General features: G+C 70.6%; 101 protein-coding genes, 1 tRNA gene, 1 other RNA gene and 3 pseudogenes (1 of these 106 running past the window's edge). 36 read left to right on the top strand and 70 right to left on the bottom strand.

What is annotated here, in order from left to right; genetic code table 11:
- The 5 genes from FFS25_RS01710 to FFS25_RS01690 all read right to left on the bottom strand — a co-directional run.
- Positions 1-616 carry the 5' end (the start) of a DEAD/DEAH box helicase gene (locus FFS25_RS01710; RefSeq protein ID WP_051990492.1) on the bottom strand. The gene continues 1142 nt to the left of window position 1, outside the view, so the window shows 616 of its 1758 coding nt (coding positions 1-616); its start codon is at positions 614-616; its stop codon lies off the left edge, out of view.
- A gap of 223 nt (positions 617-839) precedes the next feature.
- Positions 840-1157, bottom strand: coding sequence for a DUF3039 domain-containing protein (locus FFS25_RS01705; protein WP_006215201.1), 318 nt, complete (start codon positions 1155-1157; stop codon positions 840-842).
- Between the two features lie 87 nt (positions 1158-1244).
- The gene (locus FFS25_RS01700) at positions 1245-2987 is read right to left on the bottom strand and encodes a hypothetical protein (protein WP_137801706.1); all 1743 of its coding nucleotides are present in this window, start codon (positions 2985-2987) and stop codon (positions 1245-1247) included.
- Complete coding sequence (locus tag FFS25_RS01695; RefSeq protein ID WP_137801705.1) at positions 2969-3763, bottom strand: ABC transporter ATP-binding protein; 795 nt, start codon at positions 3761-3763, stop codon at positions 2969-2971. The genes FFS25_RS01700 and FFS25_RS01695 overlap by 19 nt, the downstream gene beginning before the upstream one ends.
- 115 nt (positions 3764-3878) lie before the next feature.
- Positions 3879-4853, bottom strand: coding sequence for a tetratricopeptide repeat protein (locus tag FFS25_RS01690; protein ID WP_137801704.1), 975 nt, complete (start codon positions 4851-4853; stop codon positions 3879-3881).
- A 197-nt stretch (positions 4854-5050) separates the two neighbouring features.
- Between FFS25_RS01690 and nucS the strand changes: the two genes are divergently transcribed.
- Positions 5051-5746 carry an endonuclease NucS gene (gene nucS / locus FFS25_RS01685; RefSeq protein WP_137801703.1) on the top strand — a complete coding sequence of 232 codons (696 nt, stop codon included), beginning with the start codon at positions 5051-5053 and terminating at the stop codon, positions 5744-5746.
- A 64-nt stretch (positions 5747-5810) separates the two neighbouring features.
- Here nucS and murA read toward each other — a convergent pair whose 3' ends face one another.
- From murA to FFS25_RS01615, 14 genes are all read right to left on the bottom strand, one after another.
- Complete coding sequence (murA, locus tag FFS25_RS01680) at positions 5811-7085, bottom strand: UDP-N-acetylglucosamine 1-carboxyvinyltransferase (protein ID WP_061712061.1); 1275 nt, start codon at positions 7083-7085, stop codon at positions 5811-5813.
- A gap of 127 nt (positions 7086-7212) precedes the next feature.
- Positions 7213-7491 (bottom strand): F0F1 ATP synthase subunit epsilon, encoded by a 279-nt coding sequence (locus FFS25_RS01675; RefSeq protein ID WP_006215207.1) that lies wholly within the window; start codon positions 7489-7491, stop codon positions 7213-7215.
- A 1-nt stretch (position 7492) separates the two neighbouring features.
- Entirely contained in the window at positions 7493-8956 is a 1464-nt protein-coding gene (gene atpD, locus FFS25_RS01670; protein ID WP_006215208.1) for a F0F1 ATP synthase subunit beta, read from the bottom strand.
- 63 nt (positions 8957-9019) lie between these two features.
- Complete coding sequence (locus tag FFS25_RS01665) at positions 9020-9937, bottom strand: F0F1 ATP synthase subunit gamma (protein WP_137801702.1); 918 nt, start codon at positions 9935-9937, stop codon at positions 9020-9022.
- 65 nt (positions 9938-10002) lie between these two features.
- Complete coding sequence (atpA, locus tag FFS25_RS01660; protein ID WP_137801701.1) at positions 10003-11649, bottom strand: F0F1 ATP synthase subunit alpha; 1647 nt, start codon at positions 11647-11649, stop codon at positions 10003-10005.
- Between the two features lie 110 nt (positions 11650-11759).
- Complete coding sequence (locus FFS25_RS01655) at positions 11760-12575, bottom strand: F0F1 ATP synthase subunit delta (protein WP_137801700.1); 816 nt, start codon at positions 12573-12575, stop codon at positions 11760-11762.
- On the bottom strand, positions 12572-13120 hold the full coding sequence (locus tag FFS25_RS01650) for a F0F1 ATP synthase subunit B (protein ID WP_006215212.1): 549 nt from the start codon (positions 13118-13120) through the stop codon (positions 12572-12574). The genes FFS25_RS01655 and FFS25_RS01650 overlap by 4 nt, the downstream gene beginning before the upstream one ends.
- Positions 13121-13174: 54 nt before the next feature.
- Positions 13175-13381 carry an ATP synthase F0 subunit C gene (locus FFS25_RS01645; RefSeq protein WP_006215213.1) on the bottom strand — a complete coding sequence of 69 codons (207 nt, stop codon included), beginning with the start codon at positions 13379-13381 and terminating at the stop codon, positions 13175-13177.
- Positions 13382-13500: 119 nt separating this feature from the next.
- On the bottom strand, positions 13501-14235 hold the full coding sequence (gene atpB, locus FFS25_RS01640; protein WP_137801774.1) for a F0F1 ATP synthase subunit A: 735 nt from the start codon (positions 14233-14235) through the stop codon (positions 13501-13503).
- Positions 14236-14288: 53 nt separating this feature from the next.
- Positions 14289-14702, bottom strand: coding sequence for a hypothetical protein (locus FFS25_RS13500; RefSeq protein WP_212742698.1), 414 nt, complete (start codon positions 14700-14702; stop codon positions 14289-14291).
- Between the two features lie 2 nt (positions 14703-14704).
- Entirely contained in the window at positions 14705-15169 is a 465-nt protein-coding gene (locus tag FFS25_RS01630; protein ID WP_137801699.1) for a hypothetical protein, read from the bottom strand.
- Positions 15166-16296 carry an MraY family glycosyltransferase gene (locus FFS25_RS01625; RefSeq protein WP_137801698.1) on the bottom strand — a complete coding sequence of 377 codons (1131 nt, stop codon included), beginning with the start codon at positions 16294-16296 and terminating at the stop codon, positions 15166-15168. The genes FFS25_RS01630 and FFS25_RS01625 overlap by 4 nt, the downstream gene beginning before the upstream one ends.
- Entirely contained in the window at positions 16293-18314 is a 2022-nt protein-coding gene (locus FFS25_RS01620; protein ID WP_024290786.1) for a polysaccharide biosynthesis protein, read from the bottom strand. The genes FFS25_RS01625 and FFS25_RS01620 overlap by 4 nt, the downstream gene beginning before the upstream one ends.
- A gap of 173 nt (positions 18315-18487) precedes the next feature.
- Positions 18488-20314 carry a glycosyltransferase gene (locus FFS25_RS01615; RefSeq protein ID WP_249933720.1) on the bottom strand — a complete coding sequence of 609 codons (1827 nt, stop codon included), beginning with the start codon at positions 20312-20314 and terminating at the stop codon, positions 18488-18490.
- A gap of 253 nt (positions 20315-20567) precedes the next feature.
- On the opposite strand from FFS25_RS01615, the gene FFS25_RS01610 reads away from it, so the two are divergent.
- Positions 20568-21539 (top strand): NAD-dependent epimerase/dehydratase family protein, encoded by a 972-nt coding sequence (locus FFS25_RS01610; RefSeq protein WP_137801696.1) that lies wholly within the window; start codon positions 20568-20570, stop codon positions 21537-21539.
- A gap of 120 nt (positions 21540-21659) precedes the next feature.
- On the opposite strand, the gene FFS25_RS01605 is transcribed toward FFS25_RS01610, so the two are convergent.
- The 9 genes from FFS25_RS01605 to argS form a co-directional block, all read right to left on the bottom strand.
- Positions 21660-23030 carry an L-threonylcarbamoyladenylate synthase gene (locus FFS25_RS01605; RefSeq protein WP_249933719.1) on the bottom strand — a complete coding sequence of 457 codons (1371 nt, stop codon included), beginning with the start codon at positions 23028-23030 and terminating at the stop codon, positions 21660-21662.
- Positions 23031-23089: 59 nt separating this feature from the next.
- A complete protein-coding gene (gene prmC, locus FFS25_RS01600) occupies positions 23090-23944 on the bottom strand; it encodes a peptide chain release factor N(5)-glutamine methyltransferase (RefSeq protein ID WP_137801694.1) in 855 nt (284 codons plus the stop codon).
- Positions 23944-25065 (bottom strand): peptide chain release factor 1, encoded by a 1122-nt coding sequence (gene prfA, locus FFS25_RS01595; protein ID WP_171004058.1) that lies wholly within the window; start codon positions 25063-25065, stop codon positions 23944-23946. The genes prmC and prfA overlap by 1 nt, the downstream gene beginning before the upstream one ends.
- A gap of 143 nt (positions 25066-25208) precedes the next feature.
- On the bottom strand, positions 25209-27320 hold the full coding sequence (rho, locus tag FFS25_RS01590) for a transcription termination factor Rho (protein ID WP_137801693.1): 2112 nt from the start codon (positions 27318-27320) through the stop codon (positions 25209-25211).
- A 309-nt stretch (positions 27321-27629) separates the two neighbouring features.
- A complete protein-coding gene (thrB, locus tag FFS25_RS01585) occupies positions 27630-28607 on the bottom strand; it encodes a homoserine kinase (RefSeq protein WP_137801692.1) in 978 nt (325 codons plus the stop codon).
- A gap of 5 nt (positions 28608-28612) precedes the next feature.
- Entirely contained in the window at positions 28613-29722 is a 1110-nt protein-coding gene (thrC, locus tag FFS25_RS01580) for a threonine synthase (RefSeq protein ID WP_006215225.1), read from the bottom strand.
- 139 nt (positions 29723-29861) lie between these two features.
- Positions 29862-31187: a homoserine dehydrogenase gene (locus FFS25_RS01575; protein WP_137801691.1), complete on the bottom strand. Its 1326-nt coding sequence runs from the start codon at positions 31185-31187 to the stop codon at positions 29862-29864.
- A 57-nt stretch (positions 31188-31244) separates the two neighbouring features.
- On the bottom strand, positions 31245-32822 hold the full coding sequence (gene lysA, locus FFS25_RS01570) for a diaminopimelate decarboxylase (protein WP_249933718.1): 1578 nt from the start codon (positions 32820-32822) through the stop codon (positions 31245-31247).
- Between the two features lie 2 nt (positions 32823-32824).
- Complete coding sequence (gene argS, locus FFS25_RS01565; RefSeq protein ID WP_171004057.1) at positions 32825-34495, bottom strand: arginine--tRNA ligase; 1671 nt, start codon at positions 34493-34495, stop codon at positions 32825-32827.
- Positions 34496-34636: 141 nt separating this feature from the next.
- On the opposite strand from argS, the gene FFS25_RS01560 reads away from it, so the two are divergent.
- The 3 genes from FFS25_RS01560 (at position 34637) to FFS25_RS01550 (ending at position 35904) form a co-directional block, all read left to right on the top strand.
- Positions 34637-34709, top strand: a tRNA-Arg gene (locus FFS25_RS01560).
- A 501-nt stretch (positions 34710-35210) separates the two neighbouring features.
- Entirely contained in the window at positions 35211-35546 is a 336-nt protein-coding gene (locus tag FFS25_RS01555) for a hypothetical protein (RefSeq protein WP_137801690.1), read from the top strand.
- A 235-nt stretch (positions 35547-35781) separates the two neighbouring features.
- Positions 35782-35904, top strand: a complete 123-nt coding sequence (locus FFS25_RS01550) for an LPXTG cell wall anchor domain-containing protein (RefSeq protein WP_157796655.1) — start codon at positions 35782-35784, stop codon at positions 35902-35904.
- Positions 35905-36014: 110 nt separating this feature from the next.
- Here the strand turns inward: FFS25_RS01550 and FFS25_RS01545 are convergent, their stop codons facing one another.
- Positions 36015-36404 (bottom strand): hypothetical protein, encoded by a 390-nt coding sequence (locus tag FFS25_RS01545; RefSeq protein WP_137801689.1) that lies wholly within the window; start codon positions 36402-36404, stop codon positions 36015-36017.
- A gap of 94 nt (positions 36405-36498) precedes the next feature.
- Here FFS25_RS01545 and FFS25_RS01540 point away from each other — a divergent pair, with 94 nt between their 5' ends.
- Together FFS25_RS01540 and hrpA are read left to right on the top strand one after the other, a co-directional pair.
- Positions 36499-37347 carry a fructosamine kinase family protein gene (locus FFS25_RS01540; RefSeq protein WP_137801688.1) on the top strand — a complete coding sequence of 283 codons (849 nt, stop codon included), beginning with the start codon at positions 36499-36501 and terminating at the stop codon, positions 37345-37347.
- A gap of 83 nt (positions 37348-37430) precedes the next feature.
- Positions 37431-41579: an ATP-dependent RNA helicase HrpA gene (gene hrpA, locus FFS25_RS01535; protein WP_137801687.1), complete on the top strand. Its 4149-nt coding sequence runs from the start codon at positions 37431-37433 to the stop codon at positions 41577-41579.
- 156 nt (positions 41580-41735) lie between these two features.
- On the opposite strand, the gene FFS25_RS01530 is transcribed toward hrpA, so the two are convergent.
- Both FFS25_RS01530 and FFS25_RS01525 read right to left on the bottom strand, forming a co-directional pair.
- The gene (locus tag FFS25_RS01530; protein ID WP_137801686.1) at positions 41736-42164 is read right to left on the bottom strand and encodes an HIT family protein; all 429 of its coding nucleotides are present in this window, start codon (positions 42162-42164) and stop codon (positions 41736-41738) included.
- A gap of 53 nt (positions 42165-42217) precedes the next feature.
- A complete protein-coding gene (locus tag FFS25_RS01525) occupies positions 42218-42892 on the bottom strand; it encodes an MBL fold metallo-hydrolase (protein WP_137801685.1) in 675 nt (224 codons plus the stop codon).
- A 235-nt stretch (positions 42893-43127) separates the two neighbouring features.
- On the opposite strand from FFS25_RS01525, the gene FFS25_RS01520 reads away from it, so the two are divergent.
- Together FFS25_RS01520 and FFS25_RS01515 are read left to right on the top strand one after the other, a co-directional pair.
- Complete coding sequence (locus tag FFS25_RS01520; protein ID WP_283957200.1) at positions 43128-43580, top strand: Fur family transcriptional regulator; 453 nt, start codon at positions 43128-43130, stop codon at positions 43578-43580.
- Entirely contained in the window at positions 43577-44560 is a 984-nt protein-coding gene (locus tag FFS25_RS01515; RefSeq protein ID WP_137801683.1) for a diacylglycerol kinase family protein, read from the top strand. Before FFS25_RS01520 ends, FFS25_RS01515 begins: the two co-directional genes overlap by 4 nt.
- A gap of 62 nt (positions 44561-44622) precedes the next feature.
- On the opposite strand, the gene FFS25_RS01510 is transcribed toward FFS25_RS01515, so the two are convergent.
- The 4 genes from FFS25_RS01510 to guaB1 all read right to left on the bottom strand — a co-directional run bounded on the left by FFS25_RS01510 (position 44623) and on the right by guaB1 (position 49058).
- Complete coding sequence (locus FFS25_RS01510; RefSeq protein WP_137801770.1) at positions 44623-45534, bottom strand: metal ABC transporter permease; 912 nt, start codon at positions 45532-45534, stop codon at positions 44623-44625.
- Positions 45535-45542: 8 nt separating this feature from the next.
- Positions 45543-46442 carry a metal ABC transporter ATP-binding protein gene (locus FFS25_RS01505; RefSeq protein ID WP_212742697.1) on the bottom strand — a complete coding sequence of 300 codons (900 nt, stop codon included), beginning with the start codon at positions 46440-46442 and terminating at the stop codon, positions 45543-45545.
- Positions 46439-47413: a metal ABC transporter solute-binding protein, Zn/Mn family gene (locus FFS25_RS01500; protein WP_171004056.1), complete on the bottom strand. Its 975-nt coding sequence runs from the start codon at positions 47411-47413 to the stop codon at positions 46439-46441. Before FFS25_RS01500 ends, FFS25_RS01505 begins: the two co-directional genes overlap by 4 nt.
- Before the next feature lie 163 nt (positions 47414-47576).
- Positions 47577-49058 carry a GMP reductase gene (gene guaB1, locus FFS25_RS01495; protein WP_137801680.1) on the bottom strand — a complete coding sequence of 494 codons (1482 nt, stop codon included), beginning with the start codon at positions 49056-49058 and terminating at the stop codon, positions 47577-47579.
- A 258-nt stretch (positions 49059-49316) separates the two neighbouring features.
- On the opposite strand from guaB1, the gene FFS25_RS01490 reads away from it, so the two are divergent.
- The 3 genes from FFS25_RS01490 to FFS25_RS14085 all read left to right on the top strand — a co-directional run bounded on the left by FFS25_RS01490 (position 49317) and on the right by FFS25_RS14085 (position 54188).
- Positions 49317-53093, top strand: a complete 3777-nt coding sequence (locus FFS25_RS01490; protein ID WP_249933716.1) for a multifunctional oxoglutarate decarboxylase/oxoglutarate dehydrogenase thiamine pyrophosphate-binding subunit/dihydrolipoyllysine-residue succinyltransferase subunit — start codon at positions 49317-49319, stop codon at positions 53091-53093.
- 283 nt (positions 53094-53376) lie between these two features.
- Positions 53377-53976, top strand: coding sequence for a GDSL-type esterase/lipase family protein (locus FFS25_RS01485; protein WP_024290807.1), 600 nt, complete (start codon positions 53377-53379; stop codon positions 53974-53976).
- 137 nt (positions 53977-54113) lie between these two features.
- A complete protein-coding gene (locus FFS25_RS14085; protein WP_014300525.1) occupies positions 54114-54188 on the top strand; it encodes a 50S ribosomal protein bL37 in 75 nt (24 codons plus the stop codon).
- A 126-nt stretch (positions 54189-54314) separates the two neighbouring features.
- Here FFS25_RS14085 and rsrA read toward each other — a convergent pair whose 3' ends face one another.
- Positions 54315-54641: a mycothiol system anti-sigma-R factor gene (rsrA, locus tag FFS25_RS01480; protein ID WP_006215243.1), complete on the bottom strand. Its 327-nt coding sequence runs from the start codon at positions 54639-54641 to the stop codon at positions 54315-54317.
- Between the two features lie 2 nt (positions 54642-54643).
- Positions 54644-55456 (bottom strand): sigma-70 family RNA polymerase sigma factor, encoded by an 813-nt coding sequence (locus FFS25_RS01475; RefSeq protein WP_006215244.1) that lies wholly within the window; start codon positions 55454-55456, stop codon positions 54644-54646.
- Between the two features lie 361 nt (positions 55457-55817).
- On the opposite strand from FFS25_RS01475, the gene FFS25_RS01470 reads away from it, so the two are divergent.
- Genes FFS25_RS01470 through hisN form a run of 4 tightly spaced genes read left to right on the top strand, consistent with a single transcriptional unit; the run spans position 55818 to position 59905 of the window.
- Complete coding sequence (locus tag FFS25_RS01470) at positions 55818-56456, top strand: DoxX family membrane protein (RefSeq protein WP_006215246.1); 639 nt, start codon at positions 55818-55820, stop codon at positions 56454-56456.
- A gap of 46 nt (positions 56457-56502) precedes the next feature.
- The gene (gene aroA / locus FFS25_RS01465; protein WP_137801678.1) at positions 56503-57996 is read left to right on the top strand and encodes a 3-phosphoshikimate 1-carboxyvinyltransferase; all 1494 of its coding nucleotides are present in this window, start codon (positions 56503-56505) and stop codon (positions 57994-57996) included.
- Positions 57983-59092, top strand: a complete 1110-nt coding sequence (rsgA, locus tag FFS25_RS01460) for a ribosome small subunit-dependent GTPase A (RefSeq protein WP_137801677.1) — start codon at positions 57983-57985, stop codon at positions 59090-59092. Before aroA ends, rsgA begins: the two co-directional genes overlap by 14 nt.
- A gap of 21 nt (positions 59093-59113) precedes the next feature.
- Positions 59114-59905, top strand: a complete 792-nt coding sequence (gene hisN / locus FFS25_RS01455) for a histidinol-phosphatase (RefSeq protein WP_006215249.1) — start codon at positions 59114-59116, stop codon at positions 59903-59905.
- A 123-nt stretch (positions 59906-60028) separates the two neighbouring features.
- Here hisN and FFS25_RS01450 read toward each other — a convergent pair whose 3' ends face one another.
- The 5 genes from FFS25_RS01450 to prfB form a co-directional block, all read right to left on the bottom strand.
- The gene (locus FFS25_RS01450) at positions 60029-60778 is read right to left on the bottom strand and encodes a DUF4190 domain-containing protein (RefSeq protein WP_053447133.1); all 750 of its coding nucleotides are present in this window, start codon (positions 60776-60778) and stop codon (positions 60029-60031) included.
- Between the two features lie 177 nt (positions 60779-60955).
- Complete coding sequence (locus FFS25_RS01445) at positions 60956-62809, bottom strand: BCCT family transporter (protein ID WP_137801676.1); 1854 nt, start codon at positions 62807-62809, stop codon at positions 60956-60958.
- Between the two features lie 354 nt (positions 62810-63163).
- Positions 63164-63538, bottom strand: a transfer-messenger RNA (tmRNA) gene (gene ssrA / locus FFS25_RS01440).
- A gap of 136 nt (positions 63539-63674) precedes the next feature.
- Positions 63675-64169 carry an SsrA-binding protein SmpB gene (smpB, locus tag FFS25_RS01435; protein WP_053447131.1) on the bottom strand — a complete coding sequence of 165 codons (495 nt, stop codon included), beginning with the start codon at positions 64167-64169 and terminating at the stop codon, positions 63675-63677.
- A 9-nt stretch (positions 64170-64178) separates the two neighbouring features.
- Complete coding sequence (prfB, locus tag FFS25_RS01430; RefSeq protein WP_137801675.1) at positions 64179-65300, bottom strand: peptide chain release factor 2; 1122 nt, start codon at positions 65298-65300, stop codon at positions 64179-64181.
- A 185-nt stretch (positions 65301-65485) separates the two neighbouring features.
- On the opposite strand from prfB, the gene FFS25_RS13910 reads away from it, so the two are divergent.
- Together FFS25_RS13910 and FFS25_RS01425 are read left to right on the top strand one after the other, a co-directional pair.
- On the top strand, positions 65486-65614 hold the full coding sequence (locus FFS25_RS13910; protein WP_259903436.1) for a hypothetical protein: 129 nt from the start codon (positions 65486-65488) through the stop codon (positions 65612-65614).
- Positions 65615-65681: 67 nt separating this feature from the next.
- Entirely contained in the window at positions 65682-65936 is a 255-nt protein-coding gene (locus tag FFS25_RS01425) for a hypothetical protein (protein ID WP_137801674.1), read from the top strand.
- On the opposite strand, the gene FFS25_RS01420 is transcribed toward FFS25_RS01425, so the two are convergent.
- Entirely contained in the window at positions 65894-66868 is a 975-nt protein-coding gene (locus FFS25_RS01420; RefSeq protein ID WP_249933729.1) for a LysR family transcriptional regulator, read from the bottom strand. The two genes, FFS25_RS01425 and FFS25_RS01420, sit on opposite strands and share 43 nt — an antisense overlap.
- A 171-nt stretch (positions 66869-67039) precedes the next feature.
- On the opposite strand from FFS25_RS01420, the gene gabT reads away from it, so the two are divergent.
- Positions 67040-68371, top strand: a complete 1332-nt coding sequence (gabT, locus tag FFS25_RS01415; RefSeq protein ID WP_137801672.1) for a 4-aminobutyrate--2-oxoglutarate transaminase — start codon at positions 67040-67042, stop codon at positions 68369-68371.
- Between the two features lie 80 nt (positions 68372-68451).
- Positions 68452-69261, top strand: coding sequence for a nitrilase-related carbon-nitrogen hydrolase (locus tag FFS25_RS01410; RefSeq protein ID WP_137801671.1), 810 nt, complete (start codon positions 68452-68454; stop codon positions 69259-69261).
- 46 nt (positions 69262-69307) lie between these two features.
- On the opposite strand, the gene FFS25_RS01405 is transcribed toward FFS25_RS01410, so the two are convergent.
- A complete protein-coding gene (locus FFS25_RS01405) occupies positions 69308-70879 on the bottom strand; it encodes a PucR family transcriptional regulator (RefSeq protein WP_171004055.1) in 1572 nt (523 codons plus the stop codon).
- Between the two features lie 232 nt (positions 70880-71111).
- Between FFS25_RS01405 and FFS25_RS01400 the strand changes: the two genes are divergently transcribed.
- The 5 genes from FFS25_RS01400 (at position 71112) to FFS25_RS01380 (ending at position 76393) form a co-directional block, all read left to right on the top strand.
- Entirely contained in the window at positions 71112-72671 is a 1560-nt protein-coding gene (locus FFS25_RS01400; RefSeq protein WP_137801669.1) for an amino acid permease, read from the top strand.
- Positions 72668-74356 carry a flavin monoamine oxidase family protein gene (locus FFS25_RS01395; protein WP_249933715.1) on the top strand — a complete coding sequence of 563 codons (1689 nt, stop codon included), beginning with the start codon at positions 72668-72670 and terminating at the stop codon, positions 74354-74356. The genes FFS25_RS01400 and FFS25_RS01395 overlap by 4 nt, the downstream gene beginning before the upstream one ends.
- A gap of 33 nt (positions 74357-74389) precedes the next feature.
- On the top strand, positions 74390-75406 hold the full coding sequence (gene speB, locus FFS25_RS01390) for an agmatinase (protein WP_137801668.1): 1017 nt from the start codon (positions 74390-74392) through the stop codon (positions 75404-75406).
- 117 nt (positions 75407-75523) lie between these two features.
- Positions 75524-75820 (top strand): antibiotic biosynthesis monooxygenase family protein, encoded by a 297-nt coding sequence (locus tag FFS25_RS01385; RefSeq protein WP_137801667.1) that lies wholly within the window; start codon positions 75524-75526, stop codon positions 75818-75820.
- A gap of 144 nt (positions 75821-75964) precedes the next feature.
- Positions 75965-76393: an LbetaH domain-containing protein gene (locus FFS25_RS01380; protein ID WP_137801666.1), complete on the top strand. Its 429-nt coding sequence runs from the start codon at positions 75965-75967 to the stop codon at positions 76391-76393.
- A 16-nt stretch (positions 76394-76409) separates the two neighbouring features.
- Here FFS25_RS01380 and FFS25_RS01375 read toward each other — a convergent pair whose 3' ends face one another.
- From FFS25_RS01375 to FFS25_RS01355, 5 genes are all read right to left on the bottom strand, one after another.
- The gene (locus tag FFS25_RS01375) at positions 76410-77591 is read right to left on the bottom strand and encodes an acyl-CoA dehydrogenase family protein (RefSeq protein WP_137801665.1); all 1182 of its coding nucleotides are present in this window, start codon (positions 77589-77591) and stop codon (positions 76410-76412) included.
- Between the two features lie 58 nt (positions 77592-77649).
- Positions 77650-78621 (bottom strand): CoA transferase, encoded by a 972-nt coding sequence (locus FFS25_RS01370; RefSeq protein WP_137801664.1) that lies wholly within the window; start codon positions 78619-78621, stop codon positions 77650-77652.
- The gene (locus FFS25_RS01365) at positions 78618-80816 is read right to left on the bottom strand and encodes a 3-hydroxyacyl-CoA dehydrogenase NAD-binding domain-containing protein (protein WP_137801663.1); all 2199 of its coding nucleotides are present in this window, start codon (positions 80814-80816) and stop codon (positions 78618-78620) included. Before FFS25_RS01365 ends, FFS25_RS01370 begins: the two co-directional genes overlap by 4 nt.
- 71 nt (positions 80817-80887) lie before the next feature.
- Positions 80888-82108, bottom strand: coding sequence for an acetyl-CoA C-acetyltransferase (locus FFS25_RS01360; protein ID WP_137801662.1), 1221 nt, complete (start codon positions 82106-82108; stop codon positions 80888-80890).
- Positions 82109-82153: 45 nt separating this feature from the next.
- Positions 82154-83830 carry a long-chain-fatty-acid--CoA ligase gene (locus FFS25_RS01355; protein ID WP_137801661.1) on the bottom strand — a complete coding sequence of 559 codons (1677 nt, stop codon included), beginning with the start codon at positions 83828-83830 and terminating at the stop codon, positions 82154-82156.
- 131 nt (positions 83831-83961) lie between these two features.
- Here FFS25_RS01355 and FFS25_RS01350 point away from each other — a divergent pair, with 131 nt between their 5' ends.
- Entirely contained in the window at positions 83962-84684 is a 723-nt protein-coding gene (locus FFS25_RS01350; protein ID WP_171004054.1) for a TetR/AcrR family transcriptional regulator, read from the top strand.
- Between the two features lie 32 nt (positions 84685-84716).
- Here the strand turns inward: FFS25_RS01350 and FFS25_RS01345 are convergent, their stop codons facing one another.
- Entirely contained in the window at positions 84717-86393 is a 1677-nt protein-coding gene (locus FFS25_RS01345) for a long-chain-fatty-acid--CoA ligase (protein ID WP_137801659.1), read from the bottom strand.
- A gap of 169 nt (positions 86394-86562) precedes the next feature.
- On the opposite strand from FFS25_RS01345, the gene FFS25_RS01340 reads away from it, so the two are divergent.
- Entirely contained in the window at positions 86563-87336 is a 774-nt protein-coding gene (locus FFS25_RS01340) for an enoyl-CoA hydratase (protein WP_137801658.1), read from the top strand.
- Positions 87337-87450: 114 nt separating this feature from the next.
- On the opposite strand, the gene FFS25_RS01335 is transcribed toward FFS25_RS01340, so the two are convergent.
- From FFS25_RS01335 to FFS25_RS01300, 8 genes are all read right to left on the bottom strand, one after another.
- Positions 87451-88437: an Abi family protein gene (locus FFS25_RS01335; protein ID WP_137801657.1), complete on the bottom strand. Its 987-nt coding sequence runs from the start codon at positions 88435-88437 to the stop codon at positions 87451-87453.
- Positions 88438-88596: 159 nt separating this feature from the next.
- Positions 88597-89052 carry a pilus assembly protein TadG-related protein gene (locus FFS25_RS01330; protein WP_061712750.1) on the bottom strand — a complete coding sequence of 152 codons (456 nt, stop codon included), beginning with the start codon at positions 89050-89052 and terminating at the stop codon, positions 88597-88599.
- Between the two features lie 11 nt (positions 89053-89063).
- Positions 89064-89510 carry a hypothetical protein gene (locus FFS25_RS01325; protein WP_061712749.1) on the bottom strand — a complete coding sequence of 149 codons (447 nt, stop codon included), beginning with the start codon at positions 89508-89510 and terminating at the stop codon, positions 89064-89066.
- The gene (locus FFS25_RS01320) at positions 89491-89892 is read right to left on the bottom strand and encodes a TadE/TadG family type IV pilus assembly protein (RefSeq protein WP_271404626.1); all 402 of its coding nucleotides are present in this window, start codon (positions 89890-89892) and stop codon (positions 89491-89493) included. The genes FFS25_RS01325 and FFS25_RS01320 overlap by 20 nt, the downstream gene beginning before the upstream one ends.
- Positions 89885-90130 (bottom strand): hypothetical protein, encoded by a 246-nt coding sequence (locus FFS25_RS01315; protein ID WP_137801656.1) that lies wholly within the window; start codon positions 90128-90130, stop codon positions 89885-89887. Before FFS25_RS01315 ends, FFS25_RS01320 begins: the two co-directional genes overlap by 8 nt.
- A gap of 41 nt (positions 90131-90171) precedes the next feature.
- Positions 90172-91113 (bottom strand): type II secretion system F family protein, encoded by a 942-nt coding sequence (locus FFS25_RS01310; protein WP_137801655.1) that lies wholly within the window; start codon positions 91111-91113, stop codon positions 90172-90174.
- Positions 91110-91973: a type II secretion system F family protein gene (locus tag FFS25_RS01305; protein ID WP_006215282.1), complete on the bottom strand. Its 864-nt coding sequence runs from the start codon at positions 91971-91973 to the stop codon at positions 91110-91112. The genes FFS25_RS01310 and FFS25_RS01305 overlap by 4 nt, the downstream gene beginning before the upstream one ends.
- Complete coding sequence (locus FFS25_RS01300; protein ID WP_249933714.1) at positions 91970-93307, bottom strand: TadA family conjugal transfer-associated ATPase; 1338 nt, start codon at positions 93305-93307, stop codon at positions 91970-91972. Before FFS25_RS01300 ends, FFS25_RS01305 begins: the two co-directional genes overlap by 4 nt.
- A gap of 558 nt (positions 93308-93865) precedes the next feature.
- Here FFS25_RS01300 and nhaA point away from each other — a divergent pair.
- Positions 93866-95731 carry a Na+/H+ antiporter NhaA gene (gene nhaA, locus FFS25_RS01295; protein ID WP_283957199.1) on the top strand — a complete coding sequence of 622 codons (1866 nt, stop codon included), beginning with the start codon at positions 93866-93868 and terminating at the stop codon, positions 95729-95731.
- 62 nt (positions 95732-95793) lie between these two features.
- Here nhaA and FFS25_RS13655 read toward each other — a convergent pair.
- A pseudogene (locus FFS25_RS13655) lies at positions 95794-96044 on the bottom strand (transposase); the annotation flags it as partial.
- Positions 96045-96270: 226 nt separating this feature from the next.
- The gene (locus tag FFS25_RS01285) at positions 96271-97122 is read right to left on the bottom strand and encodes a LuxR C-terminal-related transcriptional regulator (RefSeq protein ID WP_137801653.1); all 852 of its coding nucleotides are present in this window, start codon (positions 97120-97122) and stop codon (positions 96271-96273) included.
- 92 nt (positions 97123-97214) lie between these two features.
- Here FFS25_RS01285 and hxlB point away from each other — a divergent pair, with 92 nt between their 5' ends.
- Positions 97215-97787, top strand: a complete 573-nt coding sequence (gene hxlB / locus FFS25_RS01280; RefSeq protein ID WP_137801652.1) for a 6-phospho-3-hexuloisomerase — start codon at positions 97215-97217, stop codon at positions 97785-97787.
- Between the two features lie 53 nt (positions 97788-97840).
- Positions 97841-98464 (top strand): 3-hexulose-6-phosphate synthase, encoded by a 624-nt coding sequence (gene hxlA / locus FFS25_RS01275; protein ID WP_024290845.1) that lies wholly within the window; start codon positions 97841-97843, stop codon positions 98462-98464.
- A 620-nt stretch (positions 98465-99084) separates the two neighbouring features.
- On the opposite strand, the gene FFS25_RS13980 is transcribed toward hxlA, so the two are convergent.
- Positions 99085-100278 (bottom strand): alcohol dehydrogenase catalytic domain-containing protein, encoded by a 1194-nt coding sequence (locus tag FFS25_RS13980; RefSeq protein ID WP_137801651.1) that lies wholly within the window; start codon positions 100276-100278, stop codon positions 99085-99087.
- A 159-nt stretch (positions 100279-100437) separates the two neighbouring features.
- On the opposite strand from FFS25_RS13980, the pseudogene FFS25_RS14080 reads away from it, so the two are divergent.
- The 3 genes and pseudogenes from FFS25_RS14080 to FFS25_RS01260 all read left to right on the top strand — a co-directional run.
- Positions 100438-100974 (top strand): annotated as a pseudogene (locus FFS25_RS14080) (MFS transporter); the annotation flags it as partial.
- A 97-nt stretch (positions 100975-101071) separates the two neighbouring features.
- Positions 101072-101350, top strand: coding sequence for an MFS transporter (locus tag FFS25_RS13495; protein ID WP_212742702.1), 279 nt, complete (start codon positions 101072-101074; stop codon positions 101348-101350).
- Positions 101347-102375: pseudogene (locus tag FFS25_RS01260) on the top strand (alpha-hydroxy acid oxidase). The gene FFS25_RS13495 and the pseudogene FFS25_RS01260 overlap by 4 nt, the downstream one beginning before the upstream one ends.
- Positions 102376-102453: 78 nt before the next feature.
- On the opposite strand, the gene FFS25_RS01255 reads toward FFS25_RS01260, so the two are convergent.
- From FFS25_RS01255 to FFS25_RS01235, 5 genes are all read right to left on the bottom strand, one after another.
- Positions 102454-103368 (bottom strand): ABC transporter ATP-binding protein, encoded by a 915-nt coding sequence (locus FFS25_RS01255; protein ID WP_137801650.1) that lies wholly within the window; start codon positions 103366-103368, stop codon positions 102454-102456.
- 56 nt (positions 103369-103424) lie between these two features.
- Entirely contained in the window at positions 103425-104294 is an 870-nt protein-coding gene (locus FFS25_RS01250) for an ABC transporter permease (RefSeq protein ID WP_137801649.1), read from the bottom strand.
- Between the two features lie 132 nt (positions 104295-104426).
- Positions 104427-106442, bottom strand: a complete 2016-nt coding sequence (locus tag FFS25_RS01245; protein ID WP_137801648.1) for a glycosyltransferase — start codon at positions 106440-106442, stop codon at positions 104427-104429.
- Positions 106439-107626 carry a UDP-galactopyranose mutase gene (gene glf, locus FFS25_RS01240; protein ID WP_137801647.1) on the bottom strand — a complete coding sequence of 396 codons (1188 nt, stop codon included), beginning with the start codon at positions 107624-107626 and terminating at the stop codon, positions 106439-106441. The genes FFS25_RS01245 and glf overlap by 4 nt, the downstream gene beginning before the upstream one ends.
- 217 nt (positions 107627-107843) lie before the next feature.
- The gene (locus tag FFS25_RS01235) at positions 107844-108278 is read right to left on the bottom strand and encodes a hypothetical protein (RefSeq protein WP_137801646.1); all 435 of its coding nucleotides are present in this window, start codon (positions 108276-108278) and stop codon (positions 107844-107846) included.
- A gap of 372 nt (positions 108279-108650) precedes the next feature.
- Here FFS25_RS01235 and FFS25_RS01230 point away from each other — a divergent pair, with 372 nt between their 5' ends.
- On the top strand, positions 108651-108899 hold the full coding sequence (locus tag FFS25_RS01230) for a WhiB family transcriptional regulator (protein ID WP_006215304.1): 249 nt from the start codon (positions 108651-108653) through the stop codon (positions 108897-108899).
- Between the two features lie 16 nt (positions 108900-108915).
- On the opposite strand, the gene FFS25_RS01225 is transcribed toward FFS25_RS01230, so the two are convergent.
- The 3 genes from FFS25_RS01225 to FFS25_RS01215 form a co-directional block, all read right to left on the bottom strand.
- Entirely contained in the window at positions 108916-110523 is a 1608-nt protein-coding gene (locus FFS25_RS01225; RefSeq protein WP_171004053.1) for a sensor histidine kinase, read from the bottom strand.
- Between the two features lie 64 nt (positions 110524-110587).
- Positions 110588-112171 (bottom strand): CpaE/TadZ family protein, encoded by a 1584-nt coding sequence (locus FFS25_RS01220; protein ID WP_137801644.1) that lies wholly within the window; start codon positions 112169-112171, stop codon positions 110588-110590.
- Positions 112168-112851 carry a flagella basal body P-ring formation protein FlgA gene (locus FFS25_RS01215; RefSeq protein WP_171004052.1) on the bottom strand — a complete coding sequence of 228 codons (684 nt, stop codon included), beginning with the start codon at positions 112849-112851 and terminating at the stop codon, positions 112168-112170. The genes FFS25_RS01220 and FFS25_RS01215 overlap by 4 nt, the downstream gene beginning before the upstream one ends.
- Before the next feature lie 331 nt (positions 112852-113182).
- Between FFS25_RS01215 and FFS25_RS01210 the strand changes: the two genes are divergently transcribed.
- Positions 113183-113401 carry a helix-turn-helix domain-containing protein gene (locus FFS25_RS01210; protein ID WP_137801642.1) on the top strand — a complete coding sequence of 73 codons (219 nt, stop codon included), beginning with the start codon at positions 113183-113185 and terminating at the stop codon, positions 113399-113401.
- A gap of 4 nt (positions 113402-113405) precedes the next feature.
- On the opposite strand, the gene FFS25_RS01205 is transcribed toward FFS25_RS01210, so the two are convergent.
- Positions 113406-113975, bottom strand: coding sequence for a hypothetical protein (locus FFS25_RS01205; protein ID WP_137801641.1), 570 nt, complete (start codon positions 113973-113975; stop codon positions 113406-113408).
- Between the two features lie 271 nt (positions 113976-114246).
- On the opposite strand from FFS25_RS01205, the gene FFS25_RS01200 reads away from it, so the two are divergent.
- Positions 114247-114858 carry a LysM peptidoglycan-binding domain-containing protein gene (locus FFS25_RS01200; protein WP_137801640.1) on the top strand — a complete coding sequence of 204 codons (612 nt, stop codon included), beginning with the start codon at positions 114247-114249 and terminating at the stop codon, positions 114856-114858.
- The last annotated feature ends 56 nt before the right edge of the window (positions 114859-114914 follow it).

Here is a 114914-nt window from a genome sequence, read left to right as displayed (position 1 = left end):
GGTCCTTGAGGGCGTCGCCGTAGCCGTAGGTGTAGTCGGCCTTCGAGCGGCGGATGCCGTCCTTGTCCTCCTGGTACGTGACGAACGGGATCGGCGAGGTGTCCGAGCGGAAGGGCGTGCCGGTCAGAGCCAGACGGCGCGCGGCGGGCTCGAAGGCCTCCTTGAGGCCGTCGCCCCAGGAGCGGGAGTCGCCGGCGTGGTGGATCTCGTCCATGATCACCAGCGTGCGGCCCTGCTCGGTGCGCGCCCGGTGCAGCAGCGGCTTCATGCCGACCTGCGCGTAGGTCAGCGCGACTCCAATGAACCCGCGGGCATGGCTGCCGTCGGCGTTCTTGAAATTGGGGTCGATCGCCAGGTTCACGCGCGCGGCGGCATCCGCCCACTGCCGCTTGAGGTGCTCTGTGGGGCACACCACGGTGATCCGGTTGATGGTCCCTCGGTCCACGAGCTCCCGGGCCAGGCGCAGCGCGAACGTCGTCTTGCCGGCGCCGGGCGTGGCCACGGCCATGAAGTCGCGCGGCTCGGCGGCGAAGTACTTCTCCAGGGCCTCTGCCTGCCAGGCGCGCAGCTTCCCCGCTGTGCCCCAGGCGGCGCGCTCGGGGTATGCGGGAGGCATCTCGGCGGCCGGGCCGCCGAACAGTGAGGGCTGGGAGTCATCGGACACGGGCTGGGCAGGTCCTTTCGCGGATCGCGTGGCGGGCGTCGTGCGGACGCGCCGCAGAGGGGCGCCCCGCAATCGCTGCGGGGCCGGGGGTGGCGCGGGTCGAGCTGAGGGCGCACGAGGGCGCACGAGCAAGGCCCCGTCGATCCCGACGGGGCCGAGCGCACGCGGTCTCAGATCACTTGCCGCCGTCCTGCGGAGCGCGCAGGCCGTCGTAGATCTCCTTGCAGGTGGGGCAGACCGGGAACTTCTCCGGATCGCGGCCCGGGACCCAGACCTTGCCGCACAGTGCGATCACGGGATCGCCGGTGACGGCCGACTCCGTGATCTTCTCCTTGCGGACGTAGTGGGCGAAGCGCTCGTGATCGCCAGGCTCCTCGAAGGTGCGGGTCTCCTCCCGCTCGAGGGTCGAGGTGCCGCCGACGGGCTCGTTCGAGGTTCCCCCGCCGAAGGGCCAGGGACCCGCCACGGGGAGGGTGTCGTCGTGGAAGCTCATGGCGGCCAGTGTACTCCGCGCGCCCGACGCCCCTCCCCAGCTCAGGGCCTTGCGTGCCTGTGCGTCCGGCCACCCTCACGGCGCGGCTCAGGAGCGGTAGGACGAGACCTGCTGGTACAGCTCCGGCGCCCGGGCCTCGAGCCACCTGCCGCCGAGGACGACGCCGCCCCAGGCCAGGCCCAGCCCGCCGATGACACCGACGGCGAGGCCGAGCCAGCCCCACAGATCCTGTCCGGTGATCATCTGGACCACCAGCGGGATGCCGGCCAGCATCGTCACGGCTCCGATCAGGACCATGACGGCCATCTGCACCAGCACGTTGAGGAAGGTGAAGCCCGGCGGCGTCTTCAGGGGCGAATCGCCCGGCAGCGGCACGGGATAGGTGTAGCGCGCCGAGAGCACGGAGCTGATGCCGCCCCCGCCGAGCAGCCCGAGCAGGCTCATGCCGATCACACCGGGAAGCAGGTGCCAGGTCTGGGTCATCGCGGCGCCGAACAGCAGGGCCGCGATGCTCAGCACCCCTCCCACGACACACAGCGAGATCAGCCTGCCCAGGCGGTCGTCGCGGCCTCGGATCCCGCTGAGCACGTGCAGGCTGAACGCCGAGTGGTCGTAGGCCACATCGGCCGAGATCGTGAAGCCCATCATGGCGGCCACGAGCGGTCCCGCGAACAGCAGAGGACCGCCCTCCCCCGAGCCCGAGTTGAACCACAGCAGGCCCAGCATCACGGGGATCAGCACGATCGAGGCTGCGTAGCGCGGGTCCTTGAGCCAGTAGATGATGCTGCGCGCCGCCACGGCGGCCCACGGGGTCGCGGGCACTCGGCCCAGCAGCCCGGCGCCGCGCACGCGAGAGGCCGTGCCCCGCACCGGTGCCGTCGAATGCTCCAGCGAGCGCTCGAGCAGACGAGCCCAGAGCAGCCACACGGCGATGCCCGTCGCAGCGACCACGGCGAGCCGACCCGCAGCGCGCAGCAGGAAGCCGTCGGCCAGATCGGCGGGGATCGCCCACAGTGCTCCCCAGGGGGTCCACGACACCCCCGCAGCGATCCGCTCGAGGTCGAGCCCGCCACCTGCCAGCAGACCGGTCAGACCGCCGATCACCGGCCCCATCAGGACCAGCAGGGCCAGTCCCAGCACGGAGGCGGCATCGCCGAGCAGCCGGCTGCGATGCAGGCCCTCCAGCCCGGCAGCCAGGCACCGGTTGCCCAGGACCATGAGCCCCCAGGCGACGGGGATCAGCACGAGGGAGCTGATCAGTGCGATCGGGGTGGCGCGCCAGGCCAGGCTCAGCGCCAGGAGCCCCAGCAGCGTGAACGGCCCCGCCAGCCCCACGGCCGCGCTGAGCAGCTGGCCCAGGGCCAGTCCGGAGCGCGGGACGGGATACAGGGCGAAGCGACCGGCGTGCACCGTGGCATCGGCCCGCCCGGTGACCAGGGAGGCGACCCACCAGCCGATCGTGGCGGCCGCGCCGACCAGCACGACCGGCACCGCGACCGCTCGGGGCTCGGCGCCGCCTCCGCCGACCCAGGCCATGCCGCCCCAGAAGACCACGAGGCCGAGCAGGTAGAGCCCGCCCAGGATCGTGCCCACCAGGGTCCAGGTGCTGCGGCGCATGGCCGCCGCGGTCAGTCGCGCCTTGAGGCCGACGACCAGCCGCGCCGTGGCTGCGGACGACGGGCCCTTCACGCTCGCGCTCCCGCCAGGGGCGGGAAGGGAAGAGGCCGCCTGCCGAGCGGTCAGATCCTGCGGTGCGGCTTCCCCGGTCCCGGCATCTTGCATGGGGGTCTCGGAGCCGGGTCCCTGCGGGGTCATCGGGGCTTCAGCCACGTCAGCTCCTCCCCTGCGCCCTGGACGCCGCCGACGGTGTCCACGAAGACCTCCTCGAGGGAGCGCTCGCCGCGGACCTCGTCGACGGTCCCGGCGGCCTTCATCACGCCGCCGTCCATGATCGCCACGTGGTCGCACATCCGCTGGACCAGGTCCATCACGTGGCTGGAGACGATCACCGTGCCGCCGGCCTGGGCGAAGCCGTGCAGCAGCTCGCGGATCCGCGCCGCCGAGACGGGGTCGACGGCCTCGAACGGCTCGTCGAGCACCAGCAGATCAGGTGCGTGGATCATGGCCGCCGCCAGGGCGATCTTCTTGGTCATGCCCGCCGAGTAGTCCTGCACAGCGGTGCCCGCGGCCTCCACGAGATCCATGGCCCGCAGCAGATCCTCGGTGCGCTGGGCGACCGTCTCCCGATCCATGCCGCGCAGCAGGCCCGAGTAGGTCACGAGCTGGCGACCGGCCAGGCGGTCGAACTGCCGCACCCCGTCCGGAAGCACCCCCATCCTGGCCTTCGCGGCTCGAGGATCCGCCCAGACGTCGATCCCGGAGACGAAGGCCTGTCCCTCCGTGGGGCGCAGCAGCCCCGTGAGCATGGACAGCGCAGTGGTCTTGCCGGCGCCGTTGCGGCCCACCAGGCCGTAGAAGGCCCCCCGCGGAACGTCCAGGCTCAGCCGGTCGACGGCCACGGACGGGCTCTTCGAGGACCCGAAGACCTTCGTGAGCCCGCGCAGGCTCACCGCGGATTCGGAGGGCGGGATGGGGATCTGCGTCATGGATCCACGATAGGCACGACAGCGCCCCGGTCGCCTCCCCCGCTGGGAGGAGGATCGCCGGGGCGCGCACCGGCCCCTCCCCCCAGGAGAGGAGGGGCCGGCGGAGAGGCTCTGCTCAGAACAGGGCGCGCATCAGCTGCCCCCGTGCCGCTATGACGCGGGGGTCCTCCGAGCCCACCACATCGAAGAGCTCGACGAGCCGCTGTCGGACGGTCTCCCGCTCCTCCCCGGCCGTGCGCCGCACCAGCTGCAGCAGTCGAGTGAAGGCGTCCTCCACGTGACCGCCCGAGACATCCAGATCCGCCACGTCCAGCTGGGCGGGGACGTCCTGCGGGTCCTGTGCCGCGGCCTGGCGCACCGCGGCGGCATCCATGGCGGTGACGCGGCGCAGCAGCTCGACCTGGGCCAGGGCGAGCTTGGCCTCGTGATCGCCCGGGTTCTCCTTCAGGGCCTGCTCGTAGCTGGCCTTGGCGCCGTCGAGGTCGCCGGCCTCCATGCGGTCCATGGCCTCCTGGTGCAGCGGCGGGAGCGGCTTCTCCTCCTCCTGCCCCCCGGTCGGCTCGGCGGTGCCGGAGACGCCGTTCTGCTCGGCCAGCTGCAGCAGCTCGTCGAACAGCGAGCTCAGCTGGTCCATGGGGATCGCCGACTGTCCGATCGGCACGGGGCGCCCGCCGATCATGGCAACGGTGGTGGGCACCGACTGGGCCTGCAGCGCCTCGGCGATCTGCGGCAGCTTCTCGATGTCCACCGCGCCCAGCACCAGGCGACCGGCGCGACGGTCGATCTGCGCGGCGACCTCGTCAACGAACGTGCGGGAGCCCTCGGAGTACGCGGCCCACAGCACGAGCACGACCGGCACCGTGGCCGAGAGCTCGGCGACGTCCTGGAACTGCTCGACGGTCTCGATGTCCCGGCGGTAGCCGCCGCCCTGCACCTGGCCCTGCTCGCCGCCTGCCGACGGGGCGGCTGCCTGGCCCAGGTCGACGGCTCCGCGCACCGAGGCCGGCAGCTGCTGGGCCTGGTCGTCCTGCGACGCGGACTCGGCCGCGCCGGCGCCTGCGGGGATACGGGGATCGCTCGGAATGCTCATGCCTGCGAGTCTAGCGACGGCATCGCCGCCTCTGCCCGTCGTTGCTGCGGCGCTCGCTGTCAGCGCACGGGCGCGTCGTCCGCGCAGACGGAGGCCCGGCGCGAGAGCCTCCGCAGCAGCGCGGGACAGGGCTGGCGACCCTCGCTGAGGGATGCCCGTGTCCGCTCGAGCAGGGCCGCTGTGGGAGACTGTCGGCCGTGCGCTGTGTGATCGCTGACTGCTCCGTCGACTACGAGGGCCGCCTCAAGGCCCACCTGCCCCTGGCCCGTCGCCTCCTCCTGGTGAAGGCCGACGGCTCCGTGCTCGTGCACTCCGATGGCGGCAGCTACAAGCCCCTGAACTGGATGTCCCCGCCGGCTCGGCTGGTCGAGACCGCCCCGGATGAGGACCAGGCCGCCGCCGGCGTCACCGAGGTGTGGACCGTCAGCGCCGCCAAGTCCGACGATGTCCTGCGCGTGCTGATCCACGCCCGCCATGAGGAGCTCTCCCACGACCTGGGTGTCGACCCTGGGCTGATCAAGGACGGCGTGGAAGCCGACCTGCAGCGCCTTCTTGCCGAGCAGCTGGACCTGGTCTCCAGGGGCACCACGCTGGTGCGCCGAGAGTTCCCCACGGCCATCGGGCCGGTGGACATCCTGGCCCGAGATGCCTCCGGCGCCACGATCGCGATCGAGCTCAAGCGCCGCGGCGACATCGACGGCGTGGAGCAGCTGACCCGCTACCTCGAGCTGCTCAACCGCGACCCCCGCCTGGCCCCGGTGCGCGGCATCTTCGCCGCGCAGCAGATCAAGCCGCAGGCGCGCACCCTGGCCGCCGATCGCGGCATCGACTGCCTCACCCTCGACTACGACGCCATGCGCGGCGTGGACGACGTCGACTCGCGGCTCTTCTGACGGATCGGGGGCAGGCGGCACCCGTCGGTGCTGCCGACCCCCGATCCGTCCGCGATCTCCCGGCTCAGAAACCGCCCTGCAGTCGGCGATCCACGGCGGCGCCCGCTGCCGTCAGGTTCTCCACGAAGTGCTCGTAGCCGCGGTCGATGTGCTCGACTCCGCCCACGATCGTCTCGCCGTCGGCGCGCATGCCGGCGATGACCAGTGCGGCGCCGGCGCGGATGTCCATGGCCTCGACGGGCGCACCGGAGAGCTCGTCCACACCGTTGAGCCAGGCGTGGTGACCGTCCAGCCGCACGATCGCGCCCAGCCGCTCGAGCTCGGCGGTGAAGCCCCAGCGCGCCTCGAAGACGTTCTCGGTGATCATGCCGGGCCCGTCGGCCACCGCGTTGAGGGCGACGGCGAACGGCTGCAGGTCCGTGGGGAAGCCCGGGTACGGGAAGGTCGAGAAGTTCACCGGGCTGGGTCGCTGCGGCCCGCGGACGCGGAAGCCGTCGTCGAGCACCTCGATCTCGCAGCCGGCGTCGCGAAGCTTGTCGAGCACGACCTCCATGTGCTCGGCCTCGGCGCCCTGCACGACGACCTCTCCCCCGGTGATCGCCGCGGCGAAGGCCCAGGTGCCGGCCACGATCCGATCCGGAACGGTGCGGTGGATGACCGGCTGCAGCCGCTCCACGCCTGTGATCGTGAGCGTGCCGGTGCCGATCCCCTCGATCTGAGCGCCCATGTCCACCAGCATGCGGCAGATGTCCACGATCTCCGGCTCGCGGGCCACGTTGTCCAGCACCGTGACGCCGTCTGCCAGGGTCGCTGCGGTCATGAGGTTCTCGGTGGCCCCCACCGAGGGGTACGGCAGGCGGTAGTGGGCGCCGTGCAGCCGCCCGTCGACCGAGGTCTTGAGGTAGCCGCCCTCGGTGCGCAGGTGCGCGCCCATGGCCTCCAGCCCGGCGCGGTGCATGTCCAGGCCGCGGGTGCCGATGGCGTCGCCTCCGGGCACGGCCACCTCGGCCGCGCCGCTGCGCACCGTCAGCGGGCCCAGCACCGAGATCGAGGCGCGCATGGCGCGGACCAGGTCGTAGTCGGCCTGGTGGTGCAGGACCTCGGGTACGTCGATGGCCACGGTGTGCGCGGCGCGGTCGTAGTCGACCTGGCAGCCCAGGCGCCGCAGCAGCTCCGCCATGATCGAGACGTCCTGGATCTCCGGGACGTTGGTGATCGTGGAGCGGCCCTCGGCCAGCAGCGTGGCCGCCATCAGCTTGAGGACGCTGTTCTTGGCGCCGTGCACCGGCAGCGTCCCGTTCACGGACGTGCGGCCGCGGACGACGATCTTGTCTTCCATGTTCTGGCTCTTCCTGGTCTGCTGGCCCGCAGCCCTCGGGGCGGCGGCGATGCGCCGACACGACGACGGCATGAAGCCGCCCGCCCCCGCAGGCGCTGCTGCGCGCGGGGACGGGCGGTCCGGTGGATCACTTCTGCGCGGCTGCGCCTTCGCGGAAGTGATCGGCGACGATGGTCACGCGGTTGTTGTCGACGGTGACGATTCCGCCGTCGACGCGGCCCTCCACGCGCGAGCCGCTGGTCGGGTCGATGATCACACGACCCTCCTGCAGCACACCCGCGACCGGGACGTGTCCCGCGAGGATGCCGATCTCGCCCTCCATGGTGTTGACGATGACCTGACGGGCCTCGCCGTTCCACACGGACTGGTCGACCTCGACGACTTCGACGATCAGCGGATCAGCCATGTCACTTCTCTCCGGTGGAGCGCTTGATCTCGTCCCACTGCTCCATGACATCGTCCAGGCCGCCGACGTTGTAGAACGCCTGCTCCGGAACGTGGTCGAGCTCGCCGTCGCAGATCTTCTTGAAGGACTCGATGGTCTCCTTGAGCGGGACCGTGGAGCCCTCCACGCCGGTGAACTGCTTGGCGGTGTAGGTGTTCTGCGACAGGAACTGCTCGATGCGACGGGCGCGCGAGACGACGACCTTCTGCTCCTCGGACAGCTCGTCCACACCGAGGATCGCGATGATGTCCTGCAGCTCCTTGTTCTCCTGCAGGATCGACTTCACGCGGGTCGCGACGTCGTAGTGCTCCTGGCCCACGTACTGCGGGTCGAGGATGCGCGAGGTCGAGGCCAGCGGGTCGATCGCCGGGTAGAGACCGCGGGATGCGATCTCACGAGACAGGTTCGTGGTCGCGTCCAGGTGGGCGAACGTGGTCGCCGGAGCCGGGTCCGTGTAGTCATCGGCGGGGACGTAGATCGCCTGCATGGAGGTGATCGAGTGTCCGCGCGTGGAGGTGATGCGCTCCTGCAGGACGCCCATCTCATCGGCCAGCGTGGGCTGGTAGCCCACGGCCGAGGGGATGCGGCCCAGCAGGGTCGAGACCTCCATGCCCGCCTGCGTGAAGCGGAAGATGTTGTCGATGAACAGCAGCACGTCCTGGTTCTGCACGTCGCGGAAGTACTCGGCCATGGTCAGGCCGGTCAGCGCGATGCGCAGACGCGTTCCGGGCGGCTCATCCATCTGGCCGAACACCAGGGCGGTGTCCTTGAGCACCCCGGCCTCGTCCATCTCGACCCAGAGGTCGTTGCCCTCACGGGTGCGCTCGCCCACGCCGGCGAACACCGAGGTGCCGCCGAAGTTGCGGGCCACACGGGTGATCATCTCCTGGATGAGCACGGTCTTGCCCACGCCGGCGCCGCCGAACAGGCCGATCTTGCCGCCCTGGATGTAGGGGGTCAGCAGGTCGATCGACTTGATGCCGGTCTCCAGCATCTCGGTCGCGCCCTCGAGCTCGGAGAAGGGGGGCGGGTCGCGGTGGATCGACCAGCGGTCCTTGATCTCGAGCTGGTCCGAGGCGACGTCCAGCGAGTCGCCGACCACGTTGAAGATGTGGCCCTTGACCACATCGCCGACCGGGACGGAGATGGGGGCGCCGGTGTCGTGCACCTCGGTGCCGCGGACCAGGCCGTCGGTGAGCTGCAGCGAGATCGCGCGGACCATGTTGCCGCCCAGATGCTGAGCGGTCTCGAGGTTGATCGTCTTGGTCTCGCCCTCGAACACCAGCTCGGTGGTCAGCGCGTTGTAGATCGCCGGCATCTGGTTCTCGGGGAACTCGATGTCGACGACCGAGCCCTTGACGCGGGCGACGCGACCGACGGCGCCAGCGACAGGCGTGGTGTCCTGCTCGTTGATGGTGGAAGTCATGTCTCTCACTTCACTGTTCGTGGGTGGCGTGGGGAAATGCGGCGGCGCCGGGGCGCCGATGGATCACAGGGCCTCGGTGGCCGAGACGATCTCCGTGAGCTCCGTGGTGACCTCGGCCTGGCGGGCGTTGTTCATCTGGCGCGTGTACTTGTTGATCAGCTCGCCGGCGTTGTCCCCGGCCGACTTCATGGCGCGCTGGCGCGAAGCCAGCTCAGAAGCGGCCGAATGGCACATGCTCGAGTAGATGCGCGCCCGGATGTAGCGCGGCAGCGCGATGTCCAGGAAGTCCTCCGGAGAGGGCTCGAAATCGAAGCCGGTGTCCGCCGTGGAGACCTCGCCGTAGCTCTCGGCGACGTCGTCATGGATCTCGTTGGCGTCCACGACCTCCAGCGGCAGCAGGCGGAGGACCGACGGCTCCTGCTTCACCAGCGACTCGAAGCGCGTGTACACCAGGTGGATCTCGTCGATGCCGCCCTCGTCGTACTCCGTCGTGTAGAGATCGACCAGCAGCTCGGCCAGCTCCTCGGCCCGCTCCGCCTTGGGGCTGTCGGTGTCCCCCTCGAAGGCCTGCTCGTAGGCGCGGTCCCGGAAGTCGAAGTTCTGCTTGGCCTTGCGCCCGATCAGGTAGACCTTCGCCTCGGTGCCCTGCTCGGCGAAGCGAGCCAGCAGCTTGTCGGTCTTCTTCAGGACGTTGGCCGAGTAGGAACCGGCGAGGCCGCGGTCCGAGCTGAACACGACTACGGCCGAGCGGCGCGAGGTCTCCGTGCGCTGGTTGAGCATCGGGTGGCTCGAGGTCCCGGACTGGGACAGCACCTGCGACAGAGCACGGGTCAGCGCATTGGCGTACGGCGAGGCCGCGGCCAGGCGCTGACGCGACTTGCTGATGCGCGAAGTCGCGATCATCTCCATCGCCTTGAAGATCTTCTTCATGGACTGCGTGGAGGAGATCTTCTGGCGGTAGACCCGGATCTGGGCTCCCATGAAGCTTCCTTTCTGTGCCGTTGCGGTGCGCCGCGCTCACGCGCGGCGCACCGCAGCGGAGGGCGTCAGTTGGCGCGGGTGCTGCCGCTGGCGGAGATCTGCTCCTGGCCGACCTCGTCGTCGGACAGCGGCTGGCTCTCCTCGTGGCCCTGGGCGTGGTTGTCCCGGTTCGTGCCGCGGAAGTCGCGCTTGACCTCGGCCACGGCGCTCTCCAGCGCCTCTACGGCGTCGCTCTCGAGCTTGCCGCTCGAGACGATCGAGTCGGTGACGTTGGTGGTGCGGCGGACCTGATCGATCAGAGCGCGCTCGAAGTCCAGGACGTCGGCGACCTCGATGTCGTCCAGGTGGCCGTTGGCACCGGCCCAGATCGAGACGACCTGGTCCTCGACGCGGTACGGCGAGTACTGCTTCTGGCGCAGCAGCTCCATCAGGCGGGCGCCGCGGGTCAGCTGCTGGCGCGAAGCCGCATCCAGGTCCGAGGCGAACATGGCGAAGGCCTGCATGGAGCGGTAGGCCGCCAGGTCCAGCTTCAGCGTTCCGGAGACCTTCTTCATGGCCTTGATCTGCGCGGCGCCGCCGACGCGCGACACCGAGATGCCGACGTCGACCGCGGGACGCTGATCCGCGTTGAACAGGTCCGACTGCAGGAAGATCTGGCCGTCGGTGATGGAGATGACGTTGGTGGGGATGAACGCCGAGACGTCGTTCGCCTTGGTCTCCACGATCGGCAGGCCGGTCATGGAGCCTGCGCCCAGCTCGTCCGAGAGCTTGGCGCAGCGCTCGAGCAGGCGGGAGTGCAGGTAGAAGACGTCACCGGGGTAGGCCTCGCGTCCCGGCGGGCGGCGCAGCAGCAGCGACGTGGCGCGGTAGGCCTCGGCCTGCTTGGAGAGGTCATCGAAGATGATCAGGACGTGCTTGCCGCCGTACATCCAGTGCTGGCCGATGGCCGAGCCGGCGTACGGAGCGAGGTACTTGAGACCGGCCGAGTCGGAGGCCGAGGCCGTCACGATGGTCGTGTACTCGAGCGCGTTGTTGTCCTCGAGGGTCTTGCGGATGCCCGCGACCGTGGAGGCCTTCTGGCCGATGGCGACGTAGATGCAGCGGACCTGCTTGTCCGGATCGCCGGTCTCCCAGTTCTCGCGCTGGTTCAGGATCGTGTCGATGCCGATCACGGTCTTGCCCGTCTGGCGGTCGCCGATGATCAGCTGGCGCTGGCCGCGCCCGATCGGGACCATGGCGTCGATGGCCTTCAGGCCGGTCTGCATGGGCTCGTGGACCGACTTGCGCATGGTCACGCCCGGGGCCTGCAGCTCGAGGGCGCGACGGCCCTCGGCCTCGATGGGGCCCAGATCGTCGAGCGGGTTGCCCAGGGTGTCGACCACGCGGCCGAGGAAGGCGTCGCCGACCGGCACGGAGAGGATCTCCCCGGTGCGCTCGACGGTCTGGCCCTCGTCGATCTCGCGGAAGTCGCCCAGGACGACCACACCGAGATCGCGCACGTCCAGGTCCTGGGCCAGGCCCAGCTCGCCGTTCTCGAAGCGCAGCAGCTCGTTGGCCATGACCGAGGGCAGGCCCTCGACTCGGGCGATGCCGTCGGCGGCGCTGGTGACGCGGCCGGTCTCGGTGCGTTCGGTGGTGCCGGGCTCGTAGGACGCCGCGAACTCCTGGAGCGCGCTGCGGACCTCATCGGCATTGATGGTCACTTCGGCCATCTCGTGTCCCTGCTTCCTCGTTCGTGATCATCGTGTCGATGACCAGCTGTTTCGTCTGTGCGGTCGGATCTTCCCGACCGGCGGGCGCGGTGCGGCGTCCGGTGGCGGCCTCAGGCGCGGATGCGCTCCTGCAGCTCGTTCAGCCGTGCTGCCACGGAGCCTTCGATCACCTCGTCGCCGACGGTGATCCGCAGACCTCCGACCAGCGTGCGGTCCTCGTCGAGCACGATCTTCAGCTCGCGGCCGTAGAGCCGCGAGAGGGCGCCGCGCAGGCGCTCGACCTGTGCGTCGTCGAGAGCTCCGGCGTAGCGGACGCGGGCGATGCCGCCCTCTCGGACCTCGGCGAGCAGCTCGGCCCAGTCGGCCAGCACCCGGTGCGGGCGGTGGGCCCGCGGGGTCAGGATGGCCTGCTCGGCGAGCAGGCGACCCTCCTCGCGCAGCGACGGGGCCACGCGATCCAGCAGACGCAGCTTGGCCTCGCGCGGAGCTCGTGCGTCCGTCAGCGCCTGCTGCAGCTCGGGGTCCTCCTCGAGGACCGCCTGCATGCCCAGGGCGTCGTCGACGACCGCGTCCAGGCCCTCGGGGCCCATGCGCCGCTCTGCCGCGAACCCCGCCAGGACGACGGCCGAGGACTCGAGGCCCTCGGTGAACGCCTCCTCGGTGGCCCACGTGCGGCTGCTCAGCAGTTCGAGGATCCCGGTGGCCGCATCCCCCAGCGCCGTGGAGAAGATGCGCCGCGCCAGGGCGCCGCGCTCCTCGCCGGAGCGAGAGGGGTCGGTCAGCGAGCGCCGCAGCAGATCATTGCCCTGCACGGCCTCGAGCGCGTCGAACACCTCGCGCGAGACGGTCGAGTGCGCCTGCTCCGCCCACGGGCGCAGCAGCGACGCGACATCCACGCGTCCGAGCTCAGACCGTGCGGCGCTCACTGCTGAGCACCCTGATCGGCCGGCGCGCTCTCGAGCTCGGAGATGAACCGATCGATGACGCGACGCGAGCGATCATCGTCGGAGAGGGACTCCCCGACGACCTTGGACGCCAGCTGCGTGGCCAGCGAGCCGACCTCGGTGCGCAGCGACAGCGCGGCGGAGGAGCGCTCGGCGGCGATGGCCTTGTGCGCGTTCTCGGTGATCCGAGCGGACTCGCTGTTCGCGCGGTCCTTGAAGTCAGCCAGGATCTTCTCGCCTTCGAGGCGAGCCTCCTCGCGGATCTTCTGGGCCTCGAGACGGGCGCTCTCCAGCTGCTGGTTGTACTCGTCGCGAGCGCGGTCGGCCTCGGCCTGGGCCTGCTCGGCCTTGGCGAGCCCGCCCTCGATCGCCTCGCTGCGCTCGGCGTAGGTGCGCTCGAACATCGGGACGATCCACTTGATCGCGACGAACAGCAGGATGAAGAACCCCACGGCGGTGACCAGCATCTCCCAGCCATTGGGGATCAGCGGATTGGCCGCCTCGGCAGCCATGATGTCAGTGGTCATGGACGTCGTTCCTGTTCTCTTCGGCTCCTGTCAGATCTCCACTACCGCGGAGGATCACAGGAAGAACATGACGAAGCCCAGGATGGCCAGGGCCTCGACCACGGCGAAGCCCATGAACAGCATGGGCTGCAGGACGCGCTGGGCCTCCGGCTGGCGGGAGACGGCCTGCATGTAGGCGGCGAAGATCAGACCCACGCCGATGCCGCCGCCGATGGCAGCGAGACCGTAGCCGATGGCGGAGAGCGAACCAGTGATATCCATTCTTGGAGATTCCTTTCAGACTGCCCGCGCAGTGCGAGCGGTGTGCCACGAATGGCGATTGACAGGTCGGAGCGGTACTCCGCGTGTGGCTCGGTCGCTGCCGAACCAAGACTGTGGGGTCAGTGCCCTTCCTTCAGTGCGCCGTCGACGTAGACCGCGAACAGCAGCACGAAGATGTAGGCCTGGAGCACCTGGATCAGCACCTCCAGGAAGAAGATGAAGATGCCGAGCACGAGGGCGCCCAGTCCGCCGAGGAACCCGAAGCCGCCCACGTTCACGAAGAGGTGGGACATGAGGCCGGCCGAGACCAGGATGGCCATGTGGCCGGCGAACATGGTGGCGAACACACGCAGAGCGTGGGTCACGGGGCGGATGATCAGGTTCGAGAGGAACTCGATCGGGATCAGGATGACGTAGAGGATCTTGGGGACGCCCTCCGGCATGGTCATCTTGGCCATGAACTTCCCGAAGCCGTGGCGCTTGATCCCCACGCCCACCCAGGCGACGTAGGCGATGATCGCCAGCACGTAGGCCGAGCCGGCGTGCGACATGGTCGGCAGCTGGAGGACGGGGATGGACCCGAAGAAATTATTCACCAGGATGAAGAAGAAGAAGGTGAACAGCCACGGCAGCCAGGGGCGCAGCTCCTTCTCGCCGATCAGATCGCGGCCCAGCGAGTTGCGGACGAAGCCGTAGGCGACCTCACCGAGGTACTGGCCCTTGGACGGCACGAGCGACTGGCGCCGGATGGCCCAGAGGAAGAAGAAGGAGATCAGTGCCACCGACAGCAGGATCAGAAGCATCTGCTTGCCGAAGGCGAAGGACCCGATCTCGAACAGCGGCGGGAGGTCCATGTCCTCCACGCCGGGGACCTCTAGGCCTGTTCCCTCGAGGGGCGGCGCGATAATCACTGGCGGTCCTTTCTGCTGCCGCCGTCCCAGCTCCGGTGAGTCTCGGAGTGATACGGGGCGTCTCGGCGTTTCCGGGCGGCACCATGATCCTGCGGGTCCTCGCTGATCCGCAGCCCGGCCTGCAGGCGGAGGTAGGAGAGAGCGAGGCCTGCCGCGAGCCCGAGGCCCGCACCGGCATAGACCATCCACTGTGTTCCCACCAGGTAATCCAGCAGGAATCCTATCAGACCCCAGAAGGCCGTCCCAATCACGAGATAGGTCATGATCCCCAGTGCGGCGCGGTTCCCACCGGCCTGCACGAGTTCCCCCGCGGTGCTCAGCGGGCTCTTCTCAGCGGCTGATCCAGCCTCCGGGGAGTCCTTGCCCGCGGATGCTCTCGGCGTGTCGTCTGGGTGCTGTGCGGGGTCCATCGTCAGGTCCTCTCGGAATCGCCGTCCGGCACGGCGACGTCGTAGATCGGCATGCGGGCTCGGCGCAGGCCGGTGGCCATCCCGCCCAGCCACGCCCCCACGGCCACAGCGGCCGCTGCCATCAGCCAGTGGGGCCTCAGCCAGCCCGGGGCCTCGACCGAGGCCATCAGCATGGCCCCGACGAGCACTAGCACGAGGTAGGCGAAGAGCATGACCAGCGGAGGGGCGTAGGCCGACAGCCCGCTGGCCCACCACAGCGCCAGGCCGGACAGCGCAAACGGGACGGCGACGACCGCCGAGGCCGTCGCCGCCGAGGCGGCAGCACCTCCCCCGGAGATGATCGCGGCCGCGACCACGAGCGCCAGGCAGGCCGCGGCACCGGCGATCAGGCCGTGGCGCAGCATCACTGCCCAGGGGCTTCCCCCGACGGTGCTCAGGCGCCGGCGAGGGTCTCGACGGACGTTCATGCGCGCGCCTCCTGGGCCTCGGCGGTGCGTCGTGCGCCGAGCAGGTGGGGCAGGCTCAGGTACAGCGCGAGCACGGCCAGCACGGCCAGGCCCGGCACGACGGCCGGCAGCCCGCTCAGCCACAGGCCGGTGAGCCCCACCAGGGAGACGACCACGGTGAAGACCGCGACCGTCAGGGACGAAGCCGCATGCGAGAACCCGATGTCCGTGAGCCGCTGGTAGACGTGCTCGCGGTGCGGGCGCCACCATGGATCGCCGCGGCGGATGCGCCGCAGCAGGGTCCAGCCCGTGTCCGCCAGGTACACGGACAGCGCGGGCAGCAGGTACTCGACGTACACCCCGGACAGGAAGGCCGCGATCGCGATCATGATCAGCGATCCGCCCAGCAGGTAGGAGCCGACGTCGCCCAGGAAGACGGAGTCGCGTGAGAAGTTCCAGGGGAGGAAGCCCAGGAAGGCGAAGGCGACCACGAGCCCGGCCACGATCATCCACACCAGGTCGTTGGAGGCCCCCGCCCAGGCGTAGACCAGGCCGACCACGAAGCCGTGCATCCCGGAGATGCCGTTGAGGCCGTCCATGAAGTTCGCGACATTGATGTAGGCGACTACGGCGATCGCGCACACCGGCCACCACCAGATCCCGGTGCCCAGGATGAGGGTCAGCGCCCCGGCGCACACCAGGCCGATCAGCAGCTGCCCGGCCAGGCGCCAGCGCACCGACAGCCCGCGGATGTCCTCGCACCACCCGAGCCCGGCGGCCAGGGCCGTGCCGAGCAGCACGACCAGGGCGATCGAGCGGTCGACCTCGACGGCCCCGAGAAGCAGGGCCAGCAGCTGCACGACCACCACGGCGACCGCCACCGCCAGGCCCATGCCGCGGATCACGGTGCGTGTGTGAGAGGAACGCTCATTGGGGATGTCCACCACGCCCAGTCGGCGCAGCACGGGCTTGACCACCAGCGGCATGGCCAGGCTCAGCACCAGAGCCGCGGAGCCGAAGATCAGGCCCAGGTGCAGCAGGGACTGCAGCTCCTCGGCGGTCGGCCAGGCGCCGGGATCGGTGGCGAGCACCGAGATGTCCTTGTTCTCGGCACTGAGCTGCAGAGCGGGGATCGCGGCGGTGCTCATGAGGCGCTGTCCTGATCCTGGTCGTACGGCAGCTCGTCGTCGCCGCGGCGCGCACCACCGGCAGCGGTCCCGTGCTCGGGCTCTTCCGCGTGAGCGGAGAGGGAGGCCCGGCGTGCGGCGCGGAACTCCGTGGGCGCAGGCTGGGAGTGCGTTCGCACCACGGGGATCATGCCGGTCGTGGGCATGTTGCCGCGCAGCTTCCAGGTGTGCCGGTCCAGGCCCTCCGGGGACAGCGCCGTCGCCTTGGCATGCGAGATCTTGGGATGGAAGGGGCGCTCGTCCGACTCGCCGAGGCCGATCAGCTCCTCGTGCAGCTTCTCCCCCGGGCGCAGCCCGGTGATCACGATCTCGATCGACTCGCGCCCCGACAGGGTCCGCAGCCGCTCGGCGATGTCGATGATGCGGATCGGCTCGCCCATGTCCAGGATGAGCACCTCGCCGCCGCGGGCGATCGCCCCGGCCTGGACCACCAGCTGGCAGGCCTCCGGGATGGTCATGAAGTAGCGGGTCGCCTGTGCGTCGGTGACCGTGATGGGCCCTCCCTGGCGGATCTGCTCCGTGAACAGCGGGAGCATGGATCCGCGCGAGCCGAACACGTTGCCGAAGCGCACCGAGGCATACCGCTTGCCGGTCTCCTGGGCCATCCAGGCGGTGAGCTTCTCGGCCACGCGCTTGGAGTGCCCCAGTGCGGTCGTGGGGTTGGCGGCCTTGTCGGTCGAGACGTTGACGAACACGCCCACGTCCGCCTTCCGTGCGGCCTCCAGCACGTTGAGGGTGCCGAGCACGTTGGTCTTCCATGCCTCGTCGGGATAGGTCTCCAGCAGCGAGACGTGCTTCAGCGCCGCCGCGTGGAAGACGACCTCCGGTCGGCGCTCGAGGAACAGCTGCTCGAGCGCCTCGGCATCGCGGATATCGGCCAGGACGGTGTCCCGGCCGTCGAGCAGGCCGCGGCCCGTGATGGAGATCTGCGTGGACTGCAGGTTGGTCTCGTCGCGGTCGAGCATCATCAGCTCGCCGGGCTCGAAGGCCAGCAGCTGGCGGCACAGCTCCGAGCCGATGGAGCCGCCGGCACCCGTGACCAGCACCCGCCGACCCGTGATGTAGCCGGAGATCTCCTTGGAGTCGATGTCCACGGGGCTGCGCCCGATCAGGTCCTCGAGGTTGACGTCGCGGATGTCCACGCTGGTGCCGGGGCCGGTGAGCATGGACGACAGCGGCGGCACGGTCATCACGCGCGTGCCGGTGCCGGCGACCGTGTCCGCCACCCGCTGCAGCTTCTTGGAGTCGACCCCCGACAGGGCTACGAGCAGGATCTGCGAGCGCGTCTGCTCGAGCACCTGGGTGGCGTCGTCGAGCGTGCCGAGCACCGGGACCGAGGAGATGCGCAGGTGCTTCTTGGCGGGGTCGTCGTCGATGATCCCGACGGGCACGTACTCCGAGTCCGGGTCCTGCATCATGCGCTGGATGATGAACGTGCCGGACTGCCCGGCGCCGTAGACGACCACGTGCTGGGCCGCCTCGCCGGGCTTGGACGCGGACTCCTGGTACATGCGCTTGAGGTAGCGGAAGGCGGCCATCAGCAGGCACGCGAACGGGAAGGCGATCAGCGCGACTGAGCGCGGCACCCCGATCGACGGGCCGGTGATCAGCAGCAGGATCTGCAGGATCGCCGCCACGATCACGGTGACGACCACGAGCAGCTTGGCCTCGTCGAAGCTGCCGAAGGAGTAGCGGCCCCGATAGAGGGCGAAGGAATAGCCGACGGCCAGCTGCGAGACGACAGCGACGACGCACACGGCGAACATCCCGATCGGGCTGATGAAGTCCAGGTTGAGCTCGTAGCGCAGCGCGAGGGCGACGGTCATGGCCACGATCCAGGACAGCGAGTCCAGGATCATCTGGATCCACAGCCACGCGGTGGGCTTCTCATCGGCCGCGGCTCGGCTCAGCGCGAGCGAGGCGGAGCCGGTCAGACCGGTGGAGGATGCGGCTCCGTCGCCGTCCTGCGGTGGCTGCATCGGGGTCGGTCCCTCCTGGAGACGTACGAGAGCGCTGTGCCGGCCGCCCGAGCAGAGCCCTCGCGGGGGCTGCGACGGTGCGCCCGAAGGTGCGCGGGCCCGGCAGTCGGTCCGTCCAGCTTAGAGGCAGGCGGACCCGCGATCCGGTAGGCCGCCCCTGTGCGGGAGGCGGATCACACGCGGCGCGAGCTCACCAACGCGCGGAAGCTGCGCTCGCGCAGCCGCCGCGGGATGAACCGGTAGCCGCCGCGCACCACCACGTTGCGCGCCAGCTCGAGCCGGCCCACGTGACCCAGGCCGAAGAGACGGGACTGCAGCTGCATCTCGGCGGCGAAGACCCGGAGGCCACCGCGGCGGGTGTAGGCGCCGTCGGAGACGCGGTAGCCCACGAGCGGCTGCGCGACGTTGCGGACCCGGGCCCCGGCGCGCATCATCCGCACCCACAGCCAGTAGTCCTCGGCCAGAGGCAGCTCCTGGTAGCCGCCGACGGCCTCGACCGCGCCGCGGCGGAAGACGGCTGCGGGATGGGATATGGGATTGCGCAGCCTGGAGATCCGCGCGATGCGCGCCGGATCCGTGGGCGCCTGGCGCAGGGCCAGGACCTCCTCCCGATCCCCGATCTCGTTCATGGACGCCCCCACCAGGTCGGCGCCGTCGCGGATCAGGGGCAGCTGCTCCTCGAAGCGCTGCGGGTAGGAGATGTCGTCGGCGTCCGCGCGGGCGATGATCTCGTGCGTGCACAGCCGCAGCCCGTGGCGCAGCACGGCCGTCAGCCCTCGGTTCTCGGGCAGGTCGGCGCGCACCACGTCGATCGGCGGCTCGGCCGAGCGCAGCTGCTCGGTGATCTCCTCGAGCGCTGCGGCCATCTCGGGGGCCACGGGGCCGTCGCGCACGATCACGACCTGGCTCGGGCGCACGGTCTGCTCGAGGGTGGAGGAGGCCACCGCACGGCGGAAGCGCTCCGGGTTGTCCCCGGCGTAGACCGGCAGGAGCACGGAGAACTCGGGCAGGGCCTGCTCGGAGGCGGGCTCCTCCGAATGCGACTGCGCTCCCTCGAGCCGCCACACGCCGTCCAGGACCTCGGCATTGCTGCGGGGGGCGCTCAGGGAGTCCCGAACGCCTGCGGCCAACCGCCGCAGGACCTGTCCGCGCTCCTGCGATCCGCGCAGGGTCCGCAGCCACAGCCGCGCGGTCGCCCCGCCGTAGAGCACCTTCTCCCACGGGGCCAGCGAGGTCGAGCGGGTGAAGACCCACAGCTTGTTGCGGACGTCGTAGTAGAAGCGCGGGCCCGGATCCGAGTCCGTGGTCACCGGCCGGGCCGTGTGATGCACGACCTGGGAGGCCGGCACCTGGAGGGCATCGCTCCATCGAGCCAGCCGTGTGGAGAACTCGAAGTCGTCGTTCCAGATGAAGAAGTCGGCGATGGGCGCAGCGGTCGCGCGCACGGCATCGCCGTCGAGCAGCAGCGCGACGAACGAGCCCGAGCGGATCGTGCGGGCGCCCACGGCCTCGGCCCGCCGACGGCGCCCGGCACCGGCTCCGATGCGCTCGATCATCGAGTTCATGGGGTGCTCGGTGCCGTCGGTCCACAGCACGCGGCTGGCCACGAAGGCGGGACGGCGGCCGCCGCGGGGGTCGTAGGCCCGCCAGGCGCCCACGGCCGCGGACAGCGCCTGCGGAAGGGGCTCGGTGTCGTCGTCCATGACCCAGATCAGGTCCGCGCCGTGGTGATGGGCCGCTCGATCGATCCCCACGGCGAAGCCTCCGGCTCCCCCGACGTTGCGCGGCAGGCGGATCAGGTCCACGTCGATCTCGCTGCGGCGGGCGAAGTCCTCCACGACGCTCACGGAGTCGTCGTCCGAGGCGTTGTCCACGACCACGATGGTCTCCGGTGAGCGTTCGCCGGAGGCCAGGCCCTGCAGCGTGGTCTTGAGCAGGCGAGCTCGATTGAAGCTCACGACGACGGCGACCACTACGGGCTCGCTCGCAGAGACGGGCACAGCTTCAGCTCCAGACGGGAATCGAGGGTACGGGTCCGAGGACCGGTGCGCGGGGCTCGGGGGCTGCGCGGCCTGTCTCGGGTTCCGGAACATTAGCACCGGTGCCTTCGCCCGTTCTGTGATCCTCCAGGAGCCTGCCTGAGGCTCCCCTGGACGGTTCGTGCATCCGCTTGCCGGATCCGCGGCCTCTGTACGATGAGCAGCGATGGGCCGCGGCGCCGCGGCCCGCGGGTCTGCAGACAGGAGAGTTCTCATGACGGCGAGGAACTGGCGGGTCGTGGGTGCGACCGGCTTCGCAGGATCGGCGATCACCGCCCGGCTGCGTGCCGAAGGCCACACCGTCCAGGCCGTCTCCGCTCCGCGGCTCTCCAGCAGCGCGCGCACCGTCCACCACCTGATGGGTCGCGCCCGGGACCTGGAATCCGTCATCGACTACCTGGCCGACTCGTTCGCCGGTGCAGATGTGGTCGTCAACGCCGCGGGACTCGCCCGCCCCGATGGCACCGATCAGGACGCCCTGGTGGGCGCCAACGCCCTCCTGCCGCTGCTGATCCTCGCCGCGGCCGAGCGCACGAGCGTCACCCGCGTGATCCACCTGTCCACCGCGGCGGTCCAGGGCAGCACGCCGTGCCTCGACGAGACCACGCAGACGGATCCCTTCTCCCCCTACTCGTTCTCCAAGGGCCTGGCCGAGCGCGCCCTGCTGCGCGTGCTGGACCGCGAGGCCGATACCCGCGAGGGCCTGCCCGAGCTCGTGCTGCTGCGCGCGACCTCCGTCCAGGGCCGGGGACGCTCGACCACCCAGCGCCTGGCCAGGTTCGCCGCGACCCCGCTGAGCTCCGTGGCCGGCGACGGCACCGCGCACACCCCGGTGACCTCCTCGGAGGCCCTGGCGGAGCTCGTGGCCAGTCTCGGCACCTTCAAGGGCGAGCTGCCCCGGATCGTGCTGCAGCCGTGGGAGGGGGCCACGACCGCCTCGATCCTGCGCGATGCCGGCCGTCGGGAGCCTCTGCACCTGCCCACCGTCCTGTGCCGGGCGGCAGTGCGCCTGGGCTATCTGATCTCCTCGGCCGCCGGGTCCCGCTGGCATGGCCCCCTGCGCCGGATAGAGGTCACGTGGTTCGGCCAGCAGCAGGTGCCCGGCTGGGTCCAGGAGCACGACATGCTCCCCGCCCCCGCCATCACGCCCGTGCTGCGCGCCGTGCACACGGCCCAGGGCCGCTGAGCCCCGGCACGCATCCGGCACTTGCGCCGCTGGGCGCTCGCCGCTGAGCGCGGAAGGGCCCGTCGGGCTGAGGATCGGCTCCTCTGCCCGACGGGCCCTTCGCGCTGCAGTCCCTGTGCCTCAGCGCTGCTGGTCCACCCCGGCCTGCGGCAGGGAGGCCTCCGCCTGGTCCTCCGGCACGGCGCGGGCCACGAGCGCGCTGGCCTGCGCGACCCCGAGCGGGCGAGTGCTCTCCGGATCCCTGCGCTGCGGACGGGTGCGGTTCTGGTCGGGTGCACCGTGCCTCCCGCCTCCCCCGCCGGCAGCCACGACGGCGGCTGCGGCCGAGACCCCTGTGGCGGCGCTGGCCCCTGCGAAGTCCTCGGGCCCAGGTGCCGCGGAATCCTGCTCGGCGCGAGCCTGCTCCACGATCCCGATCTCCGGGTCGGCGACGGTGCTGCCGCCCGAGCCCTCGGGTCTGCCCTGCGGCCCGGACGGCTCGTCGGCTCCGGCGGGGACCTGATCGGGACCGGTCTGCTCGCCGGAGGCATCCTGGCTGCGCTGACCGGGGCCCCGCACCGACGACTCGTCGGCGGCTTCCCCGTCCGCGGAGGAGACGGCGTCGGGCTGCGCCGACTCCTCCGCGGCATCGCTCGGGGCGCTGCTGCCGTCGCGGGCGATCACCGAGGGGACGACCTCGCGCAGGCGGGTCAGGGAGATGCGGCCGTCGCGCACGACGACCGGAACGCCGCCGGTGCAGTCGACGATCGTGGAGGCCACGGGCTGTGCGTCGGCCGTGCCCTCCCCAGCGGGGTCCATGCCCTCGGTGCGCGGGCCGTCCTCCAGGTAGACGCGCACCGAGTCGCCGAGCATCTCCCGGGCCTGCTCGGCGGTCACGGCGGCTGTCATGCCGGTGCGGTTGGCCGAGGACACGGCCAGCGGCCCGGTCTCCTGCAGAAGCTGCTGGGCCACGGGATCGTCGGGCACGCGCAGCGCGACCGTGCCGCGGGTCTCGCCCAGATCCCACTGCAGGGACGCCTGCGCGTGGCAGATGAGCGTCAGTCCGCCGGGCCAGAAGGCTCCGGCCAGGGCGCGGGCCTCCTCCGAGACGGAGTCCGCGAGCCCGTCGAGCACGCCGCTGTGGGCGATGAGCACGGGCGGGGGCATGGTGCGATCGCGGCCCTTGGCCTCGAGCAGGCGCTGCACGGCCTCGGCCGAGAACGCGTTGGCCGCGATGCCGTAGACGGTGTCGGTGGGCATCACGACGACCTGGTGGCGGGCCAGCTCGCGGCGGGCGGCATCGACAGCGGCGCCGCGCGAGCGCTCGTCCTTGATGCGGAAGAACTCCGCGGGCACAGGCGCCTCCGCCTGCTCCTCGGCCTCCTGCTCGGGCTCGACGTTCTCGGGGGCCTCCTCCAGGGACTGCTCGGCGTCCTCGGCCGGGATGGCGTCCCGGGGCTGCGCTGCGAGGTCGTCGGGGTTCTGGGGGCGATCGCTGGAAGTGTCGTTCACGCCGTTCATTGTTGCACTCCGCCGCCCCTCTCCACCCCCGACGGTCCCTGCGGTCCCGATCACGCGAGGACCCCGCTGGTGGCCCTGGGCCGACCCGTCAGGTCCTGATGCAACTGCACCTGCTCGAATCCCGAGCTGCGCATCTGCTCCTGCATGTCCTCGGCCTGCGACTCGGCGTGCTCGAGCACGCACCAGCCGGCGGGGCGCAGGAGCTGGGCCGCCGCGGCGATGATCCGACGCGGCATCTCCATCCCGTCGTCTCCACCGCCCCACAGCGCTGCCGCGGGATCGTGCTCGAGCACCTCCGGCTGGGTGATGGGCTCGCGGGCCGGAACATAGGGGGGATTGCTCACCACGGCCGCGCAGCGCCCCCGCAGATCCTCGGGAGCATGCGTGGCGTCGCCCTCGCGCAGGTCCACCCTGGTGCCCTCGAGATTGCGCCGTGCCCAGTGCAGGGCCTGCGGGTCGAGCTCGATCGCGTGCACCCGGGCGTGGGGCACCTCGTCGGCGACGGCGGCGGCGATCGCCCCCGAGCCGGTGCACAGGTCGACGACTACCGGGCGCGCCTCCCCGTCCGCCTGGTCCTCGCGCAGGCGCTCGACGAGCAGCTCGACGAGCAGCTCGGTCTCCGGGCGCGGGATGAAGACCCCCGGCCCCACCTGGATCGCCAGGCGGCGAAAGGGGGCCGTGCCCACGATGTGCTGCAGCGGCTCGCGGGCCGCGCGCCTCTCGACCAGCTCGTCGAGGCCCTCGGGCGCGTCCGCGCCGATGATGGCGCGCGCGGCGACCTCTCCGCGCTGCAGTCCCAGCAGGTGCCCGGCCAGCTGCACGGCATCGGCCTCCGCAGCGGGCACCCCTGCCCGCTCGAGCCGCGCCGTGGCCCGGCGCAGCGCCTGGGCGAGGGTCTCGGCCATCAGCCGAGGTCCTGGGCACCGGCGCCCTGGCCGATCTGCTGGAGCCGGTGCTGCTCGTCCAGCTCGATCGCGGATTCGATCACGGGCCCGAGCGCTCCGTCCAAGACGGCGTCGAGGTTGTAGGCCTTGTAGCCGGTGCGGTGGTCGGCGATGCGGTTCTCGGGGAAGTTGTACGTGCGCACCCGCTCGGAGCGGTCCATCGTGCGCACCTGGCTGCGCCGGGCCTGGGAGGCCTCGGCGTCGAGCTGCTCCTGCTGGTGGGCCAGGATGCGCGCGCGCAGCACGCGCATGGCCGCGTCCTTGTTCTGCAGCTGGGACTTCTCGTTCTGCATGGCCACGACGATCCCCGTGGGCAGATGGGTGATCCGCACCGCCGAGTCGGTCGTGTTCACGGACTGCCCGCCGGGGCCCGAGGAGCGGTAGACGTCGATCTTCAGGTCGTTCTGGGTGATCTCGACCTCCTCCGGGGCATCGACCTCGGGGAAGGCCAGCACGCCGGCGGCGGAGGTGTGGATCCTTCCCTGCGACTCGGTGGCCGGGACCCGCTGGACGCGGTGCACGCCGCCCTCGTACTTGAGCTTGGCCCACACGCCCTCGGCCGGGTCCTGGGAGCGTCCCTTGACCGCGATCTGGACGTCCTTGTGCCCGCCCAGGTCCGCGGGGGTGTCGCTGAGGACCTCGGTCTTCCAGCCCTGGGACTCCGCGAAGCGCAGGTACATGCGCAGCAGATCGCCGGCGAACAGCGCGGCCTCCGCACCGCCCTCCCCCGCCTTGATCTCCAGGATGGCGTCACGGGCGTCGTCCGGGTCCCGCGGGATCAGCAGCCGGCGCAGCCGCTCGCGGGCCGGGTCGATCCGGGCCTGCAGCTGCTCGGCCTCCGCGGCGAACTCGGGGGCCTCAGGTGCCAGCTCGCGGGCCGCCTCCAGGTCCTCGCGCAGGGCCTGCAGCTCCCGATGGGCGCCCACCACCCGGTCCAGCTCCGCATAGCGGCGATTGAGCCGACGGGCCAGCAGCTGGTCGGCATGCACGGACGGATCCGCAAGGCGCTTTTGCAGCTGCTCGTGCTCCTGGAGGATCGCCTCCAGTGGCCCGGTACCGTCACGGGCTTCGATCTCGGTCACGGGTTCGCGCTCTCCTGAGGGGCTGCGGGCCGGGCGACGGCGGTCGCCGGGCGGGGATGGCATGCGACCGGTCGACGGACGCAGGACGACTCAACCCCGAGGACCGCTCGTCGAGCGGACCCCGGGGCTGGTCGCGGGGGACCTCAGCGGTCGTCGTCCGCCTTGACGTTCAGCGTGGTCTTCTGGACCTGCATGAGGAACTCGGCGTTCGACTGGGTGTCGCGCAGCTTGGAGGTCAGCAGCTCGAGGGCCTGCTGCTGATCCAGGCTCGAGAGCACTCGACGCAGCTTCCACATGATCTTCAGCTCATCGGCGCCCATGAGGTTCTCCTCGCGACGGGTGCCCGAGGAGTTGACGTCCACGGCGGGGAAGATGCGCTTGTCCGCCAGCTGACGGGACAGGCGCAGCTCCATGTTTCCGGTGCCCTTGAACTCCTCGAAGATGACCTCGTCCATCTTGGACCCGGTCTCTACCAGCGCGGTGGCGAGGATGGTCAGTGAGCCGCCGTTCTCGATGTTGCGCGCGGCGCCGAAGAAGCGCTTGGGCGGGTACAGCGCCGCCGAGTCCACGCCGCCGGAGAGGATGCGCCCGGAGGCCGGAGCCGACAGGTTGTACGCACGGCCCAGGCGGGTCATGGAATCCAGCAGCACCACGACGTCCATGCCCAGCTCCACGAGGCGCTTGGCCCGCTCGATGGCCAGCTCGGCCACGGTGGTGTGGTCGTCCGCGGGACGGTCGAAGGTCGAGGCGATGACCTCGCCCTTCACCGTGCGCTGCATGTCTGTGACCTCCTCGGGGCGCTCGTCCACGAGCACCATCATGAGGTGGACCTCGGGGTTGTTCGTGGTGATCGCGTTGGCGATCGACTGCAGCATCAGCGTCTTGCCCGCCTTGGGCGGGGAGACGATCAGGCCGCGCTGGCCCTTGCCGATCGGCGAGACCAGATCGACCACTCGCGGGCCGACCTTCTTGGGCTCGGTCTCCAGGCGCAGGCGCTCCTGCGGGTAGAGCGGCACGAGCTTGGAGAACTCGGTGCGATCGCCCTGCTCCTCCGGCTTCTTGCCGTTGACGCTGGTCAGCTGCACCAGGGCGTTGAACTTCTGGCGCTGGCCGCGCTGGTTCTCCTCGCCCTCGCGCGGGGCGCGGATGGCGCCGACGACGGCGTCGCCCTTGCGCAGGTTGTTCTTCTTGACCTGGGCCAGCGAGACGTAGACGTCGTTCGGGCCGGGCAGGTAGCCGGAGGTCCGCACGAAGGCGTAGTTGTCCAGCACGTCCAGGATGCCGGCCACGGGCAGCAGGACGTCGTCCTCGGTCAGCTCCGTGTCATCGACCTCGGGGCCGTTGCCACCGCGGTTGCGACGGTTGTTCCGGCGATCGTTGCGGTCGTTGCGATCATTGCGGCCGCGGTTGCGACGGCTGCGGCGCGAGCCGCCGTCATCGTCGCCGCTCTGGTCGCTGCCGCCCTGGCGCTTGGACTGCTGCTTGCCGCCCTGGCCGTTCTGGCCCTTGCCGCCGTCGTTCTGGCTGTTCTGGCCCTTGCCGCCCTGCTGGCCGCCGTCGTTCTGGCCGCCCTGGCCCTTGCCGCGGCCCCTGCCGCGGCCGCCGCCGCCGTCGCTCTGGCCGTTGTGACGGCGCCCGCCCTCGTCCGAGGACTCGGAGTCGTCGTGGCCACCGCCCTGACCGCCGTTGCTCTGGCCGGCGCTGTTCTGAGCGCCCTGATCGTCCGAGCCGGACTGACGTCCCCGGCCGCGTCGCTGGGAGCGCGAGGGGCGCCCGCCCTCGGAGCGCTGCTGGGAGTCATCGCCCGACGGGGCGTCCTGCCCGGACTCCGAGCCGGACTGGCTCTCGCGGTCCTGGCCCTGTTGCTCACCCTGCGAGCCTTCGGAGCCCGAGGAGCGGCGGCCGCGGCCGGTGCGCGCGGAGACCTTCGGCAGATCGCCCGCCTCGGGCTCCACCTTCGGCTCCCCCGCCTGGGCCGAGGAGGCGTCATCGCCCTGGGCCTTGGCGGCGGCGCGCTGCGCGGTCTTCTCGATCTTCTCGGCCACCTCGACATCGCGCTCGGCGACGGCGCCGCCGCGCTGATGCGCCTGGATGGCGTCGACCAGCAGCGACTTGCGCATGCGGCGAGCCCCGGTGATGCCCAGCTGCGCGGCGAGGGCCTGCAGCTGAGCCAGCTTGAGGCCCGAGAGGCCGGTGCCCTGGTTCTGCTCGGAGTTCTGATCCGTACCTGAGGTCAGGTCGGTGGATTCGGTCACGAAGGTTTCCTTCTCCCTCGGTGGAAGGCCTCGGCACTCAGACGCCGGACCTCTTGTGCATGGTGGCGGGCCGCAAGCTGCGGGCCTGATCGCGCTGCAGATGGCGACGATCTCGCCGACGGAGCCCCCATCCGATGAGATGCCCGCCCGACGGCATGCACGCAGGCCGTGCCGAGGGCGATATCGCGATGGAGACTGGACGAGCCGTCCTGCCGGAGCAGGCGGGGCTTGCGTCGGGCCGGGCGAAGACTACGAGCACCCCCGGCGGACCTCGATCTGCTGGAGCGGGCTCGAACGCCCGTGCGCATCCTAGATGCTGTGGGGATGCTCGCTCACCTTAGCACCCTGCTGAGGCACGGACAGGCGCAGAACACGCCAGGTGACGTGCTCGCTGCCCGGGCCCTGGTGCGCGGCGAGCTCGCCGATGGCCTTCTCCGCGGCATCAGCGGAAGGCACGGAATCGGAGAGCACCAGAACGGTGGGTCCGGCTCCCGAGATCAGCGCGGCGTGCCCCTGCTCCCGCAGCGCGGCCACCAGGGCCGCGCTGGGCTCCATGGCCGGTGCGCGGAACGGCTGGTGCAGGCTGTCGGCGGTGGCGGGCATCAGGTGCTCGGGGCGATGCGACATGGCGTCGATCAGCAGGGCGCAGCGCCCGGCGTTGCGGGCCGCCTCGCGGTGGTCGACCGTCTGGGGCAGCAGCGAGCGCGCCAGCGCCGTGGAGACCTCGTAGTTGGGGATCGCCACGATCGGCACGATCTCCGGCAGCACGTCCACGGGGGCCGTCCGCCAGGCGCCGGGCTCGCCCCACGAGATCGTCAGGCCGCCGTAGAGGGCCGGAGCCACGTTGTCCGGATGGCCCTCCATGCCGGCGCAGACCTGGAAGACGGCGTCCTCGTCGAGGCGCTGCTGCTCGGCGAGCAGGGCGTTGCCGGCCACCACTCCCGCCACCGCGCAGGCGGCCGAGGAGCCCATGCCGCGGCCGTGGGGGACGCGGTTGCGCGACACGATCCGCATGCCGGGCTGCTCCTGAAGGCCTGCCGCGCGCCAGGCGGCGCGGACGGCGCGCACCAGGAGGTGATCCTCCGTACGGGGCACGGACTCGGAGCCCTCCCCCTGCAGCTCGAACTCCAGGCCCGATTCCAGGACGGTCAGCTCGATCTCGTCGCGGTGCTCCAGGGCCAGGCCCAGGGTGTCGAAGCCGGGTCCCACGTTGCCGGTCGAGGCCGGGACGCTCACGGCCACGGAGCGCCCCGGGACCAGGACCTCGCGCCAGTCGCGACGCGCCACGGGGCTCACTCGAGGCCCAGAGCGGAGGCGACGGACACGACGTCGAAGTCCACGCGCACCGGCTCGGCGGCATGCGGGTCCTCGGCCTCGGCGCCCTTCACGGCCCACTGCGGGTCCTTGAGACCGTGGCCCGTCACCGTGATGACGATCCGCGCACCGGCAGGGACCTGGCCCTGCTCGTGCTTCTTGATCAGGCCCGCCACGCCGGCGGCGGAGCCGGGCTCCACGAACACGCCGTCGCGCGAGGACAGGAAGCGCTGAGCGGCGATGATCTCGGTATCCGAGACGGCCTCGATCAGTCCTCCGGAGTCGTCGCGCGCGGCGATCGCGGTGTCCCACGAGGCGGGGTTGCCGATGCGGATCGCGGTGGCCACGGTGTCCGGGTCATCGATCGGATGCCCGGCCACCAGCGGCGCCGAGCCCTCGGCCTGGAAGCCCCACATGGTGGGGGTCTTCGTGGCCACGGCCGGCAGGACGTCGCCCTGGTCGTTGGTGAACTCGGCGGCGTACTCCTGGTAGCCCTTCCAGTACGCGGTGATGTTGCCCGCGTTGCCGACCGGCAGGATGTGCAGGTCCGGAGCATCGCCCAGGGCGTCGACGACCTCGAAGGCGCCGGTCTTCTGCCCCTGGATCCGGTACGGGTTCACGGAATTGACCAGGAAGACCGGGTAGGACTCAGAGAGCTTGCGCGCGACCTCGAGGCAGTTGTCGAAGTTGCCGTTGATCTGGATGATGTCGGCGCCGTGGGCAACGGCCTGGGCCATCTTGCCCATGGAGATCTTGCCCTCGGGCACCAGCACGGCGCAGCGCATGCCGGCCTGCTTGGCGTAGGCCGCGGCGGAGGCGGAGGTGTTGCCGGTCGAGGCGCACACGACCGCCTTGGCGCCTTCCTCCTTGGCCTTGGTGATGGCCATGGTCATGCCGCGGTCCTTGAAGGAGCCGGTGGGGTTCATGCCCTCGAACTTGACCCAGACCTCGCAGCCGGTCAGCTCGGACAGCGCGCGGGCGCGGATCAGCGGGGTGCCGCCCTCGCCCATCGAGACGACGGGGGTGGAATCGGTGACCGGAAGGCGGTCGCGGTACTCGTTGATGACGCCCTGCCACTGATGTGCCATTGCTGCTCCTCGCTTCGCTGCGGCTGCCTCGCCCGGTGGGCGGTGCCGCGGGGTTGTCACTGCGTTGTCGTGCCGGGGCCGCTGGGGCCCGTCGGACTCGCGGGTCCGCCGGCCCGTGCGGCTGCGGACGAATCCGTGCTCAGTCGTCGGCCTCGACCCGGATGAGCCCGGAGAGGTCGTAGACCACGTCCAGGCCGCGCACGGCCTCGACGGTGCGCACGAGGTCCGCGTTGCGGGCCCGGTGCGTCACGATGCGGATCTCGGCCAGGTCCTCCCCGGGGCGGCGGGGATCGTCGCGGACGTCGTCCTGGCGCATGGTCGAGACCGAGACGCCGTGCTCGGCGAACACCCCGGCCACCGCCGCGAGCACCCCGGTCTGATCGGGGCACAGCAGGGTCAGGGAGAAGCTGGTCTGGACGTCGTCGACGCCGGTGGCCGGCAGGCCCGCGTGCACGACCGGGCCGATGCCCGGTCCTCCGGCCACGACGCGGCGCAGGGCCGAGACCAGATCCCCGAGCACGGCAGAGGCGGTGGGCCCGCCGCCGGCACCGGGGCCGTAGAACATGAGCTCCTCGGCGCCGTCGGCCTCCACGAACACCGCGTTGTAACCGCCGTGGACGCTGGCCAGGGGGTGGGTGCGCGGGATCATGGTCGGCACCACGCGCAGGTTCACGCCCGAGGAGACCCGCTCGGCCACGCCGAGCAGCTTGATCACGAAGCCCGCGGAGCGCGCGGCCTCGACGTCCTCTGCGGTGATCCCGCGGATGCCCCGGCAGTAGACGTCGTCGATCGTGTACCACGAGTGGAAGGCCAGCCCGCCCAGGATCGCGACCTTGGCGGCGGCGTCATGGCCCTCCACATCAGCTGTGGGATCGGCCTCCGCGAAGCCCAGGCGCTGGGCCTCGGCCAGGGCGTCGTCGAACGAGGCCCCGGTGGTGTCCATCTGGTCGAGGATGTAGTTGGTCGTGCCGTTCATGATGCCGAGCACGCGGCGGATGCGGTCCCCGGACAGCGACTCGAGCACCGGGCGCACGATCGGGATGGCCCCGGCCACGGCGGCCTCGTAGTTCAGGGTGGTCCCGGAGGCCTCGGCCGCCTCGTGCAGCTCCTGTCCGTGCCGGGCCAGCAGCGCCTTGTTGCCGCTGACCACGGGCTTGCCCGCATTCAGCGCGCGCAGGATCCGGGTGCGGGCGGGTTCGATGCCGCCGGTCAGCTCGACGACCGCGTCGGCGGCGTCGATCAGCGACTCGGCGTCGGTGGTCAGCAGCTGCTGCGGCAGCTCGACGGTGCGCTGGGCGGTGGTGTCGCGCACGGCGATGCCGATCAGCTCGGGTCGGGCGCCGATGCGACGGGCCAGCTCCTCGGGCTGCTCGAGCAGGACGCGGGCCACCTCGGCGCCGACATTGCCGGCGCCGAGCAGGGCGATCCGGACGACGTCAGGACGGGTGTCGGGTGCGTGGGTCACGTGGAGGCTCCAGACGGGTGGGGTCGGGGCGTTCGGGTGGTCGGGTGCTGCGGGACTTCAGCGCTCGCCGAGGCGCAGCGGGCGGGAGGCCTCGGGGTCCTGGGAGACGTCGCGGGCGAAGAGGTCCTCCTCCGTCTCGCCGCGCACGATCAGCCGGGCCTCGGGGATGCCGTCGACAGTGCGCACCGCGACCACGCCCGGACGCGGCAGCCAGTTGTAGTTGCTGGACAGCGCCCAGCAGTACGCGCCGGTGGCGGGAACGGCCACCAGGTCGCCGGCGCGCACGCCCTCGGGCAGGTAGGCGCTGTGCACCAGGATGTCGCCGGACTCGCAGTGCTTGCCGACCACGCGGGACAGCGCTGGTGCCTGCCCGCGATGCTCCTCGGCACGGTCGGCCACGACCACCGAGTAGTCCGCGCCGTAGAGCACGGGGCGAGCGTTGTCCGACATGCCGCCGTCGACCGAGAGGTACCGGCGGCGCAGTCCGTCCCGGACCGTGACGGACTTGCAGGTCCCCACGGTGTAGAGGCTGATCCCGGCGGGACCGGTGATCGAGCGGCCCGGCTCGACGGAAAGGTGCGGGATCTGCAGGCCCAGCCGCCGGCAGGACTCCTGGACGGCCCGGGCGATGTCCCGGGCGACGGCCGCGGCCGGGCGGGGAGCATCTGCGGCGGTGTAGCCGATGCCGTAGCCGCCGCCGAGATCCAGCTGCGGCAGCGTGACGCCGAAGCGGCGCTCGACCTCTCCCATGAGCCCGAGCACGCGATCGGCGGCCTGGGCGAAGCCGTCGGCGGCGAAGATCTGCGAGCCGATGTGGCAGTGCAGGCCCATCAGCTCGATGTCCGGGTGCGCCACGCAGCCGCTGATGGCGTGCAGCGCCGGGGACTCTCCGTCCTCTGCGGCCATGGAGAGCCCGAACTTCTGGTCCTCGTGCGCGGTCGCGATGAACTCGTGGGTCTCGGCGTGGATGCCCGGGGTCACCCGGATCATCACCGGCGCCTTCACCCCGAGCGTGCGAGCCAGTCGCCCGACGAGCTCGATCTCCTGCAGGGAGTCCACGACGATGCGGCCCACGCCGGCGTCCAGCGCCATGGTGATCTCCGCGGCGGACTTGTTGTTGCCGTGCAGCGCCATGCGCTCGGGCGGCATGCCGCCGCGCAGCCCTGCGGCCATCTCGCCGCCGGAGGCCGTGTCGAGGTTGAGGCCCTCCTCCTGCACCCAGCGTGCGATCTCCGGGGTCAGGAAGGCCTTGCCGGCGTAGTAGACGGAGACCTCCGCGCCGATCGCGGCGAAGGCGTCCTGGAAGGCCGTGCGGAACTGTGCGGCTCGCTGGCGGAAGGCGTCCTCGGAGACCACATAGAGCGCGGTGCCGTAGTGCTCGGCCAGTGCGGTGGTGGGGATGCCCGAGACGGTGAGCGTGCCCTCGTCATCGCGGCCGAACTGCTCCGGCCAGATCGCGGGATCCAGGCTGGTCCAGTCCTGCGGGACCTCGAGCCACTCGGGCGCCAGCGGGCTGGGGCCAGTGTGGATCTGCTCCCCGCGGGCGGGCTCCAGCAGCGGGACCGGCTGCAGCCGGAACCCGGTGGTCACGACGTCCTCGGCCGGCTCCTGCGCCGGATCGCTGTCCAGGGGCATGCTCACATCCTCTCCGGTGCGCTCACGCCCAGCAGCTCGAGGCCGTTGGCCAGGACCTGGCGCGTGGCGTCGTTGAGCCACAGGCGGGTGCGGTGGGTGTCGGTGATCTGCTCGTCGCCCTGCGGGGTCACGCGGCAGGCGCCGTACCAGCGGTGGTAGGACCCGGCCAGCGCCTCCAGGTGGCGGGCCACGCGGTGCGGCTCGCGCAGCTGCGCGGCCTCGGCGACGATCCGCGGGTACTGCCCCAGCCCTGCCAGCAGCTCGGTCTCGGTCTCGTGGGAGAGCAGGGAGGCGTCGAAGGCGGCCGAGCCGTCCTCAGCGGTGCGGCGGACCCCGATTTCGGCGGCATTGCGCCCCACCGCGCAGGTGCGGGCGTGGGCGTACTGGACGTAGAAGACCGGGTTCTCGTTGGAGCGCTTGGTCAGCAGGTCCAGGTCGATGTCGATGTTGGAGTCGATCGAGTACCGGGTCAGCGAGTAGCGCGCGGCATCCACGCCGACGGCCTCGACCAGGTCTTCCATGGTCACCACGGTTCCGGCGCGCTTGGACATCCGCACCGCCGCCCCGTTGCGCACCAGGTTGACCATCTGCCCGATCATGACCTCGACCCGATCCGGGGAGTCGCCCAGCGAGGCGGCCACTGCCTTCAGGCGCGCCACGTAGCCGTGGTGATCCGCGCCCAGAAGGTAGAGGCACAGGTCCGCTCCGCGGTCGCGCTTGTCCTTGTAGTAGGCGATGTCGCCGGCGATGTAGGCGGCCTTGCCGTCCGATTTCACGACCACGCGGTCCTTGTCGTCGCCGTGATCGGTGGAGCGCAGCCACCACGCGCCGTCGGCGAAGTAGAGGGCTCCCTGCTCCTTCAGCTGGTCGAGCAGGGCCTCCACGGAGCCGTCGCGGAACAGCGAGTCCTCGTGGAACCAGACGTCGAAGTCCACGCCGAACTCGTGCAGCGACTGCTTGATGTCGCCGAACATGAACTCGACGCCGGCAGCGCGGAAGGCCTCCTGCGGGTCCTCGGACTCGAGCGCTCCGGGCTCTGCCTCCAGCACGCGCTGGGCGATGTCCGAGATGTACTCGCCGCCGTAGCCGTCCTCCGGGGCGGGCTGGCCCTGGGCCCGGGCCAGCAGGGAGCGTGCGAAGCGGTCGATCTGGGCGCCGTGGTCGTTGAAGTAGTACTCGCGGGTGACGTCTGCGCCCTGAGCCTGGAACACGCGAGCCAGGGAGTCGCCGACGGCGGCCCAGCGGGTGCCTCCCAGGTGGATGGGGCCGGTGGGATTGGCCGAGACGAACTCGAGGTTGATGCTGCGGCCCTGCATGGCGGTGCCGCGGCCGAACTCCCGGCCCGCCTCCACGATGGAGCGGGCGAGCTCGCCTGCTGCGGCGGCGTCCAGGACGATGTTGAGGAACCCGGGCCCGGCGATGTCGACGGAGGCCACGCCCTCGATCTGCTCGAAGCGGGCCTTCAGCACTGCGGCGACCTCGCGCGGGGGCATCCCGACCTTCTTGGTCAGCTGCATGGCCACGTTCGTGGCCCAGTCCCCGTGCTCTCGGCTCTTGGGACGCTCAACCTTCAGCTCGGGCAGCTGCGCATCCTCTGCGAGAGCGAGCTCCCCCGAGGCGACGGCCTGCTCGAGGCTGGCGGACAGGGCTGCGGAGAGTTCTTCGGGAGTCACCGGGACAGTGTACCTGCGGGCCTCCGCCGACCGGATCGTCCGACGGGGCCGCGACGGGCTGCCCGTCGATGCGACCCGGGGCGGCCGTGGTGATAGAGTCGTCGGGTCGATCACGGCATCCGTGCCGGAGCACCGACCCCCGCCCGAGTAGCTCAGGGGATAGAGCGCCTGCCTCCGGAGCAGGAAGTCGTAGGTTCGAATCCTATCTCGGGCACTTCCGGCCTGAGTCGCGACCCCGCCCACAGACGAGGTCGCGGCTCAGGCTTTTTCCATAGCTGTCGCCCTCGCCGTCAGAGCCATGGGCCACTCCGGCTGAGGGCATCTCTGCCACCACCACGGTCGCCGCAGGTCAGGGACGCCGAGCAGTCTCGCGAACCTCGACCGCGCCACAGATGAGCTGCCAAGAAGTCACAGTTGAAAACATGTGACGGAATATAGGTGTGGGCCCTCACATGGACCTACTCCGAGGCCATTCGCTACTCGTCGGTGACGCGTGGGCACGCCCTCACCCGAGTCCTCACGTCGGCACCCCCAGGCCGACAAGGCCTTTGGAGCACCATGCACAGCAGCGGAACCCCCTCCCCCACCAGCCTCTCGAGCGGGACACCAGCCTCTCGAGCGGGAGCGGACCCGCACCGCGTCGCGCGGCACGGCGCACGACAGCCCGTCGGTCTCCGCCGCACCCCGGCTGTTCATCGCCGACGAGCCGGCCATCGTGGCGGCCCACTACGGGACGCAGCTGACCTGGACCTCCTCGCCGGCAGTGCTGACGCCCACCCGGGCCGTGCACGCCGACGGCACCGTGACCTACACCTACGACTTCCCGTATGTCCCCGCCGAGTCGCGCATGATGCTGAGCTTCCAGGGCCACGGGTACGTCGACGGCACCCAGCAGTTCGCCTCCGCACCGCTCTACGGAACGCGCGTGAACCCGAAGATCGACTACCGCCCGGGTCTGGGCACCGAGGAGGACCCCTACCTCTACGAGCTGCGCGACCTGATCCCGGGTGAGACGGTCTCCATGCGCGTCCCGAACCCACTGAGGAACTGACCGCCGAACCGACGCCGGAGCCCGCACCGGCCCCGACTCAGGCACCCACGCAGCAGCCGTCGGAGGAGCCCGTCGTCCCGCAGCCGAGGGCCACGTCGAGCCCGAGCGCCACGGTCCCGGGCGACGGCTCAGACGGCGCGGGCCCAGACGCCGGCCCCGCGCCAGAGCCGACCCCGGCCGCACCGGAGCAGGCCGCTCCTGCGCAGGAGGCCGAGCAGTCCCCCGCTGAGCGGTGGTGCGCGAGCAGCTGCCGCACGCCGGTGTCTCGAACGGATCGCTGGTGATCGCCGGCGGCGTCATGCTGCTGACCGGAGCTGGACTGGTGGGAGCGACCGCGCTGCGGCGCTGCCGGTCCTGAGAGCTGAACCGCCGAGGCGGCTGTGAGCGCTGAAGGGGCGCAGCACGGGGAGGATGATTCCCCGGTGCTGCGCCCCTTCAGCGCCTTCTTGATCCCTCAGTCGATCCGGATCAGCTCCAGCGATCGCGCTCCCGCTGGCGAGCCGAGCGATGGCCGCTGTTGAACTCGGTCGGATCGAAGTCGATCATGGCGTCGTCGCCCCACTGCTCATCGAGCTCGCGGTCCTCCTCGGTGCGCGGCTCGCGGTGGGAGCGAGTGATCTGGAAGGCCGCGATGCTCAGGATGCCCCCGAGCACAAGGGAGACAGGTCCGGCGATGATCGTGAGCAGCGCACCGTCGGTGAGCGGGACCGGAGCATCCTCCGAGGTGGCCCGGGCCCAGTAGATGATGCCCATGGGCACGGCATAGGTGGAGACCAGCAGCAGGACGATGCCCACGAGGGCCAGCAGGCCGGCGATCCGGCGTCGTCGGGCCCGCTGCTGCCGGGACAGGCTGGTCATCTCTGCGGCCTCCTCGGCCAGGGGCTCGGCGGTCGGTTGGGCGAATGTTTCGCCCGGGCGTGCGGGTCCACCCTAATGGCGTCAGACTCGTGGCATGACACCTGATCGCAAGCCTGCTGAGCACCAGATCCACCGCAAGTCCTCCGACGGCTCTTCCCCCGGCGTCTTCGCCCTGGAGGCAGCCGGACTGCTGTGGCTCGATGAGGGTCCGGTGCGCTGCGCTCCCGTCCACGACGTCGGCGCGGACTTCCTGGAGCTGGGCCGCATCGGCTCCGCGCAGCCCACCCCTGAGGCGGCGCGGAGCTTCGGCCGGGCCCTGGCGCAGACGCATGACCTGGGCGCGGAGGCCTTCGGCGCGGCACCGCCGGTGCCTGCGGCCAGCTCGCAGTGGAAGCGTCCCGCCCCGGAAGAGGGCTGGCGCAGCGGCTGGTTCGGCCCGCTCGAGCAGCCGATCGAGGTCTCGCTCGAGCCGACGGATTCCTGGGGCGCCTTCTACGGCGGTCAGCGGCTGCGCCCCATGCTCGAGCGGCTGCGCACCCGCGGCGTCACGGACTCGGAGCTCGAGGACATCGAGCGGGCGACCGAGGCCATCGAAGCGGGCAGGTTCGACGACGGCGACCGTCCCGCGCGCATCCACGGCGACCTGTGGGCGGGCAATCTGATGTGGGACGACCAGGGCGCGGTGCTGATCGACCCCGCCGCCCATGGCGACCACCGGGAGCAGGACCTGGCCTTCCTCTCGATCTTCGGCGCCCCGCACCTGGAGGAGATCCTGGCCGGCTATCAGGAGGCGCATCCGCTGCGCGACGGGTGGCACGAGCGCACGGGGCTGCATCAGCTCTTCGTGCTGATCGCCCACGCGGTGCTCTTCGACCCTCCGCGCGGCGGGTCCTACCTGGGGGCCACCGACCGCGCCGCTCGCAGCGCGCTCGAGCTGCTCTGAGGCGCCGCGCTGCCCCACGAGGGCGCCGCCAGGGGGACGGCGGCCGCGGGGCCGTCGTCCCCGCACCGTAGAATGGCCCGGATATGACCACCACCGCGCACGAGGGCACCGGCCCCCGGATCGTCTATCCCGAGCAGCTGCCCGTCTCGGGCCGGCGCCAGGACATCCAGGACGCGATCCGCGACCATCAGGTCGTCGTGATCGCCGGCGAGACCGGCTCCGGCAAGACCACCCAGATCCCCAAGATGTGCCTGGAGCTCGGCCTGGGCGAGTCCGGCATGATCGGGCACACCCAGCCCCGGCGCGTCGCCGCCCGCTCGGTGGCCGAGCGCATCGCCGAGGAGATGGGCGAGAAGATCGGCCAGACGGTCGGCTACCAGGTCCGCTTCACCTCGGAGGTGGGCAAGGACTCGCGGATCAAGCTGATGACCGACGGCATCCTGCTTGCCGAGATCCAGCACGACCGCCTGCTCTCGCGCTACTCCGCGATCATCGTGGACGAGGCCCACGAGCGCTCCCTGAACATCGACTTCCTGCTCGGCTACCTCAAGACGCTCCTGCCCCAGCGCCCGGATCTGAAGCTGATCATCACCTCGGCCACGATCGATCCCGAGCGCTTCGCCCAGCACTTCCACGAGCCGCTGCCGACCGATGGCCCGCAGGACGCGCAGCCCGAGCCCGCGCCGATCATCGAGGTCTCCGGGCGCACCTACCCCGTCGAGATCCGCTACCGGCCGCTGAGCGGCGAGCACGAGATCGACGAGGCCACCGACGACGGTCTCGAGGACGAGGACCGCGACCCCCTGGACGCCGTGTGCGAGGCCGTCGAGGAGCTCTCGTACGAGGACCGCGGCGACATCCTGATCTTCTTCTCCGGCGAGCGCGAGATCCGCGATGCCCAGGACGCGCTCGAGTCCCTGGTGGCGGATCGTCCGCGGCTGCGCGGCACCGAGGTCCTTCCGCTGTTCGGCCGGCTGTCCATGGCCGAGCAGCACCGCGTGTTCTCCCGCGGCTCCTCGCGGCGCATCGTGCTGGCCACCAACGTGGCCGAGACCTCGCTGACCGTGCCCGGCATCAAGTACGTGATCGACACCGGCACGGCGCGCATCTCCCGGTACTCCACCCGCACCAAGGTCCAGCGCCTGCCGATCGAGCGGATCTCGCAGGCCTCGGCGAATCAGCGCGCAGGCCGCTGCGGCCGCGTCTCCGACGGCATCTGCATCCGGCTGTACTCACAGGAGGACTTCGAGTCCCGTCCCGAGTTCACGGATCCGGAGATCCTGCGCACCAACCTGGCCTCTGTCATCCTGCAGATGACCTCTGCCGGGGTGGTCCACTCCCCCGAGGACATCGGCCGGTTCCCGTTCGTGGAGCCGCCCGAGTCCCGCGCCGTGAAGGACGGCGTGATGCTGCTGCGCGAGCTCGGCGCCCTGCGTCCCGCCGAGTCCTCCCGCGGCCGTCGGGCACAGCAGGACGGCGAGCGCTCCGGGCGCGGCTCGCGCGGACGCCGCGGGCGCGGTCGCGGCGACAGGGACGACGAGCGCTCTCCGCTGACCCGCACCGGTCGCACTCTGGCCGCGCTGCCCGTGGATCCCCGGCTGGGCCGCATGATCGTGGAGGGCCAGCGCCGCGGCTGCGCCCGCGAGGTCATGATCCTGGCCGCCGCGCTGACCATCCAGGACCCCCGCGAGCGCCCGCTGGAGAAGCGGGCTCAGGCCGATGAGCTGCATGCCCGCTTCAAGGACACGAGCTCCGACTTCCTGGGCTTCCTGCTGCTGTGGCAGCACCTCCAGGAGCAGCAGGAGCAGCTGTCCAGCTCGCAGTTCCGCAAGACCGTGCAGCGCGAGTTCTTGAACTTCCTGCGCATCCGCGAGTGGCAGGACCTCTATGCGCAGCTGCGCCAGATGGGCCGCTCGGTGGGCATCGACGTCGGCCGCGACCGGGAGATCGATCCCGCCGCCAAGTCCGATGACGTCCACAAGTCCCTGCTGGCCGGGCTGCTCAGCCACATCGGGCTGCGCGACGAGCGCACCCGCGACTACCAGGGAGCCCGCGGAACGCGCTTCGCGATCTTCCCCGGCTCGGCGCTGTTCAAGAAGAAGCCGGACTTCGTGGTCTCTGCCGAGCTCGTGGAGACCTCCCGCCTGTGGGCGCGCGTGAACGCCGCGGTCGAACCGCAGTGGATCGAGGAGGTCGCCGGCGATCTGGTCAAGCGCACCTACGCCGAGCCACACTGGTCCCGCAGTCAGGGCGCGGTGATGGCCAAGGAGCGGGCAACCCTCTACGGCGTCCCGCTGGCGGCGGATCGGCCCGTGGGCTACTGGAGGATCGACCCGGTCGCCTCCCGCGAGATCTTCCTGCAGAAGGCCCTCGTGGAGGGCGACTGGCAGACCCGCCACCGCTTCGTGCAGCGAAACCGCAGGAAGCTCGCCGAGGTCGAGCAGCTCGAGTCACGGCTGCGCCGCAAGGACCTGCGGGTCGACGACCAGGCGCTCTACGAGTTCTTCGATGCCCGGGTCCCCGCCGAGGTCGTCTCCCAGACCCACTTCGACACGTGGTGGAAGAGGGCCTCGCGCCAGGACGAGCACCTGCTCGACTTCGACCCCGAGCAGCTGATCGACGACCAGGCCGAGACCTGGGACGACTCCGCCTTCCCGCGCCACTGGAGCGCCCGCACCGACGGCGGTGAGCTGAGCCTGGATCTGGACTACACGTTCGCCCCCGGCTCCGGCACCGGACCCTCCGAGCGGAAGGGGTCCGGGCGCGGGCGCCAGGCCGACGGCGTCACAGTGCGCGTGCCGATCCTCTTCCTGCACCAGCTGCGCCCGGGGCCCTTCCGCTGGCTGATCCCGGGTCTGCGCACGGAGCTGGTGACCGCCCTGATCCGCTCGCTGCCCAAGCAGGTGCGCAAGAGCGTGGTCCCGGCCCCGGATGTGGCCCGTCAGGCCGTCGAGCTGCTCGACGCTCAAGCCGATCCGGAGCAGGACGACCTGGAGCAGTCTCTGGAGCGCGCTCTGCGCCAGCTCAAGGGCGTCGTCATCCCACAGGGGTCGTGGGACTGGTCCGCTGTGCCCGAGCACCTGCGCATGCACTTCCAGGTCCGCGACTCCCGCAACCGGATCCTCGGCGAGGGCGAGGACCTCGAGCACCTGCAGGTCGCGCTGCGGGATCAGGTCCGCGCCGCGCTGGCCGAATCGCTGGGCACCTCGGCCTCGGCGCTGCCGGTGCCCGGCCCCGGTGCCGTCCCCGGCCCGGGAGGCGGCTCCGGCTCCCAGGGGAAGAGCGGGCGGAAGAAGAAGGGCCCTGCCTCCGGCGGCGGCAAGGAAACGGCCGGACCTGCGCTGGAGCGCGACGGGCTCACCGAGTGGCCCGAGCGGGACCTGCCGCGCAAGGTCGACACCGTGGTCTCCGGTCAGCGCATCACCGGCTGGCCGGCGCTCGTGGCCTCCCCCGGCGCCGAGGCCTCCGAGCCCACCGCCGACGTCCGCATCTTCTCCTCCGAGCAGGACCAGCGGGCGGCCCAGCGCTCGGGCACCATCTCGCTGCTGCAGCGCCGCCTGCCGAACACCCAGCGGTTCATCTCGGACCATCTGGACAACCGGGAGAAGATCGTCTTCACCCAGAATCCCCACGGGTCTGTCGACGCCCTCATCCAGGACTGCACCCGCGCCGCCGTGGACAAGCTCGTGCCGGCCGAGCCGCCGTGGACCCGCCAGGAGTTCGACCGGCTCTTCGACGACGTCCGCGCCGAGCAGATCGAGACCGTCTTCCAGGTCACCGCGCTGGTGGCCGAGGTCCTCACGCTGGCCAACTCCGTGCGCAAGCGGATCAAGCGACCGTCGTCCATGGCAGCCGTCAGCGCGTTCGCCGACATCCGAGAGCAGCTCGACCGCCTCGTCAAGCCGGGCTTCGTGACCCGTATCGGGTGGGCGCACCTGCAGCACCTGCCGCGCTACCTCAAGGCCATGGAGCTGCGCATCGACAAGCTCGTGGGCACCGCCAACATCCAGCGCGACGGCGTGAACATGAGCGAGATCCAGTCCCTCGAGGACGAATTCGACAGGGCCGTGGCCGCCGTGCCGAAGGGCCTGCCGGTGCCCGAGTCGCTGGCGGTGATCGAGTGGGAGCTCGAGGAGCTGCGCGTCTCGCTGTTCGCCCAGGAGCTCGGCACCGCCCACACCGTCTCGGCCAAGCGCGTGCGCAAGGCGCTGCGAGACGCCGCTGCTCGCTGATCCGGGCAGGCACCGGGAGACGACGCTCCGGGCCCGACCCGCGCCGTGACCCGCTGCCTCTGCCGCTGGATGTCAGCAGGCCCCGACGATCCGGGAATCGTCGGGGCCTGCTGACAAGGCGCCGTGGCGGCCGGGGACCTGCGGGCCCCATCCGGTTCAGTCCTGCGGCACCTGGGCCTCGTGGCCGGCCGAGCGCAGTCCCTCGCGGATGCGCTGAGCGGCGTCGTCCATCACGGCCGGATCCGGATCGTGATCCGCATTGGCGAAGTCGAAGTCCGCGGTCGAGGACACGGGCCACACGTGGATGTGGACATGCGGCACCTCGAAGCCCTGGATCATCTGGCCCACGCGCTGGGGCTCGAAGATCGCTCGCTGGGCTCGGCCGATGACCTGGCTGACGCGCATGAGGTGTCCTGCCAGTGCCGGGTCGAGATCCAGCCAGTGGTCGATCTCCTGGCGGGGCACCACCAGGGTGTGCCCGGTGGACAGGGGATCCGCCGAGAGGAAGGCGACGCACTCGTCGTCCGTCCAGACGAATCGGCCGGGGATCTCGCCGTCGATGATGCGGGTGAAGATGGTCGTCACTGCGTCCTCCTGGGTGTGCGGGTGTCTCCGGGTGTGCTGTGCGAGCGGTGCGCTCAGGCCTCGACGGTCGTGCCGGGGTCCAGGTGCTCGTAGTCGGTGCCGTACTTGGCGGCGAAGGCCGTGACCTGCTTCTCCACGATGCCGAAGCCGTTGTCCGAGAGCAGGGCGTCGTGGATGGGGTAGGCCTTCTCGGCCCGGACCGCGATGAGGAAGTCGATGACCTCCGCCATCTTGGACCACGGCGCGTGCAGCGGGACCAGCACGGTGGACGGGGTGATCCCGTCCGGGACGACCAGCGAGTCCCCGGGATGGTAGACGCGCTCCTCGATGAGGTAGCCGACATTGTCGACCGTGCGGATCAGCGGGTGGATCAGCGCGTGCTGCCCGCCGAAGGTGCGCACCCGCACGCCCGACAGATCGAGCTCGGTCTCGGCATCGACGTCGTGGATGCGGTCCCTGCCCTGCGAATCCGCGGCCTCCTGGCCGAGCTGCTCGCGCAGGTCCGCGGCCACGGAACCCGGGGCCCAGACCTGCAGGTCGCGCTGGGCGCGCAGCTGCTCCGGAACGCGCTGCGGATCCAGGTGATCGGGATGGGTATGCGTGATCAGCAGGTGATCGGCTCCGGCCATGGCCTGCTCGACCTCGGAGAAGTTGCCGGGATCCAGGACCAGGACGGTGCCGTCGATCTCCAGGCGCACGCACGAGTGCGTGTACTTGATCAGCTTCACCTTGGGCTCCTCTCGAGTGCGGTCGCCGGCGCTGCTGCCGCGCTCGGGCGGCGCCCGCCGGTGCTCGTGGCCCAGCCTACTGATCCCCGACGACGACGCACCGGCTCGACCGCCGATGCCACCTCGGCCCGCGCGGGATGGCCGCCAGCCGGGCCGGCCGAAGCCGCGGGTAGCATGGCAGGGCCTCCGCCCGCCGGACTCTGCCGGGGCGGAGCGATCCCGGAAGGAGTCCCGAGTGCCCTCGCCGTCAGCCCCGCAGCCGCAGGCCGCTGTGCGCGTCACGCGGCAGCGTCGTGCCGTGCAGGCCGCCATGGCCGTGCAGGCCGATTTCGTCTCCACGCAGGACCTCCACGCGATCCTGCGCGAGCGCGGCGAGTCCGTCTCCCTGGCCACGACCTACCGGATCCTGCAGTCCATGTCGGAGACCGGAGAGGTCGATGTCCTGCGAAGCGAGGACGGGGAGTCGATCTACCGCCAGTGCGCCGCCGAGCACCACCACCATCACCTGGTCTGCCGCAGCTGCGGGGCAACCGTGGAGCTAGAGGCCCCCGAGATCGAGCGCTGGACCTCCCAGACCGCCCAGCGTCACGGCTTCACGCAGATTGATCACACGATCGAGATCGTCGGGCTGTGCGCCGAATGCTCCGCACGCGGCCCCGAGGACCGCGAGACTCCCGAGCCGGCATGAGCACCGAGTCCTCCGCCCCGCTGATCCTGCTGGTCGCCGATCCCCGCCGCAGCGGCCCCGTCCAGCGCGCCGAGGCCATGCTGCGCACCGGCGGCTATGCCACCGAGGCCGTGTGGAGCGGCCCCTCCCAGGACGGGCAGATCGAGGATCCCGCCGGCGGCTCCGGTGTGGCCTGGGGCCAGCCGCTGCTCCGGCGCCTGGTGCGCTGCCAGGCAGACGGCAGCGCTCCCGCCGCCGTGCTCGCCGTGGGCGGCGACGGCATGTCGCACACCGTGCTCAACGTCCTGCAGGAGCGCCGGGAGCGCGGCGGCCCGTCGATCCCGTTCGGGCTGATCCCCACCGGGACCGGAAACGACCTCGCCCGGCACATGCGCCTCCCCCACGGCGATCCGGAGATGGCCGCAGGACGGGTGCTGCGCCGCCTCGACGAGGGCCCCGCGGACATGGACCTGGGGCTCATCGAGCTCGCCGACGGCACCCGCCGCTGGTTCGCCACCGCCGCGTGCTGCGGGATCGACGCCGTGGTCAACGAGCTGGCCAACTCCTGGAGCTGGCCGCGCGGCTCGGCCAAGTACATCGCCGCCGTGCCCGTCGAGGTCCTGCGATACCACCAGTCCCACATGGGTCTGGTCATCAGCCGGCCCGACGGCGCTGCGCACCTGAGCTCGAGGCGCACGCTGATGCTCTCGGTCGCGAACACGTCGTCGATTGGAGGCGGGCTGTCGATCGTGCCCCACGCCGACCCGCGGGACGGCCTGCTCGATGTCTTCCAGGTCCGAGCCATGCCGCGCGCCCGCACCCTCATGCTCTTCCCGCGGCTGGTCCTGGGCACCCATCTGCGCCTCGACGAGGTGGCGATCGAGCCCGCGGTGCAGGTCGAGGTCGATGCGCCGAACCTCATCCACGCCGACGGCGAGCACGTGGGCCGGGGCCCCGCCGTCATCTCAGCGGCTGCGGCCGCCCTGCCCGTCCTGTTCTGAAGGCTCCGGGGCGCGCTTGCACCCGGGGGCGGCCCGGCCGCCGTCCGAGCCGGCTGCCGGGCTCAGGCGGTCGTGCCGACCGAGGCCGGCCTGAGCTCGGCCGGCCCCTCCCCCGCCCCGGCGCGTGCGGAGCGCCGCGAGCGCAGGCGGGCCACGACCCGGGCGAGGCCCCACAGGGTGAAGGAGATCGTGGTGACGTACGGGCTGATCGGCAGCGAGCCGCCCAGAGCCAGCAGGATCCCGCCCACGATCGAGACCTCGGCGAAGACGACCGAGAGGATCACGATCCGCACCGGTGAGGCAGTGAGGCTGATGGCACCGGCCGCCGGGGTCACCAGCAGGGCGAGCACCAGCAGGGCGCCGATGATCTGCACCGACATGGCCACGGCCACGCCCAGCAGGAGCATGAACACGACCGACAGCGCCCGCGTGGGCACGCCGCGGGCCCGAGCCACGGACGGATCCAGGCTCGCGAAGGACAGCGGCCTCCAGATCACGGCGAGCCCCACGAGCACCACGACCGACAGCGCGGCCATCGCCGCCACCTGGACCTCGGATACCGAGACGATCTGGCCCGTGAGCAGCGCGAACTGATTGGCGCTGCGCCCCTGGTAGAGCGCCAGGGCCAGGATCCCCACACCGAGCCCGAACGGCATGAGCACGCCCACGACCGAGTTCGACGCCCTCGCCCGCGAGCCCAGCAGCCCGATCAGCACCGCGGCGGCCACCGAGCCCGCCAGGGAGCCGGCGACGATGCTGGCGCCGGTCAGCAGGGCGATCGCCCCGCCGGCGAAGGACAGCTCGGCCACTCCGTGCACCGAGAACGCCATGTCCCGCATGACCACGAAGGTCCCGATGATCCCGCCGACGAGTCCGATCAGCGCACCCGCCCACAGCGTGTTCTGCAGCAGGACGAGCAGCTCGCCGTAGCGCTCGAAGACGAAGACCTGCTCGAGCAGTCCCTGCAGGCTCAGCGAGTCGTTCATGAGGAGGCTCCTCCTCGGGGCCGGTCCGCGCGCGTGCGCGGCTGCGCGCGATGGGGTTCTGGGGTGTCGTGGGAGTGCACATGGTGGGCGTCCTCGCGCTCGGCGCCGACCACCACGATCCGCCCGGCGACCTCGGCGACCTCGATGGGAGCTCCGTAGAGCTCGGAGAGCACCTCCGTGCGCAGCACCTCCCGGGGCGTGCCGATGCGGAACGACCCGTTGGCCAGGTACAGAACCCGGTCGACGTCGTCGATGATCGGGTTGACGTCGTGGGTCACGAACACGACGGCCGCTCCGGTGCGGTCCTTCTGCTCGAGGACCAGATCGGCGACCTCGCGCTGATGCGTGAGATCCAGCGAGAGCAGCGCCTCGTCGAGCAGCAGCAGACCGGGATCGGTGATCAGCGCCTGGGCGATGCGCAGGCGCTGCTGCTCACCGCCGGACAGGGTCCCCACGGGATCGTCGGCGTAGTCGAGGGCGCCGACCCGATCCAGCGCCTCGTCGACGCGTCGTCGCACGGCGCCGCGCCCGAGCAGCCGCGGACCCCAGCGGTGCCCGTCGATCCCCAGGGCCACCAGGTCGCGGGCCCGCATGGGGACATCGGCGGCGAAGGCGCGCTGCTGCGGGACGTAGCCGATCTCGGTCGAGCCGCGACGCGGCGCGTGGCCGTCGATCTCCACGCCTCCGCCGGACAGCGGCAGCATCCCGAGCAGGACGCGCAGCAGGGAGGTCTTGCCGGTGCCGTTGCCGCCCAGCACCGCGATGTACTCGCCGCGCCCGATCTCCAGGTCCAGCCCGGACCACAGCCGACGCCGGCCGAAGTCCAGCTCGGCTCCCCGGAAGGCGGCGATGGGGCCGCGGCTGCTCGCAGCGCTCGGTGCGCCGTGCTCGCTCACGCCGCCTGCTCGATCGAGTCCACGTTGGCGTCCATCCACTCGAGGAAGGACTGGCCCTCGGGCATGGTCTCGGTGAAGGAGGCGATCGGGACCCCGGCGGACTCGGCGGACTCGCTGAGCCGCTCGGTCTGCCCGCTGGCGGTGTGCTCGTTGACGGCCAGCAGATCGATTTGCCCGCCGCTGATCGCGTCCTCGACCTCGGTGTAGGTCAGCGGAGGGATGTCCGCGCCGTCCTCGACGGCAGCGGTGAAGTCCTCGGGGGTGGCGTCGTGCAGGCCCGCGCGCTCGAGCATGTGATCGGCCACCGGCTCGGTGGCCAGGAAGTCGCCCTCGGCGTCGATGCCGTCGAGGCGCTGGCCCAGGGCCTCCAGCTCGCCGCCGAAGTCCTCGGCGCGCTGCGCGTAGTCGTCCGCCCCGTCCGGATCCAGCTCGCCGAGACGGCCGCCGATCTCCTGGGCCACCGCATCGACGGTCCCGAGGTCGTACCAGACGTGCTCGTTGAAGCCGCCGTGGTGGTGGTGCTCCTCGCCCTCAGCATGCTCGTGGTCCTCCTCGGTCGCGGCCTCGGCGCCCTCCAGGCCGGAGAGCTCGACGGCGTCGATGACGGGGACGTCGGAATCGCCGATCAGGTCCTCCATGAAGGCGTCGTAACCGCCGCCGTTCATGAGGACCAGATCCGCGTCCTCGACGCTCAGGCGATCGGCGGGCGCGGCCTCGAAGGAGTGCGGGTCCTGGGAGGGCGAGTCGATGATCGGGACCACGCGCACGCCGTCGCCGGCCACCTGCTCGGCGATGTCCGCGTAGACCGACGTCGAGGTCACGATGGTGATCTCGTCGTCCCCGTCATGCGGTCCCTGGCCGCAGCCCGACAGCGCCAGTGCGGAGGCGCTGAGCAGGGCCCCGGCCGTCGCGGTGCGGGACAGGGCCCGTCTGCGAGCGCTACGGCTGTGAGCGGGGATGTTGCTGTGCACGGAGTCGAGTCCATTCCAGCGGCGGAGGTGCCGCGATCGATCAGCAAGGCGCAGAGGCACCTTCTTGATAATCATTATCATTTGCTCGACGCACTATAACAGCACGCCCTCACGGTCACCCCGGGGCACGGTCAGGCGCCGATCCCCCGGCGCCCGGCCCGGCTCAGCTCCAGCTCTCTGTGCGCGCGCGACCCTCCTCGTAGCCCGAGCGGCTCTGGATCCCCAGCACCGCCCGCTCGGCGAACTGCGCCAGGTCGGCGGCGCCGGCGTAGGTCATGGAGCTGCGCACCCCGGCGGTGAGGTGATCGATCAGGTCCTCCACCCCCGGGCGACGCGGGTCCAGGTACATCCTGGAGCTCGAGATGCCCTCCTCGAACATGGCCCGGCGCGAGCGCTCGAAGGCCCCCAGCCCCTCGGTCCGAGCCAGCACGGCGCGCGTGGAGGCCATGCCGAAGCTCTCCTTGTAGAGGCGGCCGTCGGCGGCTCGCCGCAGCTCCCCGGGGCTCTCGTGGGTTCCGGCGAACCAGGAGCCCACCATGACCTGGCTGGCGCCCGCGGCCAGCGCCAGGGCGGCATCCCGGGGATGCTTCACGCCGCCGTCCGCCCACACGGACCCGCCCAGCTCGGCGGCGGCCTCGGCGCACTCGAGCACGGCCGACAGCTGCGGACGCCCCACGGCGGTCATCATGCGGGTCGTGCACATGGCCCCCGGGCCCACACCGACCTTCACGATGTCCGCCCCGGCCCCCAGCAGGTCGCGCACGCCGTCCGCCGTGACCACGTTGCCCGCCACGATCGGGCGGGAGGCGGCCACCGCCCGCACGGTCTCCAGCGCCTGCAGCATCTTCCGCTGGTGCCCGTGAGCGGTGTCGACCACCAGCACGTCGACGCCGGCCTCGACGAGCGCTCGGGCCCGACCCTCCACATCGCCGTTGATGCCGATGGCCGCGGCGACCCTCAGCCGTCCGTCGGCATCCGTGCTCGGCGCGTAGATCGTGGCGCGCACAGCCGCCTGGGAGGTGATGACGCCGAGCGCGATGCCCTCGGCGGAGACCACCGGGGCCACCTCGGTGCCGGACTGCCCCAGGCGCTGGCTGACGGCTGCCATGGTCGGCACCAGCGACGACGGGGCCGCACCGATGCCCTCGACGGCCAGGTCCTGCTCCGGGATCGCCGGCAGGTCCGTGCGCATGACCGAGCGCAGCGAGGCGCCGCTGTCCGCCTCCTGGCAGTCCGGCTCCTGGACGAGCCCGAGCAGTCGACCGTCGTCGTCGACGACCAGCACGCTGCCGTGGGCGTACTCGCCCAGTCGCGTCCGGGCGTCGTGGACGGTGTCCTCAGCGCGGAAGGTGCGCGCCGAGAGGAAGCGCAGGGGACGCGCCTTGACCCAGTCGGTCTCCCGGGCCACGACCTCCAGCGGGAGGTCCTGCGGCAGCACTGCCAGGCCGCCGCGCCGAGCCATGGACTCGACCATCCGCTTGCCGGTCACCGCGGTCATGTTCGCGGCCACCAGCGGGATCGTGGAGCCGGTCGGATCGGGCGCCGCCAGGTCCACGTCGAAGCGCGAGGAGGTCGCGGAGGACGACGGGACCAGGAAGGCGTCGTCGTAGGTCAGATCCGTGACAGGGGTGTTGAGGAATCGCACGCACCGAAGTCTAGGACCGCCGTTCAGCCGCGCAGGCCACGGGCGCGGCCCCTGCTGGCCCTGGCCGACTCGCCCTACTAGACTCTGGATGCATATGACCGCACCCGGGAGCAGCGCCTCCAGCCGCGTCCCGGGCTGAGTCGGAACGGGCGGATTCGACGACGAGCCGTCCTTCAGGGTCCGGACCCGGCAGGGCGGTCCTCAGGCGCGGCCGACGGCGGCCGCGGCGATACTGACGACAGAATGAGGCGTAGGCACGTGCCAAGCACACCACGAGATCTGATCCCGGAAGAGTTCGCGGGCAACGAGTGGCTGGTCGAGGACCTCTACGAGCGCTACCGGAAGGATCGCGACTCGGTCGATCGTGACTGGTGGCCGGTGTTCGAGGCCATGGACCGCGCCGCATCCTCCGGCAGCGACAGCGCGGCAGCTTCCCCGAAGCCCCCGGCAGAGGCCACGACGAACGAGTCCGCAGCAGAGGCGGAGGCACCGGCGAAGAAGCCGGCGCCGTCCTCCGCCGCGCAGCAGAAGGGCCCGAGCGCCGCCGCCTCGAAGCCCGCCCCCCAGAAGACCACGAACAAGAGCACCCAGGAGAGCACCCCAGTGGAGTCCACCTCGGCAGGATCCGCAGAGCAGCCGCAGGACGAGCCGCAGGACAAGGTGGTGAAGCTGCGCGGGCCGGCCAAGGCCGTGGCCGCCAACATGGAGGCCTCCCTGTCGGTCCCCACCGCCACGACCGTGCGCGCGGTGCCGGCCAAGCTGCTGATCGACAACCGCATCGTCATCAACTCCCACCTGGCCCGCAACCGCGGCGGCAAGGTCTCCTTCACGCACCTGATCGGCTACGCGGTCATCAAGGCGCTGAAGAAGATGCCGTCCATGAACGTCACCTATGAGGAGCAGGACGGCAAGCCGGTGGCCATCCACCCGGCGCACGTCAACTTCGGCCTGGCGATCGACCTGCCCAACAAGGACGGCTCGCGCAACCTGGTGGTGCCCAACATCAAGGGCGCCGAGGACCTCACCTTCCGGGAGTTCTGGGATGCCTACGAGGACATGGTCGGCCGTGCCCGCAAGGGCGAGCTGACCATGGACGACTACGCCGGCACCACGGTCTCGCTGACCAACCCCGGCGGCATCGGCACCGTGCACTCCGTGCCCCGCCTGTCCAAGGGCCAGGCCACGATCGTGGGCGTCGGCGCGCTGGACTACCCCGCCGAGTTCCGCGGCTCCTCCCCCCGCACCTTGGCGCGCAATGCGATCTCCAAGGTCATCACCCTGACCTCGACCTACGACCACCGCGTCATCCAGGGCGCCGGCTCCGGCGAGTTCCTGAAGCTGATCGAGTCCTACCTGCTCGGCGACGAGTTCTGGGACGAGGTCTTCCACGGGCTGAGGATCCCCTACGAGCCCGTGCGCTGGGTCACCGACAACCAGGTGAACCCGGAGACCGAGGTCAACAAGGTCGCCCGGATCCAGCAGCTGATCCACGCCTACCGCGTCCGGGGCCACCTGATGGCCGCCATCAACCCGCTGGGCTACGAACAGCGCGCCCACCCGGATCTGGACATCCGCACCTACGGCCTGTCGCTGTGGGACCTGGACCGCGAGTGGCCCACCGGCGGCTTCGGCGGGGCGCGCATGCTGACCCTGCGCACCATCCTGGGCCTGCTGCGCGATGCCTACTGCCGCACGATCGGCGTCGAGTACATGCACCTGGACGCCCCCCAGGAGCGCGAGTTCTTCCAGGAGCGCCTGGAGAAGGGCTACACCAAGCCCTCGCGCGAGGAGCAGTTCCGCATCCTCAGCCGCCTCAACGCGGCCGAGGCCTTCGAGACCTTCCTGCAGACCAAGTACGTCGGCCAGAAGCGCTTCTCGCTGGAGGGCGGCGAGTCGCTGATCCCGCTGCTCGACGCCGTGATCTCCGACGCCGCCGATCAGAACCTCGCCGGCGTGGCCATCGCCATGGCCCACCGCGGGCGCCTCAACGTGCTGACGAACATCGCCGGCAAGTCCTACGCCCAGGTCTTCCGCGAGTTCGACGGCGGCCAGGATCCCCGCGCCGAGGGCTCCGGCGACGTCAAGTACCACCTGGGCACCGAGGGCACCTTCACCTCGGATGCCGGCAACCAGACCCAGGTCTACCTGGGTGCCAACCCGTCGCACCTCGAGGCCGCCGATCCGGTGATCGAGGGCGTCGCCCGCGCCAAGACCGATGTCCTGGGCGCAGGCCCCGAGGGCGACGGCACCTTCCCGGTGCTGCCCATCCAGGTCCACGGCGATGCCGCCATGGCCGGTCAGGGCGTGGTCTACGAGGTCATGCAGATGGCCGAGCTGCCCGCCTACGCCACGGGCGGCACGGTGCACGTCGTGGTGAACAACCAGATCGGGTTCACCACCGGTCCGGAGGCCGGTCGCACCTCGACCTACGCCACGGACGTCGCCCGCGCCGTGCAGGTGCCGACCTTCCACGTCAACGCCGATGACCCCGAGGCCGTCACCCACGTGGGCCAGATGGCCTTCGAGTACCGCGAGCGCTTCCACAAGGACGTCGTGATCGACCTGATCTGCTACCGCCGCCGCGGTCACAACGAGGGCGATGACCCCTCGATGACCCAGCCGGTGATGTACGACCTGATCGATCAGAAGCGCTCCACGCGCCGGGTCTACACCGAGAACCTCGTGGGCCGCGGCGACATCAGCCAGGACGAGGCCGATCGCGCGCTCAAGGACTACCAGGAGCGCCTGGAGCGGGTGTTCACCGAGACCCACGAGGCCCAGACCTCCGAGGCCCCGCTGGTCACCGGCGATGCCGCCGCGATCTCGAACATCGAGCGCCCCTCAGCCCAGCAGGCCGATTCCGGGATCTCCATCCCCCGCTCGACCGCCATCTCCGTGGACACCGCCCGTCGTATCGGCCAGGCCCACCTCGAGTCGCCGGAGGACTTCACGGTCCACCGCAAGCTCACCAAGCTGCTCGAGCGCCGCGCCAAGATGACCGTCGACGGCGGCATCGACTGGGGCATGGGCGAGATCATGGCCTTCGGCTCCCTGCTGATGGAGGGCATCCCGGTGCGGATGTCGGGCCAGGACGTCCAGCGCGGCACGTTCACCCAGCGCCACGCGGTGCTCTTCGACAACGAGACCGGCAAGCCCTGGATCCCGATCAACGGCCTGGTCGATGATCAGGAGTCGCTGGCGATCTACAACTCGCTGCTCTCCGAGTACGGCGTCCTCGGCTTCGAGTACGGCTACTCGGTCGAGCGTCCGGACGCCCTGACCGTGTGGGAGGCGCAGTTCGGCGACTTCATCAACGGCGCCCAGACGATCGTGGACGAGTTCGTCTCCTCGGCCGAGCAGAAGTGGGGCCAGCGCTCGTCGCTGGTCATGCTGCTGCCGCACGGCTACGAGGGTCAGGGCCCGGACCACTCCTCGGCCCGCATCGAGCGCTTCCTCGCGCTGTGCGCCGAGCGCAACATGATCGTGGCGCAGCCGTCGACCCCGGCGAATCACTTCCACATGCTGCGTCGTCAGGCCTACGCCCGTCCGCGCAAGCCGCTGATTGTGGCCGCCCCCAAGCAGCTGCTGCGGCTGAAGGCCGCCAGCTCGCAGGTCGAGGACTTCACCTCGGGCACGTTCCGCCCGGTGATCGAGGACCAGGCCGGCCTGGATGCCGAGAAGGTCACCCGCGTGGTGCTCGTCTCCGGCCGCCTGTACTACGACCTCGCCGCGCACCGCGAGAAGAGCGACGATCGCAGCACCGCCATCGTGCGCGTCGAGCAGCTCTACCCGCTGCCGAGCGAGGAGATCCGCGCGGAGCTGGCCAAGTACCCGAACGCCGAGGTCGTGTGGGCGCAGGACGAGCCGGCCAACCAGGGCCCGTGGCCCTTCATGGCCGTCAACCTGGTCCCGGAGCTCGACCGCCGCGTCTCGCTGGTCTCGCGCCCGGCCTCGGCCTCCCCGGCAGCCGGCTCGGCCAAGCGCCACTCCCTCGAGCTCGAGACCCTCATCGAGGAGCTCTTCGAGGGCCGCTGAGCCGATCGCCGCGCCCCAGGGCGCACCTGACGACGGCGCCCGGTCCGCCTCCCGCTGCGGCGGCAGGAGGGCCGGGCGCCGTCGTCACGACCAGGCGTCACCCGTCGTCCCATGTCCCGCGCGGTGCCCGTGCGCGGCCCCGCAGGATGTACCGTTGCCACAAGCGGCGGCACAGGCTGCATGAGACGGGTGCCTGAGTCACCGGCGGCCCGATCGAGGCCCTCCCCCGAGGCCCGGACCGCACCGCCCACCATCCGTGCTGAACATGAAGAAGAGGAACCCCGTGGAGCAACGCAGGATCAGAATGGTCGCGGTCGGCGACGAGCTGCTGGCCGGCGCCGGAGACCCCCGGGCGCTTGGCTGGTACGGCCGTGTGCTGGCTCGCACGCCCCATGACGTGGTCCCGATCTCCTCCTACGTCCTCGCCGCCCCCGGCGAGGGCAGCGAGGCGCTCAACGACCGCTGGTTCGGCGAGGCCTCCCTCCGCTTCGCCGCCGGTGCGGACAACCGCCTGGTGATCGCTCCGTCCACGCGCGACGTCGACCTGGCCATCACCACGGCGCGTTCGCGCCTGCACATGGCCAACATGGTCGACACCGCGGCGCAGTCCAACGTGAAGGTGCTCGTGGTGGGCCCACCGCCCACCCTGGACCCGGATCGCAACCGGCGCATCGCCGATCTCTCGGCCGCCTTCGCGGACGTCGTCACTCGGCGCAACCACATCTACGTCGACACCTTCAATCCGCTGCAGCACCACGAGCAGTGGCGCAAGGACCTCTCGGCGAACGACGGCAGCCCCGGCCAGGCCGGCTACGGCCTCATCGCCTGGCTCGTGCTGCACCGCGGCTGGTACTCCTGGCTGGATCTGCCCGAGCCGCAGTGATCCGCGCGATCGGCGCCGCCTCGTTCCCTCCGCATGCGCGGATGTGGAACAATGGGCGGATGTCCGCGGAAGGCTGCGGGCGGTCCCACGCCGTCCGCCCCCGTCGGATCCCCGACCACTCGACCGAGGAGGCACGCATGAGCAAGCGTGGACGCAAGCGCAAGGACCGCCGCAAGAACAAGGCGAACCACGGCAAGCGCCCCAACTCCTGAGCCCGTTCCCGGGCCGGACTGGGACAGCAGTGAGCGAAGGCCCCGACCAGGGCGGCTCGAGATCCTCGAGCTCCTCCGGTCGGGGCCTTCGTCATGCGCGCGGGGACAGCTCTCCCGCGACTGTGCTCACTGGGTGCTCTGGCGGACGGACTCCGACTCCGCCTGGGCTCCGGCCTCGGTGCGGCCGCAGGCCTCGTTGATGCGGGACATGATCGAGGCCCGCAGGGTCTCCGGGGCGGTCTCCGCGCAGGATCGCCGCACCGCGGTGCGGATCTCCCGCTCGAGGTCGTGCTCGTGCGTGCAGTCCGGGCAGTCGTCCAGGTGCTCCGCGATGGCGCGGACGTCGTCCACGGTCAGGGCTCCGTCAAGGTACTCGTGGATCCGCTCGAGCTGGGCCTGCGAGCAGCCGCAGGGAGCGCCGTCGTCGTGAGCATCGCGCTGGGAATCGGTCATGGTCAGTCCTTCTGCTTCTCGTCGGTGGTGCGCTGGGCGGCCCGGGCCCTGGCGGCGGACTTGGTGTCGGCGGCCGCGCTCTGCGTGGCGGAGGACTTGCGGCGACCGCCCTTGGTGGTGTCGATCCCGCGGTCGGCCGCGTAATCGCTGAGCATCTCGCGCAGGAGCCGACGGCCACGATGCAGCCGCGACATCACGGTGCCGATCGGCGTGCCCATGATCTCGGCGATCTCCTTGTAGGCGAAGCCCTCCACATCGGAGAGGTAGACCGCCATGCGGAAGTCCTCCGGCAGCTCCTGAAGGGCGCGCTTGACGTCCGAGTCGGGCAGGTGGTCGAGGGCCTCGACCTCCGCCGAGCGCAGGCCGGAGGAGGTGTGCTGCTCCGCGCGGTGCAGCTGCCAGTCCTCGACCGTCTCGGTGTCCGCCTGCTTGGGCTCGCGCTGGCGCTTGCGGTACAGGTTGATGTAGGTGTTCGTCAGGATCCGGTACAGCCAGGCCTTGAGGTTCGTGCCGGGGCGGTACTGGTGGAAGGACGAGAACGCCTTGGTGTAGGCCTCCTGGACGAGATCCTCGGCATCGGCGGCATTGCGCGCCATGCGCAGCGCCGCCGCGTAGAGCTGGTCGACGTAGACCATGGCCTCGCGCTCGAAGCGCTCGGCACGCTGCTCCGGGGTCTCGGTCTCGAGGTCCACGGGCTGCTCCTCAGGGGCAGCCGGGCCGGACTCGGCCATCAGGTCGTCATCGGGCGCGGTCTCGACGGGGCCGTCCTGCGCGCTCGGCTTGGTCCGGTCCGCGGTGTCATCTGCTTCGCTCATCGCGGACAAGTCTAGGCGGGCCGGAGCAGTCGCGGCCGTGCGGGTCGCTGTCAGCACCATGTCCCTCCTCTCCTGTCCTGTCGGGTCCGGCAGGGTCTGTCTGCCTCCCGGTGCGTCGACAACGCGCAACGGTCGGCGGGGCCTGTCTATTCCGCCGGGTCGCGGCCGCGACCTCCCGGACCTCCGCGCGGCGCAGGTGAAGCGCTGTGCAGGCAGCCCCTTCCGGCCGCCGGATCGTGACGCCGTCCCGACACCTCGGGCCAGCGCCGGTGCGGTGACCGACAGCCTGGTTAGGATGGCCGGTAACAAGGGCCACCGGTCCGCGCACGCCGGACCGCCAGTACATACAGGAGGACCCCTTATGAGCATCATCCGCATCATCGCCCGTCCGCTGCTGGCCACCGGCTTCGTGGTCAACGGCGTCGACGCCTTCCGCAACTCGTCGCGCTCGGCCGAGCACCTGGCCCCGGTCCTGACCGGCGTCGAGCGCGCCGTCCCGCAGGCCAAGTCGGCCGTGTCCAACAGCGCCGTCGTGGCGCAGGGACTGGCCGCCGCGCAGGTCACCGCCGGTGTCGCCTACGGCCTGGGCAAGTTCCCCCGCACCGCAGCCTCCGTGCTGGTCGTGACCACCAGCCTCAACGCGTACCTGGACTTCCAGGCGGCCGAGCACGGCTCCAAGGAGCAGAAGGCCGCTCGCCGCAACTCCGGTCTGAAGAACGTGTCGCTGATCGGCGCCACCATGCTGGCCACCGTGGACACCAACGGCCGTCCGTCGCTGGCCTGGCGCGCCAAGCACTTCGTGGATGCGGCCACAAAGTCCTCCAGCAGCTTCGCCGCCGATGCCTCCAAGCGCCTCGAGCAGGCCCAGAAGTCCGCTGAGAAGTCCACCCGCGGCTCCCGCAAGGCGGCCAAGAAGGCTGCCGAGCAGGCGCAGAAGCGCTCGGCCGAGCGCATCAAGCAGGCGCAGAAGGCCGCCAAGAAGGCACAGAAGAAGCGCTGAGCGCCCTTCGCCGAACCACCTCGTCGAACCCCGAACGGAGCACTGCGTGACCCGCGATCTCCCGGAGGAGCCCGAGCACCAGGAGCCGGTCGCAGCCACGTCGCTGTGGCCGGCTCCTTTCCTCGGCTCCCGTCCCGTCCAGGCCTCCCTCACCGTCCCCGGGTCCAAGTCGCTGACCAACCGCTGGCTGCTGCTGGCCGCCGTGGCCGATGCCCCGTCGCGCCTGAGGGCTCCGCTGCGCTCCCGGGACACCGAGCTCATGGCCCAGGCCCTGCGCGAGCTCGGCGCCCGGGTGGAGGACGTCCCGGGCCACGGAGATTTCGGCGACGACTGGCTCATCACCCCCATCCCGTTCGAGCACCTGCGGACGCAGGCGGCCGCTGAGGATGCCGCCGGAACGGCGACCGAGCGGCGGATCGAGTGCGGGCTGGCCGGCACCGTCATGCGCTTCGTGCCGGCCCTGGCGGCCCTGGTGCCCGGTCGCACCGAGTTCCACGGGGACGCCGCCGCCGAGCGCCGACCCATGGGGCCGGTCATCGAGGCCCTGCGCGGGCTCGGCGTGGAGGTCCAGGAGCTCGGCGAGCCCGGGCGCCTGCCCTTCGCCGTCATCGGCCGTGGTGCCCTGCCCGGCGGGCAGCTGAGCATCGACGCCTCCGAGTCGTCCCAGTTCGTCTCGGCGCTGCTGCTGGTGGCCGCCCGCTTCGAGCACGGCCTGCAGCTGCGCCACGTGGGCGCTGACGGCGCAGGCGTGCCGTCCCTGCCCCACGTGGAGATGACGCTGCAGACCCTGCGGGAGGCCGGTGTGCGCGTCGAGGGCTCCGAGCCCGCCGCCTGGTCGGTGTCCCCCGGGACCGTGCAGGCCGTCGATCTGAGCATCGAGCAGGACCTGTCCAATGCCGGGCCGTTCCTGGCGGCGGCCGTCGTCTCGGGCGGCACCGTCTCGATCCCCCGCTGGCCGTTGCGCACCACTCAGGGCGGAGCCCACTGGCAGCAGATCCTCCCCACCTTCGGGGCGCAGGTGAGCCTGGAGCCGGAGGCCGACGGCCAGCACGGGACCTTCACCGTCAGCGCGTCCAAGCCGCCGCACGGCGTGGACCTCGATCTCAGCCAGGCCGGGGAGCTCGCACCGACCGTCGCGGCGATCTGCGCGGTGGCGGACTCGCCATCGGTGCTTCGCGGGATCGCCCACCTCCGCGGGCATGAGACCGACCGTCTGGCCGCCCTGGTCACGGAGATCCGTCGGATCGGCGGCCGCGCCGAGGAGACCGCCGACGGCCTGCGGATCGAGCCGGGGCAGCTGCACCCGGCCGTCATGCGCTCCTACGAGGACCACCGCATGGCCACGGCCGCCGCCGTGATCGGACTGGTCCTGGACGGGGTGCAGGTCGAGGACATCGCCACGACCGCCAAGACCCTGCCGCAGTTCCCGCAGCTGTGGAATCAGATGGTCACCGGCTCCGTGCTGGACACCGGTGCCGTGCCCGTCCAGCCCGGGTCCTCCCCCGTTCCCCAGCGCTCAGACAGCCATGGCGCGCGCTGATCGCAGGGCATCGTCCTGGGACGAGCTGGACGAGTCGGACGTCCGCGTCCGGGCCAACAAGAAGGGCTCCCGGCCGCGCACCAAGGAGCGGCCCGCCTACGAGGACGCCGTGATCGGGCGGATCGTCGCGGTGGACCGCGGTCGGTTCACCGCTGTCGTCGACGAGTCCTCGGACGACGAGCGCCTGGTCACCGCGGTGCGCGCCAAGCAGCTGCGCCGCACCCCCATCGTGGCCGGTGACAGGGTCGGCCTCGTCGGGGACGTCTCCGGACGCCCGGACACCCTGGCCCGGCTGGTGCGCCTCGAGCCGCGCACCACGCTGCTGCGCCGCAGCGCCGATGACACCGATCCCGTCGAGCGTGTGGTCGTGGCCAATGCCGACCGTCTGGTGATCGTGGTGGCGGCCGCGGATCCGGAGCCGCGCACGGGCTTCATCGACCGCTCGCTGGTCGCCGCCTACGACGCCGGCATCGAGCCGCTGCTGATCATCACCAAGACGGATCTGCAGGACCCGTCGTGGCTCATCGAGCACTACCGGGCGCTCGAGCTGTCCGTGCTGACCTCCGGAGCCGCCGGCGACGGCGCCTCAGCGGCCGAGGAGGACTCGCTGCCGCTGGATCAGCAGCTGGTCGACGCGCTGCGCGAGAGGCTGCTGGGCAGCGTCTCCGTGATGCTCGGCCACTCCGGCGTCGGCAAGTCCACGCTCGTCAACGCCCTGACCGGCGCACAGCGGGCCACGGGCGGCGTCAACGCCGTGACCGGTCGCGGGCGGCACACCTCGTCCTCGGCGCTGGCGCTGCGGGTCCCCGACTCCCCTGCCGGCACCTGGATCATCGACACCCCCGGTGTGCGCTCCTTCGGCCTGGCGCACGTGGAGCCCGATCGGATCGTCGAGGCCTTCGACGAGCTGGGCCCGGCCATCGCCGAGTGCCCCAAGGGCTGCACGCACCTGGCCGAGGCGCCCGGCTGCGCCCTCGACGCATGGGTCGCGCAGGGACACGCAGGTCAGGCGGGCCCCGAGCGCTTGGAGTCGCTGCGGCGCCTGCTGAGCTCCGGACACGAGCAGGAGGCCGAGTCCAAGACCCTGGGGGCCTGAGCCTCCGCTAGCCTGGAGAGCATGCGCCCTCACGGTTCCTACACGGATGACCTCCGCCTCGCCCACGTGCTCGCCGACACGGTCGACTCGCTCACCATGGCGCGGTTCCGCTCCCAGGAGCTGCAGGTCGAGACCAAGCCCGATCTCACCCCGGTGACCGACGCCGATCGCGACGCCGAGCAGCTCATCCGGGCGCAGCTGGCCCGGGTCCGGAATCGGGACTCCGTGCTCGGCGAGGAGTTCGGCACCACCGGCTCCGGGTCCCGGCAGTGGGTCGTGGACCCGATCGACGGCACGAAGAACTTCGTGCGCGGCGTGCCCGTGTGGGCCACGCTGATCGCCCTGATCGACGACGGCGTCCCCGTGGTGGGGCTGGTCTCCGCCCCCGCTCTGCAGCGGCGCTGGTGGGCCGGTGCAGGGACCGGAGCCTGGGCGGGACGGTCCCTGGCCAAGGCCGAGCGGCTCGGCGTCTCGTCGGTAGATCGGCTCGAGGACGCCTCGCTGTCCTACTCCTCGCTCAGCGGGTGGAAGGACCGTGGGCACCGCGACGACTTCCTGGAGCTCACGGACCGCGTCTGGCGCACCCGCGCCTACGGCGACTTCTGGTCCTACTGCCTGGTGGCCGAGGGCACCGTGGACCTGGCCGCCGAGCCGGAGCTGAACCTGTACGACATGGCCGCACTGGTCCCGATCGTCGAGGAGGCCGGCGGACGCTTCACCGGACTCGACGGGGCCCCCGGCCCGTTCAGCGGCAACGCCGTGGCCAGCAACGGACTGCTGCACGACCAGGTCCTGGAGCTGATCGGCGACTGATCCCCTATCGCCCGCGGGCTGGCTCAGACGGATGAGGGGGCCGAGGCATGATGCCTCGGCCCCCTCGTCTGCGTGCGCGAGCAGGTCCTTGCCGCTGGGCTGGAGCACCGCGGCGCGGATCGCTCAGCTGGCGGTCGCAGGCTCCTCGTCGAGCTGCTGGTCGACGGTGTCGCTGACACACTGCTCGAAGTCCGCCTGGTCCTGCGTGGTCATCTCGGTTCCCATGTAGGTGTCCCAGCAGCTGCGGACGTCCGGGTCGTTGAAGACCTGGATCATGGCCGCGCCGAAGATCAGCGAGAGCACCAGGATCAGGCCGTTCAGGATCAGGCCCAAGCCGTTGAGGATCACGCCCGCGATCCCGAACCCCTTGCCCGCCCGCGCCTTGGAGGCCCGCACGAGGGAGACGATGCCCAGGATCAGGCCGATCACGGCGGCGATGATGAACAGGCCCAGGAGCCAGAACAGCAGGACGCTGACGATGCCGAGCACCAGGGACGCGATGCCCATCCCCTTGCCGTCCTTGACCTTGCGGCCGGGCTGGTAGCCGCCCTGGGCGTAGGGGTCCTGGTTCGGGTAGCCGCTGTAGGACTGCTGCGCCGGGGCGCTCGCGCCCGCGCCGTAGCCGGCGGTCTGCACCGGCTGACCGGCGCTGCGGGAGCCCTGGGCGTCGTCATAGTGCCCGTACTGCGGCACCCCCTGCTGCGACTGTCCCGATTCCTGCGGGGCGCGCACGCCGTAGCGGGGCGCCTCCTCCTGGCCGGGATCGTGCGCGGGGCCCTTGGGCCCGCCGTCGCGGGCCGCGCCGTCTGCCCGTGCGCCGCCGTCCGACCACGGGGACGACTGGTCTGCGTTGTGCGGGGGCTGGTAGCTCAAGTCCGTCTCCTGAGGAAGGTCCGATGTTCGTGGGGTCGTCCCCGATTCTCCCACAGTCGCGGCAGGGCAGCGGCGGTGTGCACAGGCGACGGGAGCCGTCGAGCGCGGTGCTCGACGACCCCCGTGGGATCCTCTTCGCCGATCACGGCCCCGCAGGGCGCTGATCGGCACGGACGATCACTTCTTCTCGTTGCCCTTCAGCCGGCGGAACCTGCCCGTGACAGGCCCCGTGGTGCGGGAGAGGCGGTAGTCGATCCGGTGATCGACTCGGGAATCCACCTGCTCGCCGAACCTCGAGTCGAAGTCCTCCTGGAGCATCTCGGAGACGCGCCGGTAGCGCTGCTCCAGCTCCCGGTCCTGCATCTGCTCCAGGTCCGTGCGCATGGCCTTGACCGTGGCGATGGCCATGAGGATCAGGATCACGGAGAACGGCAGCGCCGTGATCAGTCCCGCGGCCTGGATGACGGTGAGCCCGCCGGCCAGCAGCAGAGCTGCCGCGATCAGGCCCTCGAGCACGGCGAACGTCACACGCGACCACGTGGGCGGGTTCGGGTGGCCGCCGGAGGCGAGCATGTCCACCACGAGCGAGCCCGAGTCCGAGGACGTGATGAAGAAGATCGCGATGACCACGATCGCCACGACGGAGAGGATTCCGCCGATCGGCATGCCCGCCAGCAGGTCGAACAGCGCGGACTCGGCGATCACGCCCTCCTCCGGGTCGACCAGGCCGCCCTCACCGAACAGCTGGCGGAACAGGCCCGCGCCGCCCATCACGGAGAACCAGAAGAACCCGACCGTGGTGGGCACCAGCAGCACGCCGGCGACGAACTGGCGCACGGTGCGCCCGCGGGAGATGCGGGCGATGAACACGCCCACGAAGGGCGCCCAGGAGACCCACCAGCCCCAGTAGAAGATGGTCCAGGCAGCGCCCCAGGCCGCGCCTTCCTCGCCCTGGTAGGCGCCGACGTCGAAGCTCATGTTCAGCACGTTGGCCAGGTACACGCCCAGGGACTGGATGAAGTTCTGGAACATGAACAGCGTGGGACCCAGCAGCAGCACCGAGATCAGCAGCAGGCCGGCCAGCGACAGGTTGATGTTCGACAGCCACTTGATGCCTCGACCGAGGCCCGTGACCACAGAGGCCGTAGCCAGGAACGTGATCACGACGATCAGGATGATCAGCAGCGTCATATCCGCCGACTCGACGACGCCCATGGCAGCCAGCCCCGCGCCGATCTGCTGGACGCCCAGGCCCAGCGAGGTCGCCACACCGGCGATGGTGCCGAAGACGGCCAGGATGTCGATGACGTCGCCCATCCAGCCCTGGACGCGCTTCTCGCCGAGCAGCGGCTCCAGCGCCCAGCGGATGGACACCGGACGGCCCCGACGGTGGATCGCGTAGGCCAGGGCCAGGCCGATCACGGCGTAGATGGCCCAGGGGTGCAGGCCCCAGTGGACGAAGGTCTGGGCCATGCCCAGCTGGGCAAGCTCCACCTCGTCGCCGGTCCAGCCCGGCTTGGGGGAAGAGGTCGCGTAGGTCAGAGGCTCGGCCACGCCGTAGAAGACCAGACCGACGCCCATGCCGGCGGAGAAGAGCATGGCGAACCAGCTCAGCCAGGAGAACTCCGGCTCCTCGCCGTCGCGCCCCAGCTTGATGCGGCCGAAGCGCGAGAAGCACATGTACAGGGCGAACACGATGAAGGCCGCGATGACCGTCATGTAGTACCAGCCCAGGTTGGTCACCAGCCAGCTCTGAGCACCGATCAGCACATCCGAGGTGAAGTCCGGGAAGATCAGTGCCGAGGCCGTGACCACGACGATCGCGATCAGCGACGGCCAGAACACCGCCGGGGCGATGCTGCCGCCGCGCAGGCGGACGCCCTGGGCCTTGAGCTTCTCGGTGATCTGGGCATCGGTGTCGTCATCGGCGATCTGGTGCTGGGGACGCAGATCGGAGTCCAGGGGATCCTCGGGCGGCGTGCTGTGCTCGTCCGCTGCCGGCGGTCTGGTCTCGTGGGGTGTCTCAGCCATGCGTTCCTTCCGTGCCGCCTCGATCCTGCGGCTCCGACACGGAACCGCCCGGGCAGCGATTAACAGACAGCTTTCAGATCTTGTGCGCCTCCAGGTAAACACCTGAGAGCCGACTTGTCAGCTTCATGCGCTGTGAATCGCGCCGCAGGGGTCGCTCCACTGCCGCTTCCCCTCCGAATCGACGCCTCCCTGCTCGATCTCGGCGTTTGCGCGCAGGGAAGCGTCGAGTCGGCGTTCTGCGAGCGGTCGCGGGGCGAACTGACGCGGAGTCGCCAAGGACATGGGGGGGGGCACAACGACAAGCGCCCCGGACCGCATGGTCCGGGGCGCTTGGTCGATGCCCTGGGGCATCACCTGTGGAGATGGGGGGAATTGAACCCCCGTCCGGTGCAGCTTCTTCCGGGCTTCTCCGGGCGCAGTGTGCTGTGGATTTTCTCAGCCCTGGTCCTTGTAGCACACGTCTCGACCAACAGGCTCAGTCGCGTAAGTGTTCACCAGCCGTCCGCGACGTACGGCTGAAGCAGTGGCCTTCTAGCTGATGCCAGACACCGGGGCGAAGGCGACCCCGGGCTGACAGACTGCTGTCGCTAGCTCAATCAGGCAGCGAGAGCGAAGTCAGTGCGCTTGGATTCGGCACTTATTGGTTTGCACAGGACGTTTACGAGATGACTGTGCTTTCTCGGCCCGCTTCACCAGAATCGACTCACACCGTCGAAACCGATCATCCCCATATGCTGTTGTCAACCAGCTCCGGCGACATCCCCGAATGGGGCTTTCGCCGGACACGTCAGCTTACTCCCCGGAGCTCTGGACGACAACACCCCGCCGGCCGCAGCCGACGGGGTGAGCGGTGCTGGAGAGCGCTTCAGCGCATGTTGCGGTAGCGCATGGCGCGCTGGGCCTCGCGGTTGTCCTGGGCCTCGCGCAGTGCCTGACGCTTGTCGAACTCGCGCTTGCCGCGGGCCACGCCGATCTCCACCTTCACGCGCTTGCCGTCGCGGAAGTACATGCTCAGCGGCACGATCGTGAAGCCGGACTCGCGGGTCTTCTGCGCGATCTTGTCCAGCTCCGAGGCGTGCAGCAGCAGCTTGCGACGGCGCTTGGCGGAGTGGTTGGTCCAGGAGCCCTGCAGGTACTCCGGGATGTTCACGTTCTCCAGCCACAGCTCGCCGCGGCGGTCGAAGGCGCAGTAGCCGTCCACCAGCGTGGCGCGGCCCATGCGCAGCGACTTCACCTCGGTGCCCATCAGGGCGATCCCGGCCTCGTAGGTGTCGAGGACCTCGTAGTCGTGCCGGGCCTTCTTGTTGTTGGCGACGACGTCACGGCCGTCGTCGTTCTGCTTCTTCTTCTTGGTCGCCATGCGGCGTGATCACCCCTCGGACGGATCGGGCGTCGCGCCGGCGCGCCAGCGGATGCCCGCGTCCACGAAATCGTCGATCTGGCCGTCGAACACGGAGGAGGGGTTGCCCTCCTCATGGTTCGTGCGCAGGTCCTTGACCATCTGGTACGGGTTCAGGACGTAGGAGCGCATCTGATCGCCCCACGACGCCTTGACGTCGCCGGCCATCTCCTTCTTCTTGGCGTCCGCCTCCTGCTTGCGCTGCAGGAGGATGCGCGACTGCAGCACGCGAAGGGCGGCGGCGCGGTTCTGGATCTGCGACTTCTCGTTCTGCATGGACACGACGATCCCCGTGGGGATGTGGGTCATGCGCACCGCCGAGTCCGTGGTGTTCACGGACTGACCGCCCGGGCCCGAGGAGCGGAAGACGTCGATCTTCAGCTCGTTCTCCGGGATCTCGATCGTGTCATCCGACTCGATCAGCGGAATGACCTCCACCGCCGCGAACGACGTCTGGCGGCGGCCCTGGTTGTCGAACGGCGAGATGCGCACCAGGCGGTGGGTGCCGGCCTCGACCGACAGGGTGCCGAAGGCGTACGGAGTCTTGACCTCGAAGGTCGCCGACTTCAGCCCCGCCTCCTCCGCGTAGGAGGTGTCCAGGACCTTGGTCGGGTAGCCGTGGCGCTCGGCCCAGCGCAGGTACATGCGCATGAGGATCTCGGCGAAGTCCGCGGCATCGACGCCGCCGGCGCCAGCGCGGATGGTCACGACGGCGTCGCGCTCGTCGTACTCGCCCGACAGCAGCGTGGTGATCTCGAGCTGCGCCAGATCCTTGCGCACGGAGACGAGCTCCTCGTCGGCCAGGGCGAGGGTGTCGGCGTCGTCCTCCTCCTCGGCCAGCTGGACCATGACCTCGATGTCCTCGATCCGCTCGCCGAGAGCGTCCAGGCGCTTGAGCTGCGACTGCTTGTGCGAGAGCTGCGAGGTCAGCTTCTGGGCGTTCTCGACGTCGTCCCAGAGGTCGGGGGCCGCCGCCTGCTCGTTGAGCTGCGCCACCTCTGCGCGCAGAGCGTCGATGTCGACGACCTCGGTGATGGACGAGTAGGTGGAGCGCAGAGAGCTGATCTCGGCGGGAAAGTCTGTGGTGGCCATAGGGACACAGCCTAGTTCATGCGCACAGGCCGCTCCCCTGCCCCGACCCCTGCGATCACGACGGTCGCAGGAAGTCGTCGCAGCAGCGGCTGACGCGCGGCTGACGCGGACACGCCCGAGCCGTCACAATGGGAACGATCACCCCAGCGGACCCGGCCGTCGGTCCGTCGACCCGAGGAGCATCCGTGCCGTCCCTGTCGCTGAACCCGTTCAAGACCCTCGAGAACCTGCTGGACCGCGATGGCAGGCACCTGGGCCGCAAGGGCGAGGTGGTCGACGACATGATCGAGCTGCGCCGGAAGATCGACGCCTAACGAGTCCGGCCAGGACACCTGGGACATCTGGTCGCAGGTCACCCGCGAGAAGATCCAGTGGGCGCGCGTGGACATCGTCCCGACCTACATCGTGGACCGCATCGACGAGGTGCTCGAGGTCATCGATCCGCGCCGCGGCGAGGACTGGCGGGACCGCGACATCGCCCTGTCCACCCTGGACCGGCTGGTCACGGATCAGATCCGGATCAACACGTGCCCCGACGCCGGCCTGCGCCAGCTCAAGCAGCTGAAGTACTGGCGCGACGGGCAGTGGAAGCGCTACCCGCTCCGAGCGGAGTCCTCGCGGCTGCCGGAGCGCTGAGCACCGTCCGTCCCGGGCCCGGCGGGCTGCCTGGCGCCGGGCTGCCTGGCGCCGGGCTGCGGGTAGCGTCCGCGCACGAACCGGCGGAGGTCGCGGGCGAGCTCGGCCAGAGCGCCGGCGGCATGGTGGTCGGGGTCCCAGGCCGCGTGCAGTCGGAGGGTGAGGGGGCTGCCGTCGTCGGCGAGGATCGCCAGCGGCACGAGCTCGAAGCGCGGATCGTCGCTGAGCACCGTCAGACCACGGCCCGAGGCGGCCAGCGCCTGGGCGATCACGGGCGAGCCGACCTCGACCGCCGGCTCCACGCCCAGCCCGGCGGCCTCGAAGGCGGCGTCCAGGCTGCGACGGGCGTGGAACGACCGCTCGAGCAGCAGCAGGTCGGTGTCGGCGAGCTCGCGCACCGTGATCGCCCCCGTCCCGGCCAGCGGGTGCCCGGGGGCCGCATAGGCCCACAGCCCCAGCTGCGCGACCTCGGTGGACTCGAGGCCGGCGGTGGGGGCGATCGGAGCCACCGCCAGGTCCGCGCCGCGGCGCAGCGCCGGATAGAGGGAGTCCACGGGCGCCTCCAGGACCGAGGCCAGCGGGGCCTCGGGCGACCACTCGGCAAGCCAGGGGGCCACGACGTCATCGCGCGTGGTGCCGGCCGATGCGATCCGCACGCGCTGCAGGGATCCGGCGGCGGCGTCGGCGGCCGTTGCCTCGAAGGCGGCCGCGCCGCGCAGCAGCTCCCGCGCCTCGGGCAGCAGCTGCTGGCCGGCCGCGCTCAGGCGCATCCGAGCACCCTCCCGGTCGAACAGGCGCACGCGCAGCTGCCGCTCGAGCTGGAGCAGCTGGCGGCTGACAGCCGGCTGACCCAGGCCGAGCCGGGCTGCCCCGGCCGTGACGGTGCCCTCCTCGGCCACGGCGACCAGGCTGCGCAGCGCGCGCAGGTCCATTCCCACCCCTATTCCTGATCGGCATGGCGATCATCGAGAACCGATATTGGACAGCATAGGCAGGCGCAGACGACAGTGGTGGCCATCACCGTCGTCGCGGTGCCCGCACCGGCTCGCAGCCGGCGCAGCCCGCGGCGAGCATCGCATCGATACGAGCACCAGGGAGCCGTCATGTCCGTCCCGCAGAAGCGCGAGCTGCGCACCGCCATCCCCGGCCCCCGCAGCCAGGAGCTGCACCAGCGCACCAAGCAGGCCGTCTCCTCCGGCGTGGGCGTGGGGCTGCCGGTCTACGTGGAGAAGGCCGGCGGCGGGATCGTCGTCGACGTCGACGGCAACCAGCTGATCGACATGGGCTCGGGCATCGCCGTGACCTCGGTGGGCGCCTCCGCCCAGCGCGTGATCGACCGCGCCCAGGCCCAGCTCGAGGACTTCACGCACACCTGCTTCATGGTCACCCCGTACGAGGAGTACACGCAGGTCGCCGAGAAGCTCAACGAGCTGACCCCCGGCGATCACGAGAAGCGCACCGCGCTGTTCAACTCGGGCGCTGAGGCCGTCGAGAACGCGATCAAGATCGCCCGCCACCACACCGGGCGCACCGCCGTGATCGCGTTCGACCACGCCTACCACGGCCGCACGAACCTCACGATGGCGCTGACGGCCAAGAACATGCCGTACAAGCACGGCTTCGGCCCGTTCGCCTCGGACGTCTACCGCATGCCGATGGCCTACCCGTACCGCTGGACCGGCGATGCCGCCTCGATCGCCGACGACGCCTTCGAGGCCTTCACCTCGGCCGTCTCCGCGCAGGTCGGCGCCCAGAACGTGGCCGCCGTGATCATCGAGCCGATCCAGGGCGAGGGCGGCTTCATCGTCCCGCCGTCGGGCTGGCTGGCGAAGATCGCCCAGTGGTGCCGCGACAACGGCATCGTCTTCATCGCCGACGAGGTCCAGACCGGCTTCTGCCGCACCGGCGACTGGTTCGCCTGCGATCACGAGGGCGTGGTCCCGGATCTGATCACGACCGCCAAGGGCATCGCCGGCGGACTGCCGCTGTCCGCGGTGACCGGCCGCGCCGAGATCATGGACGCGGTGCACGCCTCCGGGCTGGGCGGCACCTACGGCGGCAACCCCGTGGCCTGCGCCGCCGCCCTGGGCTCGATCGAGACCATGGAGCAGGAGGACCTCCCGGGCCGCGCCCGCGAGATCGAGGCGATCTTCCGCGAGCGCCTGGGGCAGCTGGCCGAGAAGCACGAAGCCATCGGCGAGATCCGCGGCCGCGGCGCCATGATGGCCGTGGAGATCGTGAAGCCCGGCACCACCACCCCGGATGCCGATCTGACCAAGGCCGTCAACGCCGCCTGCCACGCCGCAGGCGTCATCACGCTGACGGCGGGCACCTACGGCAACGTGCTGCGCTTCCTCCCGCCCCTGGTGATCAGCGATGATCTGCTGGGCGAGGCCCTGGACGTCCTCGAGGAGGCCTTCGCGGCCCAGGCCTGAGCCGCGGGCCTGTCGAGCACGGGACTGCCCGGGCGCGACCGGCCCCGCGTCGGCGGCCCCGCACGGATGAGGAGGAGCCCATGAGGCTGGCAGTTCTGCAGGAGCTCGCGGTCGTCAACGATCTCGAGGCCAATCTGGCCACGGTGGTGGACGGCATGCGAGCGGCCGCCGACCGCGGGGCCGACGTGCTCGTGACCCCGGAGCTGTTCCTGACCGGCTACGCCCCGCTCGCAGTGCGCGCCGCAGCCGATCCGCAGGCGATCGCCGGCGTCCTGGAGCGCGTGGCGCAGGCCTGCCGGGAGATCGGGATCGCCGCGGTCGTCAGCTTCCCCGCCCAGGAGCCGGGCTCGGGCCCGGACGGCCCATGGCAGATCCGCGCCGCGCTCTTCGACGCCGACGGCAGCCGGCTGCTCGACTACGGCAAGGTCCATCTCTTCGGCGGGGACGAGGCGGCCGCCTTCTCCCCTTCCGAGCAGGCTCCAGCCGTCGTCGACCTGCTGGGCGTGCCCGTCTCGATCGTGATCTGCTTCGATGTGGAGTTCCCCGAGATCGTGCGGGCCGCCGCGGCGGCGGGGGCGGAGGTGGTCCTGGCTCCGACGGCGATGTCCGAGGGCTTCCCGGAGGTCTCGGAGGTGCTGCTGCGGGCGCGCGCTCTCGAGAACCACGCGATCGTGGCCTACTCCAATCACGCCGGCGTGGAGGACGGGACCCGCTACGACGGACGCAGCGTGATCGTGGGACCGCACGGCAGAGACCTTGCCCGAGCGGGCCAGGAGCCGGAGCTGATCATCGCGGACCTGGACTTCGAGGAGGTGCGCCGGGCCCGCGCCGAGATCCCCTACCTGGACCAGCGCCGCCCCGATCTCTACTCCCGCTGGGAGCGCGGCTGAGCAGCGACGCACAGCAGGCGGCGCACGACGGGGACCGACCGAGCCTTCAGCGGCTCGCTCGGTCCCCGTCGTCGTCCGTCCGGGCCTCCTGAGCCTCCGCGGCGAAGCGCAGCGCGACCCACAGGTCGGCGCGCACGCCCATGTCGCCCAGATCCGTCCCGAGCTCCCGCTGCAGAGTCTCGATCTGGCGACGCACCGTGTTGCGATGCAGGTCCAGCTCGCGGGCCGCCGCCTCCCAGGAGCCGCCGCAGGCCAGCCATGCGGTGAGCACGCGGCGCTGCTCGGCCGCCTCCGCGGTGGGCTCGAGCAGGGGCCCGAGCACTCCACGGGCCAGTGCGGCGCCCGCCTGCGGGCCCAGCAGCGAGGCCACGCTCGGCGGCTGCTCCCCCTGACGCAGGCTGCGGTCGCTGCTGCGCAGCTGATCACGCACCGCTGTCACCTCCACGGCCGCCGTCCGCAGGGCGTCGGCCGAGACCGGATCGCCGATGGCCAGGAGCCATCCGCGGCGCCGGGCCTCGGAGACCGCCTGGGCGCTCGGATCGCGGCGCGTGATCGCCGTGAATCCCCAGTCCTCCGGGATCACCAGATCCGTGTCGAGCAGATGGCCCCAGAAGCGAGCACCGGCCGATGTCCCGCCCGGATCCCTGGGCACGCCCATGACGACCCGCAGCCGCCTGCGCTCCGAGGACCCCGCGCTGCGGCTGATCAGCGCCTCCGTGGCCGGTGAGGCCGCGCTGCCCCGCAGCAGCAACCGAGCCGCCAGCTCCCCGACGGCCTCCCTCCTGCCGTCGCGGCGATGCTGCAGGACCTCCAGCACAGTCACCGCCGCGCGGACGGTGCCGGCGGCCGAGGGCTCCAGCGGGCGGCGGGAGCCAGCCACCAGGACCGCCACGGCGTCGTCGCCGCGGGGGCGCAGCGGGTGCGCCTCCACGACCGGCGCCTCGAGCTCCGGGAACCTGGCGATCTCCAGGCGCGACCCCGACCCGCTGAGCACCCGCTCGACCAGCTGCTCGAGCTGCTCCGCGGAGGCCGGACTGGCGCCGGCGCGGACCTGCCCGTCAGCGCCCAGCAGCACGGCCCACTCCACGCTGCCGCGCGTGAGCACCATCATCACATCCTGGACGGGGCTCGATCCCATCGCGGCACCGAGCAGGCGCCGGGTGCCGTCGTGCAGATCGCGCAGCACCCGGGCGCGGGCGGTCTCCATGAGCTGGGCGAAGGCCAGCCCGATCGCGGCGAACGAGACCTCAGGAGGGATCTCGAACAGCCCCAGTCCGTGGCGCCGGCAGGCCTCGGTCACCGCCTCCGGGGTGCGTTCGTGATGCGGGGCCAGCCCCACGCCCAGTGCGCGGACCTCGGCCTGCACCAGGGAGGCCACGTAGCGCTCGGCCTCGGCGGCCTCGGCGTGCCCGTCGGCGCTGCGGAACGGCATCCCGGAGGTGAGCACGACCTCCCCGGGCACCAGGAACGGCACCGGATCATCGAGCTCGCTCGGACCGACCCACCGCACCGCGCTGTCCCCGCGGCCCGGGTGCAGCACGCGCACCGAACCGGGAAGCGCCTGCAGCAGCCGGTCCAGGGTCACGGTCACGAGCGGTGTCTCGAGCGATGGGTCCATGCTCTCCTCCTGGTTCGGGTGCGGCAGGGCCACTGCTCGCAGCAGGGACGTGCCCCTGATCTGCGCCGATGCCGCCGCCGCGCCGGGGCATGCCCCGGGGGGCCGCATCCGCTGCTGCAGCCGATATGGTGCGTTTCCCACCTCGTTGATGAATCTCAGGGCATATCATCCCACGATGAGATGCGGATCACGTCCCTAGAGTGGCATCTGATCCGCCGGAGAAGGGAACCCCATGGCCGATGCACCCGTCGAGCGACTGTCGCTCGGAGCCCAGCTTTCCAGGCGCAAGCCCCTGCCCATGTTCCGCCGCGAGAGCGGCGCTGATGAGGAGGGCAACGAGCTCAGCCGCAGCTTCGGCGTGGTCCAGCTGACCATGATCAGCATCGGCGCGACCCTTGGAACCGGCATCCTCGTGATCCTCGGCGAGTCCGTGCCCATGGCCGGTCCCGCCGTGTGGATCTCGTTCGTGATCGCGGGCTTCGCAGCCCTGCTCTCGGCCCTGTCCTATGCCGAGCTCGCCGGGCGTGTCCCCGTCTCCGGGTCGAGCTACTCCTACTCCTTCGCCACCATGGGCGAGGGCATGGCCTGGGTCTGCGGCTGGTGCCTGGTGCTCGAGTACGGCGTCTCCGTGGCCGCCGTGGCCGTGGGCGCGAGCCAGTACGTCAACGAGACCCTGTCGGTCTTCGGCCTGAGCCTTCCGGAGTTCCTCACGGCCGCGCCGTCGGAGGGCGGGCTGATCAACCTGCCGGCCGTCCTGGTCGTCATCTTCGCCACGATCCTGCTGGTGCGCGGAGCCCGCGAGTCCTCGCTGACCAACGTCGTGATGGTGCTCATCAAGATCGCGATCCTGGTCTTCTTCATCATCGTGGCCTTCACGGCCTTCGACTCCGGGAACTTCGAGCCCCTGCTGCCCATGGGCGTCAGCGGTGTGACCGGCGCGGCTGCCGTCGTGTTCTTCTCCTACATCGGCTTCGACGCCGCCTCGACTGCAGGCGAGGAGGCCAAGAACCCCAAGCGGGACCTCCCCCGATCCATCGTGATCTCCATGGTCGTCATCACGGCCCTCTACGTCCTGGTCGCGGTCACCGCGATCGGCGCCCGCCCCTGGGACTGGTTCGAGGGCTCCGAGGCCCCGCTCGTGCACATCCTCGACTCGATCACCGGATCCCGTGTTCCCGGTCTGATCTTCGCCGTGTCCTCTGTGGTCGCGATCGTCTCGGTCGTGCTCACGGTGCTCTACGGCCAGACCCGCATCCTGATGTCCATGTCCCGCGACGGCATGGTCCCGGCGATCTTCCAGAAGGTCTCCCCGCGCACCGCCACCCCGGTGGCCAACACGGTGATCGTCGGAGCCATCATCACGGTCACCGCCGGTCTGATCCCGCTGGGCGAGCTCGCCAACGCCACGAGCATCGGCACGCTGTTCGCCTTCATGCTGGTCAACATCGCCGTGATCCTGCTGCGCCGCCGCGAGCCCATGAGCCGCGACAGCTTCCGCCTGCCGCTGTTCCCCGTCACCCCGATCCTCGGCGCGCTGATCTGCGCGGCGCTGATGACCCAGCTCGGCGGCGTGACCTGGCTGGTGTTCCTGCTCTGGATGATCGTGGGCCTGATCATCTACCTGGCCTACAGCCGTCGTCACTCCCTGATCGGGAAGCTCTCCGCCGAGGAGTACGGCGTCCTCATGGCCGAGCCGTACCCCGCCACCGGCCCCATCGACTACGCGGCCGCTGACGGCCCCTCCCCCATCGGCGCGCCGAGGCGCCGCGACCAGGAAGGCGAATCACGATGACCACTGCCACCGAGCACCCCATGGACGGCGGCCAGAACCGCCCGCTGACCATGCTGAACCCCGACTTCCCGTTCAGCTACGACCACTACCTGCAGCACCCCGCGGGCCTGGGCCAGGTGCCCGAGTCCGTGCACGGCACCGAGGTCGCCGTGATCGGCGCGGGGCTCTCCGGGCTCATCACGGCCTACGAGCTGATGAAGCTCGGCCTGCGCCCGGTGGTCTACGAGGCCGGCCAGATCGGCGGTCGCCTGAAGACCGCGAGCTTCGACGCCGCTCCCGAGGTCGTCGCCGATCTGGGCGGCATGCGCTTCCCGGTCTCCGGACGCGCCCTCTACCACTACATCGACCTGGTGGGACTGGAGACCGAGGCCTTCCCGAACCCGCTCTCGGACGTCACCCCCTCCACGGTGATCGAGCTGGGCGGTCAGTCGCACTACGCCCGCACACCCGATGAGCTGCCCGAGTTCTTCAACGAGGTGGCCCGCGCCTGGCAGTCGGCGATCGACGACGACGCCGAGGCCGAGCAGATGAAGGACGCCATCCGCGACCGCGACACCGCCCGGATCAAGGAGATCTGGAACCGGCTGCTGCCGCGCATGGACGAGCAGACCTTCTACGGCTTCATCGCCGAGTCCCAGGCCTTCCGCGAGGCCGGCTTCGCCCACCGCGAGGCCTTCGGCCAGGTCGGCTTCGGCACCGGCGGCTGGGACACCGACTTCCCGAACTCGATCCTCGAGATCCTGCGCGTGGTCTACACCGATGCCGACGACGGCCACCGCCGCATCCTGGGCGGGGCCCAGCAGCTGCCGGAGCGGCTGTGGCGCCATGTCCCCGATCAGCTCGAGCACTGGCCCGCCGGCACCAGCCTGCAGTCGCTGCACGGCGGCGCCCCCGCCGGCGCCGTGAGCGCGATCCGTCGCGACGAGACCACCGGCGAGCTCGAGATCACCGAGCGCTGGGGCCGCACCCGCCGCTACGCCGCCGTCGTGACCGCCTGCCAGTCCTGGCTGCTCTCGACCCGGATCGACACCCAGGAGTCGCTGTTCCCCGCGCCCCTGTGGACGGCCCTGGAGCGCTCGCACTACATGCAGTCCTCCAAGACCTTCGTGATGGTGGACCGGCCCTTCTGGAAGGACGTCGATCCGGAGACCGGCCGCGACACCCTGTCCATGACGCTGACGGACCGCCTCAACCGCGCGACCTACCTGCTCGATGACGGCGACGACAAGCCCGCCGTGATCCTGCTGTCCTACACCTGGAACGACGACGCCATGAAGTGGCTGTCGCTGGATGCGGACCAGCGCGTGGAGCTGATGCTGCACTCGCTGAAGCAGATCTACCCGGACGTCGACATCGCCAGCCACATCGTGGGCCAGCCGATCACCGTCTCGTGGGAGTCCGACCCGAACTTCATGGGCGCCTTCAAGGCCAACCTGCCGGGACACTACCGCTACCAGCAGCGCCTGTTCACCCACTTCCAGCAGGACGACCTGCCCGAGCACCAGCGCGGCATCTTCCTGGCCGGCGACGACATCTCCTGGACCGCTGGCTGGGCCGAGGGCGCCGTGCAGACCGCGCTGAACGCGGCCTGGGGCGTCGTGCGCCATCTGGGCGGCTCCAGCGCCGCCGAGAACCCGGGCCCGGGCGAGCTGCTCGACGAGTACGGCCCCATCTCCCTGGACTGAACCGCCCCGCACCCACCACCGGAAGGACCCGTCATGGATCACCCCCGCGTCAACGAGAACGGGCACGTCGGCCCCGTCAACGCCGCCCTCACCCCGCGCTACGCAGGACTGGGCACCTTCGCCCGCCTGCCCCGGATCGAGGACGTCGACCACGCCGACGTGGCCGTGGTCGGCATGCCCTTCGACACCGGCGTCTCCTACCGGCCCGGCGCTCGCTTCGGAGCCACGCACGTGCGCGAGTCCTCGCGCCTGCTGCGCCCGTTCAACCCCGCCCAGTCGGTCTCGCCCTTCGCCGCCAAGCAGGTGGCCGATGCCGGCGACGTGGCCGTCAACGCCTTCGACATCGAGGACGGACTGCGCGCCGCCCAGGAGGCCGCGGCCTCCTTCCTGGCCCAGGACACCTCGATCATCACGATCGGCGGCGACCACACCCTGGCCCTGCCGCTGCTGCGCGCCCACGCCGCCAAGCACGGGCCCATCGCCCTGCTGCACTTCGATGCCCACCTGGACACCTGGGACACGTACTTCGGCGCCGAGTACACGCACGGCACGCCGTTCCGCCGGGCCTTCGAGGAGGGTCTGCTGGACACGGACGCGCTGTGCCACGTGGGCACCCGCGGCCCGCTCTACGGCACGCAGGACCTCGACGACGACGCCCGCTTCGGCTTCGGGATCGTGACCAGCAACGACGTCATGCGCATGGGCCCCGATGCCGTGGTCGAGCTGCTGCGCAAGCGCGTGGGCGATCGCCCGCTGTACATCTCCCTGGACATCGACGTCCTGGACCCGGCGCACGCCCCGGGCACCGGAACCCCCGAGCCCGGCGGCATGACCTCGCGCGAGCTGCTCGAGATCCTGCGCGGGCTGCGCGGGACGAACCTGGTGGGCGCGGACGTCGTGGAGGTCTCCCCTCCCTACGATCACGCCGAGCTCACCGGCCTGGCCGCCGCGCACGTGGTCTACGAGTTCATGTCCCTGCTCGCACTCGGCGCCGGTGCCGAGAAGGGCGGGCCGGCCTACGGGGAGTCGGGCACTGTCTACGGCGGCTGAGCCCTCCCCCGGGCGCAAGTCCCGGGAACCGGGCCCGCCTCCGGGCGGGCCCGTCCTACGCTCGGAAGCAGCGGCTGGAGCAGCCGCCAGAGCAGAGCCCAACGGAAGTGGTGTGCGATGTCTGTCGTGAAGATCAATGTCCTCAGCGTCCCGGAGGGCGCCGGGCCCGAGCTCGAGAAGCGCTTCGCCGCCCGGAAGCACTCGGTGGACGGCGCGGACGGGTTCGAGGGCTTCGAGCTGCTGCGCCCCACCGGCGGTGAATCCCGCTACTTCGTGGTGACCCGCTGGCGCGATGAGGCCTCCTTCGAGGCGTGGCGCTCCCAGCGCCAGCCCTCGCACGAGTCCACCGGCCGCCAGCCGGTGAGCTCGCAGGCCGAGCTGCTGGAGTTCGAGGTCGTCGACCTCGAGGGCTGAAGCCCCGCACCGGAGCAGCCGCCGCGACGGGCCCGCTTCTCGAGCGGGTCCGTCGTCGTCTGTCCGCATCTGTCCCTCTTCCCTGCTCACCAACGGCGCGGAAGACTCGGGTGCGGCTCGCAGCACCGGATCGGGAGGAACTCCATGGGCATCGCCGAGAAGCTCGTCGCACGCAGGAACTGGCGCCTGGCACGGCTGGCCGCCCTGCCGCTGAACCTCTCCGTGCCCGCCGAGGTGCGCATCGGGGACGGACTGCAGCTGGTGCACTACGGCTTCGGAACCGTGATCTATCCGGAGGTCACGATCGGCGATCGCGTGCGGATCTATCAGCAGGTCACCATCGGGCGGAAGGATGCGCACCTCCCCCGCGCCGACTCGCCGTTCGAGCACCTGGAGATCGGCGACGACGTCGTGCTGTTCCCCGGGTGCAAGGTGCTCGGCGGAGCCGGGATCACCCGCATCGGCCGAGGGACGATCGTGGGCGCGAACGCCGTCGTGCTGGGCTCCACCGGCGAGGACGAGATCTGGGCGGGGAATCCGGCGCGCTGCGTGGGGCAGCGCACCGACGGCTGAGCGGGCATGTGCCGACTCACACGAACGCGGAGACCCCGGTCAGCGCGCGTCCGACGATCAGGGTGTTGACCTCCGCGGTGCCCTCGTAGGTGAAGATCGCCTCCACATCGCTGAAGATCTTCCCCATCTCCCGATCGACCAGGATGCCGTTGCCGCCCATGAGCTGGCGGCCCAGCGCAGCGGACTCGCGCGCCATCTGGGAGGTCTTCAGCTTGGCCATAGCCGCCTGGCCCATGGTGGCCGTGCCCTGGGCGCGCAGCTGACTCATCCGGTGGGCGATCCCGACCGAGGCGGTCGTGTTGGCCGCGATGCGCACCAGGTGATCCTGCGTGAGCTGGAAGCCGGCCAGAGGGCGGCCGAACTGCCGGCGCGCCAGGGCGTACCGGCGGGCGACGTCGAAGATCGCCATCTGCGCACCCACGGACTGCCAGGCCAGCCCCGCACGGGACTGCTCCAGGATCACGTTGGTGTCGCGGAAGGAGCTGGTGCCCGGCAGGTGGTTCGAGGCCGGGATGCGGACGTCCTCGAGGGTGATGTCCGCGTTCTGCACGATCTTCACCGCGATCTTGTGCTCGATCTTGGTGGCCGTGAACCCGGGGGTGTCCGTCTCCACGATGAAGCCCTTGACCTGGCCGTCGGCCTCGTCGCGGGCCCACACGATCGCGATGCGGGCGATCGTCCCGTTGCCGATCCAGCGCTTGGTGCCGTTGAGCACCCAGTGATCGCCGTCGCGGCGCGCCGTGGTGGCCAGCCCGCCTGCCACGTCTGAGCCGTGGTCGGGCTCGGTCAGGGCGAAGCAGCCGGTGAACTCCATGCGGCGCATGGGCGGCAGCCACTGCTGCTTCTGCTCCTCGGAGCCCAGCTCGTCGAGGGTGGCCATCACGAGGTCGCTGTGCAGCGCCAGGTAGACGCTGATGGAGATGTCCGCCCGCGCCAGCTCGGCTGCCACGAAGCCGCGGAAGACCGAGTCGGTGTCCGGCGAGCGCAGATCGCCCAGCCCGAACTCGCCGCACTTGGCGGCCAGCTCGGGGGCGAACTCGTCGCGCGACCAGTGCTCGGCCGTATGCGGGCGGATCTCCGCGTCCAGGAACTCCCGCAGCTCGCGCAGCCTGCGCTGTTGGTCCTGCGGCAGCGCGCTGCGGTGATGCAGCAGGTCCGCCTCCGGCAGATCTGCGATGTCGATGTGCTCTGCGCTCATGATGGCACTCCTTCTGCGACGCGATGGGGACGTCGCTGCTGCGGGCCCGGGGTCTGGGTCAGGGGGCTCCGGATTCGGGGCGGTCCGGGCTCGGGTCCGGACGCACGGGTTCAGCCAGAGCGGTGAGCGGGGCCCCGACTCGGGCCGCCCAGTCCTCCCACTCCTGTGCGGTGCGCTCGGCCAGGATCCAGGTGAGCTGCTCCGGGACGTCGCCCTGCGGGTCGAGGCCCAGGCCGACCAGCGCCTGCACGAAGTGCGGCTCCAGGGCCGCCAGCGCCACGTGGCCCTGGGCGGCCGGGTAGATGCGGTAGTACGGGCTCGCTCCCCCGAGCGGCGACTCCGGGCCGGTCATCCCCCAGCGCACCGGCAGTGCCAGATCCTGGGCGGCCTCGCTCAGCGCCATCTGCTCATGGCCGCCGCCGCTGGCCCAGCGGCCGTCGGGCCCGCGGGTTCCGTGGCGCTCGCGGGACAGCAGCAGGGTCAGGGCTGCGCTCACGGCCTGCTCGGCGCCGTGCATGTCCGCGCTCAGCGTGCGGGGCAGACGGTCCGGGTCGAGCAGCCCCGCCCCGGCCTGGAAGCTCAGATCGTGCCCGGGACGATCGGCGTGGTCGCCGGGGAAGCCCACCAGGTCGACCTGGCACAGCCCCGGGTGCCGGGGATGCACCGAGGCGAAGTCCAGGCCCAGCCGTCGCAGCGCCCCGGCCCGCGAGGAGCTCAGCAGCAGGTCCGCGCCCTCCAGCAGGCACTCGAGGCGGTCTCGGCCCTCGTCCGACTTGAGGTCCAGGCTCAGGACCTCCTGGCCCCGGTGGAGGTGCTCGAACAGCTCGGGCAGCTGGTGGCGCAGAGGATCTCCGGACGGCGGCTGGATCGTCACGACCCGCGCGCCCAGGCCCTGCAGGCGCGCCGCGGCCACCGGTCCCGGGAGGTTCTGGGCGATCGACACCACCACGAGGCCCTCGAGCGCCCCGGACGGCACCGCCCCTCCGCGCGCGGCGGGCTGGGCGGGGCCGGGCTCGGGGCGCTCGGTCATGCCAGGCTCCCCTCGTCCGCTCGGGCCCGCAGCCAGTCCGAGGGCGCGAAGCGCGGGCCGTAGGCCGCTGCCAGCTCCTCCGCCCGGGCGATGAAGCCGGCCAGGCCGCCCTCGTAGTTCGTCATGAAGGTGGCCGGGCCGCCGGTGGCCGGAGGGAAGCCGATGCCGAAGATCCCGCCGATGTTCGCCGAGGCCGTGTCGGTGAGCACGCCCTCCTCGAAGCAGGCCGCGGTCTCCAGGGCCATGCGGAACAGCAGCCGGTCCTTCATGTCCTCGGCCGGAAGCTCGGTGCCGCGTGCGAAGTGCTCCCTCAGCCCCGGCCACAGGTGCTTGCCGCCGTCGTCCGGGTAGTCGTAGAAGCCCGCCCCGGCAGCGCGTCCGGGCCGCTCGAACTCCTCGACCATGCGGTCCACGAGCGCCTCACCGGGAGCCACCGGGCGCTCGCGGCCCTCGGCATGGGCGGCCTGGATCTCGGTATCGCGGATGTGGCGCATGAGGTTCATGGAGATCTCATCGAACATCGCCAGCGGCGTGCCCGGGAACCCGGCCTGCGAGGCGCGGCGCTCGATGACCTGCGGATCCGCGCCCTCGTCGAGCATGGCCACGGCTTCGAGCAGCAGGGTGCCGAACACGCGCGAGGTGTAGAAGCCCCGGCCGTCGCCCACGCTGATCGCGATCTTGCGGATCTGCTGCGAGAGGTCATAGGCCCGCTCGAGCGTCCGCTGGGAGGTCTGCTCGCCGCTGATGATCTCGACCAGCTTCATCTTCTCGACCGGCGAGAAGAAGTGCAGGCCGATGAAATCCGCCGGCCGCTCACGAGGGGACTGCAGCGAAGTGATCGGCAGGGTGGAGGTGTTCGAGCACATCAGCGTGTCCGGCCCGACGACAGCCTCCACCTCGGCGAACACGGATGCCTTCAGATCGGGGTCCTCGAAGACCGCCTCGATCACGGCCTCGACGCCCGCCAGATCCGACGCCTGATCGGTCGGCAGGATGCGGCCCAGGACCTCATCGGCCTCCTCCTGCGTCATCCGCCCGCGCTGCACGGCCTTGGCCAGCAGCGACTCGCTGTGCTGACGGCCCTTCTCCGCCTTGTCCACGGAGACGTCCTTGAGGTGCACGGTCATCCCTGCGCGGGCGCACTCGTAGGCGATGCCCGCGCCCATCATCCCGGCACCCAGAACGGCCACCGAGGAGACCTTCTGCGGCTGCGTGGTCCGCTCGCCCAGGAACCGGCCCGCTCGGGCGGCCTGCAGGTCGAAGTGGAAGGCCTGGATCATGGCCGTCGAGACCCGGCCGGTGACCAGCTGTGTGAAGTACCGCGACTCGATCCGGCAGGCGGTGTCGAAGTCGACCTGCGCACCCTCGATCGCGGTGCTCAGCGCCGCCAGCGGAGCGGGCAGGTCCGCTCCCTTCAGCTGCTTGCGCAGGTTGGCGGGGAAGGCGGGCAGGTTCTGGGCGAACGACGGCTGCGAGGGGCCGCCGCCCGGGATGCGGAAGCCCTTGACGTCCCAGGCCTTGACCGCGGCGTCCTCGCCCTGGGCGTGCCCGCGCAGCCAGGCCTTCGCCGCGGGCAGCAGCTCCTCCGGCGAGTCGACGACCTCATCGACGACTCCTGTCTCGAGGGCCTGTGCCGGGGACTTCTGGGCCCCGGGCAGGATCCAGCCCATCAGAGCGGCCTGGATCCCGAGCATGCGGGTCAGGCGCGAGATGCCGCCGGCGCCGGGCAGCAGGCCCAGGCTCACTTCCGGCAGGCCGAGCTTGACCCCGGAGCCGCCGACGCAGATCCGGTGGTGGCAGGCCAGCGCGATCTCCAGCCCGCCGCCGAGCGCTGAGCCGTTGAGCGCAGCCACGACCGGGATGCCCAGGGTCTCCAGGCGGCGCAGCTGCCCCTTGATCGACTGGGTGAGGGCGAAGATCTCCTCCTCGTCGCCCGGCCCGGCCGCCCGCAGCGCCTTGAGGTCGCCTCCGGCGAAGAAGTCCTTCTTGGCGCTGGTCAGCACCACGCCGCGGATCGAGTCGCGCTCGGCCTCGAGCCGCTCGAGCGCCTTCTCCAGGGCGTCCTGGTAGGCGTCGTTCATGGTGTTCACGGGGGCGCCGGGGTCATCCATGGTGAGGATGACCAGGTCGTCGTCGCGCTGCCAGGAGATCATGGTCGGCTCGGTGGTCGTGGCGTCGCTGTCGTGCTGCGTCATCGGTGGGGGTCCCTTCGGATGGCTCATGCGAACCGGGGCTGGCTGCTGTGTGCGGGGTGCAGAAGGCGGTGTCAGATCCGCTGGACGACGGTGGCGATGCCCATGCCGCCGCCGATGCACAGGGTCGCGATCCCGTGCTCCAGGTCCCGGCGCTCGAGCTCGTCCACCAGCGTGCCCAGGATCATGGCGCCGGTGGCCCCCAGCGGGTGGCCCATGGCGATCGCGCCGCCGTTGACGTTGGTCTGCTCCTGGGACCAGCGCATGTCGCGCAGCAGCTTCAGCGGGATCGCGGCGAAGGCCTCGTTGATCTCGACCAGATCGATGTCCGAGGCGCTGAGCCCGGCGACGTCCAGGGCCTTGCGGCAGGCCGGAGTGGGCCCGGTGAGCATGATCGTGGGCTCCGAGCCCACGACGGCGGTCGAGACGATCCGCGCCCGGGGCCGCAGCCCGTGGCGCTGCCCGGCCTCCTGGCTGCCCACGAGCACCAGGGCCGCGCCGTCGACGATCCCCGACGAGCTGCCTGCGTGGTGCAGGTGCTCGACCCGCTCGATCTCGGGGTAGCGGTTGGCCGCGATGAAGTCGAAGCCGCCGGCCTCCCCCACCTTGGCGAAGGCCGGGTTGAGCTCGGCCAGCGATTCGACGGTGGCCTCCGGTCGGATGGTCTCGTCCCGGTCTAGGACCTGCAGTCCGTTCTGGTCCTTCACCGGGATCACCGACCTGGCGAAGCGGCCGTCCTCCCAAGCCCGAGCCGCGCGCTGGTGGCTCTGGACGGCGAACTCGTCGAGCTCGCGGCGGGTGAAGCCCTCGCGGGTTGCGATCAGGTCGGCGGAGATGCCCTGGGGGATGAAATCCGTGGCGATCGCGGTCGCCGGGTCCATGGCCCACGCGCCGCCGTCGGAGGCCATGGGCACCCGGGACATGGACTCTACGCCGCCGCCGATCAGCAGCGACTCCCAGCCCGAGCGCACCCGGGCGGCCACCTGGTTCACGGCCTCCAGGCCCGAGCCGCAGAAGCGATTGAGCTGCACGCCGGCCACGTTCTCCGGCATGCCGGCCTTGATGGCTGCGGTGCGGGCGATGTCGGCGCCCTGGTCCCCCACCGGGGTCACGCAGCCCAGGACGATGTCCTCGATGCCCGCCGGGTCCATGTCCGGGTGGCGCTCGCGCAGGGAGTCGAGCAGACCGCTGAGCAGGTCGACGGGCTTGACCTCGTGCAGGCTGCCGCGGGGCTTGCCCAGCCCGCGCGGGGTGCGGATGGCGTCGAAGATGAGTGCTTCGGCAGGTGCCGTCATGGAGGGGCCTTCCTGGAGGTTCGGGAGATCGGGCTGCGTGGTCCGTCAGGACTCAGGCTGGTAGGCGTCGGAGTACTCGTCGCGCAGCTTCTTCTTGTTGATCTTGCCGACGGAGGTGCGGGCGATCTCGTCGATGAAGCGGATCTCGTCCGGCAGCTGCCACTCGGCGAAGGCGCCGGCCAGGTGCTCGCGCACCGAGGCGTCGGTGACGTCGGAGCCCTCGGAGGTCACCACCAGCGCCAGGGGACGCTCCTGCCACTTCGGGTGAGGGACGCCGATCACCGTGGCCTCGACGACGCCGTCCAGAGCCATCAGGCGGTTCTCCATGTCGATCGAGGAGATCCACTCGCCGCCGGACTTGATGACGTCCTTGAGCCGGTCGGTGATCTTCAGGTAGCCGTGCTCGTTGAGGTAGCCGACGTCGCCGCTGCGCCAGTAGCCCTCCTCGTCGAAGCCGGCCTCCGTGGCCTCGGGATTATCGGCGTAGGAGGCGACGATCCAGGGGCCGCGCAGGCGCACCTCGCCGGCCGTGCTGCCGTCGTTCGGGACCTCCTCGCCTGCGGGGTCCACGATCTTCACGTCCACGCCGGCGACCACGAGGCCCTGGTACTTGCGCATCTCCCAGGCCTCCTCCTCGGAGACCTTCGAGGCCACAGACGGCTTCATCCAGTTCAAGGACACCACGGGCGAGGTCTCAGTGGCTCCGTAGGCGTGGATCACCTCGGCGCCGGTGAGCTCATGGAAGGCCCGCATCATGGACACCGGCGGCTCGCTGGCCCCGCACAGGAAGCGCAGGTCGTCCAGGCGCGGGGGCGTGTCCATGCGCTTGAGGCTGCGCAGCATGGGCATGAGGATCGCCGGCGCCGCCGGGGCCAGCGTGACGTCCTGCTCCAGGATGGCCTCGGTGAGCATGTTCATGTCATCGAGCGTGAAGCGCCCCGGCAGCACCATCTGCGCGCCCACGGCAGTGGCCGCGAAGGGCAGGCCCCAGCACTGCACGTGGAACATGGGCGTGAGCATCATGACCTTGTCCGCGCCCGTCAGACCGCTGTTCGTGCTCACGGCCATGGCGTGCAGCCACACCGAGCGGTGGGACAGGAAGACGCCCTTGGGCCGACCCGTGGTGCCCGTGGTGTAGCAGGCCGCAGACGCCGTGGTCTCGGCCATGTTCGGGATCTGCGCCAGCGGCTGGTAGCCGGCGATCAGCTGCTCGTAGGAGGAGACTCCCGGGAAGCCGTCGAACTGCTCCAGGGAGGAGTCCGGGCCCACGACGATCCACTGGGTGACCTGCGGGATGTGCTCCTTGAGCCCCTGGGCCAGGCGCAGCAGGGTGTGATCGACGATCAGGGTCGCGGCCCCGCTGTGCCCGATCACGTACGCCAGATCCGCCGGCGCCAGGCGCATGTTCAACTGGATCATGGTGGCGCCCACAAGCGGGATCGAGAAGTACGACTCGTAGTGCTCCAGGCTGTTCCACAGCAGCACGCCCACGCGGGAGTCCGGGCCGATGCCCAGACCCTCCAGCGCCGAGCCCATGCGCAGGACCCGGTCCCAGGTGGCGGCGTAGTCCGTGGACTGCCACTGCCCGGAGTCGTCCCGGTAGGAGATCTGCTGATCCCCGAAACTGCGGGCCGCGTTGCGCAGCATCCGGGTGGTGGTCAGCTGCTCGTGATCGCCCATGGTGGACGGTGCTCCGTGAACCAGCGGCGGCTCTGCGGCCATGGTGGGACTCCTGTGGTCTGACTCACATGGTTGGTGCCCGCAGTCAAGCACGAGATTGCACAGTCGTGCAATACTCCGGCTCAGGACGATGGCCGCGCGGGGCGGCGCGCCTAGTCGGAGGGAGCACGGGAATGGATGCGACGACGATCGGCGGGGTTTCGGAGCTGCCGGCCACGGCTCAGCGACTGCGCGCCAGTGCGCTGAGGCTCTACGCACGGCAGGGGCCGACCGGAACCGGCGTGCGGGAGATCGCCGCCGATGCAGGGGCAGCCCCCGGACTGATCCGCCATCACTTCGGCTCCAAGGCGGGACTCACCCGCGCCGTGGACGACCTCGTGCTCTCGGTCATCGCTCAGACGCTGGAGACGGCCACCGCGCAGGCTGCACCCTCGGACACGGCAGCAGCCGTGGGGGCGGCGCGCGACGAGGCCTTCGCGCGCATGCTGCGCGAGCACCCAGAGATCGCCGGCTACCTGCGCTGGTGCCTGATCGCCCCGGTCTGGAACGACCCCACGGGGTCCGAGCCCGCAGCCCACGACGACGAGCACAGGCCTTCCGCGCGCACCCACTCCGCACGCGAGGCCGCACCCGCGGAGGACGGTCTGGCCGAGCGGCTGGTCGACTTCACCCTGAGCGAGGCCCGGCGCCTGCGCCGTGCAGGCGCCAGCAGCCGGGATCTTCGGACCTCGGTGCTGTCCACGCTGCTGCGCCAGATCGGCTCCATGGTGGTCCAGCCGCTCACCGACCGGCTCTGGCAGCGGTTGGAGCCGGCGGCCGATCACGCCGCGCACGATGCCCCGGCACCGCAGGTCAGGATCGCGATGCCCTCCGAGGAGCCCACCGCGCAGGGCTGAGGCCCGCGCAGCCCCGCCCGGTCGAGCGCCCCTCAGGACTGCTCGGTGTAGGCGTCCTCGAACTCGGCCCGCAGCTTCTTCTTGTTGATCTTGCCCACCGAGGTCCGTGCGATCTCGTCCACGAAGCGGATCTCATCCGGCAGCTGCCAGGAGGCGAAGCTCGAGGACAGGTGCTCGCGCACCGACTCGTCCGTGACCGCCGAGCCCTCCGAGCGCACCACGAGCGCCAGCGGTCGCTCCTCCCACTTGGGATGCGGCACCCCGATCACGGTCGCCTCGACCACTCCGTCCAGGGCGACCAGCGCGTTCTCCATGTCGATCGAGGAGATCCACTCGCCCCCGGACTTGATGACATCCTTGAGCCGGTCGGTGATCTTCAGATAGCCGTGCTCGGTCAGGTACCCCATGTCGCCGCTGCGCCAGAAGCCGTCCTCGTCGAAGCCGTTCTCCGTGGCCTCCGGGTTGTCCGCGTAGGAGCGGGTGATCCAGGGGCCGCGGTAGCGGAACTCGCCCACGGTCTCGCCATCCCAGGGCAGTGGCTCCCCCGCCGGATCCACGAGACGGACCTCCACGCCTGCAGGCACCAGCCCCTGGTACTTGCGCATCTGCCAGGCCTCCTCCTGGGAGACCTTGGCGGCCACGGCCGGCTTCATGCGGTTGATCGTCACGAGCGGAGAGGTCTCGGAGGCGCCGTACAGGTGCATGACCTGCGCGCCCGTGAGCTCGTGGAAGGACCGGACCATGGACACCGGGGGCTCGCTGCCGCCGCTGATGAAGCGCAGTCGATCCAAGCGCGGCGGGTCCTCGCGGCGCTTCAGGGCGCGCAGCATGGGCATGAGGATGGCCGGGGCCGCCGGCGAGAACGTGACGTCGCACTCGACGATCGAGTCGATCAGCCCGTCGACGTCATTGAGATCGAAGCGCCCGGGCAGCACCACTCGCGCCCCGACCATGGTCGCCGCGTACGGCAGGCCCCAGCACTGGACGTGGAACATGGGCGTGAGCATCATGACGCCGTCATCCAGGGTGATCCCGGCGTTGCAGGCCATGGCCGCGGCGTGCAGCCACACGGAGCGGTGCGAGTAGTAGACGCCCTTGGGCCGACCTGTGGTGCCGGTCGTGTAGCAGGCGCCCGAGGCGCTGCGCTCGGACATGTCCGGGATGTCCGCGAGCGGCTCGGATCCCGCCACGAGCTGCTCGTACGTGTCGCCGTCGGCGATCTCCTCCCACCCCTCCTCCAGCTCGTCGTGGGAGGCGACGATCCAGCGGATGTCCTCGGAGACATGGCGGCGCAGCGTGCGGGCCAGATCCAGCAGAGAGTGATCGATCACGATCACGGACACGCCGCTGTGCTCGATCACGTAGGCCAGATCCGCCGGGGCCAGGCGCAGGTTGAGCTGGACCATGGTGGCCCCGGTCAGCGGCACGGAGTAGTAGGACTCGAAGTGGTGCAGCCCGTTCCACAGCAGCAGGCCCACCTTGGATCCGGGGCCCACGCCCAGACCGCTCAGCGCCGATCCCATGCGCAGGACGCGGTCCCAGGTGGCGGCATAGTCGGTGCGCTGCCAGGCGCCGTCGTCCGTGCGGTACAGGATCTCCTGGTCGCCGAAGCTGCGCGCGGCATCGCGCAGCAGGCGCGTGGTGGTCAGCTGCTCGTCGTCGCCCATGGTCGACGGCGTTCCCATGATGTGCCCGCCCTGCGATGGCATGGTCTCCCACTTCCTCTGTGATCCAGATCATGTCCTGATGCTCCGCTCAGTAGATCACAGCTCGCCGACGGCACAGGCACGGCCTGGACCCCGCCCCGACGACCCATGGCATAGTGGCGCGCATCACTGCGCGGCGTCGTCGTGCACCATCCGGCGGGAGGACACTCACATGGCCCAGAGCATCAGCGTCAGCCTTCAGGACCGCGTCCTCACCGTGACGCTCGATCGGGCGGACAAGCGCAATGCGCTGACCCACGAGATGTACACCGGGCTGGCCGAGGCTCTCGAGCGCGCCGATGCGGATCCCGACGTCCGCGTGGTCGTCCTGCGCGCCGAGGGCGGGCTGTTCACCGCCGGCAACGACCTGGCGGACTTCGCGGATCTCGCCGGCGACGACCGCCCGGCCGAGCAGTGGCCGGTCACCCGGTTCCTGCGAGCGCTGATCTCCTGCGGCGCCCCCGTGATCGCCGCGGTCCAGGGCCGCGCGGTGGGAGTGGGGACCACCATGCTGCTGCACTGCGACCTGGTGGTGCTGGCCGACGACGCCTCGCTGACCGTCCCGTTCGTCGATCTGGCGCTGGTGCCGGAGGCGTGCTCGACCCTGCTGCTGCCGCAGCGCATCGGCCACGCCCGAGCCTTCGCGATGTTCGCCCTGGGGCAGCCGATGGGCGCCCAGGAGGCCCTGTCCACGGGGATCGCCACCTCCGTGGTCGGCACCAATCAGCTCGACGACGAGGCCCGCCGCCTGGCCGCAGAGCTGCTCGCGCGCCCCTCCACGTCGCTGGCCGAGACCAAGGCCCTGATGCGCGATGTCCCCGCGCTGCTGGAGCACATGCAGCGCGAGATCGAGGTCTTCGCCGACCGCCTGCGCAGCCCCGAGTCAGCGGAAGCGCTGGCGGCCTTCCAGGAGAAGCGACGGCCGGACTTCGCGCAGTTCGAGTGACGCCGACACGCTCAGGATCACGGGGGCGTGCGTCAGCTGTTGAGTCCGGGGCGGTACCCCAATGCGACGTGCACGAACAACTCTGAGCGATGGATCTGCCGAGGTCGAATGCGATCAGGATCGCCAGAGGTCCAGCGATTCCCACGCCTGAGGGGCGCCGAGCGATTCGACGCTCAGACAGTCAGAAGCCGGAAAGCTCTGCAGCAGGTCAGCCAGCCTTTCTGCCCAGTCGGAGTAGGGATCGATGACAGAGAGCAGATAGGCGATGACCGCCAAGACGCTGTACGTCCCGAAGACACGATTGGCATCCTCCGATTCGCGGAGGTGGTCCAGCACGGGGATCTGCCCGATCCCAGGGCGGCCCGGAGCGTTCTGCAGCTCGCGGTTGAACAGCCGGGCGTGGTGAGCCGACACGTTCCGCACGTAGTTGAGGCTGCCCAGCCAGCTCGTCATCAGCTTCTTCGTCGGCACTCCGAAAGCATGCGCGATCTCTTCCGCATCGGCCTGATTGAGACCCCGGTACAAGGTCGACAGGTGGCCGAGCTCCATGATCTCTGTCAGGGCCCAGATCGGCATGCGACCGTCGTAGGCATCGTGGAAGTGCTGAACGAATTGCTCATCAGACTTCTGCTGGCGCTCCCTGACCCGCGTGACCCATTGCTCATGCTTGCTCGTCGAGCGACTCCCGTCTTCTGCCAGCTCACTGGTGAATGACGATGTGAAGTTGGTCGGATCCTCATGAGCGAAAGGAGACCTCCGTCCGAGGACATATCCCGTACGCATACGAAAGGCGACCTCCACCCGTTCCAGCCCATCGAGGGCGAGCATCCTCAGGTGACGGTCGAAGACGATGATCTCTTCGGCGTGGGTCAGGTGCGTACCGGGTCGATAGTCGCTGAGGACTCGGATCCGACGCCTGCCGGTCTCGTCGTCGAACGGCTCCGAGACTCGGAACGGGTACAGATACCCAGTGAGTCTGTAGTAGCCGATGGACGAGAGGACCTGAGCCGCACGGGCGTCGTCGTCGATCACCAGACCATTCGACCTGAGGCGACTGATCTGGTCCTCGACCGACAGCCATGGCTTGTCATGAGCGACCATGGGCCCTCTCCCAGGAAGAAAATCAGCCCGCGCCTTTCGGCAACGGGCTGATCATGATGGTGGCATTTTAGCACCGTCCTGCGAAGCAGTCGTGCTCTGGCGTCACGCTTTGCTGTCCTGCTGGCGTTCGTCCGGCTCCACACCTGCGTGTTCCCCCATTCACCGGCTGAACTCCGCCCTGGCCTCCCCGCTGGCTTCGACGGGAATGCCTGCCGGGATGAACCACGCGACCACCGGCGGGCGAGCCACCGCGGTCAGATGCACCCGGGCGGTGCGGCCGTCGGCGGAGCCCGTTCCCGATCCGACCGCCAGACTGTCCAGATCGTGCTCGGCATCGACCGTCACCAGGTAGGACGTCGCTGCACCGGAGACGGAGGCGTCATCGAGCACCGCGGTGGGGGCCGATCCCGCTCCCTCGGTGCCCTGCAGCTCGGTGAAGGTGTCGGCGGCCGCGAGCGCGGCGTGGTCGGCGTGCGCCTGCAGCTTCCGCTCGGCCAGCTGCACGGAGGTCACCGCCATCACCACGATCACCGCCATCAGCAGGATGAGCATCATCCCGATCACCAGGATCGAGATCTGTCCGTCGTCCTCCTCCCCTGGGTGATCCGGCTGCATCTCCTCTGGCCTCATGAGTACCGCCCGACCACGACTGTCGAGGAGTGCTCCATCTGGACGATCTCGGCCATGCCCACGAACGGAATCCGGGGCAGTCGCACGGTGGCCACGGCAGTGACCGTGGCCGTGGCACCGGCCTCCTCGCACGTCCCGTCGGAGCAGGTCACCGAGACCTCGATCTCGCCGTCGTCGAAGCCCTGATCCGCAGCCGGAAGCGCCGCGGCGGACTGGACCTGCCCCGTCGAGACTTCACCGGCAGGCTGGGAGGCCAGTACCTGCGAGCCCTGCTGGGCAGCCGCCACGGCGGCGAAGGCCGCGGCCTGTGCCTGGGCCAGCACGCCCACGAAGATCAGGATCGGGACCAGCAGGACGACGCCCACGAGCAGGAACTCGACGACGGCTGAGCCCTCGTCGTCCTCGTGCCCGGAGCTTGCAGCCTCAGGACCAGTCGACGGCATGGCCGCTCACCTCGATCGCCCCGGGTGGCCCGAAGGGGCCGACGATCGGCAGCGGCGCGACCACTCGGACCTCGAGCGTGGGAGCCCCCTGCACCTCGGCGGGCACCGCGGTGACATCGCCGGCGAATCGCGCGCCCACCGAGCCGGTGATCAGCTCGCGCGTGCGCTCCTGCGCATCGGCGGGACCGCGGTCTGCCAGCGTGCCGTAGCGCGCCCCGTGCGAGGCCGCATCGATCAGCACGTTGCGCACGTGCAGGGCGAAGACGAGCTGCAGCGTGAGAGCGAAGAGGATCGCGCTGAGCCCGGCGACCATGGCCCACTCGGCGACCACGGAGCCGTCGTCCCCCTCCCTCTGCGGGCCGCGAGTCGCTGGCTCAGCCACCGGTCACCCGGGAGATGGCGTCATTGAACAGGCCCTCCAGGGCAGGCTGTGCGATCAGCAGGAGTCCGGCCACCAGCACCGCCGACATGAGAGTCAGCATGACCCAGCCGGGGACGTCCCCGCGGTCGGGATCATCGAGCGGCCGGAGAGCCGCCGGCTCAACTGGTCTGTGCGCAGAGACGGCCGCAGCGGGGACATCGGTGACGGCGTCGGGAAGGGAGGAGTGCTCGCGGTTCATGGTGCTGCCTTTCGGGAGAGGGTGACGCGGATGGGAAGTCATCACAGATCGAGCTGGAGGATGGCGATGCCGGGGAACACCGCGAAGAGCACGGACAGCGGGAGCACCATGAACACGAGGGGCACCATCATGGCGATCTCCTTGCGACCGGCCATCTCCATGAGCTCGCGCTTGTCCTGGTCGCGGACGTCCTGGGCCTGTGAGCGCAGGACCTCGGCGAGCGGCGTGCCGCGCTCCATGGCCACGGCGATGCCCGCGACGAAGCGGGAGATGTGCGTGACCTCGACCCGGTCGGCGAACTCCTGCAGCGACTCGGTCAGCGGGACACCGGAGCGGGTGCGATCGAGCACGGAGCGGAACTGCTCCGCCAGCACTCCATCGGCGATCCGGCTCACACGCTCGAGGGCGCCCAGGGTGGACTCGCCTGCGCCGACGGACAGGGCCAGAAGCTCGGCGATCGCGGGGAACTCGGCGAGCATGCGGGTCTCGCGGCCGGAGATCCGGTTCCCGAGCCACCAGCTGCGGGCCCAGGCCCCGCTGAGCGCACCGCCGATGAGCAGCAGCAGGACCGCAGGCCCCGGCGCACCGAGTCGCAGGACGGCCGCCGCGCCCCAGACGCCGCCGATGACCGCACCGGCCAAGGCGCAGAGGACCTGCTCCGTCCGGTAGTCGGCGAGGCTGCGGCCCGCCCCCTCGCGCTCCAGCCTGCGCAGGAGCTGACGCTGGGCATCCCCGCCGAGGCGCCGCCCCAGCCCCAGTCCCACCGGAGAGGCCAGTGCCATGCCGATGGCCAGCAGTCCGCGCTGGTCGCGGGTGCGCACGTGCTCGGCATGGCGCACCGCTGGATCCGTGGCGCGCATCTGCATCACCACACGACGCGTGAAGCGACGACGGGAGCTGGACGGCGCGGGCACGAGCATCAGCCACAGCCCGAGCCCCAGCACGGTGCCGATGATCAGCGGGATGGCGAAAGGCAGGCTCATCGGAGCACCCGCTCCGGTTCGGGCAGAGCACCGAGGCGCAGCATGAGGCGATAGGCGATCGCGGAGATCGCCAGACCGCCGAGCAGCACGACCGCGCCAGCCGGGCTGTCATAGGCGCTCACGGCCGCCGGCTGGCTGGCCATGAGCAGCAGGATGAGCCAGGGCGCGGCCACGGACAGCCGCGCCGCATTGACCGTCCACGATTGCCGGGCCTCCAGCTCGCTGCGGGTCCGCGAGTTCTCGCGCAGGAACTCGGAGAGCGTGCCGAGCAGCCGACCCAGGTCCGTGCCGCCCACCTCCCGGGTGACGCGCAGGGATTCGATGATGTTGTCGGCCACCGGATCGGCGAGCTCCTCCTTGAGGGCGTCCAGCGCCGGGAGGAACTGCCCAGTGGCCCGGTAGTCGCCGGCGAAGCGCTCGAAGGCCGGCTGCACGATCTCCGGGCCCCGGTGCTGCAGCTGGGCCAGGGCCTCGGGCAGCGAGAGCCCCGCGCGGATCGCCGAGCGCAGCATGTCCACCACGTCCGGCCACACGGTGCGCAGCTGGTGCGAGCGACGGCGCATGCGCCGCCCCAGCAGGGACCACGGGACGAACAGCGACACGATGCCCGCGCACAGGCCGAACACCGCACCCCCGGACACGGCCCACACGATCACCGCGGCCAGGGCCGCCACGACGACGGACAGCAGCACGAACGAGCCGGGACGCACCGCATGCATCCCGGCACGATCCAGGCGCCGGCGCAGAAGTCCCTCACGACGCCGTCGCTGCGCACGCGGCGTGACCTGGGTCCAGAACGACCACCAGATCAGGCACAGTCCGGCCCCGAGCAGCAGCCCGAGCAGGACACCGGTGATCATCGTCCCGACCCGTCGTCGCGGCTGCGGCCCAGGCACTCGCGCACCTGCTCGGTGGAGATGCCCGCAAGAGCGAACTTCCCCGGGGCCGGAACCTCGGCACCGGCTGCGACCAGATCGCCGCCGACCCGATGGAACAGAGTCGACGTCTCGATGATCCCGTTCTCGACCCGGGTGCCGACGGCCAGGATCTCCTCCACCTCTCGGTGCCCGTCGGGGCGACGACGGCAGTGGACCACCAGATCGAAGCACGCGGCCACGGTGGGCACCACGAACGCCGAGGAGATGTTCTCGCCCGCGAGCAGCGGCAGCGTGCAGATCTTGGTGACGGCGTCCCTCGCGGAGTTCGCATGCAGGCTGGCCATCCCCGGGAGGCCGGCGTTCAGCGCGATGAGCATGTCCAGGGACTCGGCCTCGCGGACCTCCCCCACGATCAGCCGATCAGGTCGCATCCGAAGCGCCTCCTTCACGAGCCGGCGCATGGGGATCTCGCCGGTGCCCTCGAGGTTCGCCTGCCGGCACTGCATCCCGACGACGTCGCGCAGCGGGATCTGCAGCTCGAAGATCTCCTCGACCGTGACCACGCGCTGCCGCGGGTCGATCTGCGCGCACAGGCAGTTGAGCATGGTGGTCTTGCCCGCCTGCGTGGCTCCGGAGACCAGGATGTTCAGCCCCGCCCGCGTGGCCTCCGAGAGGAACGTCCCCGCCTCCGGGCTCATGGAGCCCAGTCGGACCATGTCCGCGATCCGTCGTGCCGCCACCACGAACTTGCGGATGTTCACCGACCAGTGATCACGGGTGACATCCGGAATGACCACGTGCAGGCGCGAGCCGTCGGGAAGGGAGGCGTCCACGAACGGCGAGCTGAGATCCAGGCGACGGCCAGAGCGTCGCAGCATCCGCTCCACCAGTTGCCGGACCTCCTCCGGCTCCACGTGCAGCCCCGTCAGCTCGGACTCTCCGCTGCGGGCCACGAACACCTCATCGGGGCCGTTGATCCACACTTCCTCGATCGAGTCGTCGTCGAGCAGCGGCTGCAGCACCCCGAAGCCGGCGACAGCGTCCAGGATCCGATGGCGGACCTCCTCCAGGTCCTCGAACGACGCGGAGCCCGTGCGCGCCGAGATCTGATCATGCTCATTCAGGACGGCGTCGACAATCGAGGCCACCTCGGTGGGCGCATCGAACGGATCCAGACCCCGACGACGCACCTGCTCGCGGACCTCGGCGATCACCCGTGAGCTGAGCTGCGACTCCTCGACCTGTCCGGCTCGACGACGCCCACGCACCGCAGACAAGCCCCGTGGGCGCGTCTGCCCCTGCAGCACTGCAGCCATCACGGACCCCCATCCGCTCGACAACCCCGATTGCCGAGGAATCTAGAGCTCAGGGTGCAGGCGGTACATGGACCTTGGTCCAGGGTGTGGATAACACTTCTCCGACCTGGGGGAACACACCCGGGCAAGCCGGGAAGTGACCGCAAAGTAGCGACGCAAAATGATCATTCGTGCAGTTATGACCCGTTCAACGCGTCCGCTGATCCTCTCAGGGGCCCTCCCTTCGACGTCGCTGCCGACCCTTTTGCTTCCTCGCAGGCTGCGACCTTCCCCGCGACCGGTCGAAGATTCACTGCAAGGGCGTTGGAGCGGTGGAGAGACGCTCGGTCATAGTGACGGACGGGAAGAATCGGCCTCTCGCGATGGGACAGGGCGGGATGTCGATCGTGTGTCGTCATCTCGGGGAACCCTGAGTGGCACGTCAGGTGAGGAGGGACTGCCGCATGATCAGGTCAGGTCATCTTGACCTGACCTGATCGTGCGGCAGTCCCTATCGACGGCTCCTCGAGCGCTGACGTTGCGTGCCATCCTCACCGTCCCGCTGCACCGCTAGCCAGCATGTACAGGCAGAATGTAGCCGTGTCTCACTCAAACTCATCCCCCCGGGGCATGGTCGGAAGACTCCGCACGGAGTCGGGATCGGCCGTGCTGCTCATCATTGTCACGGCCTTCGCCCTCCTCTGGGCGAACTCGCCGCTGTCCTCTTCCTACTTCGAGTTGTGGCACCAGAACGTAGGGATCGACGTCGGCCCGTTCGGGTTGCACCTGGATCTGCACCACTGGATCAACGACGGGCTCATGGTCGTGTTCTTCTTCGTCGTGGGTCTCGAGGTGCGCCAGGAGTTTGCGTATGGGGCCCTGCGGGACAGCAGTCGCGCGCGCCTGGCAGCGATCGCCGGTGTCGCGGGCGTGGCGTTGCCCGCGCTGGTGTATGTCCTGGTCGTCGGAGCGTCCGGTGGCGAGGGGCTTCGCGGGTGGGGGGCGGTCGTCGGAACGGACACGGCGTTCATGCTCGGTGCTCTCGCGATCGTCGGCCCCCGGCTTTCCGGGCAGCTTCGCGTCTTCCTTCTGACTCTCACGGTGGTCGACGACTTCCTTGCGGTGTCGATCATCGGGGTGTTCTACAGCGAGGAGATCCGGCCCGTCCCGCTGCTGGTCGCTCTCGGCTGCCTCGTCGCCCTGTGGTTGCTGGGACGTTCCCGGCAGTGGAGTGCTGCTCCGTATGTGGGGATCGTCATCGTGCTGTGGCTGGCGACTCTGTCCTCCGGCATCCACGCCTCGCTGACGGGCATGATCGCCGGCCTTCTGATCCCCGCCTACCCGACGCAACGGCACGAGGTGGTCGCCGCCCGGCAGCTTTTCCGCGACTTCTGGCAATCCCCGAGCGCTTCCTCGGCGCATGCCGTCGGACGGGGGCTGTCCAAGGGCGTGTCGGTCAACGAGCGGTTGCACGAGTACCTCCGTCTCCCCACGGCGTTGCTGGTCGTGCCGATCTTCGCTCTGGCCAATGCCGGGGTCGACCTGGGCGGCGGGGTGGTGGCCGACTCGCTGGGCTCGCCTGTGACGTGGGGCGTCATCGCGGGGCTCGTGCTCGGCAAGCTCCTCGGAATCGGGATCGCGACGCTCCTCGCCGTTCGGATGGGCGCAGGCCGACTGCCGGAGGGGGTCGGAATGGGCAGCGTGTTCGGCGGGGCAGCACTTTCGGGCATCGGTTTCACCGTGTCGCTGCTGGTCATCAGCCTCGCTTTCGACTCCTCCTCGGATCTGGGGCGCCAGGCGACGCTGGGCGTGCTCGTGGCGATGGTGCTCGCCACTGTTCTGGGCTGGTCGATCTTCAAGGTAGCGGCCCGTCGGTGGGGAGAGGAGACGGCGGATCTCCCGATGACGCTCGACTCTCCGGTGGACCCCGAGGTGGATCACATCCGCGGACCGGAGGACGCCCGGCTCACCCTCGTGGAGTTCGTGGACTTCGAGTGCCCGTACTGCGCGCACGCCACTGGCTCCTGGGAAGACCTGCACGGACGCTTCGGTGACGATCTGCGCTACGTCGTGCGACATCTGCCTCACCATCCTCACGGCCCCCTCGCCGCACGAGCCGCCGAGGCGGCCGCGAAGCAGGAGATGTTCTGGCCGTGGCTCGACTTCGTCTTCACTCGGCAGAACGCGCTGGAGAGGGAGGATCTCATCGGCTACGCGGCTGAGCTGGGCCTCGATGTCGAGGCGTTCATCGAGGATCTCGACAGCGACGAGGTTGCTGCGAGGGTGCAGCGGGACATCGCGAGCGCGGAGGCGAGCGGCGCCAAGATGACCCCGGCGTTCTTCATCGATGGTTGTCGGATGGTGGGCAGCTACGACGCGCGCTCACTGACCGAGATGCTGGAATCCAGCCGTCGCGGGAGCCGCACCCAGGCGGCGAAGGCCTGAGGCCGATCCGCGAACCCGGAACACGGTGGGACGCGGGCGGTGCCGGAGCGTATCTGTCACAGCTGCGCGTTCACCGCTCTCGCGTCGGGCTGGTCATGGACACCGTGCGGCATCGCCTTCACCGCCGGCCACCAGCTCTTCGAGGTCACGGCCATGAGGTTCACGACGCAGTGGGTGCGACTCCGCAGCCGGGCCGCCCCGGGCAGATGCGCGCCGATCGCCGTGACCCCCCCGCCGCATGCGCATCCGATGTCACCAGACGCTCCCCGGTGAGGTCGCGGGCGACCATGCCGGCGAGGAACCCGTTCCACGCAGGGGACTGCCGCACGGAGAGGTGACATCTGATCTGGCGTGGCCGATGGGCGGCCCAGAAGGATGCGCACCATGTCCGCTGGTGGTCACCATCGCTCGACAGCCCGGACCCACGCCCATGCTGCGGGTACGCCACGGCTCGCAGTGCCGGCCGACCGGTGATGGTGGGATCTTCCGCGCCGGGTGCCAGGTCGGGGCACCGCAGTCACCGTCCGGACGGAGGCCCGCTATCGAGTCCGGGAGCTCGGATGGTGCGCATCATCGGAGTGAGTGATGCTTGCGAGCTCGGCGCGCGTGCGGGCGCCGTATTTCCGCAGCAAGTTGGCCACGTGGTACTTCACGGTGTTCGCCGTGATCCCGAGCTGGTCGCCGATGCGCTGGTTCGAGATCCCGGTCGCGACCAGGCGCAGCACCTGCTTCTCTCGGTCGGTGAGCTCCTCGGCGCCCTCCACGGTGAGCGCTGCGCTGGGTGGGTCCAGCGGGATCTCGATCCGCAGCGTCGTCCCCCAGCCCGGGGTCGTCTCCACGTCCATGGTTCCGTCGAGCGCCGCCACCCGCTCCACGATCGGACGCAGTGTGTCGTCGTCCGCCGTCACCGCGGTTCCCCCGTCGTCACGGACCTCCATCAGCAGGTTGCGGCCATCGCAGTCCCAGCCGATCCGGGCGCGTGCAGCGTCCGCGCGGTCCATGAGCGAGAGCACTGCTGTGCGGGAGATGGCGCGGGCTTCCCGAGCGACCGGGCCCGGCAGCGCCCGTCCTCGCGCAGGAGGCTCGGCGAACTGGACGTGCAGTGGCCCGGAGCGGATCAGAGGACGCAGTTCGGCGCGCAGGCGCGAGAATGCCTCGGCCACCGGCTCGAGCACGCTCTCCTGCTGCGCATGGACCGAACGAGCACGGATGAGCGCGGAGGAGGCGATCTCCGTGGCCTCCCTGCGCGCGGCCGCATCCGCGAGTCGGCCGGAGCGGAGCACGGCGAGGATCGATTCGAGGGTGATCGCATGCTGATCGGCCTGCTCGGTCAGGGCACGGTCCCGCGACAGGGAGCGGGCACGTTCCAGCGGGGTCGGGAGGTCGCTCACCCCGCTACTCTAGCCCGACCTGGGAGACCTACCCGATCGAACGGGGCGCCCCGCTCATCGGGCAGCAGTGGACCGCCGCGGACCGGCCCAAGATGGTCGACATGGAAGAACGAGGCATTCAGGATTCGCTGACGCGGATCGTCAACGAGATCGAGGGGGCAGCTGCCCTTCCCGACGCGCCCGCGCTCGCGGCCGCCGTCGAGCTGACAGCGGACGCCCGGCGGGTCTTCGTCCACGGCGCTGGACGCTCCGGGCTCGCGCTGCGGATGACGGCCATGCGCCTCATGCACCTCGGACTGGAGGTCCACGTCGTCGGTGAGACGACGACCCCGGCGATCGGAGAGGGCGATCTGCTCCTGACCGCCAGCGGTTCCGGCACGACCTCGGGGGTGGTGAGCGCGGCTGAGACGGCGCGATCCGTCGGTGCCCGCGTCATCGGGATCACGACCGACCCCGAGTCACCGCTTGCTCAGCTGTCCCACGCCGTCCTGGTCATCCGTGCGGCGACGAAGACAGACCGGTCCGAGCAGCAGTCGGCCCAGTACGCCGGCAGCCTCTTCGAGCAGCTCCTCGTCCTCGTCGGCGACGCTCTCTTCGACGTCCTGTGGCAGAAGGGCGGACAGAGTGCGGATGCGCTCTGGCCCCGTCATGCCAACCTCGAATGACCTTTCTTCCCCGTTCCATCATCGACACCACCACGAGAAAGAGACACCCTGACATGCGACTGCAGTTCGCCATGGACACCCTGACCACCGAGTCCGCCCTCGACCTGGCCGCGAAGGCCGCCCCTTACGTCGACATCCTCGAGCTCGGCACCCCTCTGATCAAGAGCGAGGGCCTCGCGGCGATCACGGCGGTCAAGGCCGCCCACCCCGACAAGACCGTCTTCGCCGATCTCAAGACCATGGATGCCGGCGAGCTGGAAGCTGACATCGCCTTCTCCGCCGGAGCCGATCTGGTCACCGTGCTCGGCGTCGCCGGTGACAGCACGATCGCCGGAGCGGTCGCCGCAGCGACCAAGCACGGCAAGGGCGTCGTCGTCGATCTGATCGGCGTGTCCGACAAGGCCGCACGGGCCCGAGAGGTCGTCGCCCTCGGCGCCGTCTTCGTGGAGATGCACGCCGGCCTCGACGAGCAGGCGGAGGACGGCTACAGCCTCGACGCCCTGCTCTCCGCCGGCAAGGCCGCCGAGGTCCCGTTCTCCGTCGCCGGCGGCGTCAGTGCGGACTCTGTCGAGGCCGTCCAGCAGGCGGGAGCAGACGTGGCCGTCGCGGGCAGCGCCATCTACAGCGCATCGGACGTCGCCGCCGCGGCCGCCGCCATCCGCTCCGCCATCCGGTGACCACCGCCCACCGCATCCCGTGGTGAGTGGGCAGGTGACGGCACGCCCGGACCCTGTCCCCTCCCACCGGATGCGGTGGACTGATGCCGCAGACGATCCCCGCGTGGCGCAGAGCGCCACGTGACCCTCCTCCCCGCAGGACGTGCCCGGCATCGGCGCCGGTCGGAGGCCCGCTCGATCCCGGCGATGGCTGCTGTCATGACGCGCATACGCCGGACTCCCCGCAACGGCTCGATCGACAGCAGCGGACTCCGGCACTCGTCCGCGTGACACCCCCGCTGGAGCTCCCCGCCAGGACCGGTGCCGGGTGACCACCGGTCCCTCCGCGACGTGCCCGCGCCGGCGGCCCTGGCACCAGTGGTCGCCCCCCTCGCCTCGCGAGGCGATCCGGAGCGGGAGGTGAGGGGCGTCAGGAGCGTCGCAGCGACCTGCCCCGTCTCCCCCGATCACGCCCCTGCGAACTCGTCACCGCCGCTGAGCTCCGGCATGCCGGCCCCACCTTCCCCGGGCCCGCGCCCGGGCATCGTCCAGGCCGGGATCGGCGACGGATCCGTGCACAGAGCCGGCCCGCGACCGCCGCAGGAGCGACGATCGCGGGCCGGGTGCATGACATCCCTGAATCAGGCGGGGATCATGCCATGCGGGTCGATGATGAACTTCTCCGAGACACCGGTGTCGAACGCCGCGTAGGCGTCGGGGGCCTCGTCGAGGCTGATGACCTTGGTGTTGAGCATGTCGCTGAGGTAGGGCATGCGGTCCCACAGGATCGACATCATCAGCTCACGGTTGTAGTGCATGATCGGGGCCTGGCCGCCGGAGATCCGAGGCGACTTGATCCACGCCTTGCCGAAGTCGAGCGGGTAGGTACCCTCCTGCTCGGCCTTGGAGGAGGCCAGCGGGTCGGGGCCGTAGACGCCGACGATGCCGGTGGCACCGCCTGCGCGGGTGGCGTCCATGACCTGGTTGATGGCGTGGGCCGGGCTCATGTCCTCGGCCTCGCGGCCGATCCCGTGGGCTTCGTTGCCGACGTAGTCGACGGCGCAGTCCACCATGGGTTCGCCGAGGATGGCCTCGATCTGATCGGTCAGCGGCACGTCCTGGTTCAGGTCGATGGTCTCGCAGCCGTTGTTCTTCATCAGGTCCAGCCGGTCCTGGTGGTAGTCACCGACGATGATGCAGGAAGCGCCCAGGAGACGGGCCGCCGCGGCGCCGCAGCGTCCCACAGGTCCGGCGCCGGCGATGTAGACCGTCGAGCCGGGCTTGGCCCCGGCCTCGACGAGGCCGTGGAACGCGGTGGGCAGGATGTCCGAGAGAAGGGCGAGGTCACGGATCTTCTCCATGGCCTGGTCCTTGTCCGGGAAGCGGAGCAGCTGGAAGTCGGCGTAGGGAACGAACATGTACTCCGCCTGTCCGCCCTGGAAATCACCCAGGTTGAACCCGTAGGCGCCGCAGGACACGTCGGGGTTCACGGTCTCGCACACCTCGGTACGACGGGCGCGGCAGTTGCGGCATCGGCCACAGGCGACGTTGAAGGGGACCGAGACCAGGTCGCCCTCGGAGAGGAACTCGACGTCGGAGCCGACCTCGACGACCTCGCCGGTCATCTCGTGCCCCATCACCATGCCCTGGGGGACAGGGAAGGAACCGCGGTAGATGTGCAGGTCGGAGCCGCAGATGTTGGTGGCGACGATCTTGAGGATGACTCCGTGCGGGGCGCTCTTGCCGTTCGGCATCTCGAGCTTCGGGAAGTCGAGGGTCTCGACGCGCATGTCCTTGACGTTCTGGAACACGACGGCGCGGTTGGTGCTTGCCATGACGATCTCCTCCAGTTGGGGATGGCCCGGTCGCGGAGGTGCCACGGTCATGTGGATGCCCGTCGCCCGCGGCCCGGCTCTCGTCGAGCTTAAGCGAGGAGGAATCACGCCGTCCACCGAGGTGCCCGCCGCCGCTGCGGCGACAGGCGCCACGGGCAGGTGGACCGTGGAGGACCGGGCCATGCTCCGACCGATCGGTGGAACGCGTTGCTCGTGTCGCCGGCATGGTCGAAGCGCAAGGGGCTCTGCACCTCTCTCGTGCTGTCCACTCCCCCGGCCAGCATCGCCCTGGCCACCGCCGCCTTCCTGGCCGCAGCCAGCCTGGGCGATCAGGCCCTGCTCGGCTGGGCCTGGCGGCTGCCCTTCCTGGTCTCGGCCGTGCTGTTCCTGCTGGCGATCTTCATCAGCCGCAACCTGGAGGAGACCCCGGAGTACCGCGCCGCCGTCGAGGACGCGGGGCAGGGGCGCACCAAGCTGCCCGTCATGGAACTGCTGCGCCGCAGCCCGCGCGAGCTGCTGATCGGCTTCCTGGCCATGACCGGGCACAACTGCCTCAACTACGCCATGGCCGTGTTCGCCATCTCCCTGATGACCTCCCCGCAGGTGGGCCTGGAGCGCACCCCGGCGCTGCTGGCAGTGACGCTCGGCAGCCTCGTCGGCGTCGTGGCCACGCCGTTCGGAGGCGCGGCCACCGACCGCCTCGGCGCCGCCAGGATCCTCGGACTCGGCTGCGCCATCGGCGCCGCCTACGCCTTCCCCCCTGCTGCTCGGGCTCTCCAGCGGCAGCGCCGTCGTGGCCGCCGTGGCCATCGCCGGCGGCTACGGACTGGTCATCGCCCTCGCCTCGGGCTCCCAAGGCGCCTTCCTGGCGCAGCTGTTCCCCGCCGCCGAGCGCTGCAGCGGGATCGCGATCGCCCGAGAGGTCAACGGCGCGATCGTGGCCGGGCTGACGCCTGCATCGCTCGTGTGGATCATCGACCTGGCCGGCGGACGCGTGCTGGCCGGTGCCGTCGCCGTCAGCGCCGTCTGCCTCATCTCGCTGCTCCCAGACCACAGGAGCCCACTGACATGAACCGCACCCGCCTCTCCCGCCAGGTCCCGCGCTGGTCCGAGCTGCGACCGCTGCTGTCCTTCGAGCGCCCCGACCTGCCGGATCGGGCGCACCGGCTGCAGCGCGCCGCCGACATCGGCGACCTCCGGTGCATCGCACAGCGCCGTACGCCCAAGGCGGCCTTCGACTACGTCGACGGCGCCGCCCTGTCCGAGCAGACCGCCCGCGGGTCCCGCCGGGGCGGCCGCCGCGAGGCTCTTCGACATCCCGTTCAGTCTCTCGACCATGGGCACCCGCTCGGTGGAGCAGGTCGCCGAGGTCTCCGGCGAGGGACGGCGCTGGTTCCAGCTCTACCTCTGGAAGGACCGCCGCGCCTCCGGGGAGCTGGTGCGCCGCGCCGGGGAGACCGGCTACGACACCCTGCTGGTCACTGCCGACACCCCCGTGGCCGGACTCCGCCTGCGCGACACCCGCAACGGCATGACCATCCCGCCCAAGCTGCGCCTGTCCACCGTGCTGGATGCCTCCTACCGCCCGGAATGGTGGCTGAACTTCCTGAGCACGGACCCCCTGAGCTTCGCCTCGCTCTCCGGCAGCGGCGCCTCCCTTCCCGAGGTCATCAACTCGATGTTCGAGCCGACCCTGGACTTCGAGGATCTCGAGTGGATCTGCTCGGTCTGGCCGGGGAAGCTCTTCCTCAAGGGCGTGCTCGGCGTCGAGGACGCCCTGGGGGCCGTGGCCGCCAGCTCGACCGCGTGCTCCAGCCGCTGCGTGCGCTGCCGCGCATCCGCGAGGCCCTCGGCCCGGATGCGGAGATCATCTACGACTCGGGTATCCTCTCCGGCACGGACGCGATCATCGCCCTGGCCCTGGGGGCGGACTTCACGCTGATCGGCCGCGCTTATCTCTACGGGCTCATGGCTGGCGGGCAGGGGGGCGCGGAGCGCGCGCTCGAGCTGCTTGAGCAGGAGATGCGCGTGACCATGCACCTGCTGGGGGTGGCCACGGTCGACGAGCTGCACCCGGGTCTCATCACAGGGGCCTGAGGCTCGACCTCAAGAGACGATGAAGGGGGCCGGTCGGATGACCGGCCCCCTTCAGTGCGCCTGCACGACCCTCGTTCCTCACAGGCCCTTGGTCCGGCGCACCTTCGAGGGGTCGTCCAGATCTGCGGGGTCATCGAGCTCGGGGTCGTACTCGGGCACGTAGGCCTCCCCGCGCTCGGCGGCCTCCTCGGCCGCCTTCTCCCGGTCCACGCGCTTCCAGTGCAGGCGGCGCTCCACGCGTTCGTTCTGCTCCCGCTGGACCTCCTCGACGGGGCGATCGCGCAGCATGGCCACCGCGCCCACGGAGGAGCCGTCGTAGACGATCTTCCCGTGCTCGAGCACGATGCCGCGTTCGCAGATGTCCATGATCAGGTCCAGGTCGTGGGAGACGACCACGAGGGTCTTGCCGCGGCGCACCAGGTCCTTGATGCGCCGGATGCACTTCTTCTGGAAGGGCTCATCGCCCACGGAGAGGATCTCGTCGACCAGGAAGACCTCCGGGTCGGTGTGGATCGCCACCGCGAAGGCCAGGCGCAGGTACATGCCCGAGGAGTAGAACTTCACCTGCGTGTCGATGAACTCGCCGATCTCGGAGAAGGCCACGATCTCGTCGAACTTGGAGTCGATCTCCTCCTTGTCCATACCCAGGATCGCGCCGTTGAGATAGACGTTGTCGCGCCCCGACAGATCCGGGTGGAATCCGGCGCCGACCTCGATCAGGCCGGCCACCTTGCGACGGGTGCCCACGCTGCCGGAATCGGGGTGCATGACCCCGGAGATCATCTTCAGTGACGTCGACTTGCCCGAGCCGTTGAAGCCCAGCAGCGCCACGGTCTCACCGTCGTGGATGTCGAAGGTGATGTCGTCGAGGGCCTTGAACTTGTCCGAGAGGTCGTTCTTGCGCCCGCGCAGGATCCACAGCACGGCTTCCTTGATGGAGCGCGTGTGGCGCAGGGTGAACCACTTGACCACGTGATCCACGCGGATGGCCACGGAGTCCTCGGTGAAGACGGCACCGGGCTTCTTGAAGGGAAGAGCGGTGATGGGGATCAGAGCTCCTGGGCGAAGTTGCCCTCGTAGCGGCGGAAGATGCGATCGCCGACGAGCACGGCAGCCACGGACACCAGCAGGGCGAACGGGGTCCAGAACGTCATCAGGTGATCGGCCACGTGCCAGCGCGGCTGCTCGAGCTCCACTGAGGCGAACCAGAACCCGTAGTGGAACAGCTCGACGGCCACGGTCAGCGGATTGGCGAAGTAGATGTAGTACACCCACTGCGGCAGCTTGTCCTGGACCATGGTGAAGGGGTAGAGCACCGGGGACGCCCACGTGGAGACCATGAGGATCAGGTCCACGAAGTTCTCCGCATCGCGGAAGAAGACGTTGAGCGTGGCGAAGATCAGTCCCAGGCCCAGGGCGAAGATCGCGACGATGAAGAATCCGGCGATCATGGACAGGAACTGCTTGGGCCCCGGGTGCCATCCTGCGGCCAGACATGCGATGAGCAGGATCAGCAGCTGCGGCAGGAAGTGCACCAGGGCCACGAAGAGATTGGCCACCGGGAAGAGCTGCCGCGGCAGGTAGATCTTCTTCAGCAGCCCGCCGTTGTCCGTCATGGACCGCGAGGCATTGCCGAAGATCTCCCCGAAGAGATTCATCAGCACGATCCCGGAGAACAGGTAGATCGCGAAGTTCTCCAGGCCCTTCTCGAGCTCCAGGAAGATGCCCATCGCGATGTAGTAGACGAAGAACTGCACGGCCGGCTTGAGATAGGACCACACCAGGCCCAGCACGGTCCCGCGATAGCGGACCTGGATCTCCTTGTCGACCAGCAGCCTCAGCAGATAGCGGTTCCGGAAGACGTCCAGCAGTCCGCGTCCCTTGCCGGGTGTCATCAGCTCCGGCACTGTCGTGCTCATCCTTGCTCCTTGCGTCAGTGCGCGCACTGCGGCGCTGGGGCGGCCGTGCGCTGGGATCACGACGACGCCGGGCGCAGCGGCTGGGTGCGCCGCTGCGCCCGGCGTCGTGGTGGATCGGTCATGCTCCGCGGATCAGCGCTGGACGTCCACCGGCGGGTTGTCCTCGAAGGTCTTCGCCCACGCCTCGGGCGAGGTGATCTCGCCCAGAGCCTCGCGGTACCGCTCGGACAGCGAGTCCCAGCGCGAGAGCAGCTCGGCGTGCAGCTTGGCGCTGCGGGCGGTGAGCTCGCGCACCGCCTTGGGGTCGCGCTTGTGCCAGGCCGCACCGGTGCCGTCGGCATTGGAGACCACGGCCGAGTCCAGGGTGGCCAGGTGGTACCACTTGCCGTCCTGGTGGGCGACCCACTCCTCGGGATGGCTCTGCGCCAGCTCGCGCACCGGCAGGACCGTCTGCTTGAGCAGGGTCTTGACCGCCCACGGCGGCAGCTGCCAGTAGGCCGGCGGCTTGGGCAGGCCTAGGCGCTTGGGCGGACGACGCCGCTTGGCCGCCGGGAACGCGCCCTGGTCCTGGCTGAACTGGGCGTCCGAGAACTCGGACTTCAGGGAGCGGATCTCCGGCATCCTGGTGCCGATCATCCCGTGCAGGCCCTCGGGGCCGCGCAGGACGTCCTCGATGGCCATCAGCACGCACGTTGCGGCGTAGTACTGCATGGAGACCGTGTGCTTGGTGTCCACGGCCAGGGACTCGCGCACCATGCGCCCGCCGCGCGGGAACGGCGAGTGCAGCAGGGCCGCGATCAGGCGGTTGCGCTCGTGGAAGTAGGCCTGCCAGTCGACGGCGTCGTCCTTGTCCATCCAGGACACGTGCCACACGGCCGCCCCGGGCAGGGAGACGGTCGGGTACCCGGCCTCGGCGGCGCGCAGCGAGTACTCGGAGTCGTCCCACTTGATGAACACCGGCAGCGACAGCCCGACGTCCTGCAGCACCTTGCGCGGGATCAGGCACATCCACCAGCCGTTGTAGTCGGCGTCCCAGCGGCGGTGCAGGTTCGGTCGCGAGCGCAGGCCCGCCTCCGAGAAGTCGATGCCGCCCAGATGCTCGATCGGGCCCCACAGGAAGCGGTAGCGGTCGACGACCTCGGCGTAGCCGTTGAGCACCGGGCGGTTGTACATGTCGAACATGTGCCCGCCCACGATCGTGGGAGTGCGGCAGAAGTCCGCGAAGGCGACGGCGCGCAGGACGCCCTCGGTCTCCAGGAGGATGTCGTCGTCGAGGATCAGGACGTAGTCGGAGGCCGAGCCGTCCGCGCGTCCCTGCACGACCTCGTACATGTTGCGGGAGAAGCCGCCCGAGCCGCCCAGATTGCCCTGGCGGATCATGCGCAGCTTCCCGCCCATGGCCTTCTCGGCCTCGGCGAAGTCGTCCTCGTCCTCCACGAGCCTGTTGCCCTGGTCCACGATGATCAGCTCGTCCAGGACGTCGTCGAAGCCGTCGGCCTCAGCGATCGTGCGGATCGTGTTCACGCAGTAGTCCGGGCGGTTGAACGTCGTGACGCCCAGGGTCACGGTCCCCTGGGGGGCCGTGTCCGGAACCGACCAGGCGGCCGAGTCGAGGACCATGCCCTCCTCATCGGCGATCAGGTCGAACCAGTACCAGCCGCCGTCGCCGAACGGCGCCAGGGTGAGGTCGAACTCGCTGGTCTGCGAGCCGCCGGGCAGCCGCACGTTCTCCACGCGCTGGGAGATGCCGCGGGCGTTCGAGCGGTAGACGATCAGGGAGCCGGCGCCGGTGGTGGCCACGGACAGCACGACCTTCTCGGCGACCGTCCAGCGGCGCCAGTACGAGGCCGGGAACGCATTGAAGTACGAGCCGAAGGAGACGCGGCGCCCCGAGCGGATGCGCATGGAGCGCCGGCTCAGGATGTCATCCGGGTGCTCGGCGACCTCGTCTGACGAGCCGGAGGAGCGCTCCTTCCTCAGCGGCCCGTCGACGTACAGGGGGAGCGCGTCAAGGTCCTTGGCCTCGGGCAGGACCACCCGGGCCACCTCGCGCAGGGAGCCCTGCGACGACGACGGCGCGTTGGTGATCCGGCCCAGGAAGCCCTGGGCGTCCTGCTCGGCGCCGGTGCTGCCGTTCTGCTCGCTCACGCGTCGATGCCTCCGCTCGTGATCCGATCCCCGCCCCGGAAGTGGGGGGCGATCTTGTTGTCCACCATGGACAGCGCCGACCCGATGGCCATGTGCATGTCCAGGTACTTGTAGGTGCCCAGCCGCCCTCCGAACAGGACCGAGGACTCGCCGGCGGCCAGGTCGCGGTAGGCGAGCAGCTTCTCGCGGTCCACCGTGGTGTTGACCGGGTAATAGGGCTCATCGCCCTTCTCGGCGAAGCGCGAGAACTCGCGCATGATCACGGTCGCGTCCTTGGTGTAGTCCCGCTCCGGGTGGAAGTGGCGGAACTCGTGGATGCGGGTGAAGGGGACGTCGGCGTCCGGGTAGTTCATGACGGAGGTGCCCTGGAAGTCCTCGATCTCCAGGACCTCCTCCTCCAGATCGATCGTGCGCCAGGACAGATCGCCCTCGACGAAGTCGAAGTAGCGGTCCACCGGGCCGGTGTAGATCACGGGCACCTGGCCGACGACCTTGGACTTCGAGAACTCGTGCGAGTCGTCGAAGAAGTCGGTGTCCAGCCGGACCTCGATGTTCGGATGATCCGCCATGCGCTCGAGCCAGGCGGTGTAGCCGTCGGTCGGCAGCCCCTCGTGGGTGTCGTTGAAGTAGCGGTTGTCGTACGTGTAGCGCACGGGCAGCCGCTTGATGATCTCTGCGGGCAGGTCCTCGGGGGCGGTCTGCCACTGCTTGGCCGTGTAGTGCTTGATGAACGCCTCGTAGAGGGGGCGTCCGATCAGCTGGATGCCCTTGTCGTTGAGGTTCTGCGGGTCGGTGCCCGCCAGCTCGCCGGCCTGCTCGCGGATCAGCTCCCTTGCCTCGCCCGGTGAGTAGGCCGAGCGGAAGAACTGGTTGATCGTGCCGAGATTGATCGGCATGGGGAACACCTCGCCGTTGTGGCGCGTGTACACCTTGTGCACGTAGTCCGTGAACGTGGTGAACCGGTTCACGTACTCCCACACGCGCTCGTTCGAGGTGTGGAAGAGGTGAGCGCCGTAGCGGTGCACCTCGATCCCGGTGCGCTGCTCCTTCTCGGAGTAGGCGTTGCCTCCGATGTGCGAGCGGCGGTCCAGGATGACGACCTTCAGACCCAGCTCATCCGCAGCGCGCTCGGCGACGGTGAGCCCGAACAGGCCCGATCCGACGACCACGAGGTCAGCATTCATGCAGTTTCTCCCGTTCCGGTCCGCTTCCGAGCCTGCTCGGCCGACGGACCACATCTCACCCGGCGCGACGCAGCGCGACCGGTCGGCGTGGCCCCCACGGTACCGGAGCGATCCTGGGAGCTCCTGTGGGACGCGCATGATGAGGCGCTTGCCACACCCGGCCGTGCGACCGGTCACGGACTGCTCACGGGCTGGGCGGGACGACGGAGACTGGCCGTCAGCGCCGATCCGGCGCGACGTCCTGCGTGGTCCAGTCCACGACGTCCTGGCGGAAGAGGGAGCCGCCCGCGACCAGGGCGGCCGCCGCCACGAGAAGGGCGAGCCACCGGCTCAGCGGCAGGAGGATCGCCACGGCGATGATCACCGCGAACAACTGGAAGGTCAGCGCCGCGGCACGGGGCCAGCGCCTGCCAGCCCACAGCGCCATGGAGGTGCGCGCCACCCACAGCCCTCCGGCTGCCAGCAGGACGGTGAGCATCAGCGTGGTGACCGCGGAGGCGGCGTGGCCCGTGAACAGCCCGGAGAGCGCCCACAGCGCGCCGGCGAAGACCACCACCGACTCGGCGGCCACGATCACCACCAGGGGCACGAGGGCCTGGGGGCGCAGAGGCCGAGCGGCCTCGGCGGTGTCTCGGTGACCGGCGGATGCCACGGGCAGCTCCTGGAAGGGTCTTCGGGGCAGCCGCGGACTCGCGCGGCTCCTTGCCGCATCAGCGTATCGCCGCAGGGCACCGACCACGTCCACGAAGGCCGATCCCGCCCGACGACCCGGCCGCGTGATCGGCGCTCGCAGCGGGCTTCAGGAATTCTCCGGGGATTCGGGAATTCACCCCCGAGATCCCCGTCGGGAAGGGGTGTGACGAATGTCCCATCCCCTTGTTCACGTGCCGTTCACATGGAAAAGTGGAGGAGATCTTGAACGGGTCGCTGACGACCTGTCACCCGCCCTCCAGGGCACCCCTCACCTCGCCGGGCATTGCCCCTGCCCGGCCGTCGCGTGCCTTCTGAAAGGAGTCGAATCGTCATGGATTGGCGTTCACACGCAGCTTGCCTCGAGAAGGACCCGGAGCTGTTCTTCCCCGTGGGCAACACCGGCCCGGCCCTGCTCCAGATCGAGGAGGCCAAGGCCGTGTGCCGCACCTGCGACGTCATGGACGAATGCCTCTCGTGGGCCATGTCCTCCGGCCAGGACGCCGGAGTCTGGGGCGGCATGAGCGAGGACGAGCGCCGCTCCCTCAAGCGCCGCAACGCCCGCGCTCGCCGCGCTTCCTGATCAGCTCATCGCCTCGTCACGACGAGGCCTCGTACACCGGCACGGTCATCTCGATGACCGTGCCGCTGTCGTCTCCGGGGCGCCAGCTCACCGATCCGTCGAGCTCCCCCAGCACCAGGCTGCGCACGATCCGGCTCCCCAGCCCCGCCGAGGGCATCGACGATCCCTCGGGCTCATCGGCCGACCATCGTCCGCTGCTCATGGAGGGATCCATGCCCAGGCCGTCGTCGACGATCGTCACGACCAGCTCCGCGCACGGAACCGGACGGCCTTCGGCGCGAGCCTCCCGGCAGGTCGAGGGGTCCGGATCACGGCGCTGCGCGCTGACCTCGATCGTGCCGTCGCGACCGCTCAGCCCGTGCTCCACGGCATTGGTGAGCATCTCGTTGAGCACCAGGGCCATGGCCGTCACCTGCTGACCCGGTAGCCGGCCGAACCTCCCCGTGACGCGCGTGCGCACGGTCTGCCCGGTGGCGGCCAGCTCGGCGATCGCACGGATCTGGCGGCTGAAGTGCTCGTCGAAGTCCACCGAGCCCTCGGGAGTGTGCGACAGCGTCTCATGCACCGCCGAGACGGCCTCGAGCCGTCGCATGGCCTCCGACAGCCCGCGCCGTGCCTCCGGGCTGTCTGCGCGGCGCGACTGCATGCGCATCATGGCCGCCACGGCCTGCAGGCTGTTCTTCACGCGGTGGTGCGTCTCGCGGATGGCGGCGTCCTTGGAGGACAGCTCGCGCTCGCGCCGACGCAGCTCGGAGACATCGCGGCACAGCAGCAGCGCACCGACCCGCTGACCGTCCTCGGACAGCGGGACCGAGCGGAACATCACGACCACGCGGCCCCGGCGGACCTCCGCGTGGCTGGGGACCCGACCGCGCAGCACGCCCATCAGGCCCTCGTCGACCTGCTCCCCCGCGAAGGCTCCGGAGCCCAGCGCCTCCGTGAGCCGCTGCCCGAGCGCGGCCTCCCCGGCGCCCAGTCGGGCGACCGCGGAGACGGCATTGGGGGACATGAAGGAGACGCGGTCGTCCTGGTCCAGTCTGATGACGCCATCGCCCACGCGCGGATTGCCGCGCCGGGGCGACGGCTGGGTGCCGGCCTGCGGCCACTGCCCCCTCCCCGCCATGCGCATCAGCTGAGCCGCGACCTCGCGATAGCTCTGCTCCCCCGGAGAGGTCGTGGTCCCAATGCTGCGCTCCGAGATCAGCGACAGCAGCGCGATCGGCTGCCCGTCGAAGAAGACGGTGGTCACTATGGCCTGGACGTCGGCAGCCAGCCCCGGCAGCAGCCGCTGGCCCGTGTTGCGGTGGGAGCTCACACCGGCAGCGCCCCAGATCTCGCGCAGCAGAGCGCTGAGCGGGGGGCCGAGATGCTGGCCGATCTGGTCAGCAGGGAAAAGGGTCTGCGTGGTCCCCGGCCGGGCGTGATCGAGGATCAGGAAGTCCGTGTCGCGAGCCGGCAGGCGCATGGCGCCCGGAGCGGGCTCGAAGCTGCGATCGGGGAAGGTCAGGTGGACATCGCCGAAGCCCAGATCGGCGAGCATCTGCCACTCGCCCACGAGCAGATGGAGGTGCTCGACGGCCTCCTCGGAGAATCCATCGCGGCTGCTCAGCTCGACGAGGGACACGCGCTCGGGCTCCTTCCGCTGCAGCGGGCGGCATTGCCCGCACAGGATCGTGGCTTCGAGGCTATCACCGGCGCAGCCAGCCTCCCACGGCCCGTCCCAGACGGGTTCCGCGGACGTCCTCGATCTCCTCCGCATCCTGCTCAGGGCCCAGATCTCCGTCCAGGCGGCGCAGCACCGAGCCGGCCAGATCGCGCAGCTGCGCGCGCAGGCTCGACGACGGCGCGGATTCTGCCAGCACGGAGCCGGCAAGGGCCGCCGCATCCACGGTCTTCGGCTCCCAGGACAGGTGGGCGTCCCACTGCCCCGGTGCACCGATGGCCGCCCATGCCTCCTTCAGGGCGGCCCGGGGCGAGCTTCCGGCGGCAGAGCGGCGCACCCGGTTGGCCACGAGCATGACCGGGGCCGGCGTGAGCTCGAGCAGTCCCGGAAGCGCCCGGGCCGCACGCGGGATCCCGAGCACCTCGGCCGAGCAGACGGCCAGCACCAGGTCGGCCTCGGCCAGCGCGGCCGTGGTGGCCGCCGATCGCCGCGGCATCTCGATCTCCGAGACCAGCTCCTCGTCCTCCTCCAGGCTCGCCCCGACGTCGACCACGATCACCGGCGCTGGCCCGCGCGACGGGGCGGCACCGGAGCCGTCGGCGAGCTGAAGAGCCCGGGGCATGTGCTGGCAGGCGCGCAGCATTCGGCGCACGCTGCCGGCGCGCAGCTCAGGCCAGCGCTCAGGGCGCGTGATCCCGGTCAGCACCATCAGCCGGCCGCGGCCCACCTGGACCTCCACGGCCGCCCGCTCGAGGGCCTCCGGGCTCAGCCGATCCCGGTCCGCGGCTCGACAGGCCAGGGCGACGCCGGCCGTCTCGTCGAGCAGCCCCAGCAGCGCCGCCGTGGACGGGCCCCAGGTGTCCAGGTCCACGAGGGTGGTCTCCACGCCCTGCTGGGCCAGCTCCGCCGCCAGGTTGATCGCCACCGTCGACCGACCCGGGGAGCCGTGCGGTCCCCAGACCACGACCACGCGCCCTCGAGGAGGCAGACCGCTCGAAGCGTCGAGGCCCACCGCCTGCTCGGGCTCCTCGAGCAGGCGGCGCCATGCGGCCTCTGGATCCTCATGATCGGCATCGAGCCGATTGCCGCTTCCCTCGGACTGCCCGGGCGCGCCCCTGCCAGGGTCGACGACGCCCTCGACCTCGTCGCCGCCGAGCATCATCGGCGGATCGCCGGGGCGGAAGCGCGGCCCCTCAGCAGCCTCCAGGAGGCGCTGGGCGATCTGTCGCGCCGGCAGCTGGGCAGGGACCTCGAGCGCACCGAGGCGCTGCCAGTCGATGGCATCGGAGGCAGGATCGTGGGCGTCGTGGGCCAGGCGGTCATCCGGCGCGTCCTCTGCCTCCGCCCCGTCGAGCACGGCGACGAGCGGCTCGTGGACGACCACGGCCACCACGGCGCCGTCGCGGTGCAGCGCATCCAGGGCCGGTGCCGTCAGCTCGGGCTCATCGGCGTCCACCAGAACGGCCAGCGCCAGGCCCGAGCGCACCACGGCCAGCAGCTCGACCAGGTCCCCGCAGCGGCGCACGAGCGTCACCGGCCCGTGCAACCGGTCGACCTCCTGTCCGAGCAGATCCGCCTGCTGGCCGAGGCAGGCCAGCGGAAGGCTCATCGTCCGCCGCCCAGGTGCGGCACCAGCGTGATCCTGGATTCGCCGGACAGCGCCCCCACGACCGCCTCCACGTCCGCGGAGTCCACGAGCACCTGGGCGGTGGCGTCGTCGTCAGCGGCCAGCCCGCCGGCGGATTCCTCCACGCCGGCGAGCTCCGCCCCCTCCAGGATCTGCACCGGTTCGTCCCACTGCCCGCCGGTCCGATCGCGCTGGGAGGCCCAGATGTCCACGTGGTCCCCGGGCTCGGTTCCCGACGGAAGCGGAGTGGCCAGCGGGATCCCGATGGGACGACGGTCGATGTCCTCCTGCCGCCCCAGGGATTCCGTGGGGATCAGCTGCCCCTCCGGAACGCGCTGGAGCACGACTGAGCCCTCGTGCAGCTGCTGCGCCCCGGCCACATACTGCTCGCCCGTGGACTCCAGCCGCAGGTCGACGGTGCGCAGGTCCTCGGCCGTCACTGTCTGACCGACCTCCAGATCCCGATCAGCCACGACGAAGGACTCCGTGGCATCGCCGTAGGTCACGGTGGCGGTCGTGGCGGCGATCGCCACCACGACGAGCCCCAGCCCGACCAGCAGCCGCGGCTCGCGCCAGCCGGGACGACGCAGCCGTCCGGCCGTCGCGGTGCCCGAGGCGCCCGAGGCGCTTCGGGATGAAGTGGTCGAACCGGATCTGAGCACGTTCGCCTCCTGGACTCGGCACAGCGCCGCGGGCCGTCCGTGGCGCTGCGATCGGCCACGCCCGCTTGCGAGCGGACCGATCCGGTGCTCATCGTGACCCGGCGAGGGCCCGCCCGGGAGACCTCGACTGGAACTGTGGACGACTCGATGACTTCAACTGCGCCCAGACGGCACGAACTGCATGCCTCTCCACGGCAGTGCGCATCATCCGGGGGCGAACCGCCTCAAGGCGGCTCATCCACAGCCTCTGCCCACGTCAGCGCACTGGATGGCAGAATGTCCACGGTCGCAGCCGGCCTCGGCCCCGACCCCGGAATCTCAGGAGATCACCATGGCAGAGCCGCAGTTCCTCACCCTGGCCGATGTCGCCGACATTCTGGCGATCTCGGCCTCCCAGGCCCGGGCCATGGTCCGCTCGGGCGAGCTGCCGGCCATCCAGGTCGGCGGCCGCGGTCAATGGCGGGTCGAGAAGGCGCGCTTCGATCAGTGGATCGAGAAGCGTCACCAGGAGACCGCTGAAGCCGTGCGCGCGGGCGCCTCCCTGGACTGAGGCCTCAGGCGCGCCCGGCCGCCGCGGCGTTCGAGACCACGCAGGCGATCGCCGAGAAGGGTACCGTCCGCATGGCGCGCACCGCCCGACGACGCCGGAACTCGTCGTCCGGGTGCATCGCCAGATCCAGGTGATCGCGCCCGGCCCGGTCGATCGTCCCCTCCAGCGCTGCGCCCGGCACGCCGTCGACCAGGATCACCCGCACCCCCGCCCTGGCCTGCGCCAGCGCCCGCACCGCCTGTCCCAGCCCGAGTCGGCTGCGGCGCTGCGGATCGCCGCGACGCCGATCCAGCCCCTCGACCCACAGCACCGACTCCAGCGGGATCAGCAGCTGGGCCGCGGAGCCGTCGAGCATGACCCAGCCCATCCCGGCACCGGCCGCCTCGCCGCGCACCGACGAGCCCCCTCGCAGCCCCACATGGACCGCTGCGCCCTCGCACCCCAGGAACCGGTCCTGCAGCAGCGCCTCCGCGATCTCGGCGCGAGTCAGCTCGGCCGCCTCCCGCTCCACGTCCCGGAAGCGCTCGGCCGCCAGCTGCGCTTCCATGTCCGCGAACAGCTCATCCCAGCGCATCGGCTCCCCCGTCTCCCGAACGCCCCGCCCGCGGCAGGCCACTGCGACCAGCCGTGGACCGACCTGCCCGGAGTCTACGAAAGACATCCCTTCACGGCGCTTCATATTGAGAATCATCGTTGATTGACACCTGACGCGTCCTCCTGGAAGCTATGAGCATCAACAGTCACCAAATGGCATCAAATGACAGCATCTGAGAGGATCTGCCGCTCCGGGCCTCCGGCTCGGGCGGGGTGCGCAGAGCAGGTGACCATGACGCCTGGAGGCAACCATGTCGGTGCAGTGCGCAGCCCGCTTCGCTCCCCCGCCGCCCGTCGAATCCACCGCCGGACTCAGCGCATCCGGCCGGCCCCACGGCTCGTCCGCCCGGCGCGGTCTGGGCACCGGGACCGTCCTGCTCCTGGCCGGCGGTGCCGCCGCGAGCGCTTGGGCGGCCCCCGCCTCCGCAGACGCGCAGGTCGAGGCCCCGGCACCTGACGAGCAGCGCGAGAGCGCCAGCGATCTGCCGGTCCAAAGCCCCCGCACCGCGGTCAGCTCGCCAGTGAGCCCCTTGTGGAACGCTGCGACGATGCCCGGCGCCCTCGACGCAGCACCCACCGGAGTCGCGACCGCAGAGTCCGCACCCATCGTGCATGCGTCTCCGCCGCAGACCTCGCCGGAGCGGATCCAGGACCGCCTGGCCCAGGCCACGCTGGTCCTGCGCAGCGGAGAGAGCCTGTGGTCGCTGACCGGTCAGCTGCTGGGGCCCGATGCCTCGGCGGCGGAGATCGCCCGGTCCTGGCCTCTGCTGTGGGAGGCCAACGCCGATCAGATCCGGGACCCGGATCAGGTGGCCGCCGGGACCGTCCTGCAGGTCCCGCCGCAGCTGCTGCCCGAGCAGTGAGACCGGCCGGCCCGGCCCGCTCGAGACGCTGTCACCGGCCCGGCCCGGCCCCACCC

The organism is Kocuria sp. 2SI, from assembly GCF_005502825.1.
In the GTDB taxonomy this organism is placed as follows: domain Bacteria; phylum Actinomycetota; class Actinomycetes; order Actinomycetales; family Micrococcaceae; genus Kocuria; species Kocuria palustris.
The sequence above is the reverse complement of the archived record's forward strand: the minus strand, read 5'-3'. Positions and strand labels throughout refer to the sequence as shown.

Excerpts from the sequence above, each read along its gene's own strand:
- FFS25_RS01705 (WP_006215201.1), bottom strand. The coding sequence starts at position 1,157 with ATGAGCTTCCACGACGACACCCTCCCCGTGGCGGGTCCCTGGCCCTTC.
- FFS25_RS01695 (WP_137801705.1), bottom strand. The coding sequence starts at position 3,763 with ATGACGCAGATCCCCATCCCGCCCTCCGAATCCGCGGTGAGCCTGCGC.
- FFS25_RS01690 (WP_137801704.1), bottom strand. The coding sequence starts at position 4,853 with ATGAGCATTCCGAGCGATCCCCGTATCCCCGCAGGCGCCGGCGCGGCC.
- murA (WP_061712061.1), bottom strand. The coding sequence starts at position 7,085 with ATGGAAGACAAGATCGTCGTCCGCGGCCGCACGTCCGTGAACGGGACG.
- FFS25_RS01675 (WP_006215207.1), bottom strand. The coding sequence starts at position 7,491 with ATGGCTGATCCGCTGATCGTCGAAGTCGTCGAGGTCGACCAGTCCGTG.
- atpD (WP_006215208.1), bottom strand. The coding sequence starts at position 8,956 with ATGACTTCCACCATCAACGAGCAGGACACCACGCCTGTCGCTGGCGCC.
- FFS25_RS01665 (WP_137801702.1), bottom strand. The coding sequence starts at position 9,937 with ATGGGAGCCCAGATCCGGGTCTACCGCCAGAAGATCTCCTCCACGCAG.
- atpA (WP_137801701.1), bottom strand. The coding sequence starts at position 11,649 with ATGGCCGAAGTGACCATCAATGCCGATGAGGTCCGCAGCGCGCTCCAG.
- FFS25_RS01650 (WP_006215212.1), bottom strand. The coding sequence starts at position 13,120 with ATGACCACTGACATCATGGCTGCCGAGGCGGCCAATCCGCTGATCCCC.
- FFS25_RS01645 (WP_006215213.1), bottom strand. The coding sequence starts at position 13,381 with ATGGATATCACTGGTTCGCTCTCCGCCATCGGCTACGGTCTCGCTGCC.
- atpB (WP_137801774.1), bottom strand. The coding sequence starts at position 14,235 with ATGGACCTCCCGCCGCTGTTCGAGATCGGGTCCTTCGCCTTCGGCAAG.
- FFS25_RS13500 (WP_212742698.1), bottom strand. The coding sequence starts at position 14,702 with ATGGACCCCGCACAGCACCCAGACGACACGCCGAGAGCATCCGCGGGC.
- FFS25_RS01630 (WP_137801699.1), bottom strand. The coding sequence starts at position 15,169 with ATGAACGTCCGTCGAGACCCTCGCCGGCGCCTGAGCACCGTCGGGGGA.
- FFS25_RS01625 (WP_137801698.1), bottom strand. The coding sequence starts at position 16,296 with ATGAGCACCGCCGCGATCCCCGCTCTGCAGCTCAGTGCCGAGAACAAG.
- FFS25_RS01620 (WP_024290786.1), bottom strand. The coding sequence starts at position 18,314 with ATGCAGCCACCGCAGGACGGCGACGGAGCCGCATCCTCCACCGGTCTG.
- FFS25_RS01610 (WP_137801696.1), top strand. The coding sequence starts at position 20,568 with ATGACGGCGAGGAACTGGCGGGTCGTGGGTGCGACCGGCTTCGCAGGA.
- prmC (WP_137801694.1), bottom strand. The coding sequence starts at position 23,944 with ATGGCCGAGACCCTCGCCCAGGCGCTGCGCCGGGCCACGGCGCGGCTC.
- thrC (WP_006215225.1), bottom strand. The coding sequence starts at position 29,722 with ATGGCACATCAGTGGCAGGGCGTCATCAACGAGTACCGCGACCGCCTT.
- lysA (WP_249933718.1), bottom strand. The coding sequence starts at position 32,822 with ATGCCCCTGGACAGCGATCCGGCGCAGGAGCCGGCCGAGGACGTCGTG.
- FFS25_RS01545 (WP_137801689.1), bottom strand. The coding sequence starts at position 36,404 with ATGACCAGCCTGTCCCGGCAGCAGCGGGCCCGACGACGCCGGATCGCC.
- FFS25_RS01540 (WP_137801688.1), top strand. The coding sequence starts at position 36,499 with ATGACACCTGATCGCAAGCCTGCTGAGCACCAGATCCACCGCAAGTCC.
- hrpA (WP_137801687.1), top strand. The coding sequence starts at position 37,431 with ATGACCACCACCGCGCACGAGGGCACCGGCCCCCGGATCGTCTATCCC.
- FFS25_RS01515 (WP_137801683.1), top strand. The coding sequence starts at position 43,577 with ATGAGCACCGAGTCCTCCGCCCCGCTGATCCTGCTGGTCGCCGATCCC.
- rsrA (WP_006215243.1), bottom strand. The coding sequence starts at position 54,641 with ATGACCGATTCCCAGCGCGATGCTCACGACGACGGCGCTCCCTGCGGC.
- FFS25_RS01475 (WP_006215244.1), bottom strand. The coding sequence starts at position 55,456 with ATGAGCGAAGCAGATGACACCGCGGACCGGACCAAGCCGAGCGCGCAG.
- FFS25_RS01470 (WP_006215246.1), top strand. The coding sequence starts at position 55,818 with ATGAGCATCATCCGCATCATCGCCCGTCCGCTGCTGGCCACCGGCTTC.
- rsgA (WP_137801677.1), top strand. The coding sequence starts at position 57,983 with ATGGCGCGCGCTGATCGCAGGGCATCGTCCTGGGACGAGCTGGACGAG.
- hisN (WP_006215249.1), top strand. The coding sequence starts at position 59,114 with ATGCGCCCTCACGGTTCCTACACGGATGACCTCCGCCTCGCCCACGTG.
- FFS25_RS01445 (WP_137801676.1), bottom strand. The coding sequence starts at position 62,809 with ATGGCTGAGACACCCCACGAGACCAGACCGCCGGCAGCGGACGAGCAC.
- smpB (WP_053447131.1), bottom strand. The coding sequence starts at position 64,169 with ATGGCGACCAAGAAGAAGAAGCAGAACGACGACGGCCGTGACGTCGTC.
- prfB (WP_137801675.1), bottom strand. The coding sequence starts at position 65,300 with ATGGCCACCACAGACTTTCCCGCCGAGATCAGCTCTCTGCGCTCCACC.
- FFS25_RS01420 (WP_249933729.1), bottom strand. The coding sequence starts at position 66,868 with ATGGACCTGCGCGCGCTGCGCAGCCTGGTCGCCGTGGCCGAGGAGGGC.
- gabT (WP_137801672.1), top strand. The coding sequence starts at position 67,040 with ATGTCCGTCCCGCAGAAGCGCGAGCTGCGCACCGCCATCCCCGGCCCC.
- FFS25_RS01410 (WP_137801671.1), top strand. The coding sequence starts at position 68,452 with ATGAGGCTGGCAGTTCTGCAGGAGCTCGCGGTCGTCAACGATCTCGAG.
- FFS25_RS01405 (WP_171004055.1), bottom strand. The coding sequence starts at position 70,879 with ATGGACCCATCGCTCGAGACACCGCTCGTGACCGTGACCCTGGACCGG.
- FFS25_RS01400 (WP_137801669.1), top strand. The coding sequence starts at position 71,112 with ATGGCCGATGCACCCGTCGAGCGACTGTCGCTCGGAGCCCAGCTTTCC.
- FFS25_RS01395 (WP_249933715.1), top strand. The coding sequence starts at position 72,668 with ATGACCACTGCCACCGAGCACCCCATGGACGGCGGCCAGAACCGCCCG.
- speB (WP_137801668.1), top strand. The coding sequence starts at position 74,390 with ATGGATCACCCCCGCGTCAACGAGAACGGGCACGTCGGCCCCGTCAAC.
- FFS25_RS01385 (WP_137801667.1), top strand. The coding sequence starts at position 75,524 with ATGTCTGTCGTGAAGATCAATGTCCTCAGCGTCCCGGAGGGCGCCGGG.
- FFS25_RS01380 (WP_137801666.1), top strand. The coding sequence starts at position 75,965 with ATGGGCATCGCCGAGAAGCTCGTCGCACGCAGGAACTGGCGCCTGGCA.
- FFS25_RS01375 (WP_137801665.1), bottom strand. The coding sequence starts at position 77,591 with ATGAGCGCAGAGCACATCGACATCGCAGATCTGCCGGAGGCGGACCTG.
- FFS25_RS01370 (WP_137801664.1), bottom strand. The coding sequence starts at position 78,621 with ATGACCGAGCGCCCCGAGCCCGGCCCCGCCCAGCCCGCCGCGCGCGGA.
- FFS25_RS01365 (WP_137801663.1), bottom strand. The coding sequence starts at position 80,816 with ATGACGCAGCACGACAGCGACGCCACGACCACCGAGCCGACCATGATC.
- FFS25_RS01360 (WP_137801662.1), bottom strand. The coding sequence starts at position 82,108 with ATGACGGCACCTGCCGAAGCACTCATCTTCGACGCCATCCGCACCCCG.
- FFS25_RS01355 (WP_137801661.1), bottom strand. The coding sequence starts at position 83,830 with ATGGCCGCAGAGCCGCCGCTGGTTCACGGAGCACCGTCCACCATGGGC.
- FFS25_RS01350 (WP_171004054.1), top strand. The coding sequence starts at position 83,962 with ATGGATGCGACGACGATCGGCGGGGTTTCGGAGCTGCCGGCCACGGCT.
- FFS25_RS01345 (WP_137801659.1), bottom strand. The coding sequence starts at position 86,393 with ATGCCATCGCAGGGCGGGCACATCATGGGAACGCCGTCGACCATGGGC.
- FFS25_RS01340 (WP_137801658.1), top strand. The coding sequence starts at position 86,563 with ATGGCCCAGAGCATCAGCGTCAGCCTTCAGGACCGCGTCCTCACCGTG.
- FFS25_RS01335 (WP_137801657.1), bottom strand. The coding sequence starts at position 88,437 with ATGGTCGCTCATGACAAGCCATGGCTGTCGGTCGAGGACCAGATCAGT.
- FFS25_RS01330 (WP_061712750.1), bottom strand. The coding sequence starts at position 89,052 with ATGCAGCCGGATCACCCAGGGGAGGAGGACGACGGACAGATCTCGATC.
- FFS25_RS01325 (WP_061712749.1), bottom strand. The coding sequence starts at position 89,510 with ATGCCGTCGACTGGTCCTGAGGCTGCAAGCTCCGGGCACGAGGACGAC.
- FFS25_RS01315 (WP_137801656.1), bottom strand. The coding sequence starts at position 90,130 with ATGAACCGCGAGCACTCCTCCCTTCCCGACGCCGTCACCGATGTCCCC.
- FFS25_RS01310 (WP_137801655.1), bottom strand. The coding sequence starts at position 91,113 with ATGAGCCTGCCTTTCGCCATCCCGCTGATCATCGGCACCGTGCTGGGG.
- FFS25_RS01305 (WP_006215282.1), bottom strand. The coding sequence starts at position 91,973 with ATGATCACCGGTGTCCTGCTCGGGCTGCTGCTCGGGGCCGGACTGTGC.
- FFS25_RS01300 (WP_249933714.1), bottom strand. The coding sequence starts at position 93,307 with ATGGCTGCAGTGCTGCAGGGGCAGACGCGCCCACGGGGCTTGTCTGCG.
- nhaA (WP_283957199.1), top strand. The coding sequence starts at position 93,866 with ATGTACAGGCAGAATGTAGCCGTGTCTCACTCAAACTCATCCCCCCGG.
- hxlB (WP_137801652.1), top strand. The coding sequence starts at position 97,215 with ATGGTCGACATGGAAGAACGAGGCATTCAGGATTCGCTGACGCGGATC.
- hxlA (WP_024290845.1), top strand. The coding sequence starts at position 97,841 with ATGCGACTGCAGTTCGCCATGGACACCCTGACCACCGAGTCCGCCCTC.
- FFS25_RS13980 (WP_137801651.1), bottom strand. The coding sequence starts at position 100,278 with ATGGCAAGCACCAACCGCGCCGTCGTGTTCCAGAACGTCAAGGACATG.
- FFS25_RS01250 (WP_137801649.1), bottom strand. The coding sequence starts at position 104,294 with ATGAGCACGACAGTGCCGGAGCTGATGACACCCGGCAAGGGACGCGGA.
- glf (WP_137801647.1), bottom strand. The coding sequence starts at position 107,626 with ATGAATGCTGACCTCGTGGTCGTCGGATCGGGCCTGTTCGGGCTCACC.
- FFS25_RS01230 (WP_006215304.1), top strand. The coding sequence starts at position 108,651 with ATGGATTGGCGTTCACACGCAGCTTGCCTCGAGAAGGACCCGGAGCTG.
- FFS25_RS01220 (WP_137801644.1), bottom strand. The coding sequence starts at position 112,171 with ATGAGCCTTCCGCTGGCCTGCCTCGGCCAGCAGGCGGATCTGCTCGGA.
- FFS25_RS01210 (WP_137801642.1), top strand. The coding sequence starts at position 113,183 with ATGGCAGAGCCGCAGTTCCTCACCCTGGCCGATGTCGCCGACATTCTG.
- FFS25_RS01205 (WP_137801641.1), bottom strand. The coding sequence starts at position 113,975 with ATGCGCTGGGATGAGCTGTTCGCGGACATGGAAGCGCAGCTGGCGGCC.
- FFS25_RS01200 (WP_137801640.1), top strand. The coding sequence starts at position 114,247 with ATGTCGGTGCAGTGCGCAGCCCGCTTCGCTCCCCCGCCGCCCGTCGAA.